General features: G+C 72.7%; 97 protein-coding genes and 3 pseudogenes. 41 read left to right on the top strand and 59 right to left on the bottom strand.

Translation table 11 applies throughout. The features are described 5' to 3' along the window. Window positions 1-119: 119 nt before the first annotated feature. From IF23_RS31230 to IF23_RS0114955, 4 genes are all read right to left on the bottom strand, one after another. The gene (locus IF23_RS31230; RefSeq protein ID WP_245654986.1) at window positions 120-1,034 is read right to left on the bottom strand and encodes a class I SAM-dependent methyltransferase; all 915 of its coding nucleotides are present in this window, start codon (window positions 1,032-1,034) and stop codon (window positions 120-122) included. Between the two features lie 473 nt (window positions 1,035-1,507). Beyond that, entirely contained in the window at window positions 1,508-2,545 is a 1,038-nt protein-coding gene (locus tag IF23_RS0114965; protein ID WP_030283769.1) for a C40 family peptidase, read from the bottom strand. A gap of 785 nt (window positions 2,546-3,330) precedes the next feature. Next, window positions 3,331-3,747: a hypothetical protein gene (locus IF23_RS0114960; RefSeq protein WP_030283767.1), complete on the bottom strand. Its 417-nt coding sequence runs from the start codon at window positions 3,745-3,747 to the stop codon at window positions 3,331-3,333. A gap of 248 nt (window positions 3,748-3,995) precedes the next feature. Then, window positions 3,996-4,943, bottom strand: a complete 948-nt coding sequence (locus IF23_RS0114955; protein WP_030283766.1) for a hypothetical protein — start codon at window positions 4,941-4,943, stop codon at window positions 3,996-3,998. A 276-nt stretch (window positions 4,944-5,219) separates the two neighbouring features. On the opposite strand from IF23_RS0114955, the gene IF23_RS32060 reads away from it, so the two are divergent. Further along, window positions 5,220-6,125 carry a HAMP domain-containing protein gene (locus IF23_RS32060; RefSeq protein WP_030283764.1) on the top strand — a complete coding sequence of 302 codons (906 nt, stop codon included), beginning with the start codon at window positions 5,220-5,222 and terminating at the stop codon, window positions 6,123-6,125. Window positions 6,126-6,225: 100 nt separating this feature from the next. Further along, window positions 6,226-7,218 (top strand): CehA/McbA family metallohydrolase, encoded by a 993-nt coding sequence (locus IF23_RS0114945; RefSeq protein ID WP_030283762.1) that lies wholly within the window; start codon window positions 6,226-6,228, stop codon window positions 7,216-7,218. 136 nt (window positions 7,219-7,354) lie between these two features. Here the strand turns inward: IF23_RS0114945 and IF23_RS0114940 are convergent, their stop codons facing one another. From IF23_RS0114940 to IF23_RS0114920, 5 genes are all read right to left on the bottom strand, one after another. Then, complete coding sequence (locus tag IF23_RS0114940; RefSeq protein WP_030283760.1) at window positions 7,355-7,996, bottom strand: class I SAM-dependent methyltransferase; 642 nt, start codon at window positions 7,994-7,996, stop codon at window positions 7,355-7,357. Window positions 7,997-8,188: 192 nt separating this feature from the next. Next, window positions 8,189-8,350, bottom strand: a complete 162-nt coding sequence (locus tag IF23_RS34435) for an MFS transporter small subunit (RefSeq protein WP_169750005.1) — start codon at window positions 8,348-8,350, stop codon at window positions 8,189-8,191. Then, window positions 8,319-9,719: an L-lactate MFS transporter gene (locus tag IF23_RS0114930; protein WP_030283758.1), complete on the bottom strand. Its 1,401-nt coding sequence runs from the start codon at window positions 9,717-9,719 to the stop codon at window positions 8,319-8,321. Before IF23_RS0114930 ends, IF23_RS34435 begins: the two co-directional genes overlap by 32 nt. 79 nt (window positions 9,720-9,798) lie before the next feature. Continuing rightward, window positions 9,799-10,989 carry a cytochrome P450 family protein gene (locus tag IF23_RS0114925; protein ID WP_030283756.1) on the bottom strand — a complete coding sequence of 397 codons (1,191 nt, stop codon included), beginning with the start codon at window positions 10,987-10,989 and terminating at the stop codon, window positions 9,799-9,801. Between the two features lie 183 nt (window positions 10,990-11,172). After that, the gene (locus IF23_RS0114920; protein ID WP_030283754.1) at window positions 11,173-12,027 is read right to left on the bottom strand and encodes an alpha/beta hydrolase; all 855 of its coding nucleotides are present in this window, start codon (window positions 12,025-12,027) and stop codon (window positions 11,173-11,175) included. 92 nt (window positions 12,028-12,119) lie between these two features. Here IF23_RS0114920 and IF23_RS0114915 point away from each other — a divergent pair, with 92 nt between their 5' ends. Further along, entirely contained in the window at window positions 12,120-13,049 is a 930-nt protein-coding gene (locus IF23_RS0114915) for a LysR family transcriptional regulator (RefSeq protein ID WP_030283752.1), read from the top strand. Window positions 13,050-13,185: 136 nt separating this feature from the next. On the opposite strand, the gene IF23_RS0114910 is transcribed toward IF23_RS0114915, so the two are convergent. Next, window positions 13,186-14,706 (bottom strand): alpha/beta hydrolase, encoded by a 1,521-nt coding sequence (locus tag IF23_RS0114910; protein ID WP_030283750.1) that lies wholly within the window; start codon window positions 14,704-14,706, stop codon window positions 13,186-13,188. Between the two features lie 293 nt (window positions 14,707-14,999). After that, window positions 15,000-15,416 (bottom strand): DUF4190 domain-containing protein, encoded by a 417-nt coding sequence (locus IF23_RS31220; RefSeq protein WP_245654985.1) that lies wholly within the window; start codon window positions 15,414-15,416, stop codon window positions 15,000-15,002. A 136-nt stretch (window positions 15,417-15,552) separates the two neighbouring features. Here IF23_RS31220 and IF23_RS0114900 point away from each other — a divergent pair, with 136 nt between their 5' ends. Next, a complete protein-coding gene (locus tag IF23_RS0114900; RefSeq protein WP_030283747.1) occupies window positions 15,553-16,782 on the top strand; it encodes a sensor histidine kinase in 1,230 nt (409 codons plus the stop codon). Then, complete coding sequence (locus tag IF23_RS0114895) at window positions 16,779-17,456, top strand: response regulator (RefSeq protein ID WP_030283745.1); 678 nt, start codon at window positions 16,779-16,781, stop codon at window positions 17,454-17,456. The genes IF23_RS0114900 and IF23_RS0114895 overlap by 4 nt, the downstream gene beginning before the upstream one ends. A 301-nt stretch (window positions 17,457-17,757) precedes the next feature. Here IF23_RS0114895 and IF23_RS0114890 read toward each other — a convergent pair whose 3' ends face one another. From IF23_RS0114890 to IF23_RS0114880, 3 genes are all read right to left on the bottom strand, one after another. Further along, window positions 17,758-17,994, bottom strand: coding sequence for a hypothetical protein (locus IF23_RS0114890; protein WP_030283743.1), 237 nt, complete (start codon window positions 17,992-17,994; stop codon window positions 17,758-17,760). A gap of 228 nt (window positions 17,995-18,222) precedes the next feature. After that, entirely contained in the window at window positions 18,223-18,909 is a 687-nt protein-coding gene (locus IF23_RS0114885) for a response regulator (RefSeq protein WP_051739581.1), read from the bottom strand. Continuing rightward, window positions 18,906-20,138, bottom strand: coding sequence for a sensor histidine kinase (locus tag IF23_RS0114880; protein ID WP_078653983.1), 1,233 nt, complete (start codon window positions 20,136-20,138; stop codon window positions 18,906-18,908). Before IF23_RS0114880 ends, IF23_RS0114885 begins: the two co-directional genes overlap by 4 nt. Window positions 20,139-20,322: 184 nt before the next feature. On the opposite strand from IF23_RS0114880, the gene IF23_RS0114875 reads away from it, so the two are divergent. Next, the gene (locus IF23_RS0114875; RefSeq protein ID WP_030283738.1) at window positions 20,323-20,841 is read left to right on the top strand and encodes a DUF1453 family protein; all 519 of its coding nucleotides are present in this window, start codon (window positions 20,323-20,325) and stop codon (window positions 20,839-20,841) included. A 193-nt stretch (window positions 20,842-21,034) separates the two neighbouring features. Then, window positions 21,035-21,727: a TMEM175 family protein gene (locus tag IF23_RS0114870; protein WP_245654984.1), complete on the top strand. Its 693-nt coding sequence runs from the start codon at window positions 21,035-21,037 to the stop codon at window positions 21,725-21,727. A 97-nt stretch (window positions 21,728-21,824) separates the two neighbouring features. Here the strand turns inward: IF23_RS0114870 and IF23_RS0114865 are convergent, their stop codons facing one another. Further along, the gene (locus tag IF23_RS0114865; RefSeq protein WP_030283734.1) at window positions 21,825-23,030 is read right to left on the bottom strand and encodes a metallophosphoesterase; all 1,206 of its coding nucleotides are present in this window, start codon (window positions 23,028-23,030) and stop codon (window positions 21,825-21,827) included. Between the two features lie 298 nt (window positions 23,031-23,328). Beyond that, the gene (locus tag IF23_RS0114860) at window positions 23,329-24,360 is read right to left on the bottom strand and encodes a GlxA family transcriptional regulator (protein ID WP_078653989.1); all 1,032 of its coding nucleotides are present in this window, start codon (window positions 24,358-24,360) and stop codon (window positions 23,329-23,331) included. Between the two features lie 130 nt (window positions 24,361-24,490). On the opposite strand from IF23_RS0114860, the gene IF23_RS0114855 reads away from it, so the two are divergent. Next, entirely contained in the window at window positions 24,491-25,429 is a 939-nt protein-coding gene (locus IF23_RS0114855; RefSeq protein WP_030283730.1) for an alpha/beta hydrolase, read from the top strand. Window positions 25,430-26,102: 673 nt separating this feature from the next. Here IF23_RS0114855 and IF23_RS0114850 read toward each other — a convergent pair. Further along, on the bottom strand, window positions 26,103-26,423 hold the full coding sequence (locus IF23_RS0114850) for a hypothetical protein (RefSeq protein WP_030283728.1): 321 nt from the start codon (window positions 26,421-26,423) through the stop codon (window positions 26,103-26,105). Window positions 26,424-26,560: 137 nt separating this feature from the next. After that, window positions 26,561-27,628, bottom strand: coding sequence for a methyltransferase (locus tag IF23_RS0114845; RefSeq protein WP_037678219.1), 1,068 nt, complete (start codon window positions 27,626-27,628; stop codon window positions 26,561-26,563). Between the two features lie 147 nt (window positions 27,629-27,775). Here IF23_RS0114845 and IF23_RS31215 point away from each other — a divergent pair, with 147 nt between their 5' ends. Genes IF23_RS31215 through IF23_RS0114830 form a run of 3 tightly spaced genes read left to right on the top strand, consistent with a single transcriptional unit; the run spans window position 27,776 to window position 30,922 of the window. After that, entirely contained in the window at window positions 27,776-28,183 is a 408-nt protein-coding gene (locus tag IF23_RS31215) for a lipocalin-like domain-containing protein (protein ID WP_078653982.1), read from the top strand. Beyond that, the gene (locus tag IF23_RS0114835; protein WP_030283723.1) at window positions 28,180-29,298 is read left to right on the top strand and encodes an acyl-CoA dehydrogenase family protein; all 1,119 of its coding nucleotides are present in this window, start codon (window positions 28,180-28,182) and stop codon (window positions 29,296-29,298) included. Before IF23_RS31215 ends, IF23_RS0114835 begins: the two co-directional genes overlap by 4 nt. A 16-nt stretch (window positions 29,299-29,314) precedes the next feature. Continuing rightward, complete coding sequence (locus IF23_RS0114830) at window positions 29,315-30,922, top strand: phytoene desaturase family protein (RefSeq protein WP_051739578.1); 1,608 nt, start codon at window positions 29,315-29,317, stop codon at window positions 30,920-30,922. Window positions 30,923-30,975: 53 nt separating this feature from the next. Here the strand turns inward: IF23_RS0114830 and IF23_RS0114825 are convergent, their stop codons facing one another. The 3 genes from IF23_RS0114825 to IF23_RS0114815 are packed head-to-tail and all read right to left on the bottom strand — an operon-like array spanning window position 30,976 to window position 33,630. After that, entirely contained in the window at window positions 30,976-31,875 is a 900-nt protein-coding gene (locus IF23_RS0114825; protein WP_030283718.1) for a fumarylacetoacetate hydrolase family protein, read from the bottom strand. Between the two features lie 49 nt (window positions 31,876-31,924). Then, complete coding sequence (locus IF23_RS0114820; protein WP_030283716.1) at window positions 31,925-32,827, bottom strand: VOC family protein; 903 nt, start codon at window positions 32,825-32,827, stop codon at window positions 31,925-31,927. Beyond that, complete coding sequence (locus tag IF23_RS0114815) at window positions 32,779-33,630, bottom strand: AfsR/SARP family transcriptional regulator (protein ID WP_169750004.1); 852 nt, start codon at window positions 33,628-33,630, stop codon at window positions 32,779-32,781. Before IF23_RS0114815 ends, IF23_RS0114820 begins: the two co-directional genes overlap by 49 nt. A gap of 209 nt (window positions 33,631-33,839) precedes the next feature. Between IF23_RS0114815 and IF23_RS0114810 the strand changes: the two genes are divergently transcribed. The 9 genes from IF23_RS0114810 (at window position 33,840) to IF23_RS0114770 (ending at window position 42,456) form a co-directional block, all read left to right on the top strand. After that, window positions 33,840-34,658, top strand: coding sequence for an SRPBCC family protein (locus tag IF23_RS0114810; RefSeq protein ID WP_078653980.1), 819 nt, complete (start codon window positions 33,840-33,842; stop codon window positions 34,656-34,658). Beyond that, on the top strand, window positions 34,655-35,407 hold the full coding sequence (locus tag IF23_RS0114805; protein ID WP_030283711.1) for a cyclase family protein: 753 nt from the start codon (window positions 34,655-34,657) through the stop codon (window positions 35,405-35,407). Before IF23_RS0114810 ends, IF23_RS0114805 begins: the two co-directional genes overlap by 4 nt. 16 nt (window positions 35,408-35,423) lie before the next feature. Then, on the top strand, window positions 35,424-36,035 hold the full coding sequence (locus tag IF23_RS0114800) for a malonic semialdehyde reductase (protein WP_030283709.1): 612 nt from the start codon (window positions 35,424-35,426) through the stop codon (window positions 36,033-36,035). A 14-nt stretch (window positions 36,036-36,049) separates the two neighbouring features. Further along, window positions 36,050-37,756: an acetyl-CoA carboxylase carboxyl transferase subunit gene (locus IF23_RS0114795; protein ID WP_030283707.1), complete on the top strand. Its 1,707-nt coding sequence runs from the start codon at window positions 36,050-36,052 to the stop codon at window positions 37,754-37,756. Beyond that, window positions 37,753-38,193 (top strand): acetyl-CoA carboxylase biotin carboxyl carrier protein, encoded by a 441-nt coding sequence (locus tag IF23_RS0114790; protein ID WP_030283705.1) that lies wholly within the window; start codon window positions 37,753-37,755, stop codon window positions 38,191-38,193. The genes IF23_RS0114795 and IF23_RS0114790 overlap by 4 nt, the downstream gene beginning before the upstream one ends. A 14-nt stretch (window positions 38,194-38,207) precedes the next feature. Continuing rightward, entirely contained in the window at window positions 38,208-39,569 is a 1,362-nt protein-coding gene (locus tag IF23_RS0114785; RefSeq protein ID WP_030283703.1) for an acetyl-CoA carboxylase biotin carboxylase subunit, read from the top strand. Further along, window positions 39,566-40,843 (top strand): beta-ketoacyl-[acyl-carrier-protein] synthase family protein, encoded by a 1,278-nt coding sequence (locus IF23_RS0114780; RefSeq protein ID WP_030283701.1) that lies wholly within the window; start codon window positions 39,566-39,568, stop codon window positions 40,841-40,843. Before IF23_RS0114785 ends, IF23_RS0114780 begins: the two co-directional genes overlap by 4 nt. Continuing rightward, window positions 40,840-42,072, top strand: a complete 1,233-nt coding sequence (locus IF23_RS0114775; protein WP_030283699.1) for a ketosynthase chain-length factor — start codon at window positions 40,840-40,842, stop codon at window positions 42,070-42,072. Before IF23_RS0114780 ends, IF23_RS0114775 begins: the two co-directional genes overlap by 4 nt. A gap of 126 nt (window positions 42,073-42,198) precedes the next feature. Beyond that, a complete protein-coding gene (locus IF23_RS0114770; protein ID WP_030283698.1) occupies window positions 42,199-42,456 on the top strand; it encodes an acyl carrier protein in 258 nt (85 codons plus the stop codon). Here IF23_RS0114770 and IF23_RS0114765 read toward each other — a convergent pair. The 3 genes from IF23_RS0114765 to IF23_RS0114755 form a co-directional block, all read right to left on the bottom strand. Then, complete coding sequence (locus IF23_RS0114765; protein ID WP_030283697.1) at window positions 42,428-43,642, bottom strand: MAB_1171c family putative transporter; 1,215 nt, start codon at window positions 43,640-43,642, stop codon at window positions 42,428-42,430. The genes IF23_RS0114770 and IF23_RS0114765 overlap by 29 nt on opposite strands. Window positions 43,643-43,678: 36 nt before the next feature. Beyond that, on the bottom strand, window positions 43,679-44,107 hold the full coding sequence (locus tag IF23_RS32055) for a toxin (RefSeq protein ID WP_157848015.1): 429 nt from the start codon (window positions 44,105-44,107) through the stop codon (window positions 43,679-43,681). A 177-nt stretch (window positions 44,108-44,284) separates the two neighbouring features. After that, the gene (locus IF23_RS0114755) at window positions 44,285-44,710 is read right to left on the bottom strand and encodes a helix-turn-helix domain-containing protein (RefSeq protein ID WP_030283695.1); all 426 of its coding nucleotides are present in this window, start codon (window positions 44,708-44,710) and stop codon (window positions 44,285-44,287) included. Window positions 44,711-44,889: 179 nt separating this feature from the next. On the opposite strand from IF23_RS0114755, the gene IF23_RS0114750 reads away from it, so the two are divergent. Continuing rightward, window positions 44,890-45,768: an AfsR/SARP family transcriptional regulator gene (locus tag IF23_RS0114750; RefSeq protein ID WP_078653979.1), complete on the top strand. Its 879-nt coding sequence runs from the start codon at window positions 44,890-44,892 to the stop codon at window positions 45,766-45,768. Window positions 45,769-45,775: 7 nt separating this feature from the next. Then, window positions 45,776-47,269 carry an MFS transporter gene (locus tag IF23_RS0114745; RefSeq protein ID WP_030283693.1) on the top strand — a complete coding sequence of 498 codons (1,494 nt, stop codon included), beginning with the start codon at window positions 45,776-45,778 and terminating at the stop codon, window positions 47,267-47,269. Here IF23_RS0114745 and IF23_RS32645 read toward each other — a convergent pair. Continuing rightward, a complete protein-coding gene (locus tag IF23_RS32645) occupies window positions 47,199-47,777 on the bottom strand; it encodes a helix-turn-helix domain-containing protein (RefSeq protein ID WP_245654983.1) in 579 nt (192 codons plus the stop codon). The genes IF23_RS0114745 and IF23_RS32645 overlap by 71 nt on opposite strands. Before the next feature lie 245 nt (window positions 47,778-48,022). Continuing rightward, window positions 48,023-48,358, bottom strand: coding sequence for an ArsR/SmtB family transcription factor (locus tag IF23_RS0114735; RefSeq protein ID WP_030283691.1), 336 nt, complete (start codon window positions 48,356-48,358; stop codon window positions 48,023-48,025). Between the two features lie 164 nt (window positions 48,359-48,522). Here IF23_RS0114735 and IF23_RS0114730 point away from each other — a divergent pair, with 164 nt between their 5' ends. Next, window positions 48,523-49,665 (top strand): FAD-dependent monooxygenase, encoded by a 1,143-nt coding sequence (locus IF23_RS0114730; RefSeq protein ID WP_030283689.1) that lies wholly within the window; start codon window positions 48,523-48,525, stop codon window positions 49,663-49,665. A 43-nt stretch (window positions 49,666-49,708) separates the two neighbouring features. Here IF23_RS0114730 and IF23_RS31205 read toward each other — a convergent pair. Beyond that, window positions 49,709-50,560, bottom strand: a pseudogene (locus IF23_RS31205) (DnaB-like helicase N-terminal domain-containing protein); the annotation flags it as partial. 227 nt (window positions 50,561-50,787) lie between these two features. Here IF23_RS31205 and IF23_RS0114720 point away from each other — a divergent pair. Further along, window positions 50,788-51,408 (top strand): flavin reductase family protein, encoded by a 621-nt coding sequence (locus IF23_RS0114720; protein ID WP_030283687.1) that lies wholly within the window; start codon window positions 50,788-50,790, stop codon window positions 51,406-51,408. Window positions 51,409-51,457: 49 nt separating this feature from the next. On the opposite strand, the gene IF23_RS0114715 is transcribed toward IF23_RS0114720, so the two are convergent. From IF23_RS0114715 to IF23_RS0114705, 3 genes are all read right to left on the bottom strand, one after another. Beyond that, window positions 51,458-51,694, bottom strand: a complete 237-nt coding sequence (locus IF23_RS0114715) for a DUF2277 domain-containing protein (RefSeq protein WP_030283685.1) — start codon at window positions 51,692-51,694, stop codon at window positions 51,458-51,460. Between the two features lie 80 nt (window positions 51,695-51,774). Then, window positions 51,775-52,470, bottom strand: a complete 696-nt coding sequence (locus tag IF23_RS0114710) for an alpha-ketoglutarate-dependent dioxygenase AlkB family protein (RefSeq protein ID WP_030283683.1) — start codon at window positions 52,468-52,470, stop codon at window positions 51,775-51,777. A gap of 64 nt (window positions 52,471-52,534) precedes the next feature. Next, window positions 52,535-53,209, bottom strand: a complete 675-nt coding sequence (locus IF23_RS0114705; RefSeq protein ID WP_245654982.1) for a hypothetical protein — start codon at window positions 53,207-53,209, stop codon at window positions 52,535-52,537. 511 nt (window positions 53,210-53,720) lie between these two features. Between IF23_RS0114705 and IF23_RS35390 the strand changes: the two genes are divergently transcribed. Next, the gene (locus IF23_RS35390; RefSeq protein ID WP_030283680.1) at window positions 53,721-54,470 is read left to right on the top strand and encodes a DUF4232 domain-containing protein; all 750 of its coding nucleotides are present in this window, start codon (window positions 53,721-53,723) and stop codon (window positions 54,468-54,470) included. A 303-nt stretch (window positions 54,471-54,773) separates the two neighbouring features. Beyond that, a complete protein-coding gene (locus IF23_RS0114695) occupies window positions 54,774-55,547 on the top strand; it encodes an SDR family NAD(P)-dependent oxidoreductase (RefSeq protein WP_030283678.1) in 774 nt (257 codons plus the stop codon). A gap of 106 nt (window positions 55,548-55,653) precedes the next feature. On the opposite strand, the gene IF23_RS0114690 is transcribed toward IF23_RS0114695, so the two are convergent. Next, entirely contained in the window at window positions 55,654-56,511 is an 858-nt protein-coding gene (locus IF23_RS0114690) for a ScbA/BarX family gamma-butyrolactone biosynthesis protein (protein ID WP_051739575.1), read from the bottom strand. A 280-nt stretch (window positions 56,512-56,791) separates the two neighbouring features. Between IF23_RS0114690 and IF23_RS0114685 the strand changes: the two genes are divergently transcribed. Then, window positions 56,792-57,454, top strand: a complete 663-nt coding sequence (locus IF23_RS0114685) for a ScbR family autoregulator-binding transcription factor (RefSeq protein ID WP_030283674.1) — start codon at window positions 56,792-56,794, stop codon at window positions 57,452-57,454. 37 nt (window positions 57,455-57,491) lie between these two features. On the opposite strand, the gene IF23_RS0114680 is transcribed toward IF23_RS0114685, so the two are convergent. Beyond that, a complete protein-coding gene (locus IF23_RS0114680; protein WP_051739574.1) occupies window positions 57,492-58,151 on the bottom strand; it encodes a ScbR family autoregulator-binding transcription factor in 660 nt (219 codons plus the stop codon). Between the two features lie 608 nt (window positions 58,152-58,759). Between IF23_RS0114680 and IF23_RS0114675 the strand changes: the two genes are divergently transcribed. Then, on the top strand, window positions 58,760-59,869 hold the full coding sequence (locus tag IF23_RS0114675; protein WP_051739573.1) for a PP2C family protein-serine/threonine phosphatase: 1,110 nt from the start codon (window positions 58,760-58,762) through the stop codon (window positions 59,867-59,869). Between the two features lie 25 nt (window positions 59,870-59,894). On the opposite strand, the gene IF23_RS0114670 is transcribed toward IF23_RS0114675, so the two are convergent. After that, entirely contained in the window at window positions 59,895-60,869 is a 975-nt protein-coding gene (locus IF23_RS0114670; RefSeq protein WP_030283670.1) for a quinone oxidoreductase family protein, read from the bottom strand. A 138-nt stretch (window positions 60,870-61,007) separates the two neighbouring features. On the opposite strand from IF23_RS0114670, the gene IF23_RS0114665 reads away from it, so the two are divergent. Further along, the gene (locus tag IF23_RS0114665; protein WP_030283668.1) at window positions 61,008-61,601 is read left to right on the top strand and encodes a TetR/AcrR family transcriptional regulator; all 594 of its coding nucleotides are present in this window, start codon (window positions 61,008-61,010) and stop codon (window positions 61,599-61,601) included. Between the two features lie 62 nt (window positions 61,602-61,663). On the opposite strand, the gene IF23_RS0114660 is transcribed toward IF23_RS0114665, so the two are convergent. The 4 genes from IF23_RS0114660 to IF23_RS34035 all read right to left on the bottom strand — a co-directional run bounded on the left by IF23_RS0114660 (window position 61,664) and on the right by IF23_RS34035 (window position 64,218). Continuing rightward, entirely contained in the window at window positions 61,664-62,098 is a 435-nt protein-coding gene (locus IF23_RS0114660; protein ID WP_030283666.1) for a VOC family protein, read from the bottom strand. Between the two features lie 142 nt (window positions 62,099-62,240). Then, window positions 62,241-62,909 carry a guanitoxin biosynthesis heme-dependent pre-guanitoxin N-hydroxylase GntA gene (gene gntA / locus IF23_RS0114655; RefSeq protein ID WP_030283664.1) on the bottom strand — a complete coding sequence of 223 codons (669 nt, stop codon included), beginning with the start codon at window positions 62,907-62,909 and terminating at the stop codon, window positions 62,241-62,243. Window positions 62,910-63,181: 272 nt separating this feature from the next. Then, on the bottom strand, window positions 63,182-63,853 hold the full coding sequence (locus IF23_RS32050) for a DUF4232 domain-containing protein (protein ID WP_030283662.1): 672 nt from the start codon (window positions 63,851-63,853) through the stop codon (window positions 63,182-63,184). 149 nt (window positions 63,854-64,002) lie between these two features. After that, a complete protein-coding gene (locus IF23_RS34035; RefSeq protein WP_157848014.1) occupies window positions 64,003-64,218 on the bottom strand; it encodes a hypothetical protein in 216 nt (71 codons plus the stop codon). Between the two features lie 260 nt (window positions 64,219-64,478). Between IF23_RS34035 and IF23_RS0114645 the strand changes: the two genes are divergently transcribed. Then, window positions 64,479-65,048 (top strand): GNAT family N-acetyltransferase, encoded by a 570-nt coding sequence (locus IF23_RS0114645; RefSeq protein ID WP_030283660.1) that lies wholly within the window; start codon window positions 64,479-64,481, stop codon window positions 65,046-65,048. Between the two features lie 82 nt (window positions 65,049-65,130). Here IF23_RS0114645 and IF23_RS0114640 read toward each other — a convergent pair whose 3' ends face one another. The 3 genes from IF23_RS0114640 to IF23_RS0114630 all read right to left on the bottom strand — a co-directional run bounded on the left by IF23_RS0114640 (window position 65,131) and on the right by IF23_RS0114630 (window position 72,404). After that, window positions 65,131-66,825, bottom strand: a complete 1,695-nt coding sequence (locus IF23_RS0114640) for a DUF885 domain-containing protein (RefSeq protein WP_030283658.1) — start codon at window positions 66,823-66,825, stop codon at window positions 65,131-65,133. 113 nt (window positions 66,826-66,938) lie between these two features. Then, window positions 66,939-68,378: a M1 family metallopeptidase gene (locus tag IF23_RS0114635; RefSeq protein ID WP_030283656.1), complete on the bottom strand. Its 1,440-nt coding sequence runs from the start codon at window positions 68,376-68,378 to the stop codon at window positions 66,939-66,941. An 87-nt stretch (window positions 68,379-68,465) separates the two neighbouring features. Next, window positions 68,466-72,404 carry a Pls/PosA family non-ribosomal peptide synthetase gene (locus IF23_RS0114630; protein ID WP_078653987.1) on the bottom strand — a complete coding sequence of 1,313 codons (3,939 nt, stop codon included), beginning with the start codon at window positions 72,402-72,404 and terminating at the stop codon, window positions 68,466-68,468. Window positions 72,405-73,111: 707 nt separating this feature from the next. Here IF23_RS0114630 and IF23_RS0114625 point away from each other — a divergent pair. Next, window positions 73,112-74,464 (top strand): NsdA family TPR-like regulatory protein, encoded by a 1,353-nt coding sequence (locus tag IF23_RS0114625; RefSeq protein WP_030283652.1) that lies wholly within the window; start codon window positions 73,112-73,114, stop codon window positions 74,462-74,464. Between the two features lie 340 nt (window positions 74,465-74,804). After that, complete coding sequence (locus IF23_RS0114620; RefSeq protein ID WP_030283651.1) at window positions 74,805-75,131, top strand: thioredoxin family protein; 327 nt, start codon at window positions 74,805-74,807, stop codon at window positions 75,129-75,131. Between the two features lie 24 nt (window positions 75,132-75,155). Here IF23_RS0114620 and IF23_RS0114615 read toward each other — a convergent pair whose 3' ends face one another. Beyond that, window positions 75,156-75,473, bottom strand: coding sequence for a hypothetical protein (locus tag IF23_RS0114615; protein ID WP_030283649.1), 318 nt, complete (start codon window positions 75,471-75,473; stop codon window positions 75,156-75,158). A 160-nt stretch (window positions 75,474-75,633) separates the two neighbouring features. Continuing rightward, the gene (locus IF23_RS0114610) at window positions 75,634-76,524 is read right to left on the bottom strand and encodes a LysR family transcriptional regulator (protein WP_030283647.1); all 891 of its coding nucleotides are present in this window, start codon (window positions 76,522-76,524) and stop codon (window positions 75,634-75,636) included. Window positions 76,525-76,596: 72 nt separating this feature from the next. On the opposite strand from IF23_RS0114610, the gene dapA reads away from it, so the two are divergent. Both dapA and IF23_RS0114600 read left to right on the top strand, forming a co-directional pair. Next, a complete protein-coding gene (gene dapA / locus IF23_RS0114605; RefSeq protein WP_030283645.1) occupies window positions 76,597-77,505 on the top strand; it encodes a 4-hydroxy-tetrahydrodipicolinate synthase in 909 nt (302 codons plus the stop codon). 260 nt (window positions 77,506-77,765) lie between these two features. Beyond that, window positions 77,766-79,313, top strand: coding sequence for an AfsR/SARP family transcriptional regulator (locus IF23_RS0114600; protein ID WP_078653977.1), 1,548 nt, complete (start codon window positions 77,766-77,768; stop codon window positions 79,311-79,313). On the opposite strand, the gene IF23_RS0114595 is transcribed toward IF23_RS0114600, so the two are convergent. The 13 genes from IF23_RS0114595 to IF23_RS0114535 are packed head-to-tail and all read right to left on the bottom strand — an operon-like array spanning window position 79,310 to window position 100,477. Then, window positions 79,310-79,516, bottom strand: coding sequence for an MbtH family protein (locus IF23_RS0114595; protein ID WP_030283642.1), 207 nt, complete (start codon window positions 79,514-79,516; stop codon window positions 79,310-79,312). The genes IF23_RS0114600 and IF23_RS0114595 overlap by 4 nt on opposite strands. A 14-nt stretch (window positions 79,517-79,530) precedes the next feature. After that, the gene (locus IF23_RS0114590; RefSeq protein ID WP_051739571.1) at window positions 79,531-80,475 is read right to left on the bottom strand and encodes a fatty acid desaturase family protein; all 945 of its coding nucleotides are present in this window, start codon (window positions 80,473-80,475) and stop codon (window positions 79,531-79,533) included. Continuing rightward, a complete protein-coding gene (locus IF23_RS32045; protein WP_157848013.1) occupies window positions 80,472-81,770 on the bottom strand; it encodes a preATP grasp domain-containing protein in 1,299 nt (432 codons plus the stop codon). Before IF23_RS32045 ends, IF23_RS0114590 begins: the two co-directional genes overlap by 4 nt. A gap of 4 nt (window positions 81,771-81,774) precedes the next feature. Beyond that, window positions 81,775-83,571 (bottom strand): gamma-glutamyltransferase family protein, encoded by a 1,797-nt coding sequence (locus IF23_RS0114580; protein ID WP_030283636.1) that lies wholly within the window; start codon window positions 83,569-83,571, stop codon window positions 81,775-81,777. 50 nt (window positions 83,572-83,621) lie between these two features. Continuing rightward, window positions 83,622-84,515 (bottom strand): LLM class flavin-dependent oxidoreductase, encoded by an 894-nt coding sequence (locus tag IF23_RS0114575; protein ID WP_030283635.1) that lies wholly within the window; start codon window positions 84,513-84,515, stop codon window positions 83,622-83,624. A 31-nt stretch (window positions 84,516-84,546) separates the two neighbouring features. Beyond that, window positions 84,547-85,485 carry a hypothetical protein gene (locus IF23_RS0114570; RefSeq protein WP_030283633.1) on the bottom strand — a complete coding sequence of 313 codons (939 nt, stop codon included), beginning with the start codon at window positions 85,483-85,485 and terminating at the stop codon, window positions 84,547-84,549. Further along, window positions 85,482-85,955, bottom strand: a complete 474-nt coding sequence (locus IF23_RS0114565) for a VOC family protein (protein WP_030283631.1) — start codon at window positions 85,953-85,955, stop codon at window positions 85,482-85,484. The genes IF23_RS0114570 and IF23_RS0114565 overlap by 4 nt, the downstream gene beginning before the upstream one ends. Then, entirely contained in the window at window positions 85,952-94,615 is an 8,664-nt protein-coding gene (locus IF23_RS0114560; protein ID WP_051739569.1) for a non-ribosomal peptide synthetase, read from the bottom strand. The genes IF23_RS0114565 and IF23_RS0114560 overlap by 4 nt, the downstream gene beginning before the upstream one ends. 4 nt (window positions 94,616-94,619) lie before the next feature. Then, window positions 94,620-95,630: a class I SAM-dependent methyltransferase gene (locus IF23_RS0114555; RefSeq protein WP_030283628.1), complete on the bottom strand. Its 1,011-nt coding sequence runs from the start codon at window positions 95,628-95,630 to the stop codon at window positions 94,620-94,622. 5 nt (window positions 95,631-95,635) lie between these two features. Next, window positions 95,636-96,883, bottom strand: a complete 1,248-nt coding sequence (locus tag IF23_RS0114550; RefSeq protein ID WP_078653976.1) for an MFS transporter — start codon at window positions 96,881-96,883, stop codon at window positions 95,636-95,638. Further along, window positions 96,880-98,154, bottom strand: coding sequence for a lysine N(6)-hydroxylase/L-ornithine N(5)-oxygenase family protein (locus IF23_RS0114545; RefSeq protein ID WP_051739568.1), 1,275 nt, complete (start codon window positions 98,152-98,154; stop codon window positions 96,880-96,882). The genes IF23_RS0114550 and IF23_RS0114545 overlap by 4 nt, the downstream gene beginning before the upstream one ends. Further along, window positions 98,151-99,164 carry an OsmC family protein gene (locus tag IF23_RS0114540; RefSeq protein WP_030283623.1) on the bottom strand — a complete coding sequence of 338 codons (1,014 nt, stop codon included), beginning with the start codon at window positions 99,162-99,164 and terminating at the stop codon, window positions 98,151-98,153. The genes IF23_RS0114545 and IF23_RS0114540 overlap by 4 nt, the downstream gene beginning before the upstream one ends. Next, the gene (locus IF23_RS0114535; RefSeq protein WP_078653975.1) at window positions 99,161-100,477 is read right to left on the bottom strand and encodes a trans-sulfuration enzyme family protein; all 1,317 of its coding nucleotides are present in this window, start codon (window positions 100,475-100,477) and stop codon (window positions 99,161-99,163) included. The genes IF23_RS0114540 and IF23_RS0114535 overlap by 4 nt, the downstream gene beginning before the upstream one ends. Window positions 100,478-100,716: 239 nt before the next feature. Here IF23_RS0114535 and IF23_RS0114530 point away from each other — a divergent pair, with 239 nt between their 5' ends. From IF23_RS0114530 to IF23_RS34935, 3 genes are read left to right on the top strand one after another with little or no spacing between them, the layout of a single operon-like run. Continuing rightward, complete coding sequence (locus IF23_RS0114530) at window positions 100,717-101,646, top strand: 2OG-Fe dioxygenase family protein (RefSeq protein ID WP_030283620.1); 930 nt, start codon at window positions 100,717-100,719, stop codon at window positions 101,644-101,646. Beyond that, window positions 101,639-102,067, top strand: a complete 429-nt coding sequence (locus tag IF23_RS0114525; RefSeq protein WP_030283618.1) for a GFA family protein — start codon at window positions 101,639-101,641, stop codon at window positions 102,065-102,067. The genes IF23_RS0114530 and IF23_RS0114525 overlap by 8 nt, the downstream gene beginning before the upstream one ends. Continuing rightward, the gene (locus IF23_RS34935; RefSeq protein WP_030283616.1) at window positions 102,064-103,227 is read left to right on the top strand and encodes a MalY/PatB family protein; all 1,164 of its coding nucleotides are present in this window, start codon (window positions 102,064-102,066) and stop codon (window positions 103,225-103,227) included. Before IF23_RS0114525 ends, IF23_RS34935 begins: the two co-directional genes overlap by 4 nt. A gap of 75 nt (window positions 103,228-103,302) precedes the next feature. Here the strand turns inward: IF23_RS34935 and IF23_RS34615 are convergent. From IF23_RS34615 to IF23_RS32630, 4 genes and pseudogenes are all read right to left on the bottom strand, one after another. Then, window positions 103,303-104,940: pseudogene (locus tag IF23_RS34615) on the bottom strand (BTAD domain-containing putative transcriptional regulator); the annotation flags it as partial. Between the two features lie 1,023 nt (window positions 104,941-105,963). Then, window positions 105,964-106,524, bottom strand: a complete 561-nt coding sequence (locus IF23_RS0114505) for a transglycosylase SLT domain-containing protein (RefSeq protein WP_030283609.1) — start codon at window positions 106,522-106,524, stop codon at window positions 105,964-105,966. A gap of 682 nt (window positions 106,525-107,206) precedes the next feature. Then, window positions 107,207-108,718 carry a carboxylesterase/lipase family protein gene (locus IF23_RS0114500; RefSeq protein ID WP_030283607.1) on the bottom strand — a complete coding sequence of 504 codons (1,512 nt, stop codon included), beginning with the start codon at window positions 108,716-108,718 and terminating at the stop codon, window positions 107,207-107,209. Window positions 108,719-108,928: 210 nt separating this feature from the next. Next, the gene (locus IF23_RS32630) at window positions 108,929-110,680 is read right to left on the bottom strand and encodes a carboxylesterase/lipase family protein (protein ID WP_078653986.1); all 1,752 of its coding nucleotides are present in this window, start codon (window positions 110,678-110,680) and stop codon (window positions 108,929-108,931) included. Between the two features lie 240 nt (window positions 110,681-110,920). Here IF23_RS32630 and IF23_RS0114495 point away from each other — a divergent pair, with 240 nt between their 5' ends. The 4 genes and pseudogenes from IF23_RS0114495 to IF23_RS34930 form a co-directional block, all read left to right on the top strand. Next, window positions 110,921-112,189 carry a sensor histidine kinase gene (locus IF23_RS0114495; protein ID WP_078653973.1) on the top strand — a complete coding sequence of 423 codons (1,269 nt, stop codon included), beginning with the start codon at window positions 110,921-110,923 and terminating at the stop codon, window positions 112,187-112,189. Continuing rightward, the gene (locus IF23_RS0114490) at window positions 112,186-112,917 is read left to right on the top strand and encodes a response regulator transcription factor (RefSeq protein ID WP_078653985.1); all 732 of its coding nucleotides are present in this window, start codon (window positions 112,186-112,188) and stop codon (window positions 112,915-112,917) included. Before IF23_RS0114495 ends, IF23_RS0114490 begins: the two co-directional genes overlap by 4 nt. A gap of 293 nt (window positions 112,918-113,210) precedes the next feature. Then, window positions 113,211-113,657 carry a hypothetical protein gene (locus IF23_RS0114485; RefSeq protein WP_051739567.1) on the top strand — a complete coding sequence of 149 codons (447 nt, stop codon included), beginning with the start codon at window positions 113,211-113,213 and terminating at the stop codon, window positions 113,655-113,657. A 243-nt stretch (window positions 113,658-113,900) separates the two neighbouring features. Beyond that, window positions 113,901-114,071 (top strand): annotated as a pseudogene (locus IF23_RS34930) (transcriptional regulator); the annotation flags it as partial.

Genomic DNA, 114,071 nt, shown 5'->3' with positions numbered 1-114,071 from the left:
TGTATAAGAGACAGGGGAGGGGGAGGTGGGACGGGGTTCAGCCATGGATGCCTCCACATGAGCGGCGCAGGTTCGGATCGCGGGAAGGGGGGCGGCAACGGGGCATGCCGGATCAGCGCTCAGGCGCTGGCGGAGACGCGCGGTCCGGGGCGGCGGTGTCCGCTCCCGGAGCCGCCGGTCCGAGGGGTCACCCCGTCGGCTGCGCGGGCTTCCGGCCCCATACGGAGACGGCGTGCATGCCGAGGTCCGTGAAGTCCGGACGGTCGATCAACGAGAGCGCCGCGTCCATCTCGTCGGCGAGGGGGGGAGCCGTTCCGGGCCTGGAAGTCGCGGAGCTGGGCGAACGACAGACGCCAGAACGCGTCCGCGGGGCCACCGGCACCGATCATCACCGGCTGCGCCCGCATACCGCCCAAGGTGAAGCCGCCGTCGGTCACCAGGGTCGGCAACCGTCGGCCCAGCCGGAGATCGCTGCCCTGGGAGGTCCCGAGGGTCTGCTCGGCGGCGCGCAGTCCCCGACGCATCACCGGGTGGGGCGCGGCGTCGACGGGTCCCAGGTCGAGGTCCTCGACCAGGAGGAGGCCGCCGGGCCGCAGCCACTCGGCCATGGTGGTCAGCACCCGTGCGGGGTCGGCGAGATGGCACAGGACCATCCGGGCGTGGATCACCTCGAAGGAACCGGCGGGGAAGCCGTCCCGGGTCACGTCGTGGCGCAGGACGGTGAGCCGCTCCTCGGCCGTGAGCTCCTCGAAGAAGCGGGTGTCGATGTCGGTCGCGGTGACGTCACCGCCGGGGCAGAGCCGGGCCAGCATCCGGGCCACCGACCCGGAGCCCGCGCCGACTTCCAGACAGCGGGCCGTGGCGGGTATCCCTGCCTGACGTAAGCAGTGCGCGGTGAACGGGTCCCACAGATCCTCCAGTGCGCGCAGCCGCCCCTGCTCACCGGCCCGCTGGTGGCCGAAGGCCCCGGCTGCGTAGTCGGGCGCCGCCTCGGGGCCGGGGTGGTGCCGGGTCAGGGGATTGAGCGGGGTCAACGAGGGGCCTCCCGGGTCGAGTGTCGAAGGTGCCGGCCGCAGCCGTGCGGTACGGGCCGCGCCGAGGGCGGTCGGCCCTGGCGGACTGCGGGCCTGCCGTGTCCCGTGGGCACGGCGCGGCGCCTCTTGAGGTGAGGGACACCGGACCCGACCGCCTGCCGGGCCCCGCGGCCTCGCCGTCGAGACCGCGCACCCACCTTCAAGATCCAAGTTTCGCGATCATCCCCTGCTGAGAGCCGCGTAAACAGGGCGTCGCGGCGCCGACCGTGTCACCGTCCCGGCCCGCGGGAGGTACCAAGGTGCCGACCCGGCAAAGAGCCCCGGAGAGTTGAGGGGTCAACGCGCCCGCGAAGGACGGAAGTTGACGCACGCCGCGGAGGGCTGTCACATCGCCTGTCGTCGCGGACGCGCGAATGTTCCGCCCGCGCATTCTCGCCGAAGGCGCGGGCGGCTCACCTGGGTGAGGATGCGGGTCAGACGCGGACGCCGAACATGAACGGTCCGCCGATGGTCTCCATCGACTCGTACCGCACGACCGTGCCGGTGCGCGGGGCGTGGAGGATCTGGCCGTTGCCCGCGTAGAGGCCGACGTGGTGCAGATCGTTGAAGAAGAAGACCAGGTCACCGACCTGGAGTTGGCTGCGCGTGAGACGGGTGCCGATGCCCGCCTGCTCCTCGGAGGTGCGCGGGAGGTGGACATCGGCCTGGGTGTAGGCCCAGGAGGTCAGGCCCGAGCAGTCGTAGGAGGCGAGGCCGGTGCCGCCGCGGAAGTACGGCTTGCCGATCTGGCCCTGGGCGGCGGCGAACGCGGCGGCGGCGCGACCGGAGGCGGAGGTGTCGTTGCCGAGTTCCACCCGCTCGGTGGCGGTGCGGCTGGCCCGCTTCTGCTCGTCGACGAGGGCCGACTTCTCCTTGGCGGTCAGGGTGTTGAGGAGTTTCTGCGCCGCGGCGAGCTTGCTCTGGACCTCCTGCTTCTTCTTGCCCAGCTCGGAGCGGGTGGCAGCGAGGTCCTTGAGTCTCTCGGTGGCCTTGGCGCGGGCCTGGACGATGTCCCGCTGCTTGTCCTGGATCCTCTTCAGGGCGGCAACTTGCTGCCCGCTCATCTGGCCCAGTCTGGACGCCTTGTCCAGGAAGTCGTCCGGGGCGGAGGAGAGGAAGAGCTGGACCGAGGCGTCGATACCTCCGGAGCGGTACTGCGCACTGGCCAGTGAACCGAGGCCGTTACGCATCGCGTTCAGCTCCTGCTGGCTGCGGGCGACGCTGTCCTGGATCAAGGAAAGGTCCTTCTGCAGCCGCTGCCGCTCCTCGTCGGCCCCGTTGTACTTCTCGGTGGCCTGCTCCGCCTGCTCGTAGAGCTTGTCGACCTCCGACTTGACCTCGTCCTTGCCGGGCTTCTGACCGGGGGCGGCGTTGGCGGCCTGTGAGCTGAGCGCCATGGCGGCCGCTGCTGCGGTGGTCAGGACGGTGATACGCGTTCGGCTGGGGTGCTTGGGCCGACGATGGGACGCCACAGGGCGAACTCCTTGTTCCTTCAACCGCCCGCCAACTCATCGACGGGCGGGGCCTTCCGCTGCCACTCCGTCTGAGTGAGCACTGAACGGGGGGTTGGCGCCTGACCCTAGTGAAATTCTTACGATTAGATCAATTGTTTGGAGGGAAAGTCCTCTTTTTTGGGGTCCGTTGGGGAGGGAACGGCCGCCCGCTGCCGCCTGGAGCGACCTGATGCCGTGGTGCGCCCCCCCGTCACACGGAGCGCGCGACGGTCCGGGAGAAGGCGGGGCGGGCACCTGGCCCCGGAGGCGTACGAGGCCAGGTGGTCGTACGGGGCCCGTCAGGCTTCGGGCGCGGGCGCACCCTCGGTGGCATCGGCACGACGGCGGCGGCGTCCGGCCGCACAGCGCAGGGCCCGCCACAACCGCCCGGCCCGCAGCGGTCGGCGACCAGGACGTTCGGCAACCCGGGCCGATACGGGGGAGGTTGGCGCGGGAGCGGCAGGGCTGGTCGAGGACGCCGGTGTGGCCTGCGGGGGTACGGGTGCGACGGGCCCAGTCCGTGGGGCCGGGCGGCCGTCGTGCTGCGGCTGAGCGGGATTCACGGGCGGGGAGTGCGGGCGGGCGGGATCGCGGGTGGCCTCGGCGCGGACGAGGGCGGCGAGGGCGGCGAAGATGTCGGCGGGCATGCCGGAACTCCTGCGGTGCTGAGGGCGTGGACGCGGAAGCGGCAGGCCGCGGGCACCCCTCGGGCCGCCCGTTCACAAGGAGGGCGGGGCAGGAGGGGTGGGCGCGACCGGGCCCGCTCAGCAGCGCAGTACGGTCACCCGGACGGCCGTTCCGGCGTCGACGACCGGCAGCACGGCCCAGGGAACGGCGGGCCCGGACGTGGCCGCGGACACCGCCACGGACGTCTCCCGTACCGCCTTGCCGTTCGGCCCCGTAGGAGCCTGCGGCCGCAAATGGCAGGCCGTGGTGTGGCGCAGCCGCCGGAAGCCGTTGCCGGGGTGGCGGGTGTCGCTCTCCGCCTGCACCCGCACATCGGCCTCGGGGGCGCAGGTCCGGTCCACCGGCTCGGTGGCGGACGCCCCGGCGGCGGAGCACGTCGTGGGCGCGGGCGGTACGGCATCGGAATAGGCGCTGGTCAGCGCCGTGAACAGCAAGGTCAGCAGTGCCAGAAGCACCAGCTTGCGGTGGCGGCCGGTGCTGACGCTGTCCCGCATGAAGGTCTCCCCACGCTCTTCCGTGGAAGGCATCCCCGGGGAGGGATCGGGGCATTCGGGAGCCATCGGAATAGTCGGCTATTCCACTCGCTCCGGTTATGTATCGCATGTCTGAACGCAAGGGGATGCGGCCGGAGTTGAACAGGCCGTGGCAGGGGCGCGCAGCGGAAGCACACCTCACGGACGCACAGCCGGGACCGCTCCGTCGGCCCCTGCGCCGTCTGTACGGCGGGGAGGCGGTCCGCGCGTCAGCCGGACTCGCGGGCGCGGGTGTAGTGGCGCGAGAAGCTCGCCAACGGTTCGTCCTCCGCGTTCCACGGCCAGGGCGTCGCCACGCCGCCGGTGGCGCGCAGCACGGTCGCCGCGTCGCCCGGCCGTGTGGCCTTGATCAGCGCGTAGGCCAGCAGGTTCAGATCGGCGAGCGCCTGTGCGTGGTGGAGGAATCCAGGGCCCGGCCAGTGATGGGCCGCGTGGTCGAGCACGGCGACGGCGTCCGGGCGGCGCCACAGCTCCCCGGCGCCGAGCGCGGTCACCCCGCCCGGAGCCATGGCGCGCTGATGGTTGCGGACGAGCGCGGTCAGCTCCAGACCGGCCGCGGGGGCGTCCGGCGGCATCACACGGACGCTGTCGAGCAGGTCCAGCACATGGCTGCTGGAGCCGCACTCGTCGGGCGAGAGATACCCCAGAGCCTGGAGGTGGGCCTCCCGGTTCCACGGATCACGGGCCTTGATCTCGCGCCAGACCGCCGACAGCTCGGCGGACGGGCGGCGCTCCAGACGCAGCGCCGCCAGGTACACCGTCCAGGGCGTGGGGTCGGCGGGCAGCAGCTCGGCGGCGAGGCGGCAGGACTCCCGGGTCGCGCCGAGGTCGATCGGAGCACCCTCCTGCTCCGCCTGGAGCAGATCCGACCAGGCGTGCAGCAGTACGGCGGACTGGTTGCCCGGGTGGTGCTCCCGCCAGATGCGGGGCAGGGTCCGCCCCGCGGCTCCCGCGAGCACCCTCAGCCGGTGCGCCTTGCGGTCCCAGTCCTCCCCGGCGTCGTCCAGGACGTCGGTCATCAAGGCCATGACGGGGGTGTCGAGGGAGCCGCGGTCCCAGCACGCCTCGACGCGCCGCCGAACCTGTCCCAGCGCGGTGTCGTCGAGTTCGGGCAGCAGACGGGGGTGACTGCCTTTGCGGCGCTTGAATACGGGCATTTCCGCGATGGCCTTCCCGAGGAGATACGGGCGGGACGAAGTTCCGGCATCGTACGGGCGGGAGCTGGACGCGCAACCGGCAGCCCGCCATCCGAGACGCGACTGGTACCCAGGCACGTACGGGGATCAGCGGAATGACGGCGAATGGGGTGCTGTTCGGGCATTGATGCCGTTATTTGCGTTTTGACGGTAGCGCTCCTGTTCGTCCCGTTCGGCCGGGCTGACGCCGCCCGCCCGCCCGGACATGATCGAGCGGGTCGTGTCCGCCGGGGAGCGGTGCGGTCGCTGGCCCCCGGCCGTCTCGCGCTGCCGGTCGCACCGGACGCGCTCCGCGTGGCCCGGACGGGCACGGGGGAGAGCCGGGCCGACGTGGTCGTCTCCGGCACCGGGTACGGCACCCTCGCCAGGCCGCTGCCTGGCGGCGGGGCGGTGACGGTCGGCCAGAGCTACGCGGGCGCCGCCCACCTCGACCGCCAGGCCCGGTGGCGGATCGCCCGGACCACCGCCGCCGCCACCGGCTGCGCGGCGCTCGTCGGCTGGCTCGTCCTGGGGCGGGTGCTGCGGCCGGTCCGCCGACTGGCCGACACCACCCGGCGGATCACCACCACACAGGACCTCGCCACACCGCTGCCACCCGCCGGATCCGACGAGATCGGCCAACTGACCCGCAGCTTCGCCCACATGCTCACCGCGCTGCGCCGCTCCCGCCCAGCAGCAACTCGTCCAGGACGCCGAACACGAACCGCGCACCCCGCTCACCTCGGTACGGGCAGCGCCGAACTGCTCCAACGGGCGCGCGGTCGGCTCGCCCCCGAGGACGAGGAGCAGATCCCCACCACCCTGGTCACCGAGACCACCGCCCTCGACGACCTGCTCCGCGAACTCGTCGACCTGACCACCGACCGCTACACGGAGGAGGAGCCCGAGGCCGTCGCCCTGGCCGTCACCGCGGAGGACGGCACGCACCGCCTCCGCTTGCGGACCGGGCGCACCGTGCATGTCATCGAGGACGCCACCGACTGGCCGATCCCCGTGTACCACGGCGAACGGCGGCGGCGCCGAGGTCGGCTTCACCCTTCCCCCGTACGACCGGAACGGCCCGAACCATCCGACGGCACGGCGGCGTTACCGGAAGATCCCGTGGGTCGTCCCTTCACGCCTCTACTGACGGTTTCAGATTGAGATCTTGGTTTGGCTTCTCGGCTGAGAGGGTGCTCAGTGGTGCGAAGGAACCGGTTGCTTTGTTCGCGCGTTCGCTCGGCAGGCCCTTGAAGGAGGAACCTTGTCGAGTTCGAGCTACCCGCCGGTGTGGGCGGTGGGGCGCGGGGCGGCCTGGTACCGCGGGGATTGCCATGTCCACTCCGTCCGCTCGGATGGTGGAGAACTCACTCCGGAAGAGTTGGCACTCCAAGCCCGCGCTGCCGGACTCGACTTCATCGCGACGACAGAGCACCGAGCCGCTGCGGAACCCGGTGTATGGGGGCATCTGGCTGCCGATGACTTCTTGATCGTTCTCGGTGAGGAAGTGACCACGAAGACCGGGCACTGGCTCGCGCTCGGCATCAACCCTGGCGAGGTCGTCGACTGGAGCCACCAGGTCAGGGACGGTCTGATCGGTCAGTGCCTGGACCAGGTCCATCAAGCAGGGGGCCTGTGCGTGGCCGCGCACCCGCATGCGCCCTACCCGTCGGGCGACTTCATGTTTCCCTTCCGGGGCTTTGACGCGGTGGAGGTGTGGAACGGACTGTGGGCTTCGGACCGGCCCTGGAACGCCGACAACGAGGCCGCGCTGGCGGAGTGGGGGCGAAGCCTCGCGGCCGACATCCACATGGGCTCGTGGCGGCCGGCGATGGGCAACAGCGACACCCATCTGGAGGGACAGATCGGCATCCCTCACACCGTGGTCTTCGCCGAGGAACTGAGCACCGATGCCGTCCTGGCCGGAATCCGTGCGGGCCGCAGCTGGATCGCAGAGTCGACGGACACCGACGTGTCGTTCACCGCCCGTGCCGAGGGTCGCATTGCCGGGGTGGGAGAACGGCTCGCGGCTCATGGTGGACGCGTCGAAGTGCAGGCAGCAGTACGAGGTGTGCCGGTGGGGACCGTCAGCTTCCACACCGATCGAGGGAAAGCTCACCGGGCGTCCCTCCCCGGTGACGGGGCGGGCGTGGTGCAGTGGGACACGACAGCGGAGGACTCGGCATTCGTCCGCATCGAGGTCCGCCATCCCCACGGGCACTTCGCGGCACTCACCAACCCGATCATCCTCACCTGACCACTCGCCTCACCGCGCCGTCCGCAGACGACGGAGGCAGATGAGGCTGCAGGCCAGTTCGACCAAGCCCTGATGGAGGCTGACGCGTCGAGGACCGTCGGACACAACGCCCGCAGCACAACGTGCCCTTCAGTAGTCAGTTACGCCGCGCGAACAGAATCGCTTGCGATGCTTTCTCCTCAGGGGCCAGCAGCAGCTGGGCCTCGACCTCGAATCCAGCATTGCGCAACCAGGCGGCCACCTGGGTCGGCTGACGACGGTGGACATGAACCTTCATCGGACGACCGCCGTAGCCCTCGGTCTTCAGTCGCGATTCGGTGCCGACGTGAAACAGAAGCTGCAGCGGTGCACCCGGCCGCAGCACCCGATGGAATTGCCCGATCACGGACGGTACCTCCGCGTCGGGGATGTGGATCAACGACTGCCAGGCCAGCAATCCGGCCACCGAGGCGGCGGGGAGGTCCAGTTCCGTCATCGAGCCCACCTCGAACCGCAGGCGGGGATGATCGCGCCGGGCCACGGCGACCCTCCCCGGAGAGAGGTCGATACCAAAGGCATCGACGCCGAGCGTGTTCAGGTGAGCGGTGACATGTCCGGGGCCGCAGCCGATGTCCGCCACCAGCCCGCCGCCCGCTGCACGCACACTGTCCGCGAACAACGCCAGGGCCCCGCGCAGGTACTGCAGCCGGGCGATGGAGTCACGCACATAGTCGGCGTAGCCAACCGCCACCGTGTCGTAGGAGGTTCGGGTGTCGACCAACCAGTCATCCGTCCACATGGCCGACACGCTAGTCCGTGGGAGCTACTCGACCTGGCCGGCAGCGCGTTCTGCCTCCGTAGCCCGCGTGCCCTCATTCTGAAGTGGTCAGTTGGGCCGAGGCCCCCGCCCGGGCCACGACCCGTCGGAAGCACCCCGGCCCCGGGACCGACACCGGCCGCTCTCCCCGGCCCCCGCCGACCTCCCTGGTGCTCAGCCGGTGAAGAGCTTCGTCGCCTTGCTGACCAGTTCGTACAGTCCGTAGGCGAGTGGTAGGGCCACCCAGAGCCAGGTGGTGACGGTGAGGGCGTGGCGGGGGGAGGGGGTGGGCGTGTGCTCGGGGTCAGGTGGGGCGCCGGGGGTCGGGTGTGTCATCGGCCGCTTCCTTCGGTGTGGGGTGGTGGGTGGTGTGCGGCTCGGGCTCGTGGTGGCGCGGGTGGACGGGGCGGACCAGTTCGTTCGCCACGAAGCCCACCACGAGCAGGCCGATCATGATGTCGAGCGACAGGCCGTAGAGCCCGGCCCCCGAGTGGCCCGCCGCCTTCTGGGAGTCGGCGACCCGGTTGACGATCAGCGGGCCCAGGACACCGGCGGTCGACCAGGCCGTCAGCAGCCGACCGTGGATGGCGCCGACCTGGTACGTGCCGAACAGGTCCTTCAGATACGCCGGGACCGTCGCGAAGCCGCCCCCGTAGAAGGAGAGGATCACCAGCGCGCAGCAGACGAACAGCGGCTTCGAGGCGCCCCCGGTCTGCCGGATCACCAGGTACATCAGCGCGCCGACGCCCAGGTAGACGCGGTAGACGTTCTTGCGACCGATCACGTCCGAGGCGGACGACCACAGCAGTCGGCCCGCCATGTTCGCGAGCGACAGCAGCGCGACGAAGCCCGCGGCGGCCGAGGCGCCGACCGACGCCGAGGTGCCCGCGAAGAAGTCCGTGATCATGGGAGCGGCCTTCTCCAGGATGCCGATCCCGGCCGTCACGTTCATGCACAGCACCACCCACAGACACCAGAACTGCGGCGTCCGTACCGCGGAACGGGCCGACACCTGCGCCGTGGTGACCAAGGGCGCCCGCTCCTGCCGCGTCGGCTCCCACCCGGCGGGCCGCCAGCCCTCCGGCGGCACCCGGACGAGCAGCACCCCCAGGGCCATGAACCCGGCGTACGCCACGCCGTGCACGAGAAACGCCGCCGCGATCCCCCGGCTGCTCTCCCCGAAGGACTCCAGCATCTGCGCCGACCAGGGCGAGGCGATCAGCGCACCGCCGCCGAAGCCCATGATGGCGATGCCGGTGGCCATCCCGGGGCGGTCGGGGAACCACTTGATCAGGGTGGAGACGGGGGAGATGTAGCCGATGCCGAGCCCGATACCGCCGACGAAGCCGTAGCCGAACACGACCAGCCAGAACTGTTCGGTGTACGCGCCCAGCGCGGCGAGCAGGAACCCCGAGGAGAAGCAGCCCGACGACACGGCCATCGCCCAGCGTGGCCCCCGCCGTTCGACGAGCGTCCCGCCGAACGCCGCCGACAGCCCGAGCATCACGATCCCGAGCTGGAACGGCAGCGCGCTCGCCGTCCCCGACAGCCCGAGCGACGATTCGAGCGACGGCTTGAAGACGCTCCACGCGTACGCCTGCCCGATCGACAGATGAACCGAGAGCGCCGCGGGCGGCACCAACCACCGGCTCCAGCCTGGTGGAGCGAGGGTGCGGGAACGGGCGAAGAATCCGGGCGGCGTCATGCCCGGCACCCTACGAAGGCCGCACGCCGTTGAACAGGGACCGGAAGAGCGCACGGCAGACGGCGTCCCCGGGCCCGCGCTAGGGGGACGTCACCAGGACCGGCAGCTCCGCCAATCCCCGGACAAGTCGGGTCCTGCGCCAGGTGAGTTGCTCGGCCGGTACCGCGAGCCGGATGGCGGGGAACCGGGTGAGCAGGCTCCGGAGCGCGATGTCCGCCTCCGCGAGGGCGAGGGGCGCCCCGACGCACCGGTGGATCCCGTGCCCGAAGCCCAGATGACCGGCGGCGCTCCGGTCGAGATCCAGCGCGTCCGGGTCCGGCCAGCGCGCCGGGTCACGGTTGGCGGCGCCGATGGCGACCAGTACCGGTTCGCCCGCGGGGATGGGGGTGCCGCCGAGCGTGACGGCTTCGGTGGTGAACCGGAACGTCGCGGTGGCGACGGGCGAGTCGTACCGCAGCAACTCGTCGAGCGACGGGGCGATCTCGGCGGGGTGCCGACGGAGCCGCTGAAGCTCCGCGGGGTGGCGGAGCAGGGCCAGAACGGCGTTCCCCAGGAAGTTGGCCGTCGTCTCGTGCCCGGCGACCAGGAGCAGTACGCCCAGCGAGACCAACTCTTCCTCGGAGAGCCGGTCGGCCCCGTCACGCGCCGAGATGAGACGGTCGAGCAGCGCGTTCCCCGGCCGCGAGCGCTTGGCGGCGATCAGCCCCGTCATGTACTCGGCCAGGGAGTGGGAGGCGGCGTCGATGGTGTCGGGCGCCCCGGAGGCGAACAGCTCACCGGACCACCGCCGGACCTCCGCACGGTCCCGCTCCGGAACCCCCAGCAGCTCGCAGATCACGATGACGGGCAGCGGCACCGCCAACTCCGCGACGAGATCGACCGGACCCGCGCCCGACCACCGGTCCAGCAGCGCATCGACGGTCCCGGCGATGAACGGCCGCAGCTCCTCCACCGCCCGCGTGGTGAACGAACCCGTCACCAACCTGCGCAGACGGGCGTGTTCCGGCGGATCGGTGGCCAGCATGGTGCGCGCGACCGCCGGATGGAGCCGCCGCCGCGACTCCTTGTCCGCGAAGAACGCCGCCGTGTCCTTCGAGAGCCGCGGATCGGCGAGAGCCTCCCGGGCTTCCTCGAACCCGGTCACCAGATAGCTGCCACGCCCACCCGAGCCGGTCGGCACCCGCTGCACCGGGCACGACGCCCGCAGCGCCGCGTAGGCAGGGTAGGGGTCGCCGAGGAAGGTGGGATCTGTCATCGGATGGTCGCTCATGCCACCAGGTTCTCAACCGACTTGACCGGGACGGTGCCGCCGACGCGCACGGGGCGCAGGTCTGCTTGGCGCAGGGCGTCCACCGCAACCGCGGCCCCGCCACCTACATGGTCATGTCCTGAGCCGCGCCCGCCCGCGCAGCACGGCTCGGCCTTGTTCTTCTTCGCAGGAACCGACCGCCGTTCACCGCGCCAGGAGCTCGGCGAGTTCCCGCGGGCGGGCGGCGAACGGGCTGTGGCTGCCCGGCAGGCGGTGGACGGTGAACGGCTCGCCCGGCATGGCCCGGTCGGCCTCCGCGATCATCAGGTCCTGCACGGCGGTCGGCAGCGCCCGGTCCTCCGCGCAGCGCAGGAAGGTGCGCGGGATACGGCCCCACCGCGCCGCGGTGAGCGTGACCGGGGTCGCCGGGAGGGCCAGCGGCAGATCGGGGCTGAGCGCGGAGCGCCAGCGGTCGAAGCGGTCGGCGGGCGTGTCGTGGTAGTGGGTCTGCCGCAGCTCCTCGACGTAGGCGGGGTCCGGCGAGAGCGGATCGATCCGTACGGCGCCCAGCGCCCCGGGATCGCCGAGGGGGAGGCCCTGCCCCCGTGCGGTGGCGTTCTCGGGGGTGTCGAGGTAGTCGAAGAACCGGGGGCGACCGGCGGGGACGAACGCGGAGAGGTACACGATGCGGTCGACCAAATCGGGCGCGCGCTCCGCGGCCAGCGACGCGGGGCCGCCACCGGCGCTGTGGGCGACCAGCACGACCCGGCCGTAGCGGCGGACCCGGCGCAGCGTGTCCAGGACGGCGTCGGCGCAGTCGTCCATCGTCACATCGGCGAGCGGCGACCTCTCGGTCCGCAGCCCGGGTCGGCCGGGTAGCAGATAACCGCTGGGCAGGGGGGCGCCGAAGCCGTGCCCGGGGAGGTCGACGGCCACGCTCGCGGCACCGAGACCGACGAGTGCGCGCTGCGTCGCCGCCCACTGCCACGAGCCGTGCCAGGCGCCGTGGACGAGTACGAAGACGGTGGTGTTCAGGCCGGAGCCGGGGGAGGGCGTCATGGGTCCCATCCCAGTCGGCGACAGCGGATCCATCCAGTGGAAGATATGGCACTCTGGGTAGCGATACTTTGTGGGTATGAAGGGGGCGGGCCATGGAGGCGCGGCATCTGCGGTACGCGCTCGCCCTCGCCGAGCACGGGCACTTCGGCCGGGCGGCCCGCGCGCTGGGCATCGCGCAGCCCCCGCTGTCCAAGCAGATCGCCGACCTGGAACGCGAGACCGGGGCCCGGCTGTTCGACCGTACGCGCCAGGGCGTGCTCCCGACCGCCGCCGGTGAGGCGTTCCTCGCCCGGGCGCGGCGGGCGCTGGCGGAGATGGCGGCGGCCACGGTCGACGCGGGGCGGGCGGCGCGCGGTGAGACGGGCCGGTTGCGCCTGGGCTTCGTCGCCTCCGCGCTGCTCGACCCGCTGCCGGACGTCCTGGGCAGGTTCGGCCGTGAGCGGCCCGATGTCCGCCTGGAACTGCACGAGATGGCGTCCGGCCGCAGCACCGCCGCCCTCGTCGCCGGGGATCTGGACGTGGCCGTCACGCTCGGACCGCCGCGGGGCGCCGGGGCCGAGCACCTGGTGTCCGTCCCGATCGGGCACGACCATCTGATCGCCGTCGTCGGCAGCGCGCACCCCTACGCCGGGCAGGCGTCGGTGAGCGTGGCCCAGTTGCGGCGGCAACCGCTGGTGGTGGCCGCCGGGGAGGACGAGCCCGCGGTCGCCGCCGGGCTGCGGACCCTGTTCGGCGAGGACAGTGCCGCGCTGGACGGGGCGACCGCCGCCAGGGATGTGCACACGATCATCGGCCTGGCCGCCTGCGGCGTCGGCGTGGGCCTCGGGCCCTCCCGCATGCTGTCGGTCCCGCGCCCGGGCGTCCGCTTCTGCGGGGTGACCCCGCGTACGGCACTACCCGACCTGGTCCTCTCCTTCGCCGACCGGGACCGCTCCCCGGCGCTGGGCGCCTTCCTCGACACCGTGCGCGGGAACTGCCCCGACGTCGGCGCCGCGCTCGACCTGCGGTTGGCCCGGGGATGAGCACGGGATCCGGCTCCGTCGGGCGGCCCCGCCGGGGTCCGGCCGCACCCTCCGGTGGTGCCTGCGTGGCCGGGCTGCGGCGGGACGCCTCGCGCCGCAACCCGTGAGCGAGCACCACCGGAGACGGGACGGGCACTCAGGACACGGTGCAGACCAGGTCCTCGGCCGGGAGCCGACCGGTGGTCAGGTAGCGGACGGCAGGCGCGTCCGCGCAGGAATGGGTCACGCCGAGCACGCCGTGCCCTTCGCCGTCGGTGACGGTGACCATGCGGGAGCCGTGCAGGGCGCGCCGCATGCCCTGGCCCATGGCCAGTGGTGTCTGCGGGTCCCACCGGTTCTGCAGGATCAGGGCGGGGACGTCGTTGTTCACCACCGTGGTGGGTTCGCCGCCCGCCGGTTTCCAGAAGGCGCACGGCTGGATGTGGGAACCGGCGTCGCCGAACAGCGGGTAGCGGGCCCCGTTGCGGATCGCGTCGCGCCGGTACTGTTCCGGGTCGCTCGGCCAGCGGGCGTCACCGCAGAAGATGGCCCACGCGGCGACGGCGGTGTTGTCCGCCGGGACACCGTGCGGGAGGGGCTGCGGGTCGGACGGCGGGGTCGCGGCGGTCGGCGAAGCGGGCGCGGGCGGGCCTCCCGCGGCGGCGCGCCGCAACGCGGCGATCCAGGGGGTGGCCGTCTCGACGTGGACGAACGCGTCGTACCCCAGACGCAGTTCGCTGCCGGTCAGGGGCGCCCCGTCGGTCGGGATCGGCGTGTGGTCGGCGTGTTCGACCAGGTCCCAGAAGGCCGCGCGGACCGCGGCGGGCGTGGCCCCCAGGTGGTGGACGGAGTCGCGTGCGGCGGCCCACTCGGTCCATCGGGTGAAGGCGGACTCGGCGCCCTTCGCCCACCCTTGGAACGTCCCCCGCCAGACCTCCGTAGGGTCGACCGCGCTGTCGAGCACCATGCGGTCGCTGCGCCGGGGGAACAGCTGCGCGTAGACGGCGCCGAGGTAGGTCCCGTAGGAGTAGCCGAGGTAGGAGATCTTCCGCTCGCCGAGTGCGGCGCGGATGAGGTCCAGGTCGCGGGCGGTGTTGCGGGTGGTCATGTGGGCCAGTACCTCCCCCTCCGCCGTCCGGCACTTGTCGGCCACGGTGCGGGCGCGTGCCACGTCCGTGGCGAAGGCGCCGTCCGAGTAGGGGTGTTCCCAGTTCTGTTCGTCCTCGGTCAGACCGCAGCCGAGCGGGGAGCTCCGCCCGACGCCCCTGGGGTCGAACCCGATCAGGTCGAACTGCTCACGGACCTGGGGCGGCAGCAGCGGTCCGACGGATTCGGGCATGTCCAGTCCGGCGCCGCCGGGCCCGCCGGGGTTGAGCAGCAGGACGCCGTGCCGCTTCTTCCGGTCGCTCGCCTCGATCCGGGATATCGCCAGGTCGATCGTCCGGCCGCCGGGGTCGCCGTAGTCCAGCGGCACCTTGAGCGTGGCGCACCGGAAGGCGGCGGGGCGGTCCGAGTCGCAGCGCCGCCAGTGGAGTTTCTGCGGCGGGTACGGGCGCAACTGGGCACCGGCTGCGGGGCCTGGCGCGGCGTGGGCCGGGACACAGACCGCTCCCGAGAGCACGGCGGTCACGGCGCCGAAGGCCAGAAGGAAGGTCGCACAGCTGTTTCGGGGAACCATGTCAGTCCTTTACGGAGGGGGAGAAGCGCCGGGTGACCGGCGGTCGGGGCGGCAGGGTGCCTGTCACCGGACGGGCCGGTCGGCTCGTGGTGCGTGCCCGCGCGCCGACGTGGCGCCGGACGCCCGTGGCCGGGCGCGGAGGCCGATCGCCGGGGCAGTCCAGGCCCGGGGCGATGTGCCGTCATGAAGCGGCGCAGGCCGGTCCGGTCGCTCGTTGCTGCGAGGTGTTCCGGGGCACCGCCGCCCCGGGGCTGCTGGGTACAGGGCCTGCCGTATCGGCCCGGTGGCGGGGTTCAGCCGAGGCCGACGTGCTGGTGGACACAGTGGGCCCACTGCCCGACCTCGTGGAACCGGTAGCAGTCCTGCGTCCGGTGCGCGAACCACACGGCGCCGAGCGCGACCACGACGGACACCACGATCGCCACGACCGAGGTCACCAGGCCGCTGACGGCCTGACCACGGCCGACGCCGGTGCGCCCGGCCGTCCGCAACGCCACGATCCCGAGGACCAGCCCCGGGACGCCGAGCAGGCCGCCCACGACGACGGTGGAGGTCAACAGGGCCGTCAACCCCGTCGCCAGCGCGGCCACGGCCGCCCTGTTCCCGCCGCCCTCGACCCCGTGCACACCGCGAGCAGCCGGGTGCGCCGCGTCGGGCCGCCGCGCCGCCGCGCACCTGCCCGGAGCGCGAACCGTGTCCTGCGTTTCCATCTGCCGTCCTTCCTCGAACCGTTGGCGTCACGATCATGCGAGGCAGAAGGCACAGCGGTCATCACGGCATCGAGGGAAATCCGTCTCCCCCGATCGAGGGAGGAGGCCGCCCTCAGCTGCGGCGATACTGACGCTCATGATTCGGGCTTTCCGGCCGCTCCTACGCGGCTCCACATACACGGGTGCGCTCTTCGCCTGCGGCGGCGCCCTGGTGAGCCTCCCGCTGCTGCCGCTCGCGCTCGCACCGGTGCTGGCGGGGAGCGTCCGCCCCGAGACGGTCGCGGCGGCGTCGGCCCTGGCGCTCTGGGCGGTGCTGACCGGCGCCCTCGGGCTGGCCCACCCGGTGCGGCGGGTGCTGATCATGGGCGCCCGCCGACTGCTGCGGGTGCCGCTGCCCGATCCGCTGACGGCCCCGTCGGGCGCCGACCGCCTGCGTACCCCCCTGTGGCTGGTGCTCCACGCGGCACTGGGATGGTCGGCCCTCCTGTTGACCGGCATGCTCACGACCGCGGGCCTGATCCTGCCGGGCAACTGGCTCGGCGCCCAGGGCGGGATCACCGCGTTCGGCTGGTCGGCCCGGCTGACCGGGGGCTGGGGCAGCTGGGCCGCCGCGCTCGGCTGCCTCCTGCTCGCGGCCACCGTATGCGTGGCCGTGACAGCCGTCCTGCGCCGACTGGCACCAGCGCTGCTCGGCCCCTCGGCGTCGGAGCGACTCGCGCTGGCCGCCGAGCGGGAACGGCGGCTGGCCGAACGCAACCAACTGGCGCGCGAACTCCACGACTCGATCGGACACGCCCTGACCGCCACCACCATCCAGGCCGCCGTCGCGGGCGAGGTGCTCGCCACCGACCCGGTGGCGGCCCGAGCCGCCCTGCGCAGCATCGAGGACTCCTCCCGGGGCGCGCTGGAGGACCTCGACTACGTCCTCGGCGTCCTGCGCGACCAGGCGGCGGACACCGCACCGACCCGTACCCTCGCCGACCTGCCCGAACTGCTGGAGCGGCTGCGGCACGCGGGCGCCGTGCTGGAACCCCACCTGCCCGACGGACTGACCCGCATCCGGGGAACGCTCTCCCGGGCCGCGTACCGCATCGTCCAGGAGGCCCTGACGAACGCGCTGCGCCACGGAGCGGACGGCCCGATCCGGATCCGCGTGACCACCACCCCCGACCTGCTGGAACTCAGCGTCGTCAACCCGACGGGGGAGCGCACCGGCACCGGCCCGGCGGCCTTCCCGACCTCCGGGCGCGGCCTGGCGGGTCTGGCCGAACGGGTGCACCTGCTGCACGGCCGGTTCGAGGCCGGTCCGGACGGAGCCCGGCAGTGGCGGCTGACGGTCCGGCTCCCCCTACGGTTGCCCGCATGATCCACCCCGACCCCGCCGAGCCCGTCACCGTACTGATCGCCGACGACGACCCGGTGACCCGCACCGGCCTGCGCACCCTGCTCGCCGCGCAGCCCGGAATCGTCGTCCTCGGCGAGGCCGCCGACGGCATCGAGGTGCTCGAACAGGCCCGCACCCTGCGACCGGACGTGGTCCTCATGGACGTGCGGATGCCCCGCCGCAACGGCATCGACGCCACCCGGCACCTGCTCGCCGAGTCGGCGGACCCACCCCGGATCGTGGTGATCACCACCTTCGAGAACGACGACTACGTCACCGCCGCACTCGGCGCGGGCGCCAGCGGCTTCGTCCTCAAACGCCGCCCGATCCCCCAGATCGCCGAAGCGATCCGGGTGGCGGCGGCCGGTGAGGCGATCCTCTTCCCCAGAGAACTGCGCCGGATGGTCACCGCCCGCCCCCTGGACAGCACCCGGGCCCTCCCCAGGGCGGCACTGACCGGACGGGAAGAAGAGGTGCTGCGCCTGATGGCCACCGGTCTGTCCAACCCGGAGATCGCCGCACACCTCTCGGTGACCCTGGAGACGACGAAAACACACGTCGGCAACGTGCTGAGCAAACTGGGCGCCAACAACCGCACCCACGCGGTAGTGATCGCCTACGAATCCGGCCTCGTGGTACCGGGCCTCGTCGGCTGAGACCACCGCACCTGCGCCACGCGGCGGGACGGGACGGAACGCCAACGCACGGGAGGGGAAGCCTCCTCCCAACACGAAGGCGGCTTCCCGCACCCCCGGAGGGGCGGAGAAGCCGCCATGCGTAGCTCGCCGTTCACCGTCCGCCGTCCACCGCCGTTCGTCTCCACGATCCGGCCCTCTGCCGACTGCGCGTGCGAGCCCAACTGAGAGCCGGAACGGTCGGTGACGTCGGCAATGGACGGTGACGTCGGCAAGGTCGGTGACGTCGGCAACGGATGCGGACGTCACCGGTCTCCCGGACTCAGGAGTAGTAGATGACCATGCTGCCGGGGCCGTCGGCCTCGCAGTGGTCGATGGTGACGTGGTGCCCCACCGCCCTGTCCAGTTCCTGCTGGGTCTGGTCGGTGTGGCAGTCCGTCTGGTAGTTGCCCTGCGTTTCCATGGTCTGGAGATCGGCAGCCTGCGCGGCTCCGGCGGTGATGCCGGACAGGGCCAGGAGGCCGGCGGCGACTACTGCGGTGCGCTGGAACTTGCGCATGTCTTCTCTCCTCTGTGCATGTGCGTTGCGTGCACGCTCGACGGCGTGTGAACCACGCTCCGGGAGTCCGTCTCGTCCCCGGACGCCAGCCAGCTTCGAAGATCACGCTGACGTTCCCCTAACAGATGGCTAACCCACCGCCGCACCACCACGCACACCGCCCCGGCACCCCCACCCAGGCCGCACCCACCCGCTGAACTGCGCCGATGGCGCTGTTGAGGAACGCCGTCACCGGCCGGAGCCCACGCCGTCCGCACCCGGCCCGAAGCCGTGGGCGTGGGCCCAGGCGACGGCCTCCGCGCGGTTGTGGGTGCGGAGCTTGGCGAACAGGTGGTTGACGTGGGTTTTGACGGTGGCTTCCCCCACCAGCAGGCGCCGACCGATGGCGCGGTTCGACAATCCTTGGGCGAGCAGCCGCAGTACGTCGGACTCACGCGGGGTCAGCAGATCCTGCGACGGTTCGACCCGCCGCGGTTCGGTCGGGTGGTCGGCGCCGCGCAGGGCGGCGGCCAGCAGGCGTTCCTGGACGATCGGGTCCAAGGTGGTGTGCCGGGCGAGTGCGGCCTCGATCGCGCGGACGATCTCGGTCTTGCCGGAGTCCTTGGTCAGGTAGGCCCGGGCGCCTGCTTCCAGGGCGTCGAGAATCAGCTGATCGTCCGCCATGGTCGTCAGCACCACGACGGCCACGTCCGGGTGGGCCGCCACGATCCGGCGGGTGGCCTCCACGCCGTCCATCACCGGCATGCTCAGGTCCATCAGCACCGCGTCCGGGTGCGTTTCGGCGACCTGGGCGACAGCCTCCTCGCCGTTCGCGCCCCCGGCGACGACATCGATGCCGGGCATCATGTCCAGCAGGGTCATCAGTCCTTCGCGGATCACCGCCTGGTCGTCGACGACCACCACCCGGATACTCATGCGGGCACCTCCGCCTGCACGCGCCACCCCTCCGGGGTGGGTCCGGCCGTCAGATCGCCGCGGATCAGCAGCAGCCGCTCACGCATGCCGGCCAGACCGTAGCCGCCGTCCGTCCCCGCCACCCGGGGCCGTGGACCGGCCTCGCCGCCACCGGAGTCGGCGGTCCCGGACAGCACGGTCAGCCTCACCCGGTCCTCTCCGTACTCCAACGTGACGGTCACCTCCCGGCCGTGGGCGTGCTTGGCGGCGTTCGCCAGGGACTCCTGGGCGACTCTCAGAAACGCCAGCCCGACCTCCGGTTCGAGCGTGCGCGGGGTGCCGACCGGGGTGAAGGTCGCGGGCGCGCCGGAGGCGATGCGGTGGTCGTGGACCAGCGCGGTGAGGGCCTCCGGCAGGGGCGGGGTGTCCGCACGCAGGACCGCGATCGCGCGGCGGGTTTCGGTCAGCCCGTCGACGGCGATCCGGCGGGCGTTGCGGACCCGCTCGACCGCCTCCTCGGTACGCGGCGGATCCGCGGTGAGCAGCGAGTCGGTCACGTCCAACTGGACCGCCAGGGCGCCCAGCGACTGCGCCAGGACGTCGTGGATCTCCCGGGCGATCCGGGTCCGCTCGGCCAGCGCCGCGGCCCGCTGCTTCTCCTCCTGCGCGCGCCGGGTCTGCAGCAACAGTTCCTCGGCCTGCGCGTGCTGAGTCCCGATGCTGCGCCGGGTCGCGCCCGCGAGCTGACAGGCCAGCAGGGCGGCGATCCAGGCGGCGACCTCCGCCCATGCCTGCCCGGGAAAACCGGCCACGATCCCGCCGATCGCCAGCGCCAGCACACCGGCGGCCAGCACGCCCGCGCCGACCAGTGTGGACAGGACCGCCCCGGACGACACCATCGCCATCCCGATGACGGCCGTGGCCAGCACGGCCTCGGGTTCGAGGGTGATCAGGAGATTCCCGCTGATCATCGTGACGCCCAGGATCGGCACCGCCCACGCGTCGGGCACCGGATCTCCGGCCCGGAGTCCGGCCACGCACCACAGCGCCCAGGAGCCGCACATCAGCGCCACCAGCACATAGGTGGTGGTGGACCAGACCAGCCCGTCCGTGAACGGCAGGCCGATCAGCACCAGAGCCAGCCCGAGCACCCGGGGCAGCGCGTGCTGCCAGAGGTCGGGACGCGGCAGGGTCGGTCGCGGTGGCACGGGGGGTGCCGACGACGGCTCGCCTTCTGTGATCACAGCCATGATTTCAGCTTGGCATACACCGTTTCCCCCGCCGTCCGGATCGGAGCCCGCCGCTGGGTGGAGGAGGGTGGAGGTGGGTGGAGGGATCCGCGCTCCACCCTCCTGGGCTCCTGGGCCGACGCCCGGGCTGTGGCACAGATCTGACGCTGTGGGGACAAAAACTCCTCACCTACGGACGGAATCCGTGTCCACTCTGCAGAGCGCTCTCCTCGTCAACGTCGTCGTCCTGCTCACGACCCTGCACGCCGACCTCGGCACCAAGGCGGTGAGCCGCGGACGCCTGCTCCGCCCGCTGATCGTCGCGGTGATCATCGTCCCCGTGTTCGTCCACACCGTCTTCGACAGCGGGATCGGCCTGGCCGTCGAAATCTGCGGCCTCGCGGCCGGCGTGCTGTTCGGGCTGATCGCGGTCAGCCAGGTCCAGGTCTTCCGGGAGCCGGACGGCCGGGTCGTCGCCCGGGCCGGTCGCGGCTACGCGGCGCTGTGGATCGGCCTGATCGCCGCCCGCTCGGTGTTTTCCGTCGGCGCCACCTATTGGTACGGCTCCGAGCTGGGGCGCTTCTTCCTCCGGCACGGCGCCCTGCCCCAGGACATCGCCTCGATCGTCACCAACGGGCTGGTGCTCATGGCGATCGCCGCACTGCTCACCCGCTCGGGAGCGCTGCTGGTGCGCGCCTCCGGGCAGCGCCGGGTCCCGGCCTGAACCGGGGCGCGGAGGCGCAGCAAGACCCGCGCGGCCGGTACCCCGCGAAGCCGTCGGCCCAACAGCCCTCGTTGCAGACGGAGTTTTCGGCCCGCCCCGGCCGGGGGAGCGGCCCGCCTCCGGCAAATCCCGGCCCGACGGGGTCGGACAGAAGAACCGAAGAACAGAAGAACCGAAGAAAGGTGCAACACGTATGAGTACTGGCGACGTCATGGACGAAACCGGCGTCGGAGGGCCCACTCCGGCAGTGCCGCCGGTTGCGGTCCCGGACCGGGCCGAAGGGGGTGCCTCGGGAGAGCGGTTGATCCTCTTCACCGATGCGGTGACCGCGATCTCGATCACTTTGCTGGTCCTACCGCTGGTCGATCTCGTCCCGGAAGCCGCGTCCGCCCACCGGCAGGCCGGCGAGGTGATCACCGGTCACCTCGACCAGATATGGAGCTTCCTGCTCAGTTTCGCGGTCATCGCGAACGTCTGGCGGGAGCACCACCGGGCCTTCTCATCGGTCGTGAAGGTCACCCGCTCCTTGACGGTGTGGAACATGGGGTGGCTGCTCTCCGTTGTCATGCTCCCCCTACCGGCGGAGATGATCGGCGCCTTCGGCCGTAACCGGTTCGTGGCGGGCTTCTACTACGCGACCCTCCTGTTCGGCATGGTGTGCCGGGTGGCGATGCTGCGGATCCTGAAGACCACCCCGGGGCTGCTCGACGAGGACGGTCAGCAACCGGGCGAGCTCCAGGAGTCCTACACCGAGAGCCGACTCAACGTCCTGGCTCTGGTCCTGGCTCTTGTCCTCGCCCTCGCCGTACCGGTACTGCAGTACTACAGCCTGCTACTGCTCTTCCTGCCCAGGTGGGCACTCCTTCGGCGTCGCCGCGCCCGCTGACCCGCAGCCAAGGACCGATCGCGTTCGGGCCTGCTCCCGTGCGGCACCCGGCCCGAGAGCTGGGTGCCGCCTCGCGGCACAGGGGCTGTCCGGGAGGTCACTGCGGGGCGCGGAGGACGAGCAGGGTGATCTCGCTGGGGGCGAAGATGCGGAACGGCGGGCCCCAGAAGCCGGTGCCGCGGCTGGTGTAGAGAAGGGTGCGGGTGCCGTGGCGGCTGAGACCGGCGAGGGCGGGCTGGTCGATGCGGACGAGATGGTGGAAAGGCCAGATCTGGCCACCATGGGTGTGACCGGAGAGCTGGAGGTCGACGCCGCCTTCCGCGGCCCGGTCGACGAACTTGGGCTGGTGGGCCAGGAGGAGGACGGGCAGGTCGGGGTCGGCGCCGTCCAGGGCCCCGGCGAGATGGGCCCGGTGACCGGCCAGGCCGGAGGACTCGGCGGTGACGTCGTCCACACCGGCGACCACCAGGGTGTCGCCGTCGCGTTCGAGCAGCAGATGCCGGTTGCGCAGCGGCTCCCAGCCCAACTCGTCCATCAGGTCGACCCAGCCCTGGGCCTCGCTGTAGTACTCGTGATTGCCGGTGACGTAGACCCGGGCCCGGGTGGCCCGCACGGTGCCGAGCGGAGCGGCCTGGGCGCGGCGGCGTTCCGCCGTACCGTCCGCGATGTCCCCGGTGTGGCAGACCAGGTCGGCGGCGAGGCCATTGACCGTCTCGCAGACCCGCGCCGACCAGCGGGCGCGGTCGAGCGGGCCGTAGTGGGTGTCGGTGATGAGGACGACCCGTGTTCCGTCCAACCCGGCTCCCAGGCGCGGAAGAGGAACGTCGAGGCGGCGCACCCGTGGCACCCGGCGCGCCTCGACGTACCCCCAGGCGAGCAGCACGGCGGCTGTGCCGAGGGTCGCCCAGGTGACGGTCCGAGCCTGGCCCTGGCCGTCGCCGACGCCGGTCACGGCCAGGGCGGGGCGCAGCAGGACGCCGAGCAGAACGGACCAGGTGAACAAGGTCCAGATGATGCCCAGCAGAGTGTCCCCGACGACGGCCGCGCGGTCCTTCTGCCGTCGGCCGTGGCCGCGCACCATCGCGAGCGGCATGCCGATCAGGCCGAGGACGGACAGGGCGGTGCCGACCAGTGTGACGGCGGGTGGCCAGTGCTGACCGGCGTACAGCAGCAGCCAGCAGGGCACGGCCCACAGCAGCACGGGGGCGATCAGGGGGAGGACCTGCATCAGGCGTTGCAGTCCGCTCCGTCGGGTCTCGTGCGCTGCGCTGTCGACGGATCGCGCCTCGCCGGTATCGGTCACGCGTCCCCTCCTTGGACAACCGGAATGCCGTCGCGCGCACTGTATCCGGCTGCCCTCGGACCGGCCGGTCGGGGTGTTCGTACCGCCCGACCCGCGCCGTCCCCTCAGACCTCCCGTTCGTTGTCGCACAGGTGACTGAGGACGCGGCGGGTGCCTGCGACGTCCCAGGCACTCGACGACGGGACGTAGCGACCTCTGCGGCGTGAGAGCCGTGCGCCAGCGCGGTGGGCTCAATTCCCGGCGCGGCCGACGTTCCGTGCAGGTGGTCGTGTTCCGGGACGACCCGCGCCGAACGGCGTCACGTGCCCGCGGACCGGACCCGATGGTCCTCGGAGAGGCGCGGTGCGCCGACAGCGGTGGCGGAGCGGAAGGCGCTCCGGTAGGCGGACGGGGTCGTGTCCAGCGCGGTGCGCAGGTGCTTGCGCAGATTGGTGTCGCTGCCCAGCCCGGCCCTGGCGGCGATGTCGTGAACGGGCAGTTCGGTCGACTCCAGCAGATGGCGTACGTGTGCCAGGCGGGCCGAGGTGAGCCATTCGGCAGGGGAGAGCCCGGTCTCCTGCCGGAAGCGCCTGGTGAAGGTCCGCACGCTCATGTGGCAGTGGGCCGCGAGGTCCTTGAGGGACAGCCGCCGGTCCAGCTGCTCCGCCATCAGCGTCCGTGCCCCGGCCGTCGAGGTGCCCGCGTCCTCCCGGACCGGGTGCTCGATGTACTGCGCCTGCCCTCCCTCTCTCATGGGCGCGACGACGTTGTACCGCGCCACCCGGTTCGCCACGGAACTGCCGTGGTCCTCCCGGACCAGGTGCAGGCACAGGTCGATGGCGGCCGCGCCACCGGCCGACGTCAGGATCCCGCGATCGGCGATGTACAGCGGGCCGGTGTCGAGGACGACTTCCGGGAAGAGCCGCCGGAACTGCTGCGCGTAGCGCCAGTGGGTCGCGGCCCGGCGGTCTTCCAGCAGTCCGGCGGCCGCGAGGACGAACGAGCCGGTGCACAGGGACACCAACCGGGCGCGCCGCCGGACCACACCGCGCAGCGCTTCGGCGACGGAGCCGTCCACCGTACCGGCGTCCAGCACCTCCGGGCAGCGGGTCCCGGCGACGATCACCGTGTCGGCGTGCTCCAGCAGGGACAGGTCGCCCTGGGGCGTGATGCCGTACCCGTTCACCGTCGGTACCGGGGAGCCGTCCGGGGTGAGGGTGCGCACCTCGTAGGCCGCGGTGCCCGCGCGGGTTTCGACGGCGGCCAGCATCTGGGCCGGAATGCTCAGGTCGAAGGCCACCACCGGCGCGAGGGCGAGGACGGCGACATGATGCGGTGTCACAACACTCATGGCCCGATAGTTGCACATAGCGGCCACCGGGCCACTTCTGTGCCGCTGATGACCGGCAGAGACTGAGCTCAGTCCCGCCCGACGGACCGGGCAGCACCCGGCCGAACACCCGGAAGGTGGCCATCCAGCCATGACCGTCCCCGCTGTCGACCCCGAGATCCAGACCCTGCTCGACACCGCCGACACCGGCGTCTTCCCCCTCCACGGCCTGGACGCCGTCCTCGCCGACCCCCGGCGCTACACCCTCCTGCGCGCCCGCCCCGACACCCCCGTCGACGATCAGGTCAAGGTGCGCGACCTCCACATCCCCGGCCCCGCAGGACAACTGCGGCTGCGCGTCTACCGCCCCGACGCCACCGAAGACCTGCCGATGATCCTCTACGTGCACGGCGGCGCCTTCACCTACGGATCCCCCGAGGCCGAAGAGGGACGCTCCCTGCGCTACGCCCGCGATGCCCACGCCGTCGTCGTCTCCGTCGACTACCGCCTCGCCCCCGAACACCCCTACCCGGCCGCAGCCGACGACGCCTACGCCGCCCTGACCTGGATCGCCGACAACCCGGCCGAACTCGGCGGAGACCGCACCCGCATCGCGGTGGCCGGCGGCAGCGCGGGCGGGAACATCGCCGCCTCCACCGTGCTCCGCGCCCGCGACCAGGCGGGCCCGCGCCTGCTCTTCCAGTCCCTGACCTACCCGAGCGTGGACAGCGGCCTCACCAGCACCTCAGCACGGGAGTTCACCGACACCCCGGTCCTCAACCGCGGCGCCATGGAACTGGCCGTGCAGTACTACGCGAAGGACGACCACGCCGACCCTTACGCCTTCCCGATCCGCGCCACCGACCTCAGCGGCCTACCGCCCACCTACATCGCCGTGGCGGAGATCGACCCGCTGCGCGACGAGGGCCGCGACTACGCCGCACGGCTGTCGGCCGCCGGCGTCACCACCGAACTCGTCCAGGTCCCCGGCGCCGTCCACGGCTTCGACCTCCTCTTCCCCCAGGCCCACCTCAGCGAACACAACCTCACCGACCAGGTCCGCACCCTGCGCCAGGCCCTCCACCCCTGACAGGACGTCCCCGCCGACCCACGACGGGAAGGCATACAAGCACCGCAACACCGAATCCCGGAGAGGAAGTACCTGACAAGGGGCGCCGCACCGGACTCACCCGGCAGTAGGGGCCGCCCTCCCCAGCCGCACAGGGCCCGACTCCAACCGTCCCCTGCCGGGGCGCCGTTGACCGTGACCGGTGTCCGCCTCCGGCGGAGCCGCGCCGCCCTCCGGAACTCTGCTGGCTTCCGGTGATGAAGACGCCGCGGGAGTGGCCGACGGGCTCGTCGGTGTCACTGACGCGAAGCCGGGCGAGCTGAGTATTACGGCAGTTGTTACGACACCGAGTGCGGCGGTGCGCACCATGAACGCTCTCTCGTCGTCCGAGTGCAGCCCGAGCGTGAACTGCGGGCGGCGGAACGCCACGGACCCACTTTCCACTGACCTCTGAGCGTGGTTCCTGTCGGCTCTGCCGGGAGATGTTTCGTCTGCTGGTGGTACACGGCCTGCGCGTCTCTGACCAGCAATAATGCTGGGATACGAGGCAAGGGCGGGCGCGTCGGCCCGGAAGGTCCGCGTCACCTGGAGGTGTCCCGTAACTCGCCGGGCCCGGCGCAAGGGGAAGGCGCGGTGGCACGAGCAGAGGCGCTTCCGTGGCGGAAGCGCCTCTGCGGTGGCCGGGGCTGTCGGATCAGACCGTCAGCCTCTCGTGGTTCACCCAGACGACCTTGTACGGGTACTTCTGCTGCCACTTGTCGCGGAACTCGCCGAGCTTGGCGTAGCCCGTGAGCTTCTCCAGGGTGGGGAGGTCCTTGCAGCTGATTTCCGCGATCGCGCTGGAGACGAAGACGGGTGCGTAGTCGTCGTCCGGCAGTCGCAGGTGCTGCTTGTGGTCGATCTTCTCGGCCAGACCGGAGCCGAGGATGACCTCGCCCATTTCGGTGAAGAACTGGTTCCGCTCCGCTTCGGGCATGGAGTCGGAGAAGGAGAAGACCAAGGTATGGATGATCATTTTCGCCTCTGGACCTATGGGGTGCGATCAGTGCGTGCCGGCTCTCCCGCTACACGCTTTGCACCATAAAGGGTCCCGGGGCGCGCTCAAGGAGCGCTCAAGGGCGCGGAGTGTTCCCGGCGTTCGGGCCGCGCCGGTCAGCTCCCCGGCGGGACGGACGCCTCGACCGCGTGGAGGTGAGAGGTGAGGGGGGCCACCCCTTCGAGCCGCAGACCGGCCCGTTCGACGAGCGCCGTCACGCCCTTCTTCGTGTGCCGCTTGCCGTCCGTGTTGAGGAGGAACAGCAGGTCGATGCCGGTGGCGTAGCGGATCTCCGGACTGTCGTCGACGAGGTTGGTGATCACCACGATCCGGCTGCCGGGGTGCCCGGCGCGAGCGGCGTTGCGCAGTGCGGTGACGGTCCGGTCGTCGCCCCATTCGAGGATGCTCTTGAAGAGGTAGACGTCCGCCTCGACCGGGATCTCCTTCAGGCAGTCGCCCGCCACGGCCCGTGCCCGCGCGGACAGGGCGCCTCCGGGGCGCAGCCGCGGGTCGGGCTCGGCCACGGCGGCGGGCAGGTCGACGAGGGTGCCGTCCAGGTCCGGGTTCCTCTCCAGGAGGGTGGCCAGGGTGTGGCCGCGGCCACCGCCGATGTCCGCCAGGGTGCGGACGCCCCGCAGGTCGAGGCGGTCGGCGATGGCGTCCGAGGCGAGGCGGCTCAACTCTGTCTGGGAGCGGTTGAACACCTCCGTCGACTCGGGCGATTCGCGGTGCAGGTGGGTGAAGAAGTCCGTCCCGTACCGCTCCTCGAAGTGGCCCTTGCCGGTGCGCACCGCCTCCTCCAGGTGCGGCCACAGCTCCCAGGTCCAGGGTTCGGTCACCCACTGCACCCAGAACTTCAAGGTCTCCGGGTGGTCCTCGCGCAGCAGCCGGGACGCGGGGGTGTGGACGTGGCCCTCGGGGGTCTCGGTGAAGATGCCGTACTGCTTCAGGGTGCGCAGCAGCCGCTCCAGGACCTCCGGGTCGGCCTGGAGCGCGGCGGCCAGTTCGGCGGTGGGGACGGGGGCGTCGCCCAGGAGGTCGGCGATGCCGATGCGGGAGGCCACGCGGAGCGCGGCGGCGCCGGCGGAGCTGAGGGAGAGTTCCCGCAGTACGGTCATGGGCACCGGACCGTCCCCCTCGCCCTCGTGCGTCACCGTGGCCGGCTCGGTCTTGATGATCTTCATCCACCCCTCCGCGGTCGGAACGACACGGACGGCCCCGTGGCCGCCGATCGTCCCGACTCTCGGCCCACGGGCTCAGGCACCGCTCAAGAGCGGCTAATCCAACGGGCTTTGACGCCTCCTTGAGGGGCGCTCCCTAGCGTCGGGCCCATGCAGCGAAGCGATGTAGCGGGTGTGTGGAGCCTGGCCGCGTTCGACGACGCGGACCCCGGCGGTGAACGGTCCGAAGGCCCCCTGGGGCCGGACCCGCGCGGTCTCCTGATCTACAGCGACGACGGCCACATGTCGGTGAGCCTGATGCGGACCGCGGCCTCCACCCGCCGCCCGACGACGCCCGTCCCCCTCGACTTCATGGGATACGCCGGAACGTGGCGGCTGGCGGGGGCCCGGATGATCCACCGGGTGACCGTCACCCACACCCCGGCGCTGAAGGACCGTGACCAGATCCGCGAACTCCATCTCGCCGACGGGCTGCTGAGCCTCACCGGCACAGTGGTCTTCGAGGGCCGGGACGTGGGACGCGTCCTGGAGTGGCGCCGGGCGGGGGAGGGCCGGTGAGCGCAGCCGCCGCCGACCCGCGGACGGCGCCGGACGCGCTGACGGCCGCCGCGCACCGCACGGCCGCCGTCCTCGCCGACCGCGCGGCCACCGCCGACCGGGAGCGGCGGCTCGCGCCGGACACCGTCGCGCGGCTCCTGACCGCCGGTTTCGCCCGGCACTTCGTCCCGGTCCGCCACGGCGGCGCCGAGGGCACCTTCGGGGACCTCGCCCGCGCGCTGCGGGTCGTCGGCGGCAGCTGTGTGTCCGCCGCGTGGGTGGGCCTCATCCACGCCTCGTCGGGCCGGATGGCGGCGTTCCTGCCGGTCGCCGGGCAGGACGAGGTGTGGGCGGGCGGCCCCGACGCGGCCCTGTCGAGCGCGCTGCGGCCCGCCGGGAGCGCGACCCGTTCCGGCGGCGACTGGATCCTCTCCGGGCGGTGGGATTTCCTCAGCGGTGTCCGGCACGCCGACTGGTCGCTGCTGTGCGTCGCGGGCGAGCGACCGCCGGACATCCGGTACTTCGCCGTGCCCCGCGCGCAGTACCGCGTGGCAGAGACGTGGTGCGCCACCGGCATGCGGGCCACGGCGAGCGACTCGGTCCACCTCGACGGTGTCCGCGTACCCGACGCCCGTACCTTCCCGCACGCCGCGCTGGCCGACGGCAGCGACGACCCCACGACGGCCGCCTGCTACCGGGCGCCCCTGCCGGGCTGCGGCCCGCCGCTGTTCGCCGCACCCGCCCTGGGCGCGGCCACCGCGGCCCTCACCCGCTGGGCGCGGCGGCGCACCGCACGCGACGCGACCGCCCGGCTGGCCCTGACCCGCGGCAGCGCCGAACTCGACATCGCCCAGCTGCTCCTGGACCGCGCGGTGTCCGCCGCGGACACGCCCCCGACGGACACCGGAACCGTGGCCCGCACCATGCGGGACGCCGCGACGGCGGCACACCTGATCCGCGACGCGGTCGAGCGGATCGCCGGGCTGTCCGGCTCCGCGATGCTCGCCGAGACGGACCCCTTGCAGCGCGCCTGGCGGGACGTGCGGACCGCGGTCTCGCACGGCGCCCTCGACCTCGACCGGAGCAGCACGCGCTACGTGCGTGACGTCTGGGGATGGACGACCGACCGACCGTGAACGAAGGAAACCCGATATGACCGAACACAGCGACGTCGTGGTCATCGGCGCCGGCCACAACGCCCTGATCGCCGCCGCCTACCTGGCCCGCGCCGGCCTTGCCGTGACGGTGCTGGAGGAGCAGGACGAGGTGGGCGGCGGCACCTCCACCGGCGCCCTGACGCTCCCCGGCTTCGCGGACGACCTGGCGTCCACGTTCCACATGTACGCCCAGCTCAACCCGGCCGTGGGCGAGGACGAACTCGGCCTGGTCGCCGAGTACGGACTGCGCTACGCCGCCCCGTCCCCGGCCCTGGTCTCCTGCCACGGCGACTCCGGGCCGGTCGCCGTGGAGCTGGGAGCGGAGGCCACCGCCGACGCCATCGGCCGCTACTCCCGCGCCGACGCGCAGGCGTTCACGCAGATGCTCGCCGAGTACGAGCCGCTGCTGCCCGAGCGGGTGCGGCGCTCCACGGTGCCGCCGGGCACGGGGAAGCCGACGGACGAGGACGCCGCCCGGCGGCTGGACGCGCTCGCCGCCCGCGACGGGTTCGGCGTGGTCCACGAGCGTTTCGAGGACGACCGCACCCGGGCCCTGCTGCTGGGCTTCGCCTCGGCGATCGGCAACCTCGGCCGACCGGGCACCGGCTTCGTACCGGCGGAGTTCGCGCTGCTGCTCACCCGCACCCTGGGCGTCATCCCGGTCGGCGGCTCCGCCGCGCTGCCCCGGGCGCTGACGGCCTGCATCCGGGCCAACGGCGGCCAGGTGCTGTGCGGGCGGCGGGTGACGCGGATCGCCGTGGAGAACGGGCGGGCCACCGCGGCGGAGACCGCCGGGGGAGAGCGGTTCACGGCCGGGCGGGCCGTGCTGTCCGCGGCCCATGTGACCCAGCTGGCGGGGCTGCTGGGCCCGGACGTCCAGCTGCCGCCGGAGTTCGGCGAGCTGAGCCACTGGAGCAACGGCGCCTCGGTGCTCCAGGTCCACCTCGCCCTGCGGGAGGCCCCGCAGCTGCCCGCCCCGGGCGGCGCGCTGCGGCCCGTGACGACCACCTTCGGCACGCTGAGCGGCCTCACCGCCCAGTGGCGGGACGTCGCCGCGGGCGTCCTGTCCGGCGACGACCGGATGATGGTGGCGCTCGCCCCGTCGGTCGCCGACCCGACCCGCGTCCCGGAGGGCCTGGCCTCGGTCCGTCTCTTCACCTACGCGCCCTACCGCCTGAACGGGGACCCGGCGGGCTGGGCGGACGAGAAGGAGCGGTACGCACAGCGACTCGTCGAGGTGTACGCGCGCCACGTCACCGGCTACACGCCCGGCGACGAACTGGCCCGCTCCGTCCATTCGCCCGTCGACCTCGCCGCCGCCAACCGCCACTTCGTCGAGGGCGGCTACATGGGCGGTGAGATGATCCCGTCCCAACTCGGCACCAACCGGCCGGTGCCCGGCTGGAGCTCGTACCGGATGCCGGTGCCGGGTCTCTACCAGACCGGGGCCTGTACGCACCCCGGCGGCGGGGTGAGCGGCTGGCCCGGCCGCAACGCCGCCCAGGTCCTCCTGGACGACCTCGGCATCGGCTCCGGCACGGTCCTGCGGCACGGCGGAGACCTGCGCCTTCCCCGCATCCCCGCCGTACCGGCGCGGGACTGAGCCCCGGCCCGGCGGGCCCGGCGTGGCCCGGTGCCCCGCCGGGCCCGCCCGGGTCAGCGCTCCGGGTGCCCGACGGTGTTGCGGAGCCGACCGAGCCGTTCGATCTCGATGACGATCTCGTCGCCGGGCTCCAGCCACTCGCCGCGCGCCATCCCGACCCCGGCGGGCGAACCGGTCAGGACGACGTCGCCGGGCAGCAGCGTCATGTCCCGGGCGGCGACGGAGAGCAGTTCGGCCACCGGCCGGATCATGTCGCCGGTCCGCGCGTCCTGCTTCACCTCGCCGTTGACCCACAGCCGGATGCCCAGGTCCTGCGGGTCGTCGACGAACCAGCCGGGCACGATGCCGGGCCCCAGCGGACAGAAGCCGTCGAGGGACTTGGTGCGCAGCCAGTCGTACGCGAACGGCGGGCCCACGGCCTCCTCACGGCGGAGCGCGTCGCGGGCCGAGACGTCGTTGGCGATGGTGTACCCGGCGACGTACCCGAGCGCTTCGTCCGGGGCGAAGCCCTTGCCCTCCTTGCCGATGACGACGGCGAGTTCGGCCTCCCAGTCGAGCCGCCGGTCTGGGCCGCCGGGAAAGGTGATCGCCTCGCCGGGCCCGATGACGGTGGTCCGCGGCGTCTTGGTGAAGAAGTAGCCCTCGGCGGGCGGCTGCCGCGCCTCGACGCCCATCTCCGCCAGGTGACTGTGGTAGTTCGCACCGGCGCACAGGATCTTGCCGGGGTATGTCAGCGGGGCGAGCAGCACCGCGCCCGGCACGGCGGTGGCGGCCTCCGGGCGCCAGGTGCGCAGCGTGTCGGAGACCCGCGCCCACCGGTCGAGGAGCGTGATCAGCGGGGTGTCGGCCAGCTCGCCCGGGGCGGTGTGGACGGTGCCGCCGGAGGTGCGGATGCCGGTGCGCGGGCCGTCGGCGCTCGCGTAGCTGACGAGGGACCAGGGTTCGTGGGGCACTGCCGGTGTCTCCTTCACGGTGTCACGGGGGAAGGGAGGTACGCGGGGGTCACGGGGCCGGTTCGAGGTTCGTGGTGAAGCCGTCCGGGCGCAGCGGGCACCAGACGGCGGAGGGCACGTCCTGCCAGTCGCGCGGCGTCCAGTCCGCGGTGATCTGGTCCATGTCGAGGAAGTACTCGACCCAGCTGCCCCAGGGGTCACGGATGTAGTGGAAGAGGTTGGAGCCGAAGGTGTGCCGACCCAGGCCCCAGCTCAGGCCGCTGCCCCGCTCGGCGAGGGTGCGCGCGCCGAGCACCATCTCGTCGATGCTCCCGACCTCCCAGCTGGAGTGGTGCAGCCCGGGGTGGGTGCTCTGGACCAGGCCGAAGACGTGGTGGTCCCCGGGGCCGCAGTTCATGAAGGTGACCACGCCCGGCACCCGGTCGGAGACGCCGAGCCCGAGGATCCGCCGGTAGAACCGCTCCGACCTGGCCACGTCCGAGGCGAAGATCAGCACATGGCCGAGGCGGCGCGGGCGGGCGGGCGCGTCGGCGGACGGCCACCGGGCCTCGCCGATCCGCCGGAGGCCGCCGGGCAGGTTCATGGGCGGGGCGGCGGCGGGCGGCGGCAGCGGGCGCTCCTCCCGCACGGTGATCCGGTTGCCGTCGGGGTCGCGCAGCCACAGGCCGCCCTCCACCCCGGAGGGCGGCGCGTCCTCCAGGCGTACACCGAGGCCCTCCAGGTGCCGCTGCATCGCGGGCAGAGTGCCGGGGGCGACGCCGAACGCCACGTGGTGCAGCCGCTTGTCCGGCCCTTCGAGGAGGAGGGTCCGGTCGAGGTCCTGGCCGTCGCAGCGCACGGCCAGCGTGTCGCCGCGCTCGGTCACCGACAGGCCGAAGTCCTCGTGGAACCGGCCGGCCCGGCTCACATCGGGGACTTGCAGGCCGTAGTGGAGGAGGCTGGAGATCCGCACCGTACAGTCCTTTCTCGCATTTCTCTGCCGATTGCCCCATGGCTTTCACCATGGATTTCCTGATACAGCGACTGAAGCTCATCCGAGGGCTCCAGGCCCGTCTTTTCAGCCATGGTCCGGCGCAGTTGGCGGAATACGTCGAGGGCTTCCGTTCGCATTCCGCTGAGGTGGAGCACCGTCATGTAGTGGCGGTGCAGCAGTTCATCGAACGGGAATTGGGCGACGAGTTCCGCGAGTTCGGGCCGTACGCACTGATGGCATCCCATACCGATTTCCGTCTCGATACGTAAGATACGTGCCGAAAGGCGGGACTGTTCGAGGGAGACCGTCGCCGCGCGCAGCGGGAATCCGCGGTCGACGCCGGCGAGCAGAGAGCCGTGCCACAAGCCGTCCGCCTGGCGCAGCAGCCGTACGCCCCGGTCCCGGTCTCCGGCGCGCAGCGCCTGCCGCCCGGAGCTCTCCAGACAGCGGTAGCGGGGCAGGTCGAAGTGGCAGTCCACGGTGTGGAAGGCGTACCCCTTGTTCTTCGTCCGCAGCAGGTCGGCGCGGACGTCGGCGGTGCGCAGCCCGAGCGCGACGGCCAGGTTGCGGCGGATGTTGAGGACGTACGCCTGGATCGCCGTCACGGCGGTCCTGGGCGGCCGGTCGGACCACAGCTCCTCGATGAGGGTGGTGACCGGAACGGTGTGCCCGGCGTGCATGAGGAGCAGTGCGAGGATCTTCCTTTCCTTGGGTGCGGTCGGCGTGGGCAGTGCATTCCCGGAACGCAACTGAAGCGGACCGAGTACTCGGATGTCGAGCATCGAACCCCCTGTCATCCACACTCCCTCGTGGAATTCCCCAGCAGCCTAGGCAGCCGCGCTCAAGCCGTACTCAAGCAGTTCTCCGTGAGCCGGTCTTGAGGGGCGCTTGAGGTCCGCCGCCCAGAGTGGATCCACGTGAGCCGCTGTCCTCACCCGGGGCTCACGGATTTCCCGAACCATCCGCCGACTGCCCGAACGGGAAGGTGCCCATGATTTTGCACACCCTGATCTACCGGTTCGACGACGAGGTCACCGAGGACCAGCAGCGTCAGTTCTTCGACAGTCTGCGGGAATTGACCGAAGGGTCCGAGCACATCGAGGGCTTCGGCCACGAGCGTCACCGGTGGCTGCCCGTGGACGAGAACGCGAAGGGCATGACCGGCCAGGCCGTCGCGCAGTTCGCCGCCAAGGACCTGGACGCGCTGCGGGCATTCTCCGAGCAGCCGCACGTGCACGAATTCCTGGCCGACTGGCGTTCGCGGATCTCGTACGAAGCCGCCTACGCCAACCACCCCGAGATCACCCTCACCGGACGGCGCTCACTGCGGCACACCGAACACACGGTGACCGTCGACGCCCCCGTGGACGTGGTCTGGGATGTCCTCGTCGACGTCGAGGGGTACGCCCGGATCTTCCCGCCCACCCAGGAGGCGAAGATCATCGAGTCCTCCGAGACGCACCAGATCGTCCGCCTCGTCGTCGACGTCAACGGCCAGATCCAGTCGTGGGTCTCGCGCCGCGACATCGACCACGAGCGCCATGTGATCACCTACCTCCAGCTCGAACTCGCCCCGCTCATCGGCCACATGGGTGGCGAATGGCGCGCCTACCCGCTGACCGAGAACCGCACCCAACTCGTCCTCACCCACGACTTCAGGCCCAAGGACCCGGTGGACGGCAAGGTGGCCGGCAAGTTCACCTACGAGCAGGCCGATGAACTGCTCCAGGGCGGCGTCGAGCGCAACAGCGTGGACGATCTCGGCGCGGTCAGGTCCGAGGCCGAGCGCCGGGCGGGCGGGACGGCATGACGCGGCTCATCGACCTGAGTGTCGCCACCCGCTCCACGCCGAGCGAGGCCACCCCGGTCACCGTCGAACTCCTCGACCACCGCACCGGCGCCACGGTGCTGGGCCTGGCCCCCGAGGACTTCCCCGACGGCATGGCCATCTCCAACGAGACGGTCACCCTCACCACCCACACCGGCACCCACATGGACGCCCCGCTGCACTACGGCCCGGTCAGCGGCGGGGAACCGGCCTGGAGCATCGACCAGGTGCCGCTGGAGTGGTGCCAGGGCCCGGGCGTCCGCCTGGACGTACGCGACGTCCCACCGGGCGAGGGCATCACCACCGGCCGTGTGACGGCAGCGCTGGAGCGGATCGGCCACACACTCGCCCCCGGCGACATCGTGCTGCTGTGGACGGGCGCCGACCGGCTGTGGGGCTCCGCCGACTACCTGCGCGCGTACCCCGGGCTCACCGGCGACGCCACCGCCCACCTCGTTGAGTCCGGGGTGCGGGTGATCGGCATCGACGCCTGGGGCCTGGACCGCCCCATGCACCGCATGATCGAGGACTACCGGCGCACCGGCGACAACGGACACCTGTGGCCCGCGCACCTCTACGGCCGCACCGCCCCCTACCTCCAGCTGGAGAAACTCACCCGCCTCGACGACCTGCCGGCGGCCACCGGATTCACCGTCACCTGCTTCCCGGTGGCCGTGGCCGGCGCCGGCGCCGGCTGGACCCGGGTCGTCGCCCACGTCCCCGGGAACTGACCGCACGAGGAGGACCATGACCCCCGCGGCCGCCTCCCGTCACCTGGTGCTCGACCCCGCGGCACAGGACCTGCTGTTCCGCGAGGCCCGCACCGCCACGGCCTTCACTCCCGAAGCCGTCGGTGACCACCAGGTGCGGGCCGTCTACGAGCTGGTGAAGTATGCGCCGACGTCCATGAACCAGCAGCCCATGCGCATCGTCCTGGTGCGCTCCGAGGAGGCCCGCCGGGAGCTGATCTCCCACCTTCACCGGGGCAACCGGCCGAAGGCCGCATCCGCACCGCTGATCGCGCTGCTCGCGGCGGACCTCCGCTTCCACGAGACGCTCCCCGACCTCTTCCCCCACCTGCCCCGCGCGAAGGACCTCTTCGCCGATCCCGCGGTACGCCGCGAGTCGGCACGGTTCAACACCGCCCTCCAGGTCGCCTACTTCATCGTCGGCGTCCGGGCGGCGGGCCTGGCCGCGGGGCCGATCGTGGGCTACGACGCCGACGGGATCAACAAGGCGTTCTTCGGCGACGGCACGCGGGAGATCGTCACCGCCGTCACCCTCGGCCGCCCCGCCCGGGAGCCGGGCCACCCCCGGCTGCCCCGGCTCCCCTTCCACGACGTCCTGACCACCGTCTGACCCGGAAGGCCACGATGAGACAGACAGCAGAGCCCCGCCCCGGGCAGGGCGATGACTGGGCGGTGTGCCCGCGGTGCCGGGAGATGGTCTACGGCCCCCGGCTCGTCCGGAACCTGCGGGTGTGCCCCGGCTGCGGGCACCACCACCGGCTCACCGCCCCCGAACGCATCGAACAACTCCTCGACGAGGGCAGCACCGAGCTGCTGCCCCTGCCGGTGTGGAGCGGCGACCCCCTCCGCTTCACCGACACCGAGCCGTACCCGGCGCGGCTGGCGGCGGCCCGCCTGGCCACCGGACTCGACGAGGCCGTGGTGCTGGCGCGCGGCACCCTCGGCGGGCACCCGGTGCTCACCGCGGTGATGGACTTCCGGTTCCTCGGCGGCAGCCTGGGCTCGGCGGTCGGCGAACTGATCACCCGCGCCGCCGAGCGCGCCCTCGACGAGCGGGTCCCGCTGCTGATCGTCACCGCGTCGGGCGGCGCCCGGATGCAGGAGGGCGCGCTGTCGCTGATGCAGATGGCGAAGACCGCGCAGGTCCTCGGCGACCTCGACCGGGCCGGCATCCTCACGCTCTCGCTGATCACCGACCCCACGTACGGCGGGGTCGCCGCCTCCTTCGCCACCCTCTGCGACGTCATCATCGCCGAGCCGGGCGCCCGGATGGGCTTCGCCGGACCCCGGGTCATCGCCCAGACCCTCCGCCAGGACCTCCCCGAAGGCTTCCAGACCGCCGAACACCTCCTGGAACACGGCCTGGTGGACACCGTCCGGCCCCGCTCCGAACTCCGCGACTCCCTGGCCCGGCTGCTCGCCGCGGCGGCCCCGGCCCGTCCGGACACCGTCCCGCCGCCCGACGGCACCGCGCTGATCCGGGACCCCGACCAACTCCCCGAGGCGGACGCCTGGGAGACCGTACGGCGCGCCCGGCACCTCGGCAGGCCCACCACCCTCGACTACATCGGACGGCTCTTCACCGGCTTCGAGGAACTGCACGGCGACCGCGCGGGCGGCGAATGCCCCTCGATCGTCGGCGGGCCCGCCCGGCTGGACGGGGTGCCGGTGATGGTCATCGGCACACAGAAGGGACACACCGTCGCGGAGCTGCGCGCCCGCAACTTCGGCATGGCCACCCCGGCCGGGTACCGCAAGTCGGCCCGGCTGCTGCGGCTCGCCGGAAAACTCGGCCTGCCGGTGATCACCTTCGTCGACACGCCGGGCGCGTACCCCGGCGTGGAGGCCGAGGAGCAGGGCCAGGCGGTCGTCATCGCCGAGAACATCCGCCTGATGGCAGGGGTGCCGGTGCCCGTCATCACCCTCGTGACCGGCGAGGGCGGCAGCGGCGGCGCCCTCGCCCTGGCCGTCGCCGACCGCGTTCTCGTCTGCGCCCACTCCCTCTACTCCGTCATCAGCCCCGAAGGCTGCGCGGCGATCCTCTGGAACGACCCCGCGATGGCCCCGCAGGCGGCGGAGGCGCTGCGGATCGACGCGGGCGCACTGCTCCGCCTCGGCATCGCCGACGCCGTCGTGCCCGAGCCCGCACAGGGCGCCCACAGCGATCCGGTGCGCGCCGCCGACCACGTGCACGCGGCACTCGGCTCGGTCCTCGCCGAACTGCGCGCCCTGCCCGCGCAGGTGCTCGTCTCCGAACGGCACGCCCGCTTCCGGGCCTTCGGCGCCGTGGAGTCCTTCCTGACCGCCACCGAGGAGGCGATGCAATCGTGACCACGACCACGGAGGGCACCGAAGACGCCCTCGACCGGCTGCGCAGCCACGCGGTCCGGCTCGTCCGGGAGTTCCCGCGGCCCCCGAAGGCGCTGCGGCTACGCGCCGGCGAGCTGGTCCTCGAAGCCGAGTGGGACGCGGCGCCGGAGTCCGGCGCCCCGGCCGACGCGGACCCTCCCGCGCCCGAGGCGCACGCGGAACGGCTCTGCGCGGACACCGTCGGCGTCTTCCACCGCGCGCCGTCCCCGAAGGCACAGCCGTTCGTCAGCGAGGGCGACCTCGTCGAGCCGGGGCAGCAGATCGCCGTCATCGAGGCGATGAAGCTGATGATCCCGGTCGAGGCGGACCGCCCCGGACGGATCGCCGAGATCCTCAAGCGGGACGGCGACCCCGTGGAGTACGGCGAACCGCTCTTCGCCCTCGCACCGGCGGCCTGACGGCGGGATATGCGATGTTCGAGAAGGTACTGATCGCCAACCGCGGCGAGATCGCGCTGCGTATCGCCCGCGCCGCCCGCGAACTGGGCGTGCGGACCGTCGCCGTCCACTCGTCCGAGGACACCGGCTCCGCCGTGGTGCGCTGCGCCGACGAGAGCGTGCACATCGGCCCGCCCGCCGCGAGCCGGAGTTACCTGTACATCCCGGCCCTCATCGAGGCCGCCCGGCGCACCGGCGCGGACGCCGTGCACCCGGGATACGGGTTCCTGTCGGAGGACGCCGACTTCGCCGAGGTGTGCCGCGCCGAAGGTCTCGCCTTCATCGGCCCGCCCGCCGACGTGATCCGGCGCCTGGGGGACAAGACCGCGGCCCGCACCGCCATGGCCGCCGCCGGACTCCCCCTCCTGCCCGGCAGCCCGGGCCCGCTGGATTCGGCCACCGAAGCCCGCGCCGTGGCCGACACCATCGGCTACCCGGTCATCATCAAGGCGGCCGCCGGCGGCGGCGGGCGCGGCATGACCGTCGTCCACGACCCGCCCGGCTTCGCCGCCGCCCACCGCGACACCGTCGCCCGGGCCCGCGCCCTCTTCGGCGATCCCACCGTCTTCGTCGAGCGCTACCTGCCCACCGCGCGCCACGTGGAGGTACAGATCCTCGCGGACGGGGCAGGCGGTGCCGTGTACGTCGGTGACCGCGACTGCTCCGTGCAGCGTCGGCATCAAAAGCTCATCGAGGAGGCCCCCGCACCGCGGCTGCCCGCCGGGCTGCGGGCCCGTATGGGCGAGGCCGCGGTACGCGGTGCCCGGGCGGTCGGGTACGAGGGGGCGGGCACCTTCGAGTTCCTGGTGGACGAGGCCGGTGACTTCTTCTTCATGGAGGTCAACTGCCGGATCCAGGTGGAGCACCCGGTCACCGAGATGCTGTCCGGGATCGACCTGGTGCAGGAGCAGTTCCACCTCGCCGCCGGGCGGCCCCTCACCCTGCGGCAGGAGGACGTGGAGCTGCGCGGCGCGGCGGTCGAGTGCCGGATCAACGCGGAGGACCCGGATCGGGACTTCGCGCCCGCGCCCGGCCCGCTCACCGAGTTCGTGCCCCCGGGCGGCCCGTTCGTCCGCGTGGACACCCACGCCTTCGAGGGCTACCAGGTGCCCGCCTCGTACGACTCGCTGTTGGCCAAGGCCGTGGTGTGGGCGCCGACGCGCGACGAGGCGCTGCGCCGCATGGACCGGGCGCTGGCCGAGTTCCGCATCACGGGCCCCGGGGTGCACACCACCCTCGGGTTCCTCCGCCGCGTCATGGACGAACCCGCCTTCCGCGGCGGGGAGTACAGCACATCGATCGTCTCTCAGGTGTTAGGGGTGAAGACCGTCCGATGACACGACCGACACGCCGCGTGGTGATCACGGGGATCGGGGTACGGGCGCCGGGGGGCGCGGGGCGGAAGCAGTTCTGGTCCCTGCTGACCTCCGGCCGCACGGCGACCCGCCGGATCTCCTTCTTCGACCCGGCCCCGTACCGCTCCCAGGTCGCCGGTGAGTGCGACTTCGACCCGGTCCAGGAAGGTCTGACGCCACGCCAGATCAGACGGATGGACCGCTCGGCGCAGTTCGCGGTGGTCTGCGCCCGCGAGGCGATGGCCGACAGCGGCGTCGGCTTCGCCGCGCTCGACCCGCACCGCGTCGGCGTCACCCTGGGCAGCGCCGTCGCCGCGGCGACCAGCCTGGAGCGCGAGTACCTGGTGCTCTCCGACGCCGGACGGCAGTGGGAGGTGGACCCGGCGTACCTGTCGCCGCACATGTTCGACTACCTCACGCCGGGCGCCGCGGTCGCCGAGGTGGCGTGGGAGGCCGGGGCCGAGGGCCCGGCGGCGATGGTCTCCGACGGCTGCACCTCGGGCCTGGACGCGCTCGGCCACGCCTGCCGCCTCATCCAGGAGGGCAGCGCGGACGTGATGGTCGCCGGAGCGGCGGACACCCCCGTCACCCCGATCGTCGTGGCCTGCTTCGACGCGATCAGGGCGACCACCGCGCGCAACGACGAGCCCGAACGGGCCTCGCGCCCCTTCGACGCCACCCGCAACGGCTTCGTCCTCGCGGAGGGCGCCGCCATGTTCGTCCTGGAGGAGTACACCGCCGCCCGGCGGCGCGGCGCCCACATCTACGCCGAGCTGACGGGCTACGCGACCCGGCTCAACGCGTACCACATGACCGGCCTCAAGCCCGACGGCCGGGAGATGGCCGAGGCGATCCGGGCAGCCCTGGACGAGTCGCGGATCGACCCCACCGCCGTCGACTACGTCAACGCGCACGGCTCCGGCACCAAGCAGAACGACCGGCACGAGACCGCCGCGTTCAAACGCAGCCTCGGCGACCACGCCTACCGGGTTCCGGTCAGCTCCCTCAAGTCGATGGTCGGGCACTCGCTCGGCGCCATCGGCTCGATCGAGGTCGCCGCCTGCGCCCTCGCCATCGACCAGGGAGTGGTGCCGCCGACCGCCAACCTGCACGAGCCCGACCCCGAATGCGACCTGGACTACGTGCCGCTCACGGCACGCGACATGGAGGTGGACACGGTGCTCAGCGTGGGCAGCGGGTTCGGCGGATTCCAGAGCGCCATGGTGCTGCGCCGCCCGGACGGGGACCGCGCATGACGGACAAGGTCGTGGTGACCGGCATCGGCGTCCTCGCGCCCAACGGCCGTGACACGGAGGACTTCTGGGCGGCGACCCTCGCCGGAACCAGCGGTATCGGCGAGATCACCGGGTTCGACACCACCCGGTACGCCTCCCGGCTGGCCGGTCTCATCCGCGGCTTCGACGCCGCGGAACATCTGCCCAAGCGGCTCCTGCCGCAGACGGACGTCTCCACCCGGTACGCGCTCACCGCCGCGGCGAGCGCCCTGGAGGACGCCGGTGTGGACCCGGCCGAGCTGCCGGAGTTCGACATGGGGGTGATGACCTCGAACGCCACCGGCGGCTTCGAGTTCACCCACCGTGAGTTCCGCAAACTCTGGTCCGAGGGCCCGTCGAAGGTGAGCGTCTACGAATCCTTCGCATGGTTCTACGCCGTCAACACCGGCCAGATCTCCATCCGGCACGGTATGCGCGGCCCCGGCGCCGTGGTGGTCAGCGAACAGGCCGGGGGACTCGACGCGGTCGGCAACGCGCGCCGCGCCGTCCGCCTCGGCACCCCGCTCGTCGTCTGCGGCGGCCTCGACTCCGCCTTCGACCCCTGGGGCTGGGCCGCCCACCTGTCCGGCGGCCGGGTCAGCACCTCGACCGACCCGGCCCGCGCCTACCTCCCGTTCGACGCGGACGCGGGCGGCTACGTGCCGGGCGAGGGCGGCGCGATCCTCATCGCCGAGAACGCGGACACGGCTCGCTCCCGCGGCCGCACCGGGTACGGCGAGATCGCCGGTTACGCCGCCACGTTCGACCCGGCCCCCGGCAGCGGCCGCCCGCCGGGCCTGCGCCGGGCCGCCGAACTGGCCCTCGCCGACGCCGGCCTGCGCCCCGCCGACGTGGGCGCCGTCTTCGCCGACGCGGCCGGGCTGCGCGCCGCGGACGCCGCGGAGGCGGATGCCGTCCGGGAACTGTTCGGTCCCGGGGGCGTCCCCGTGACCGTCCCCAAGGCGCTCACCGGTCGGCTGTTCGCCGGTGGCGGGCCGCTCGACCTGGCCGCCGCCCTGCTGTCCCTGCGCGACCGGGTCCTGCCGGCCGCCCCGCCCACCAGCGTGCCCCGCGCGTACGGCATCGACCTGGTCCTCGGGGAGCCCCGCCACTGCGACGCCGACGCCGCCCTGGTCCTCGCCCGCGGCAAGGGCGGCTTCAACTCGGCCGTGGTCGTCCGGCGCACGGACCCCGCTGACGCCCCGGGCTGACCCGTGCGGCCCCCGGTCCCGCGGGCACCGCCCCGCGCCGCCCGCGGGACCACCCCACCGCCGTACCGCTTTCCCGTCCCCGCTCCGTACCGACCGACCGCGCACCGTCACCGAGGAGAGACCGCCATGGCACAGCTCACCGCCCAGGACGTCATCAGCCTGCTCACCCGGAGCGCGGGGGACCTGGAGTTCTCCGGCGACCCCGCCGACGCCCTCGACCTGCCCTTCGACACGCTCGGCTGCGACTCGCTCGCCCTCCTGGAGACGGCGGCCCGCATCCAGGACGACTACGGTGTCGCGCTGCCCGAGGAGGTGGTGGGGGACCTCGACACCCCGCGCGCCCTCATGGCGGCCGTCAACGAGGCGGCGAACCAGGGTGGTTGAGCCGCCCGGCCCGCCGACGCAGCCGGACGAACGCGTCCGCGACCCGGACCAGCCACGCGATGTCGTCCTGGAGCCCGGCCGACCGGCCGGAGCCCTCCGCCCCCGGACCGGCGGCCGAGGGCCCCGGCACCCGGCCCGCCCGCTTCTCCTGGAGCGCCACGGCCAGGGCGCACGCCTCGGCATCGGGCCCGGGCAGCAGCGTGCCGAGGTGCCGACCGAGGTCGGGTGGCACATAGGGGAGCAGGGCGCGCTGCCCGTCCCGGATCTCGATGACGCACCGGTAGAGCCGGTAGTCCAGGTCCCGGGGCGGCAGCAGATGTCCCAGATGACGCAGTGGCGGCGGGTCGAGGACGATGTCGGGCACGGCCCGGTAGAGCGCCCGCCACAGAGGCCACAGCCGCAGGTAGGAGCGGTACTTCGCACACCACCGCGCGGCCCGGCCCAGACTCGGCCCCCAGGCGGGCACCGTCCAGCCGAACACCTTCAGGACGGTGCCGATGTCCCCGGTGAGCCAGTCCGGGGCGGACGGCAGGGCCGCGGCGTTCCCGGTCAGCGCACCCGTGATCTCCCAGCAGCGGAGCGCGCAGTGCCCGAGGGAGAGCACGGCGCCCAGCATGGCGGCGCCCATGCCCCGGCGCAGCCACGACCGCTGGGCGATCCTCATGTACCGCCAGGACAGCCGCGCCGTCTCCAGCTGACCGAACGCGCACACCCCGAAGAAGAGGTAGAGGTACGCCGCGTACCCCGGGTCGCGCATGTCCGCGGTGCTGAGCCGGTCCGCCACGAGCCGCCGCCCGTCGAGCCCCAGTGCGAGATTCAGGACGACGAGCAGCGCCGCCACGCCCACCCAGGCGGCGGCCCTGCGGCGCGCCCGGGGCCGCGCGGCGTCGGGCCGGTGCGACCAGTAGGTGAGGAACACCGTCTGCGCACCGGTCAGCCCGACGACGGCGATCTCGGTCACCAGGGGCGCCAGCCGCTGGTAGGCGGGGAGCAGGGTGGCGGTCGCGGTCACCCGGTTGAGCTGTTCCAGGAAACTGACCGTGGAGGACAGGAAGAAGCCGCACAGGGCGAGCACGGCCGGGTCCCGGCGGCTGCGCAGCAGTACGGGGACGTTGTAGATGAACGCGGCGAGGGCCGCGGCGGCGCAGAACCAGCCGGTGATCCGGCTGGGAAGGCTGTCAAGCAACGTTCCTCGAAGGCAGTTGGTGCGGGGAGGCGGGGGTCAGCCGGGTTGTCCGGGGGCGCCGGGGCCGACCGGGCGTGGCAGCCGGGAGCCGACGATGGTCGCCTCGATGCGCGCGAGGATCTCCGCGTCCGCGCGGGGCATCTCCCCGGCGGCCTCCGGAGGATCGGCGGGGGCCTGCTTGAGGAAGAGTGACGCGATCATCTCGGCCTCGCGCTCCTGCGGATCGGTGTACCCGGACCGGTGGAGGGCGTCCCGCACCAGCTGCGGGGCGAGATCGGGGAAGAGGGCGCCGGTCCCTGGGCCGATCAGGTCGTCGGCGGTGCGGTGGCCGCAGAGCATGTGGGCCAGCTCGTGGACGATGATGTGGTTGCGGTACGCGTGGCCGGTGTCGGCCGCGTACACGATGACGTCCACGTCCGGCCAGGCGATCCACATCCCGCAGGGCTCGGGAGGCTTGAGCTTCATGGGGACGGTGACGATCGGCCGACCACGTAACGCGCTGATGTGGCTGCGTAGTTCGGCGGTGCTCCGGGGACCGGGGGCGCCGAGCGACGCGAGGCGCCGTTGGCAGGCGCGGCGCAGGTCGGCCTTCCCCCGGAACACTGCCCGGAGCGGTCTCAGGAGAGCGGACACTACGTGGACCTACTCCTCAACGGGCGGCAATCCCTGCAGCTTGCGGACTTGGTCGATGACGGCGGTGATGGCGGCGAGGCTCTCCGGCGGCAGCCCCACCACGCGCAGGGCCACATCGCGCACACCTGCCTGGCTCAGCTCGTTGAGCGCCGCCAGCTGGGAGTCGACGCGGTCGGCGTGGTCGGGATCGACGAAATAGGCCGGCGAGACACCGAAGAACTGCGCCAGGGCGCTCAGCAGGCCGGTGGAGGGGTTGGACCGCTGGCCGGTGCGGAGCGCCGAGAGGTACGCACCGCTCACCTTCAACCCCGGGTTGATGCGTTTGACCTCCTCGGCCACCTCGCGGTTGCTCCAGTTCCTTCCCCGTGGCCGACTGGTGCGGAACAGGGTGTTGAGCCGTTCCGCGAGCACCACTTGACCGTTGTTGTCCGGCATGTTTTCGCTCTCTGCCCCATTCAGGGATGTTATCGACCCCAATTATCCACTCACAGCCTACAGTTGACAATGAAAGGGTCACATCTACAGAATGCAATCAACTTGCAGTTGTCTGTATGCGGCCGCTATCAACTGATAGTTGACTCTGGTTGACGGGCGCCTCGTCATGGAGAGGGACCATGGGAGTCCAGATAGGCATCGATGTGCTCGGCTCACTCTCGCTCCACACGGACGAGGTGCAGGCGACCCCGACCGCCCCCAAGGAGCGCAAGGTCCTCGCGCTCCTGCTGATGAACCACTCACAGGTCGTACCGGTCTCCCAGCTCGTCGAGGAGCTGTGGCACGACAGCCCGCCCAGAACCGCGCTGACCGCGCTGCAGACCTACATCCGCAACATCCGCCGCAGCATCGCGCTCAAGATGTCCCTCCCGTCGGCCAAGGTGAGCGGGGACCTCCTGCGGACCCGGAGCCAGGGCTACGTCTTCCACACCGAGGCGTGCACCTTCGACCTGGCGGAATTCCGCCGACTCGCCGAGGCCGGACGGGCGGCGCTGCGCACCGGCGACCAGGTCGGCGCGGTACGGCAGTTACAGCTCGCCGACGACCTCTGGCAGGGCTCCGCCCTCGTCGACGTGGAACAGGGACTGCCGCTCCAGGCGGAGGTCTCCCGCCTCGAACAGGCCCGCCGGACCGCGCGCGGCTTACGTATCGAGACGGTGCTCCGCATCGGCCGCCACGAGGAGGTCCTCGGCGAACTGGCCGGACTCGTGCTCCAGCAGCCCTTCGACGAGCATCTGCACGCGTACTACATGCTCGCCCTGCAACGCTCCGGGCGCCGCCCTCACGCCCTGGAGACGTTCGACCGGCTCCGCCGCTCCATGGCCGACGAACTGGGCCTCGAACCCTCCCCCGACCTGCGCCGCCTCCAGCAGGAGATCCTCGGCCCCACGGACCCCGCCCCCTACGGCGCGGGCCGGACGACGGGCCCGGCGGACACGCGCGAGGTGCACGCCCTCCTCCAGCGGACCCGCCTCGGCGCGCCCGTGCCCGCGCTCTGAGCCCGCGATGCCGTCCCCGGTGTCCCGCGACGGCGGGCGCTGGAAGGCGCTGACCTTCCTCTGCCTGGCCCAGCTGATGGTCGTGCTCGACGTCACGATCGTGAACATCGCCCTCCCCTCCGCCCAGCACGATCTGGGCTTCTCCGACGCCGACCGGCAGTGGGTGGTCACCGCCTACGCCTTGGCCTTCGGCGGCCTGCTGCTGTCCGGCGGCCGGGCGGCCGACCTGTGGGGCCGTAAGCGCGTCTTCATCGTCGGCGTCACCGGTTTCGCGGCGGCCTCCGCCCTCGGCGGCGCCGCCGTCGACACCGCCATGCTCATGGGGGCCCGCGCTCTGCAGGGCGTCTTCGGCGCCCTGCTCGCCCCGGCCGCCCTGTCCCTGCTGGCCGTGACCTTCACCGAGGCCCGCGAACGCGCCAAGGCGTTCGGCATCTACGGAGCCATCGCCGGTGGCGGCGCCGCCCTCGGCCTTGTGCTGGGCGGGGTGCTCACCGAGTACCTCACCTGGCGCTGGACGCTCCTCGTCAACATCGTCTTCGCCCTCGTCGCGGTCCTCGGCGCCCTCGCGTACGTCCACGAGCCCTCCGCCGGCCGCCCCGGCGGGCGCCGACTGGACCTGCCCGGCGTCCTGCTCGCCTCCGGCGGACTGGCCTGCCTGGTCTACGGCTTCACCCGTGCCGAGAGCACCGGCTGGCGCGCCCCCGGCACCCTCGGCCTGATGGGTGCCGGGCTGCTCATGCTGACCGCCTTCGTGGCCGTCGAGCGGCGGGCGTCGGCGCCGCTGCTGCCGCTGCGGGTGATCCTCGACCGCAATCGCGGCGGCGCCCTCCTCTGTCTGGCCCTCGCGATCACCGGCATGTTCGGTGTGCTGTTGTTCCTGACCTTCTACCTTCAGGGCGTCCTCGGCTTCAGCCCGCTGAAGTGCGGGCTGGCGTTTCTGCCGATGACGGCGGGCATGATGACCGGCGCCACCCAGATCGGCACCCGCCTGGCCCCGCGCCTGTCGGCCCGCACCTTGATGGCGCCCGGCTACCTCGTCGCCGCCGGGGGGCTGGCGCTGCTGGCCCGGATCACTCCGGACAGCTCCTACGCCGCCGTCGTCCTGCCCGGTATGGCCGTCATGGGGCTGGGCATGGGCACCGCCCTGACACCGGCGATGAGCCTGGCCACGTACGGCGTCGCACCGCAGGACTCCGGTGTCGCCTCGGCCATGGTCAACACCTCCCAGCAGATCGGCGGCGCCATCGGCACCGCCCTGCTCAACACCCTCGCCACCAGCGCCACCGGCGCCTACCTCCACCACCACGGCGCCTCGGGTCCGGAGCCGTCCGGCCGACTGGGCCTGGAGGCGGTGTCCCACGGCTCGGCCACCGCCCTCTGGTGGGCGTCCGGTTTCCTCCTCCTGGCCGCGGCCCTCGCCGCCCTCCTCGTCAACCACCACCCCGGCACCCCGGCGCCCTCGGCGGACGGGGCCGCGACGCGCCCGGCGGCCGTGTCCTGAACTCCCGCGGTGCGGTTGTGACGCAGGCGCCAGCCGCGCAGATTCTTGCCTCGGAACGGGACGCGGACAGCAGGGCCCGCGCCCGGGTACGCCTTGTCCGCCCAGCACTTGATCTCGTCGGCGGCGAGAGCGGCGGGAATGCCATGGGCCCGGCCTTCTTCCGCACCGTCGTCATGGCCTTTTCCAGCGTGGGCGCCTGAGCGGCGAGGAGGTCGACGGCCTCGCGTGTGTCCCGGTAGGCCGTCGCGATCCCGACGCGAAAACCTGCTGCGAGGCGGCCGTCGGTGTCGCCGCTGCGCAGGTGGGTCAGGACGGGCAGGGCCTGCCGACCGCAGGTCAGGCGATGCCACCGGGAGCCGATGCGACGGCGGTGGCCTGCGAGGAGACCGGAGAGGTGCTGCAGAGTGCGGCTGGACAGATCGATGCCGGATGGGCAGACAAGTATGCGAAAGCTCCTGGCAGACTGGTGATCTTGGTCGTGAACTCGTCCACCAGGGGCTTTCTTCATGTCCGCTGCTGGGGTCGCCCGTCCAACCTCCCGTCAGGTTGGAAACCTCAGTGGGTGGTGGCGTGAGGGAGCGCGCGCGGAAGTGCCCGACGCCGGTCACGATCGCGGGACGGTGGTCGGAGCGACACCGATCCCCTTCGTACCCGCGTCGTGCCCGGCTACCTGCGAGCCGGGCACGAGCTGGATCCGGTCGAGCTCACGGTTCAGGGCCGAATCGCACTCCCCTCCGGTGTGCTCAGCTGTGCTCAGCGAGGAGCGGTATCGCCCGGAGGCTCTTCCCCCAGGAGCGCGAGGAGCCCGGGGAATCTCTTCTCGATGTCCGTGCGACGTAGCCGGATGCCCTTGCGGTTGCCGTAGTCGATCTCGTCGATGAGACCTGCCTCGCGCAGGACCCGGAAGTGGTGGGTCTGGGTCTGCTTCGAGATCGGAAGATCGAACGAGTTGCAGCCCCGCTCGCTGTCGCTGCGGTCGGCGGCCAACTCCGTCATCACCGAACGACGGTGCTCGTCGGCGAGGGCGCGGAACACCGCACCCAGATCGAGCGCATCGGCCTCCGGGCCGACCAGGTTCCTCCCGGCCACGCGGCACCTCCTTCAGGTACGACTTGCATCGTACCTGAAGGGCATGCTTCTCTGAGGTACGAAATTGATCGTACCTTGGTGCGCCGCCCCGTGCCGCCGCGCCCTGAGACCCGGCCTCGGCACGCGCCGGGGACCTGGCCATCGCCCCCCGAGAGGTCATCGTCATGAAGAAGCCCGAGGTGCTGATAGTCGGTGCCGGAATCGCAGGGCCCGCACTCGCGTACTGGCTCTCCCGGAATGGCTACCGGCCGACGGTCGTCGAACACGCCCGGCAGCTGCGTTCCGGTGGTAGCGCGATCGTCGTGAAGGGGCCCGCGATCCCGGTCGCCGACCGCATGGGCGTCCTCCCGCAGCTCCACGAGCTCGCCACCCGCAATCGGTCACTGACCCTGCTCGACCCCGGCGGCAGGCGAATCCTGCAACTCCCGCTCACCTCGGACAAGGCGCCGACGGTCGAAGTGACCCGAGCCGACCTGTCCGAGGTGCTCCACCGGTCGGCGCAGACCGAGGCCGAGTTCTTGTTCGACGACACGGTCACCGCTCTCGACCAGGACGAAGACGGGGTGGACGTCACCTTCCGGCGGTCCGCGCCACGGCGCTTCGACTTGGTAGTGGGTGCCGACGGGATGCACTCCACCGTACGGCGCCTGGTATTCGGGCCCGAGCGGCAGTTCGCGAGCGACCTGGGCCTGTACGGCGCGACCGTCCCGCTGGAACCCGACGCCATCGAGGACCCGACCGAGATGACGATGCTGACCGTGCCGAACCGGATGCTGGTCCTCCACCCCTCGCGGACCACCCCGCTCGCGATCTTCACCTTCCGGGCCGCACAGCCGACGCCCCACGACCGCAAGAACATCGCCCTTCACAAGCAGACCGTGGCCGACGCCTACGCCGACGTGCGGTGGCGGGCACCGGAACTCGTGGCAGCCTTCCTCGACCACCCGGCTCCGTTCTTCGACCCCTTGACCACCGTCCGGGTGCCCTCGTGGTCCCGCGGACGGGTCGTACTGCTCGGGGACGCGGCGGCGGCGACGGCCCTGCTGGGCGACGGGTCCAGCATGGCGATGGCGGGCGCGTACGCCCTCATGGAAGAGCTCGCCGCCCATCCCGGTGATCACGCCCGCGCCTTCGCCGCCTACGAGTCGCGGCTCCGCCGTGAGGTAGGCCCGCGGCAGCGACGCGTCGGTCTGCTCTCCAGGCTCATGGTGCCCCGCACCCGGCCGGGCCTCGCGGTGCGCAACGCGGTGGGCCGCGCGGTCGGTCGCACAAACCGGATCGCCTCTCGCGAAGCCGCGAACCGGTAGACCGGGCCCGCACGACCGGTCACCGGTCGGTACGCAGCTCCGCGGTAGCTCTCAGCCGGGTTGGCGCCGCCATGTCCGATGAGCCCGGCTCGGGTACGACGCCGTCGCAGAGGGCGGTGAGCTGGTCGCCGGAGAGCGTGCCGTCGGCCAGCAGGCCGCGTCGTTGGGCCTCCCAGAGCAGGGTGATGCGGTCGACGGGCTCACCCCGGTGGTGGAGCGCGCCGAGGCAGCGGTAGAGCTGCCCGTGGGCCGGGTCGGTGAAGTCGCCCGGTCGCAGCCAACCGACGACCTCGTCCACGGCGTTCGGCTGCTCGACGAGGACAGCTAGAAGGAATCGCTCGTCCTCGGCGACGCGGTCGGCCCGGACCGGCGGGACGACCGGTGTGGTGGCCGACGGAGCAGCTGGCGCGACCGGGTGCGGTTCCGTTCCCCACCGCCGTGCGAGATCGCCGAGTACCCCGGTGAGAACGTCGGCGTGGTGCAGGGCTTCCTCGACGTCGCCCCGCAGCGCGTCGGCACGCGCTGCTTGGTGGAGGCGGACGGTGTGTTCGGTGATGGTGCGGTGGATGGCGCCCTCCAGCACCATGCGGCCGTACACCGGAGCGTGTGCGGGGCGCGGGCAGGACTGGATGAGGGTGTGGGCCTACGACGAGGTCAGCCCCCGAACGTGGCGGTCGGCCTCGTCGACCGCATCGGTCACCCACGACAGCGGCACGGGCTGCTCGTCCAGCGCGGGGTGGCCGTCGTCGCGGAGCGTGCGCAGTGCGGCGAACAGTGCTCGGTGGACGGGGCGGGAGAAGTGATCCGGTGTGAGCCAGTCCAGGTGCGAGAGCTGGTCCGGGTCGAGCAGGACGGCGCCGAGTACTGCCTGCTCCGTGGTCATCAGCGGGTTCATCGCCGTCCCCTGGTACTGGGGGTGTCGGTCCCGCTCCGGCGGGCATGGAGGGCGGTGACCGCCCGGTCGGCCGCTGCCATCGCCTGGGAGAACCCGTTCAGCGTGCTGGTGAACGCGGGGTCGGTGGCGGGAATCGCTCCGGGACCGCTGACCCACCACCACCGACCGTCGCGCAGGAGGACCGGCGCGTGGGCGAGCCGCTCGGGGCGCGGTGGATACTGATCATCATGCGCGTTGACTTCGACCCCGCCGAGATGCCCCGTACCGACTTCTACCGGCTGCTGACCGCCACCGTGGTGCCCCGGCCCATCGCCTGGGTGTCCACGGTCACCGCCGAGGGCACGCCCAATCTGGCCCCGCACTCGTTCTTCACCATCGCCGCCGTCGCCCCGCCCGTTGTGCAGTTCACGTCCGTGGGGCGGAAGGACTCGTTGCGTAATGTCGAGGCGACCGGTGAGTTCGTGGTCAATCTCGCTCCCGAGGGGCTTGCCGCGCAGGTCAATGACACCGGGACGGATTTCCCGCACGGTGTCAGCGAGTTCGAGGCCGCGGGGGTCGCCGCGGAGGCGAGTCTGCGGGTGGCGCCGCCGCGGGTGGCCGGGTCGCCGGTGGCGCTGGAATGTGTGCTGCACAGCACGGTGCGGATCGGTGACTCCACCGTGGTCTTCGGGCGCGTGGTGCACGCCGCGGTCTCCGAGGAGGTCCTGGTCGACGGGCACGCCGAGATCGGGCGGCTACGTCCGCTGAGCCGCCTCGGCAAGGACGAATGGGGCACGCTCGGCGAGATCCGCGAACTCTCCCGCATCCGGCACACGGACTGGCAGGGGCCGAGCAGCCCCGGCGCCTGACCCGACCCAGGCGCTCCGGGGCGTCCGCCTCCGCCGCCCCGGACGCCCGTTACCGGGCCTCGCCCCCGGTGGCCGGGTGGCCGCCCCGGATCTGGAGACCGTCCAGCAGTTCGCGGGTGGCGGCGGTCACCGCGTCCACCGCCTCGTCGAACACCTCGCGGTTGTGGGCGGCGGGGGAGCGGAACCCGGAGACCTTGCGGACGTACTGCAGGGCCGCCGCCCTGATGTCGTCCTCGGTGGCGTCGGGCGTCATGGGCGGGCGGAGCGTCTTGATGCTGCGGCACATGCTCCCAGTCTGCCTCCGCCCGGGCCCACCGGGCAGCCGGACGGGACCGGGACGCGGCGCCGACCGGGACGCCGCGGCGGTCAGCCGAGACCGGTGACCCGCATCGTGATGTTGAGCCGCCCGCCGCGCAGCCCGCACGCGGGATCGCAGCTGCCCGGATACACCTTCGGCACCCCGTGGTACGCGAACCGGGACGGTCCGCCGAACACGAAGAGGTCCCCGGACCGCAGCTCCACATCGGTGTACGGACGGCCGCGGTTCTCGGTGTTGCCGAACCGGAAGACGCAGTTGTCACCGATGCTCAGCGACACCACCGGCGCCCCGGACCGCTCCTCCTTGTCCTGGTGCATCCCGAGCCGCGCCGCCTCGTCGTAGAAGTTGATCAACGCCGTGTCGGGGGTGTACCCGTCGCCCGCCGCCGCGTCCCCGTACGCCTCGGTCACCGCCCGCCGTCCCAGCGCCACCATCCAGTCCGGGAAGGCGGCCACCCGCGCGCCGTTCACATCGTCGGCGGTGCGGGTGTACGCGTACGGCTGCCAGTGCCAGCCGAGGCAGACCGTCTGGACCGACATCACCCCGCCGCGCGGCAGCCTGGTGTGCCGGATCGGCACCGGACCGCGCGCCCACCCCCGGCACGCCACGACCAGCTCCCGCTGCGCCGCCGCGTCCAGCCAGTCCGGTACGTGCACCACCCCGGGCGCGAGCTGCCGCCGGGCGCGCGGCGCACCGCCCGCCGGGCCGCCGAGCCCCTCGAACCCGGGCAGTGGCGTCGTCATCCGCTTCCTTTCGTCCCCGGTGGGCCGCTTGCCGTGCCCCTTCCAGGCTGCCACTCGCGGTGCGTCACGCGGGCGGTCCGGGCAGGGTGCGGGTGACCCAGCCCCGGTCGATCAGCCAGGTGTGTCCGTCGGCGGTGGCGCCCCGCATGCCGTCGAGGGTTCCGGGGCCGGTGAGCGCGGCGAGCCGGGAGTCGCCGAGCGCCGCGAAACCGACCGTACGGGCGGGATCCCAGCCGGTGCTGTGCCGCAGCCGCCTGCTCATCCGGGCCCAGCCCCGCGGCGCCGCCGCGATCACCCAGGCATCCGGCTCCGGAGCGGTCAGCCGGTTTGCGAACCGGAGCCATGAAGCGGCCTCTTCCGGCCAGTCGACGGTGGCCCACACCTGCCGCCCGGCCGCCCGCCACGCCTCGGCGAACGCCCGCGCCGCCGCGACCGACACCGCGTCCCGGCTGTGCCCGACGACCACCGCGTCGACCCGTGGGCGCCGGACACCCGGCGGGGCCGTCAGCAGGGCGAGCACCGCCGCCAGTTCGGCGTCCGTGGGGGCGGCGGGCGCGGGGACGCCGCTGAGCTGCGCGGCCACCTCCGCCGCGGGGAGCAGCGGACTCGCCGTACGCCGTTCCGCACCGTCGCGTACGGGCATCGCTTCCCCCTCGTCCGGCGGACGGTCGGGCGTCCCGGAGGCGCCCGCCACCGGACCCCGGCCCGACCGGTGCCGCCGCTTGCCATGGATGGTCACCCCTCGATTCTGCGCCGCTGCCCGGCGGCGGACCGGCGGAAATCCGCCATGGTGATCGGCGCCCCCGACGGCCCGTCAGCCCCGCCGCGAGGAGGACGCTCACCCGTTTCCCGGCCCTGGACACGGCGCGGGCGTCCGCCGTAATGTCCACCGGCGTACGCCGTGCGGGCCGCCCCCGAACGACGTATGCGCCCTACGCAACGGAGCCGGTCGGCCGATGGACGTCCCCGGTCGCCGGGCCCGGGCCGGACGGGACCGGGCAACCGGCCCGGGACCTGCGGCTTCGCGAGGTACGGGGCCGTCCGAAGGCGCCGCGGCGCCGGGAGGTTCATACTGCCGTCGAGGGTCGGCGCGGCCGACGGGAGACCGAACGCACCGCGTCGTCGTTAGTGAGGCGTTAGCGCCCCGTTAGCCACCTGCCAGCGCCCCGGGGCACGCTGGCCGGGCAGCCGATTCGACCGTGCGTACCCACGCAAGGCGGGTACCCACCCACCACCCGAGGGGGAGCCGCATGTCGCTCACCAGCAAGGCTCTCGGCCGCGGCCGCCGTCTGGCAGCCGGGTCGCTGATCGCCGTCGCCGCGCTCGCACTGACCGCCTGCCAGGAGGGTTCCGGCAGCTCCGGCTCACACGCCGCTCCGGCATCGTCGCCCACCGCCGGTCAGGAAGCGCCCCGGCCCTCCGGCAGCGAGGCGCGGCCCTCCGACGGCGGGCCCAGCGCCGGAGCCGAGGAATCCACCGCGCCCGGCCACGCCCCCGGAGCCGAGAAGCCGACCCCCGCGAGCCCCGGGCACCGGCCCGGCAAGGCCACCCCGGGCGCCGGGAGCGACTCCCCGTCCGCGCTCACCGCGTCGGACCGCTGCACCTCCGCCCAGCTGTCGCTGCGGCTGGGCACCCCCGACGCCGGTGCCGGGAACTTCCGCTACCCGCTGACCTTCACCAACAAGGGCAAGAAGAGCTGCACGCTCCGCGGCTACCCCGGCGTCTCGCTGATCTCCCGGGACGGCACCCGCATCGGCACGCCCGCCACCCGCGAGGGCGGCGCGGGCGGCACCGTCCGTCTGGCGCCCGGCGCGAGCGCCCACGCCCTGGTCCACACCGTCAACGAAGGCGTCTCCGACACCCCGTGCTGGAAGCGCGGCGACTACGTGTACGTCTACGCGCCGGGCTCCAAGGAGTCCATGACGACGGGCAGCGGCAACCTCCGTGTCTGCGGCGGCGAGTTCACCATCACCGCCGTCGAGCCCGGCACCTTCAGCTGACGCGGCCCGTCCGCCGGACCCGGCCGAACGGCGCGGTCACCACGTACCGGTGACCGCGCCGTTCGCATGCGGTGGGGGAGGGGAGCGGTTGCGCCATACCATCCCGGTGTCCCCGAATTCCCGGAATGCGCCGGGCGCGTAATTTCCAGACCGTACGGTTTGGAAATGCCGGTGCTCCGGGTGGCCGCCAGGGGTTCGAAAGCGACCTTCCGGGTGCCCGGTGCGGGAATCGCTGAGGAAAACCAGACCGCCGCGTCCTATTCTCCGGGAATTCCGTCGAATGGGGCGTGCCAGAATCCGGCCGTGACTACCGAACACGGCCTTCTCGCCGGCAAAGTCGTTCTGATCACCGGAGCCAGCAGCGGCATCGGCGCCGCCGCGGCCCGGGTCTTCGCCGCCGAACAGGCCACCCTCGTCCTCGCCGCCCGGCGCACCGACCGGCTCGCCGCCCTCGCCGACGAGCTGCGGGACAAGGGCGCACAGGTGGTGTACGCGCCGACGGACGTCACCCGCGCCGACGAGGTGCGCAGGGTCGTGGACCTCGCACTCGACACCTTCGGCCGACTGGATTCGGCGTTCAACAACGCCGGGGTCGGCGGTGACCAGGACGCCATGCATCTCATGGACGACACGGTCTACGAACAGATCATGGAAACGAATGTCCGCGGCACCTGGAATTGCCTGCGGTACGAAATACGGGCGATGTTGCAGAACCCGCGCGGGGGTTCCATCGTGAACAACAGCAGCGTCGGCGGATTGCAGTCCATTCCGGCCGCCGCGCCCTACGTCGCGTCGAAACACGCCGTCGCCGGTCTGACCAAAGCCGCCGCGGCCGAATACGCGAACCGGTCCATCCGCGTCAACAGCGTCGCGCCGGGCACCACCCGCAGCGAGATCATCGCCGACTGGTTCGACCGCAACCCGGAGCTGGAGCCCCGGCTGCACGCCGCCACCCCGCAGGCGCGCACCGCCCGCGCCGAGGAGATCGCCGAGGCCGCGGCCTGGCTGTGCAGCGACCGCTCGTCGTTCGTCACGGGCGTGGTGGTGCCGGTCGACGGCGGCTTCACGATGGTCTGAGGCGGGCGGCGGACCCGCCCGGCCCGGGCCGCCCGGCGACGGCCGGAGCGCCGCGGTCCGCGGGGTACCACCCGCGGCCCACCGGCCTCCGCCCGCCGGGCTGCCGTTACTTCAGTGTGCTGTGGAAGACCTGCTGGTCGTCCTGGTAGCCGTGCACCACGACCCGGAAACCGTCCCCGTCGGCCGTACCGTCGAAGATCTCCGCCTCGATCCAGCAGGGCGCGTCGAACTCGACGTACTGGTCGAACGAGGTCCTGACGTCCCGGGGAACGAACGAGGCCGGTGCCGTCAACCGCGCCGCCTGGTGGGCGGCTTCGATCAGCACCAGCCCCGGAGTGTGGTCGACCGGGTGGTCGTACAGCAGCCGGTTGGAGAAGTCGCACCGTAGTTGCCAGCGCCGGGCCCGCTCGGTCGGTGACAGCGCCACCTCCGCCGGGTCGCGGCGCCCCACCTCCCCGGGCGCCACCGGCTCGGGCAGGTGCGGCTGGTCCCGGACGGCGTCGACGTGCGTACCGCGCAACCGCCGGTAGACCGCCGGGGCGATCCACTCGAAGTCCGTGGCCCCGTCGCCGATCCGCACGCCTTCCGGGGTGGTCAGCTTCATCTCCAGCCGCAGGCCCGTCAGCCGGTTGCCGCGCCGACGCTGATCCGTACCGGACACATGCAGGACGAGGTCGACCGGTTCACCCTCGGGCGGCTGGAAGGACGGCTCCAGGGAGAAGTCGAAGGTCCGCAGCAGCACCGCGTGGTTCAGCGGCGCCCCGAACTCCGCATGGGCGATCAGGAGTCCGGCCTGCCGGATGGTCTGCGCCACGATCAGGGATTCGTGCCGCACCCCGCCGTCCCCGGCTCCGGTGAAGCCGGGCCAGCGTGCCGTGAGGGCGAACTCCAGCTCCCCGCGCCGCTCGCACCCCGTCAGGAAGACGGAGTCGTCGAAGCTGAGATGGAGGAATTCCTTGCGCACCGCGGAAGTTGCCCGCTCCGGCGTATCGGGCTGACGTGAGCTGTGCGGCAGTTCAGGCCGGCCGGAGTGGCTCGGTATGAGCAGCATTGGGCACTCGACTCCCCTGGTGCGGTGGTCTGGTACTGAACCGGCGGTTCCGGCAAATGCTAAGATACGTACTGCCCGGTTTTCTTTGCAATGCGTCGCTGAAGATAATGACGATCCGGTGTTCGAACCCACCGGACACCCGCTTCGTCCGGAGCCGGAGGCACCGGCGGCGACTGACGAATGAGGTCTCCTGATGGCGCGGCAGGCACGGGCGATCCAGACTCGGCGCACGATTCTGGAGGCGGCCGGAGAGGTCTTCGACGAACGCGGCTACGACTCCGCGACCATCGCGGAGATCCTCGGCCGGGCGGGCGTGACCAAGGGCGCGCTGTACTTCCACTTCACCTCGAAGGAAGACCTCGCCCGGGGCGTGCTCGGCGAGGCGTTGACGACCGAGGGCGTCCTGCCGCAGGAATCCAAGCTGCAGGAGTGGGTCGACGTCGGCATGGTCCTGGCCCACCGCCTGCCCCGGGAGCCGCTGCTGCGCGCCTCCATCACGCTCTCCGCCGACCAGCACGCCCGCGCGCTCCTCGGCACCTCCTGGCCCGGCTGGATCGACTACCTCGCCGAGATGCTGCAACAGGCCAAGGATCAGGGCGAACTGCTGCCGCACATCGACCCGCAGGAGACCGCGGCGCTCTTCGTCGGCGCCTGGACCGGCGTCGAGGTGGTGAACTCCGCGATCGCCGGTGGCCGCCTGGAGGAGAAGATCGCCGCGCTCTACGACCACGTCCTGCCGGGCATGGCCGTCCCCGGGGTGCTCGGACGGCTGGACACCGCCGCCGACCGCGGTGCCCGGATGTGGCGCGCGCACCGGAACTCCCTCGGCGCGGACGCCGCCGCCCCGGGCGCCTGAACCGCCCGGCCGTGGCGGGAGTTCGACCCCGCCCGGCCTACCGCACCAACGCCGAAGCCGCCCGCGGTCGCCCGCGTGGAGCCGTTCGCGGTCCGGACGGCTCCGGGGTCTGCGGCGCCCCGGGGCCCGCGAGTATCGGCAGGAACGACCGCCACAGGCCGGTCACCGCGGACGGGGTGAGCCAGGCCGCGTCCTCGCGGGCGAGCACCTCGAATCCGGTCGTCGCCCCCACCAGAGCCGCCGCCGATTCCTCGGCCGCCAGGCCCGGTACCAGCAGGTTCTGTTCCTCGGCGCGGTCGAGGAGTTCGCATACGCACACATGCCAGCGGGCGCGCAGGTCGGGTCCGGAGCGGTGCGCAGACTGGCAGTTGAGGCGGTATCCGGCGCGGGTGACGACATCGGTGGCCAACTGCCGGGCGAGGACGTGGGTGGTGTCGACGAGTGCCTGGAGCGGGTCCGGGGTGAGATGGCGGACGGTGCGGGCGGACTCGTGCAGCGTGCGCGCGGCCTCCTCCTCGACGGCCGCGGCGACCGCCGCCTTGGTGTCGAAATGGAAGTGCAGCGCGCCGGTGCTCACCCCGGCCCCCGCGCTGATCGCGCTGAGCTTCGCCCGCGGGTAGCCGTGCTCGTCGAAGGTCTGGGCGGCGGAGCGGATCAGCGCCCGCCGGGTCTGCGCAGACCGGGGCTGCCGACTCATCGGGCACCTCCCGGGGCCCGGACGCACCGGGCCGGACCGGGCGCCGCGCCGGTGCGGCGGCACACGAAGGTGGGGGGAAGCTGCGGGTGGGGGCGGGTCATGGCCCCATAAAACCAACGCCCCGGTCTGATTTCCACCGCCCGGAAGAGTGGTCGAGAGACGGGATGCCTTGTGGGAAAAGGGAGTTGGGGAGGGGTTCGGGTGGCTGGCCCGATCCTGGCACCGGGGGATGAAGTGGCCTGAAAGGTGAGGCTTCGGGAGGGATGCCCCGGCCGGTACGTCCGCCAGAGCGTTCCGGCCCGGTGACGGGGTTCGGGTCGGCTCCTGGCGCGGCGTCTCGGACGGCCGGTGCGGCGCCGATCGCCGGGCCGCCGCCGTGGCCGCGGTGTGACGCTCCGGCCGCGGCCCGACCGGAGGCGCCGCCCCAGAGGCGGCCGCCGCGGCCGACCGCTCGCCCGGGCCGGTACGTCACATGCCCGCTTCAGTCCGTCGCGCCGCCGTCACCACGGGTGGGCGGTCTGCGGGCAGTCGGGGGAACGGGCGCGACGCGGGCCCCGGCCCGGCGCGGGCCACCGGGCGCGTCGGCCGCAGCGGTGCGAGCATGACACATGGCCTTTCGTGAGCTGCGCGCGCTGCGGGACCGCCGGGACCTCACCCGGTATCTCGTGCTGATCCCGCTCGCGCTCATCTGCGCCATCTGCGTCGTCGACAGCCTCTTCCCGCCGGAGGTGCACCTCGGGCCGCTGCTGGTGGCCGCCCCCACGTTCACCGCGGCGTTCGCCGGGCCGCTGGTCACCGGGGTGATCGCGGCGCTCGCCGTCGTCGCCCAGGTCGTCATCGGGATCATCAGCGGCGACGCGACCTCCCGCAACCACCAGGTGCAGATCGCCGCACTGATCATCGTCGGCATCCTGGTGGTGATCTTCACCGTGGTCCGCGACCGTATCGAACGGCGGCTGGCCACCACCCGCTCGGTGGCGGCCGTCGCCCAGCGGGTGCTGCTGCGTCCACCGCCCGCCCGCAGCGGCCCCCTGGAGATCGCCTCGCTCTATCTCGCCGCCGAGGAGGAGGCGGAGATGGGCGGCGACCTCTACGCCGCCGCCCGCACGGACGACTCCACCCGGCTGCTCATCGGCGACGTCCGCGGCAAGGGACTGCCCGCGTACGGGCACGCCGCGCTGCTGCTGGGGGCCTTCCGGGCGGCGGCGCACCGCAAGGCGCCGCTGCCCGCCCTCGCGACCCATCTCGACGGCGCGATCCGCTGGGACGCCGTGCAGTGGGGGAGCGACACCCCCGACGAGGAGGTCTTCGTCACCGCCACCCTCCTCGACATCCCCGACCGCACCCCGCAGGTCCACACCATCACCTGCGGTCATCCCTCGCCGCTGCTGCTGCGCGACGGGGAGGTGCGCACCCTCGACGCCCGGCACGTCGCCCTGCCGATCGGCCTCGGCGGTCTCGGCGGCCCCGCGTCGTTCCGCGTCGACACCTTCCCCTTCGCACCGGGCGATCTGCTGCTGCTCTTCACGGACGGCGTCACCGAGGCGCGGAACGCCGAGGGCACCTTCTACCCGCTGACCGAACGCGCCGCCGCATGGAGCGGACACGGCCCGCGCGACGTGCTGCGGCTGCTCCACGCGGACCTGCTGAGGTACACCAGCGGACGGCTCGCCGACGACGCGGCGGCCCTCGCGATCCGGCGCGGCGGCACCCCGTAGAGGGCGTCGGGGTCCGCCCGGCCGCCTACGGGACGACCACGACGCGGCCCTGGTGAGCGCGGCTCTCCAACAGCCGGTGCGCCTCGGCGGTCCCGGTCAGCGGCAGCCGGGCGTGGACCGCCGCGCGCAGCCGCCCCCGGGTCGCGTACCGGGTGAGTTCGGCCAGGTCCTCAAGGGCCTGCTCGGGTTCGGCCGCCCGCGCGGCGAGGAAGGAGTAGCCGGTGACGGAGCGCAGCGCGAACAGATCGGCGACGGGGACGCTGCCGAGTTCCCCGCTCGCGGCGCCGTACGCCACCAGCCGCCCGTACGGGGCCAGCACCTCCAGGCTGCGGCGCAGGATCTCGCCGCCGGTCGCGTCGAGGACGACGTCCACCCCGGCGGGCGCCGCCGCGCGGACCTGGTCCGGCCAGTCCTCGTCGGTGTAGTTGATGCCGATGTCGGCGCCGTGGCTCCGGGCGAACTCCAGCTTGGCGGCCGTCCCCGCGGTGGCGATGACCGTCCCCGCCCCGAGCACCTTGGCGAGCTGTACGGCGAGGTGGCCGATGGTGCCCGCGGCGGAGTGCACCAGAACGGTCTCGCCCCGGGCCACCCGCCCGGCGCGCAGCGTGCCCAGGGCCACCGGCGCCACCATGGGGAGCGCACCCGCCGTGCCCGCGCCGAGCCCGTCGGGCACGGGGACCAGCCATCGTGCGTCCGCGACGGTCAGATCGGCGAACGCGTCCTCGGTGGACGCGGCGACGCGCCGCCCGACCAGACCGGGATCCGTGTCCGGCCCGACCGCCTCGACCGTGCCCACCACATCGCCGGTGAGGGGCCGGGGGAAGGGGCGCGGGTAGAGCTCGGCCGGGGCCAGACCGCGCCGGAGCTGGGTGTCGACGAAGTTGGCGGCGATCTCCTCGGCGCGGATGAGCACCTGCCCCGACTGCGGGACGGGGACGGGAGCTTCCTCCAGCGCGAGGACCTCGGGGCCACCGTAGGAGTGGTAACGGATGCGTCGCATGACAGCTCTCCCTGCATCGTGCACGGGCTAAAATGGACCGGCGGTCCAATTCGACCGTACTGGACCGTCGGTCCAGTTGTCCACGGAGGAGCCGGGATCAGCCGTTCCCGGTGGTGATCCCGGATGAGGGGAGAGGCGATGACCGAAGTCCGCCGCGAACGGGCCGATGCGGCACGCAATCGGCGCGCGATCCTGGAGGCTGCCGAGCGGCTGCTCGCCGAGTACCCGCCGGAGCAGGTCTCGATGGAACGGATCGCCGCCGCGGCCGGGGTCGGGAAGGGGACGGTCTTCCACCGCTTCGGCAGCCGGGCGGGCCTGATGCGGGAGCTGATGGTGGAACGCGCCCACGCCCTGCGCGAAGCGGTGACGGACGGGCCCCCGCCGCTGGGCCCGGGCGCCGCTCCCCGGGACCGGCTGTCGGCCTTCCTCGACGCGGTCGTGGAGGTGGTCGGCCGGAACAAGGGTCTGCTGGCCGCCCTCGGCGAGACGGCGACGGCCGCCCGCGACAGCGACGAGGACGCCCGCGAACAGCACTCCGTCTACCGCTTCTGGCACGGCCACATCAGCGGGCTGATCGCCGAGGAACGCCCCGACCTCGATGCCGAACTGCTCGCCCACATCCTGCTCGGCGCCCTGCGGAGCGGACCGATCGTGCACCTGCTGGGACAGGGGGAGGCCCGGCGGCTCGCGGAATCGCTGCGCCTGCTGGCGACGGGGGCGCTGGAGGCGTGACGGCCCGGCCCGCGGCGACCGCCCCGCCTCCGGGCGGGAGGTGGATCACCGCCCGCCGGTGCTCAGTCGAGGCAGAACTCGTTGCCCTCGATGTCCTGCATCACGATGCACGACTCGTTGTACTCATCGGCGACCAGCACGTTCACGCAGGTCGCACCGAGTTCGGTGAGCCGCGCGCGCTCGGCCTGGAGCGCGGCGAGACGCTCCGCCCCCACGAGCCCGGTTCCGGCGCGTACGCAGAGATGGACGCGGTTCTTGACGACCTTGCTCTCGGGGACGCGCTGGAAGAACAGCCGCGGGCCCACACCGGAGGGATCCTGGCAGGCGAACGCCGAACCCTGACGCCCGGACGGCAGCGAGCGGTCGAACGCGTCCCAGGAGGCGAAGCCCTTCGGCGGCGGCGGAACGACGTACCCCAGCACCTCGCACCAGAAGCGGGCGACGCGCTCGGGGTCCGCGCAGTCGAAGGTGATCTGGACCTGCTTGATCGATGACATCGGCGCACCCTAACAGCGCGCTCCGCGGCGCATCTTCCGTTGTGGACAACCCTGTTGCCGGGGGGGGGCGACGCCGAGGTCCACGGAAGACGACGGGCCCGGCGGGGGTCTCCCCGCCGGGCCCGTGCCGTGTCCGTCAACGTCAGCCGTTCACCTGGGCGGAGAACGGGCACTCCCAGTCCGCCGGCTTCGGGCGGCCCGAGTAGCGCCGCGCCTCCGAGAGCTTCTCGTACTCCAGCAGGTTGGGGTTGATGTCGCCCTGGAGGTCGATGTCCTGCTTGCGGATCTTCTCCTGGAGACGGTCCCAGAGCCCGGCCGCCTTTATCCGGTCGAACTGCGCGTGGGAGTTGAACGCCAGCATCGGGAACGGAGGGCGACGGCCGACGCGGACATGGGTCTCGTGGAGTCCGATCACGAAGAACGGGTGACCGGCGACGCTGAAGGCGAACTCCCCCGACTGCGGATCGTGGTCGTACCCCTCGGCCCAGCCGTGCGTCAGGCTGTCGTGGTCGTGCACGCCCTGCAACTGCTGCCACATCAGCCGCTCGAACTCGGTCTCCGGCACCTCCAGCGGCCCGGAGAACGTCGCGACGAAGCTGGTGAAGGGCTTGGCCGTCCAGTCCACGGCCGCCACATACGCCTCAAGATCCTCCGCCAGCTGCCGCGCCGCCCCGTCGTCACCGAGCCAGGTGTAATGGCGATGGGTGATCCCGCCCTGCCGCCAGGCCGAACGACCGGCCAGGCAGGCGAACGAGTCACCGAGCAGGAACTGCCCGACCACTTCGGTGGCGGAGGGGGCGTCAGCCAGCATGTTCACGACCTTCGATGAGAGGTGCCCCGTGGGGGGATGACCGTGGCAGTCAAGAACGATCACGGCCCCGGCGTCAAGAAAACACCGGAAGTGCCTGGTCAGTCATGGTGCACGACGAGCCCTCCGCCGCGCATCCACTTCGCCCCACCGGCAACCCCTACTTCCCGGGCACCGGGTCGGCCACGGGGTCTCCGCCCGGCTCGTTCGGCCACCGTGCCTCGGCCGAGGGCGGCGGCGTGCCGACCGGGGCCGAGGCACGGGAGCAACCGCCCTCAGCCGAGGGCGCCTTCCTCGGTGGACTGCCAGTAGGTGACCCGGGTGCTCGGGTTGATCTGCAGACCGGCCGGACCGGGGAAGGAGACCGCGACGTGACCGTCCGTGCCGGTGTTCTCCTTGCTCGCGAGCGTGACGTTCACGGTCTTGGTGCGGTGGTTCTGCGTCGACTCCTGCCGCCGCAGGACGATCGCGGCGTAGGCCGTGCGGCCCGGCGCCAGCACCACCACGGCCTGCGGCGTGGTGTCCGGGTCGGCGGTGAGGCGGTGACCGGCGACCGGGTCGGCGACGAACGGCGCGTGGTACATCGAGCACGGCGCGGAGCCGTTGTTGGTGGCCGTCAGCAGCACCGCCGACGGCCTCCCATCGGCCTCCTTCAGCGCGAACCCGGTGGTGTGCGGCGCACAGGCGTCGTCCGCCGCACCGGCGTCGCTCTTGGGGTCCCGGGCCGGAGCGGCTGAGGACGCCTGGGCCTCGTCGCTCCTCGCCGGCCGGGCCGGGGAGCTGTCGGCCGGTCTGTCCGTGCCGCCCTCGGGCCGCGCGGCGGAGCTGCTCGTGGCGTGGGACGCCTTCGCCCCGTCCGCGCCTCCGTCACAGGCGGTCAAGGAGAGGGAGAGGACCGCGACGGACGCGAGTCCGAGGGCGGAGCGGGTGCGAAGTGCGGTGCGCATGATGGTGCTACCTCATGAGGAACGGACGGTCCGGTGGTTCGTGCTCCGAACAGAATGCGATCCGCTTCTCACCCTCCACCCACTGCGAGTGAATCTTTCACCAATGCTTTTCAGGGGAGCGCGTCCGGTGCGGACGGTGAAAATCCTGGTCAGGGCAGGAGACGCAGCCGCGGAGGCGGGGGAGTCTCGTCGTCGGGCCCTTCGACGGGCTCGGGTTCGGGCTCGGGAGTGCGCCGCCTTCCGTTGTCGGAACCGGGCTCGGTATCCACCGGATGCCCTTGGAGCGCCGCCATGGCAGCTTCGAGCGATTCCTTCGTCACCTGCATCCGGATCCGGGCCAGCCGTTCCAACTCGCTTCTCGACACGGTGTCAGCCTAGTGGGCTGGCCTGGACCTGTCCGTGATCGGGTCTTTCTCGCGCACCGGATGCCCCCTTCCTCCTCCGTGGGCGCCCGCTTCGCGCCCATTTCCCACCAACTTCTCTTCTTGAGAACACCGTTGGCGCCCGATGGGTTGCCTGCCGGGCGCTACCCGGAGACGGCCGTCCGCGAGGCCGGTCGGGCCCGGCCGCCGGTTCCGCCGGGTGTCCGGCCGCGCCCGCGCCCCGTCCGTGACAGCATCGGCGTATGCAGTACCGCTATGCCACCGAGGCCGACGCGCCGGCCATGGCCGCGCTCTTCGCCGCCAACCACCACGACGCCCTCACCCCGGAACAACGCGCCGACCAGGGATTCGTCCAAGGAAGCCTGGACGAGGGCGCGTTGCGGGCGATGGCCGCGCACGGCGGGCTCCTCCTCGCGGACGACGACGGACAGCTCGCCGGGCTCCTCGCCCTCTCCGCCCCCGAGAGCCTGCCCGCCCCGCCGCCCCCGGTCCGGGCGCTGCTCGCCGCACAGGACACCCTCCGCTGGCAGGGCCGCCCGCTGCGCGCGGTGCGCTGGCTGCTGTACGGACCGCTGGTCGTGGACGCGGCCCACCGGGGACAGGGCGTCGCGCGGCGGCTGTTCACCATGGCGTGCGGCGCCGCCGACGGCCGCGCGGACGCCCTCGTCGCCTTCATCGAGGCCGCCAACCGGCCGTCCTGGCGCGTCCACGTCGACGGATTCGGTATGACACCCCTGGGCGAGGTCGTCGTCGGTGAACGCGTCTACCACGTGGTCGCGGTGGCGCCCCGGGCAAAGGCACCGGGGCGCTGACGGGCGGCGCCGCGCGGGCGCCTCCCGGAACGGCGCCCGGCCGGAACCCGGGACCGCGCCCGCGTTCCGGCCGGGGCACGGGTCAGAGCGCGGAGAGCTCCGCGAGCAGATCGTCGAGGCCCAGCGAACCCTGCGACAGGGCCGCCATGTGCCACGCCTTCAGGTCGAAGGCGGCGCCGTGCCGGGCACGGGCGGCCTCGCGGCCCTGGAGCCAGACGCGTTCGCCCAGCTTGTAGCCGATCGCCTGCCCCGGGATGCCCTGGTAGCGGACGATCTCGCTCTCCACGAAATCGGCCGGGCGGCTGCAGTGCGCCGCCAGGAACGCGTGCGCCAGCTGCGGCGTCCACCGCTCACCGGGGTGGAACGGCGCATCCGCCGGGATCTCCAGCTCCAGATGCATCCCGATGTCGACGATCACCCGGACCGCCCGCATCATCTGCGCGTCCAGGTACCCCAACCGCCGCTCCGGGTCGGTCAGGAAACCCAACTCGTCCATCAGCCGCTCCGCGTACAGCGCCCAGCCCTCGGCGTTGGCGCTGACCATCCCGCAGGTGGTCTGGTAGCGGGAGAGATCGTCCGCGACCTGCACCCACTGCGCCAGCTGGAGATGGTGGCCCGGCACGCCCTCGTGGTACCAGGTGGTCACCATGTCGTACACCGGGAAACGGGTCTCGCCCATCGTGGGCAGCCAGGTGCGGCCGGGGCGGCTGAAGTCCAGCGACGGCTGGGTGTAGTACGGCGCGGCGGCGCTGCCGGGCGGCGCGATCCGCGACTCGACCCGCCGCACCTGCGCGGAGAGCGCGAAATGCGTGCCGTCCAGCTCCGCGATGGTGTCGTCCATCAGCTCCTGGAGCCAGCGCCGGGTCTCCTCGACACCCTCGATGTGCGTGCCGTTGCCGTCCAGCCAGGCCAGCGCCTCCCACGGGGTGGCGGCACCGGGCAGCACCTTCTCCGCCTCGGTACGCATCTCCGCCAGCAGCCGGTGGAACTCCGACCAGCCGTACGCGTACGCCTCGTCGAGATCGAGGTCCATCCCGGTGTAGTACCGCGCCAGCCGCGCGTAGCGCTCCCGGCCCACCACGTCCGGGGCGTCGGCGACGGCCGGGGCGTAGGTGGTGTGCAGCCAGTGGCGCAGCTCCGCCAGCGCCCCCGTCGCCACCGACGCCGCCTCCTCCAGCTCGGTGCGGAGCGCCTGCGGCCCCGGCGCGACGAACTCGGCGAACCAACTGCGGGTACCCGCGCCGATCCACTCGTCCAACTGCTCCACGACCGTGGCGACCTGGAGCGGACCGGCGGGCAGCTCACGGCGGAGCCCCGCGTCGAGGGCGGCGCGGTACCCCTCCAGGGCGTCCGGGACGGCGCGCAGCCGCCGGGCGATGGCCGCCCACTCCTCGTCGGTCCCGGACGGCGTGAGGGTGAAGATCTCCCGGACGTGGTGGAGCGGTGAGCCCAGATTGCTGACCGCTCGCAGCCCCTCGCCCGCCTCGTGCACCGCCAGCTCCGCCTCCAACCGCTCCCGCAGCAACCGCGCACAGCGCCGCTCGACCGAGTTCGCCGCCCCCGGCAGCGCCTCGGCGACCGTGAGGCGCTCCAGCGTGGTGCGGGCGAGCTGGGCCAGGGCCTCCTGCCCGGTGGGGGACAGATCGGGCAGCCGGTCGGAGGAGGCGGCGTCACCGAGGTAGGTGCCGGTGACGGGGTCCAGGGCGACGAGGGCGTCGACGTAGGCGTCGGCGACCTGACGGGGCAGGGAGGGGTCGGATACGTGGGTGTGCGACATGCCGCCATCCTCGTATGTCCAGGCTGTCCACGTCACGAATTTCGGCCGGGGCGAACAGAGGTCACACCGCGGGACGGAGCGGTCGATAGCCCCCACGGAGCGGCCGCCCGCCCCTAGACACGCTCCGGTGGCAGCGGCGGCAGGCGGCGGGCGTAGAGCCAGGAGTGGAGCAGGGAGCGCAGCGGGCGGTGGCTGTGGGCTTCGGCGAGGGCGATGAACTCCTCGGTGCCCGCGCTGCCGTGGCGGTAGCGGGCGGCCCAGTTCCGCAGCAGGGCGAAGAACGTGGCGTCGCCCAGCGTGGTGCGCAGCGCCTGGAGGGTGCAGGCGCCGCGGGAGTAGACCCGGTCGTCGAAGAGGTGCGCCGGGCCGGGCGCGCCGATCCGCATCCGCTGGGCGTCATCGGCCAGATCGGACCAGTTCGACGCGGCCAGCTCATGGGCGCCGGGCCCGCCGGAGTGCTCCGACCAGAGCCACTCGCCGTAGGTGGCGAACCCCTCGTTGAGCCAGATGTGCCGCCAGTCGGTGAGGCTGACGCTGTTGCCGAACCAGTGGTGCGCCAACTCGTGCGCCACCAGGTGCTCGCTGGTGCGCCGTCCGTCGAGGTGGTTGGTGCCGAACAGCGCGTACGTCTGGTTCTCCACCGGCTCGTCCAGCTCCGCGTCGACCACCACCGACCCGTAGACCTCGAACGGGTACGGGCCGAAGAGCCGGGAGAAGAGCGTCATCATCTGCGGCTGGCGGCCGAAGTCGTGGGCGAAGCGCTCGGTGAGGTGCGGCGGGCAGGCGTTGCGCAGCGGCACCGGCCCGCCGCGCTGGTGGCTGAAGGCGAAGCGCCCGATCTGGACCTGCGCCAGATAACTCGCCATGGGGTGGGCGTGCTCGTACGTCCACGTCCGGGTCGCGCCGGGGCCCGGGGAGTGGCCCTGGAGGACGCCGTTGGCCACCACGTGCAGACCCTCGGGGACGGTGGCGGTGATGCGGTAGGCGGCCTTGTCGTCGGGCCGGTCGTTGCACGGGAACCACGACGGGGCGCCGAGCGGCTGACTGGCCACGACCACACCGGAACCCTGCGTGTAGTCCCAGCCGATCGCCCCGAACGGGCTGCGCACCGGGCCCGGCCGCCCCCGGTAGCGGACGGCCGCGGTGAACGGCTCGCCGGGCAGCAGCGGCGCCGCCGGGGCGAGGTGGAGTTTGCCGTGGCGGTGCCGGAAGCGGGCGGGCGCGCCGTTCACCTCGACGCCGGTGACGTCCAGCCGGGAGGCGAGGTCGAAGGCGACGCGCTCCAGGGGCTCGGCCGGGGCGGCGGTGATCCGGGCGACGGCGTCCAGGGCCCGGCCCCGCGGCCGGTAGGCGAGGCGGATGTCGTAGTGCGTCACGTCGTAGCCCAGGTCGCCGTGGGCCGGGAAGTACCCGGCGGCCGAGGGGGCGCCCGGGCGGCGCCCGGTGGCGCTGCGGCGGGCGTGGCCGCCGGTGGGGGCGCCGTCCGCGGCGAGGCTGAGCGCGGCGGTCGACAGGGCGCCGGTCACGAACGTACGGCGGGTCCAACTGCACATGTCTGTCGGTCTCTTTCAAGGGGGTGTGGTGAAGGGCGGCGCGGCGCCCCGGGTGCGGCGCCCGTACGCCGCACCCGGGGACGGGCGTCACGGTCTCGCGGGCTCCGGCCGCGCCGCCCGGGGGCCGGTCCACGCCACGACGGGGTTACCGAGCCAGCGGCTCCCCGCGGGCAGCCGCTCACCGCGCATCACCAGCGACGCCGGGCCGACCACCGTGCCGTCCCCGACCGTCGCCGCCGGCAGCACGATGGAGTGCGGGCCCAGGGTCGCGCCCGCGCCGAGCCGGACCTCGTCGACGCGCATCAGCCGGTCGTGGAAGAGATGCGTCTGCAGCACACAGCCGCGGTTGACGCTCGCGCCGTCACCCAGCCGTACGAGGTCGGTCTCGGGCAGCCAGTGGCTCTCGCACCAGACCCCGCGCCCGATCCGCGCGCCCAGGGACCGCAGCCACACGTTGAGCAGCGGCGTGCCGACCAGCGCACCGCCCAGCCACGGCATCGCCAACTCCTCCACGAACGCGTCGTACAGCTCGTTGCGCCACACGAACGAGCTCCACAGCGGATGCTCACCCGCCCGGAAACGGCCCATCAGCAGCCACTTCGCGGCCGTCGTCAGCAGACACGCCACCACCCCGCCCAGCAGCAGCACCAGACCGGCGACGGCCGCGCCGACCGCCCAGCCGTCGAGGTCCACCGTCTCCTGGAGGACCGCGAAACCGGCGTCGGCGAGGAGCACCGCACAGCACACCGGGACGAGACGGCACAGTTCGACGGCGGCGCGCGCCAGGACGAGACGGCGCGGCGGGGCGTATGTGCGCCGGGGGTCGGGCCGGTCGGCCGTCCGGGAGACCGCCGTGCCCGGGCGGCCCAGCCAGGAGCCGCCCGTGCCCAGCTCCGGCGGCGCGTCGGAGAGCACGCCGATCAGGGCGTCGTCCGGCACGGTCCGCCCCGGGCCCACGATGCCGGAGTTGCCGACGAATGCCCGGTCGCCGACCTCGGCCGTCCCCAACCGCAGCCAGCCGTCGCGCAGCGCGAACGGGGCGATGAGCGTGTCGTCGGCGAGGAACGCGCCGTCGCCGACCCGGGTGAGCGACGGCAGCGCCAACGCCGTGGAGATCTCCGCCCGGCGCCCCACCCGCGACCCCAGCAGCCGCAGCCACACCGGCGTCAACAGGCTCGCGTACAGCGGGAAGAGCGACCCCCTGGCCTGGTCCATCAGCCGGGTGGTGAGCCAGGCGCACCAGGCGACGCCGCCGTCCGCCGGGTGGTACCCCGGCCGCAGCGCCCGGCCCGCCACCCGGACGACGAGGGCCAGCAGCGCGGCGTAGCACACCAGCGACAGCAGCGTCAGCGGCACCGCGGAGAGCAGCAGATCACCGACGACGGTGGCCAGGTCCGCGGCGTCGTGCGTCAGCCACCACAGCACCGCCAGACCGGGCAGCGCCGCGCACAGCGGCAGCGCGGCGAGGCCGGGCAGCGCGGCGGCGTACGCCACGTCCCAGCGCCGGGAGCGGACGGTGCGCGGCGCGGGCCGCCCCGCCTCCGCCGCCTCGGCGACGCGGCGCGCGGGGCTGCCCGCCCACCGCTGCCCCGCGGGCACCGCCCCCATGACGCACGCCCCGGGCGCGACCTCCGCGCCCGCGCCGACGTGCGCCCCCGGCATCAGCGTCGCCCGGGCCGCGACCCGCGCCCCGGCGCCGACCCGCACCGGCCCCAGGTGCAGGGTGTCGCCGCTCAGCCACCACCCGGCCGCGTCCACCTCCGGCTCCAGGACACACCCGTCCTCGAAGGCGGCCAGACCGGTCACCGGCGGCAGGGTGTGCAGGGCGACGCCCCGGCCCACCCGGCAGCCCAGCAGCCGCGCGAACCGGCCCGCCCACGGGGTGCCGGTCAACGCCGGGACACCGAAGGCGGCGACGGTGCGCTCGGCCGCCCACAGCCGCAGATGCGCCGACCCGCCCCGCGGATGGGCACCGGCCCGCAGCCCGCGGGTGAGCAGCCGGGCCACGCCCGCGCCGATCACCACCCGGGCGGGCGTGCTGCACAGCCCGAGCCACCAGCCGCAGATCGCCCACCACGAGGCGTGCGGCGCCCAGCGCAGCGGCCCGATGAGGTTGTCGACGGCGGCGAGCAGCAGTACCCACCGCACCCCCGAGACCGCGAACAGCGCCACCAGGACGAGCGACTGCACGACCCCGACATGGCGCGGGACGGGCCGCACGGTGCGGTCCCGGTCCGGCTCCGTGTCGTCGGTGGCGGCGCTCATCAGCCGGTCCAGATGGGCGGCGAGCGCGTCGAGCCGCGGATGCGCGTAGAGGTCGGCGACCGAGATCTGCGGGCAGCGGGCGCGGAGCGCGGTGACCAGCCGGGCGGCGCCCAGGCTGGTGCCGCCGAGCGCGAAGAAATCGCCGTCCGCCGCCACCGGGACGCCCAGCAGCTCCCGCCAGCACCCGGCGACCCAGCCCGCGGTCCCCGTCAACACCGGGCCCTCGTCCGGCTGTTCGTCGCTCCGCTGGTGCGGCAGCGGCCAGGGCAGCGCGGCCCGGTCCACCTTGCCCGACGTACGGGTCGGCAACCGCTCGACGAGGGTCAGCACCGGGACGAGGGCCTGCGGCAGCAGCCCCAGGAGGTGCCGCCGGGCCGCCGCGAGATCGCAACCGCCCCCGGGGAAGTCCGGATCGGGCACCAGATAGCCGACCAGCAGCTGATCACCCGCGGCGGTGGACCGCACCGCCGCGGCCGCCGCCCGGATGCCGGGCACCGCCCGCAACGCGGCGTCGACCTCGCCGAGTTCGATCCGCCGCCCGGCCACCTTGACCTGGTCGTCGGCGCGCCCCACGAAGACCAGCCCCGCCGGATCGGCCCGCACCAGGTCGCCGCTGCGGTAGACCCGCCGCCCGGGCAGCGCGGGGTGGGCGGCGAACTTCTCCGCGTCCTTGGCCGGATCCAGATAGCGGGCCGTCCCCGCGCCCGCGATCAGCAACTCCCCGGTGCCGCCCGGCGCGACGGGCCGCCCCCCGGCGTCCACCACGGCCAGCTCCCAGCCGTCCAGCGCCCGCCCGATCCGGACCGGCTCCCCGGGCAGCAGCCGCGCCGCACAGGCGACGACCGTGGTCTCCGTCGGCCCGTACGTGTTCCACATCTCGCGGCCCGCGCCGAGCCGGTCGACCAGACCGGACGGGCACGCCTCACCGCCGACGATGAGCAGCCGCACCGCCTCCAATGTCTCGACCGGCCACAGATCGGCCAGCGTCGGCACCGTCGAGACGACCGTGATGCCCCGCTCCTGCAACCACGGGCCGAGGTCCGCGCCGGAGCGGACCAGCGCGCGGGGCGCCGGGACCAGACAGGCGCCGTGCCGCCAGGCCAGCCACATCTCCTCGCAGGACGCGTCGAACGCGACGGACAGCCCGGCGAGCACCCGGTCACCCGGACCGAGCGGAGCGTCCCGGAGGAACAGTGCGGCCTCCGCGTCCACGAACGCCGTCGCCGAACGGTGGCTGACGGCCACCCCCTTGGGGCGGCCCGTGGTGCCGGACGTGAAGATGATCCAGGCGTCGTCCTCCGGCCCCGGGGCGCCGCACCGCCCGACCGGCGGCACACCGGGCCGTACGGTGACCGACCGCCCGGCGCCGATCACGGCGACCACCTCGCCCTCGCGCCAGATCAGTTCGGCGCGCTCGTCCGGATCGTCGGCGTCCACCGGGACGTACGCCGCGCCGCAGTGGAGCACGGCCAGGATCGCCACATACAGATCGGCCGTCCCGGACGGCACCCGCACCCCGACCCGGTCGCCGGGACCGAGACCACCGGCCCACAGTTTCTCGGCGAGCGCGGTGACGTCGGCGAGCAGCGTGCGGTAGTCGAGCACCCGTCCTCCGGCATCCAGCGCCGGGGCGGCGGGATGGGCGCGCGCGGTGGCCGCCAGGACGCCGGTGAGGGTGCCGGGCCCGGCAGGACGCGGTGGCGCGCCGCCCGGGGGTGGGGGCGGCGCGTGAAGTGAGGTGTGGGGAAGGTGTTCTGGCATCGCGGACATTCCCTTTCCGTCGCCGCCTGTTCCGGCGGGCGCACTTCTATCGATGCACGCCCAGATGTCCGCGTTCGCTACGGGAGCGCAAATGCTGGATCAAGAATGCGTGGTCAAGGGATCAAGGACCTCAGGAAAGCGGAAAAGGCGCTCCGCGCGACGTTTCTCGGCGAAAGGCTGGAATTCCCTTTCCCGGCTGTCGCATTCCGGCCCGTCCGGCCGGAGGAACCCGGTCCGGCGAGCTGAGCCGCCCCGGCGCTCCCGGCGCCCCACGTGCGACGGAGCCGGTCACGGGGCCGCCCGCGGTCTGGCCGGTTCCCGGCCCGTCCCCGGGCCGACTCGGGCCGGAATACGCTGCTGTCCGCACCTGCCGGAGGCACCGTCCGGGCGTACGGACCAAATCCGGCCTGTGCGGCCAAGAACATCTGTTTCCCCCGTCACCGATATCCCGCAGGCGCCGGAATTCCCCCGCCGAGGACGCCCTTCCGTACGGCGGACGGCTTCCGCCCCCGGGCCGCCGCGGCACCACCCGACGTGTTCCGCCGTAGACAAGGGCCGGGTGCCGCGGGAACCATGAAGTGAGCCGGGGCGGAACGCCTGGTCGTCGGGTGGCGGGACGGCGGGCGCAGCCGCCGCGGTGCGCCACCGCGGCACCAGGTGCGCCGCGGCCTCCGGTCCGGACCGACCAGTGAGCGAGGAAGACAGCCATGACGCTCCCGCGCCACCCCAACCGCATGCTGGCGGCCCTGCTGACCGAGGCCGACTGGTCCGCCACCGACCTTGCCCGGGCCGTCAACACCCTCGGCGCCGCCCAGGGCCTGCGCCTGCGCTACGACCGCGCCTCGGTGGCCCGCTGGCTCGACGGCGCCCGCCCCCGGCCGCCGGTCGCCCACCTCGTCGGCCAGGTCCTCGGCCAGCGCCTCGGCCGCCGCGTCACCCTCCAGGGCACCGGGTTCGCCGAACCGACCCCCGGGGTCGCCCCGGTGCTGAGGGCCGCACTGCGCGGCGGCGACCCGGTCCGCCGCCTCGCCGCCCTCTGCCACGCCGACGCCGACCCCGCCCGGCGCGGCGCCCTCGCCGGTGCCGCCCTCGCCCACCCGCCCCGCCTCCACACCGGATGGGGCGGCCACCACCCCGAACTCCCCCCGGCCGACCCCCGCGCACCCCGGGTGCCCGCCTCGGCCCCGGCGCGCCTGGAGGCGGTCGCGCTCCGCACCGTCCTCCTGGGCGAGCGGTACGGCGGCGCCCACGGCAGACCGGCGCTCGCCGGGTTCCTCGCCGCCGAGGCGGTGCCGCTGCTGACCGCGCCCGCCCACCCCGCCGTCCGCCGCGCGCTGTTCACCGGCGCCGCCCAGCTCACCCTGCTGCTCGCCGGACGCACCGGCGAGATCGGCCACCCGGCCCTCGCCCGCCACTACTACGACGTCGCCCTCGCGCTGGCCCGCACCGCAGGCGACCTCACCTCGTACACCGTCGTCCTGCGCTGTCTGAGCGTGCAGGCGCACCAGCTCGGCAGGCACCAGGAGGCCGCCGCCCTCGGCGACACGGCCGTCGACCTCGCGGGCGGCGCGGTGCCCGACGCCGTCCGCGCCTATCTGCACGCCGGGCGCGCGGCGGTCGGCGCCGGGGCGGGCCGGGGGCGTGGGGCCGGGGCCGATCTGCTGGCGGCCGAGACCCGGCTCGCCCGCGCCACCGGCCCCGAAGGCCCCTTCACCAGCTATCCCGAGACCGCGCTGCGCTACCAACGCGCCGAAGTCCTCTCCTGCCTGGGCGACCACCGCGGCGCCCTGCGCGAGCTGGAACGCTCCCTGGCCTGCCGCCCCGCCGACCACCACAAGGCCCGCGCCCTGCTGCACGCCCGGATCGCGGACTCCCTGCTCACCCTCGACGAGATCGACGGTGCGGCGGACCACGCCTTGCGGGCGCTGCGCCACCACCGGCAGCTGGCTGCGGGCTCCGCCCACGGCACCCTGCCCGGGCTCGCCCGACGCCTCGCGCCCCATCAGGGCAACCCGCGGGTCAGGGAGTTCCGGGAGGCTCTGCGCCCGGCCGCGGGGTGAGTCCGGGGCGGTCCGGTTCCGGGGCGCGGGGCCCGTCGCCGCGGCCGTACGTCGTCCGGCGTCCGGCGCCGTCCTCCGCCGGGACCGTCGGGAAGCCGCCCTGCAGGATCATTGCCATGTCCACGGGATCAGTCACCGTCCATTCATGCGGCGTCCCGTCCGCCTTTCGGCCCGGACGCGCCCCCGGCCGCCGTCCCCTTCACCCGGACGCAGGAGGCCGCCGCCCGCGACCGGGCGACGGCGGAGGCCACGGCGCCGCCCGGCCGCGTTCCCCGGTACGCCCCGGACGCGCGACCATGGAGGCAGGGAGACCGACGCACCGAGGGAGACCGACACCGCCATGGAGATCGAGGTACTCGTGGTGCCTGACTGCCCGAACCAGCGGCTCGCCGAGGAGCGGCTGCGGCAGGCGCTGGACGGGACCGGGCTGCGCGCCGCCCGCCTCACCATCCGCACCGTCACCGACGAGGCGACGGCCGCACGGACCGGTTTCACCGGCTCCCCGACGATCCTGATCAACGGCCGCGACCCGTTCGCCGTACCGGGCGCGGTGCCCTCCCTCACCTGCCGGATGTACCGCACCCCGGACGGCCTGGAGGGCGCGCCCGAGACCGCCCGGATCCGGGCGGCGCTGCGCGCGGCGGCCGGGGCCGACGGGGGAGCGTGAGCGTACGGGCCGCGCGCCGTCCGCTCAGGACTGCCGCGCCCGCCGCGCCGCCAGCTCCGCCTCCTTGAGATGCGTGGCGAGGACGGCGGCGGCCTTCGCCGCCTCCTCGGCGTGGCGGGCGGCCGCGGCGGCCTCCTCCGGGTTGCGCGCCGTCTCCGTGAGGACGGCCGTGGCGCGGCTCAGCAGCAGCGGCAGATGACCGGTGATCCGCTCCAGATGCTTGAAGACCCGGACCGCGTTGTCGGCCCGCTCGAAGGCTCCCCGGCCGTTGGCGAGTTCCTCGGCCAGGTGACCGACCTTCCAGGAGCCTTCCTTGATCAGGTTGCTGGGTTCGTACGTCATTGCCGCCCCTCGGTCGGATCAACAAAACGCCGCCATTCTCCGGCGACGCACCGGCCGGAGGAGGCGCGTTCGGCCGATGTGACCGACGTCCGCCCCACCGGCCACGGCGCGACCACCGCAGCACACCCGCCCGGAAGCCCGCGCCGCGGGCGGGTGCTCCCTACCGCCCCAACTCCGCCAGCAGCGCGTGGATCGCCGGACTCGCATGGGCGCTCCGCCGCCAGGCCGCGTACACCTCCCGCTTCGGGGGCCGCCGCAGCGGCCGTACGACGAGCCCCTCCGGCAGCGGCGGACGGGCCAGCCGCGGGATCAGCGCGATGACCTCCCCGGAGGCGACCAGGGAGAGCTGGGTGGAGAAGTCGTCGATCAGATGGCGCACCTCGGGCGCCTCGGGCAGCTCCGCCACCACCCGCTGGAACCACTGGTGGCACACCGTCCGCGGCGGGCTCGTCGCCCAGGCGTGACCGGCGAGATCACCGCTGGTCAGCGGCGAGGTGCCGCGCGCCAGGGGATGGGTGTGGTGCATCACGATGTCGCCGACGTCGGTGTGGAGCGGGCGCTGCGTCAACGACGGCGGCAGCGGGACCGGCAGCCCGTCGACGTCGTGGAGCAGGGCGAGATCGGCGGTGGCCGCGTCGACACAGTGCAGCGCCTGACCGGGCTCCTGCTCGGTGATGTGCACCCGCAGCTCCGGACAGCGCTCCGCCAGCCGCGCCATGACGGGGGCGAGCAGCCCGCGGATGCCCGTGGAGAACGACACCACCCGCAGCGTCCCGCGGGGCGCCCCCTCGGCCACGGACCGCGCCGACTCCGCGCAGCGCTCCAACGCCTGGAAGACCTCCGGCGCCGCGTCGACGAGCGCCCGCCCGGCCAGGGTCAGCACCACCCCGCGCCCCGCCGGGGCCAGCACCGGCACACCGACCTGCCGCTCCAACCGCTTGATCTGCTGCGACACCGCCGAGGCGGTGAACCCGAGATCCTCCGCCGCCCGCGTCAGCGTCCCGAGCGCGGCCACCGACCGCAACGCCTGTAGGGCCCCCACATCCATCATGAAGCCAGACTACGCAGTGCTGACAAGAAACCATCGATGGACCGGAGTAATCGCGGCGGGCAGGATCGCCCCATGAACGCCCCACGCCCCACCCCCGACCAGCTCTTCGGCACCAACCTCGTCGCCATGGCGACCCCGATGCGGCCCGACGGCACGCTCTGCGAACCCGGGCTGACCGCCCTCGTCGACCATCTGCTGGCCACCGGGTGCGACGGCATCGTCGTCGGCGGCACCACCGGCGAAGCACCCACCCTGACCGCGACAGAAACGGCCCGTCTGCTGCGCACCGTGGTGTCCCTGGCGCGGGGCCGCGCCCGCGTCGTCGCCGGTGTCGGCACCCACAGCACCGCCGAAAGCGTGCGGCGCGCCCGCGAGGCCGAGGCCGCCGGGGCCGACGCCCTGCTCCTCGTCTGCCCGTACTACTCCCGGCCCACCCAGGACGGCGTACGCGCCCACTGCACGGCCGTCGCCGACGCCACCGCCCTGCCCGTGATGCTCTACGACGTCCCGGCCCGCACCGGCATCCCCCTCGAAGCCGCCACCCTGATCGACCTCGCCCGCCACCCCCGCATCCGCGCCGTCAAGGACGCGAAGGGCGACCTGTTCGAGGCGATGACGGTCATGGACCGCACCCCGCTCGCCTACTACTGCGGCATCGACGAACTGAACCTGCCCTACCTCGCCTGCGGTGCCACCGGCCTGGTCAGCGTCGTCGGCAATGTCGCCGCCGACCGCAACGCCGACCTCGTCCACGCGGTCCGCCGCGGCGACCTCACCACCGCGAAGGAGCTCCAGACATCCCTGCTCCCCCTGACGGACGCCCTGATGCACACCGCCCCGGGCGCCGTCACCGCCAAGGCGGCCCTGGCCGAACTGGGCATCATCCCGCACCCCACGGTGCGCGGCCCGCTGGTCGAGGCCGACCCGGCACAGACGGAGCGGGTACGAACGGCGCTGACCGCCCTCGCCGCTCCGGCCTGAGCCGACCGGCCTCACCGGGTGGTGAAGGCACCACCGTCGACGCCGTCCTCGGTCGGGAGGCCGGGCTCGTCAGCGGTCTGTCGGCCGACGAACGTACCGTCTTCATCGGCCTGTTGGACAAATTGATGAGTGATGTCCGGCGGCGTACCGCCCCCGGCGCGCGCTGAAGCGGCTGCCGTCGGCCGGTGCGGGAGCCGCCGTCGGGCGTCCGTGGGCAGGGCGTCGAGCGGACTGCAAGCGCGCTGCGGAATTCTGCGCATATGACAGACGAGAGCATCTCCACGGGAAGGCCCACCTGTCCGCCTCCACCCAGCGGTGCGATCGGCCCGCTGCGGTTCTCCTTGCTCGGGCCGGTGCGCGGCTGGTGCGGGGACACGGAGATCGATCTCGGCCCACCACAGCAACGCGCCCTGCTGGGCGTCCTCCTGCTCCGCCGGGACGAGCCCGTCCCCTGCGAACGCGCCGTACAGGCCCTCTGGGGCGAGACCGCGCCGCGCCGCGCCGGGGGCACCGTCCGCACCTACATCAGCCGGCTCCGCCGGGTCCTGGACGGGGCCGTCGCCCCGGGCGAGCTGGGCATCCGCTCCAGCGGCGGCGGCTACCTGCTGACGGCGCAGGGGGCGGCCGTCGACACGGACCTGTTCCGCGAACGGGTGGCGCTGGCGCGCCGGGCCCGTAAACAGGGCGACCTGGAGGACGCGCTGACGCTCTACCAGGACGGGCTGGCGCTGTGGCGGGGCACGCCGTTCACCGAGGCGCACACCGACCACTTCCTGACCGAGCGGGAGCAGTGGCTGCGGCTCCGGTCCGTGGTGATCGAGGAGATGGCCTCCGTCCAGGTGGTGCTCGGGCACCACGCGGAGGCGCTGGCCGCCCTGGAACCCGCGCTGGTCGCGGAGCCGCTGTGCGAACGGCTGTGGGAGCTGCGCCTCCAGGCGCTCGCCGGGCTGGGGCGGCGGGGCGCCGCGCTCGCCGCCTACCAGCAGGTCCGTCGGCTGCTCTGCGCCGAACTGGGCCTGGACCCCGGCCCCGGCCTGCAGAAACTGCACCGCGCGCTCCTCGCCCGGAGCCCGGAACCGGCGGCCCCCGCCGCACGGCCCGCGGCCCGCTCCGCGTCGACCCGGCTCCCGGACGTGCCCGAGGGGTTCGTGGGACGGGAGACCGAACTCGCCGCCGTCGTCGCGGCGTTGACCGACGGCGGCGCACCGGCGCGCCTGGCGCTGACCGGACCGGCCGGGGTCGGCAAGACCGCGCTGGCGGTCCGGGCGGCGCACGCGCTGGAGGCACGCTTCCCCGACGGCCGGTTGTGGGCGCCGCTCAGCGGCCCGAACGGCGCCCCGGTGGAGCCCCGTACGGTGCTCACCACGCTGCTGCGGACCCTCGGCGTGAGCCACGCCCGCCCGACCGCCTCCCTCGCCGAACTGTCCGGCCTCTGGCGGACCGCGACCGACGGCAAACGGCTGCTGCTGGTGGTGGACGACGTGGCGTACGACACCGATGTCCTGCCGCTGCTGCCCCGCTCCCCGGGCACCGCGGTGCTGCTGACCGGCCGCCGCCCGCCGACCGGGGCGCCCGGACTGCACACCCTCGCGCTCGACCGGCTCACCCTGCCGGACGCCCTGCAACTGCTGGGCGCCGCCGTCGGGCACGAGCGCCTGTGGCGGGAGGCGGAGGCGGCGGCACGGCTCGCCGACGCCTGCGCCTATCTGCCGTCGGCGCTGCGCGGCGCCGCGGCGCGGCTGCTGGCCGCGCCACGGCTCGACCTGAACGGCGCGGAACGGGCGCTGCGCGCCGCGTCCGGCGGCTAGGGCGCCGCCGTCAGCGAGGCGGGCCGCATGTCCGTCCAGTGCTCCTCGATGTGGTCGAGGCACTCCTGCCGGGTGGCGGGGCCGTACGTCACGGTCCACCCGGCGGGCACCTCGGCGAAGTCGGGCCACAGCGAGTGTTGGTTCTCGTGGTTCACCAGCACCCGGTAGCGCGCGTCCTGGTCCTCGAACGGATTGCTCGACACGGTGGGACCTCCGGTCAGTTGTCGGAAGAGGGGGTACGGGGTACGGGCGGCCCGGCGACGTCCTGCCCGCCCCTGCCCAGACCGGCGAAGAGCCCGGCGTGGAAGCGGACGTAGGACTTCTCCTGGATCGGGTGCGGCTCGGGCATGGCCCGGTGCAGCCGGTGCAGGTTGATCGAGGAGACCGCCGGATAACGATGGTGCTCGGCGTGGTAATTGGCGTTCCAGACGACGTAGCGGACGACCGCGTTGGAGCGGACGGTCCGGGTGTTGCGGGAGACCTCGGGGACGCCCCACAGCCCGTAGTGCTCGGGCAGGCTCAGGAAGGTACCGGCCGGGAAGGACAGCGCCAGCGGCAGCCAGTACACGATCAGCAGCGGGTACGGGAAGACCACGGTCAGCGCCGCCATCAGCGCCAGCCAGGCACAGATCACCGCGTTGTTCTGCCGGGCCGTGCGCCGCCGGTCGGCGGTGTGGACGCTGGCCGGGAAGTCACCGCGCCAGGTCTTCCAGATACGCCGCAGCAGACCGGGCCAGAACGGCACCCCGGACAGCGCGTAGAGATAGGCGCGCAGGCTGGTGAAGGTCTCCTCCGGCTCGGTGTCGCCCTCCACCCCCGTGAAGCGGTGGTGCACCAGGTGCTGGTGACGGTAGATGGTGAAGTTGAGGAGGATCGGCGTCGACCAGGCGGCCCCGGCGATCCGGTTCGCCCGCTTGGAGCGCAGATGGCTGCTGTGCACGCAGTCATGGGCCGCGTTGATGAACCCCGCGAGCAGAAAACCGAGCACCGCGGAGCAGAGCAGCGCCCACCCCACCGAGCCCTGCCACAGGGCCAGCCGGGCCACCCCCGCGTACCCGGCGAGCAGCACGGCCGCCCGGCCGGTCACCCGCACCCGGTCCGGGGTGGCCAACGTGTGCAGCAGCCGCCGGTCGATGCCCTGCCGGGGCGTGGGCCCGCTCATCGCCGCCCCCGCCCCGACGCCACCGCTTCGGGCCGCGCCACGGCCCGCCGCAGCCGGTCCTCGATCTGCCGCGCCCGGGCCCGCGAGGGCGCGATGGCGACACACTCCAGGGGCGCGCCCAGCCGCGGGTCGCAGCCGACGAGGACCACGCCCTCCCCGGAACCGGCGGAGAACGCGAGGCCCGTGGCGTCCAGGACACGCAGGGCCTCGGCCACCGGCAGCGGGGTGATGTCCCGCAGCCCGGAGATCACATGGTGGTCGGCGTAGTTCGGGCCCAGCAGCCGGGTGCCGAGGGTGTGCAGGGCCAGGCTGCCGCCCCAGCGCGCGTTCACCTCGTTGAAGAGCACCTCTCCCTCGGTGGTGAGGATGGCGTCGACGTTGATGTGGCCGCGGTAGCCGACGGCAGCCGCCAGGGCGACCATCCGCGCCGCCGCGGTCAGCGCCCGGGAGGCCGCGCCGGGCGGCAGCTCGGCGGGCAGCTCCAGGCCCACCCACACCAACTCCTCGGCGTCCGGGTCCGGGTCCGGACAGCGCCGGATGCCGCCGCTGTTGAGGAAGGTGACACCGCCGTCCTCGGCGATCAGGTACTCGGTGTAGAAGCTGTGGGTCGCCGGGTGGTAGCTCTCCACGACGAGCAGCCGGTTGTCCGCGTCGGTGAGTTCGGCCCACAGACTCTCCGCGGCAGCCCGCGGGTCGGCGGCGGAGAGCGTCCTGGCGACCCCCGGCAGCGGATCGGTGGGGCCGAGCGTGACGGCGATGTTGCCCTGCCCGCCCAGATCGTCGTCGCGCTTGACGACGACCGTGCCGGTACGGGGGAGATGGCGGGCCACCGCGTCCGTCAGCGCCCGGGCGCCGGTGACGACGGAGCCGTCCGGGACGGGCAGCCCGGCGCCGACCGCGAGCTGCCGGAAGTGCGACTTGCGGTTGAGCAGCACCGGGCCGCGCTGCGCGGCGAACCGCAGCCCCGGGCCGAGCGGCAGCCCCAGCAGCCCGGCCAGCGCCGCGACGCCCTCGGTGTGGGCGGCCGGTGCCAGATACGCGTCCGCGTCACCGACCGCCGCCCGCAACCGCGCCACCAGGCCGGGCGCGACCAGCGCCGGGTCCGTCAGCCCGTCGGGGTGGACGACGAGGCGGACGGCGTCGGGGTCGATGCCGAGCGCCCCGCAGACGTACCGCAGAAAGGTCTCGTCCACGGCGATCGGGCTCACCACGACATCGCCCTCGTCGATCATCCACAGCTGGCGGTGGATCGCACGGGCGGCGGCCGTCCCCACGTTCAGTACGAGAATCCTCATCGGGTCACCGCACCATCCCGTAGCACTGGGCACCGCGCGGGCTGGCGGCGGCGAACACCCCGCCCGTGGCGTCGGGACCGGTCGCGCAGACCTTGCCCAGCGTCATCGCGGGCACCGATTCGACGAGGTGACCGCGGCGGCCCAGCTCGGCCACCGTGGCGGCCGGAACGCCCTCCTCGGCCTTCACCACCAGCGCCCGGAACTGCCGGGGCGCGAAGGAGGTGGGGACGTGCTCGCTGTGGAACGCCGCCGCCTCCACGGCCTGCTGCGGACTCATCCCGAAGTCCACATGGTTGACGAAGAAGTTGAGGGTCCACTGGTCCTGCTGATCGCCCCCGGGGGTGCCGAAGGCGAGGTACGGCCTGCCGTCCCCGGTGCTGACCAGGGTGGGGCTGAGGGTGGTGCGGGGCCGCTTGCCGGGGGCGAGACAGTTGTTGTGCCCCTCCGCCAGCCAGGCCATCTGGCCCCGGGTGCCCAGCGGGAAGCCGAGACCGGGCACCACCGGGGAGCTCTTGAGCCAGCCGCCGCTGGGCGTGGCGACCACCATGTTCCCCTCGTGGTCGCAGGCGCTGACACAGGTGGTGTCGGACCTCGCGGAGGTCTGCCGCAGCACGGTGGGCACCCCGTTGGCCAACTCCGCGCGCCACTCCGGCCCGTCGGGTCCGGCGGTGGCCTCCAGGAGCGGCGGGATCCACGGGGTGCGGCCGTCGGGCGAGCCGGGCCGCAGCTCCGCGGAGGCTTCCGCGGTGATCAGGGCCCGGCGGGCGGCCGCGTAGCCGGGGTCCAGCAGGGCGGAGAGCGGGACGTCGGCGTGGTCGGGATCCCCGTACCAGGCCTCCCGGTCGGCGAAGGCCAGCTTCGCCGACTCGATGACGGTGTGCAGATGGTCGGGACCGGCGAACTCCATGGCGCCGAGGTCGAACCCGGCGAGCAGCGACAACTGCTGGAGGAAGACCGGACCCTGGGACCACGGACCCGGCTTGTGGACGCGCCGCCCGCGGTACTCCAGGCTGACCGCCGGTTCGGCCGTCGGGCGCCAGGACGCCAGATCCTCCCCGGTCAGCAGGCCCTTCTGGGGGCGGCCGGTGGAGTCGAGGACCTCGGCGGTGGCGAGGAAGGCGTCGATCGCCTCGGCGACGAACCCCTCGTGGAAGGTCCGGATCGCGGCGTCGGCCTGCCCCTGCCGGTCGGCGGTGGCGGCGCTCGCCTCGACGACGATCCGGCGGAACGTCCGGGCCAGCGCCGGGTTGCGCAGCCGCGCCCCGGCGGCGGGGGCGGCGCCGTGGTGCAGATAGGTCGCCCCCGACTCCGTCCAGTGCTCACGGAAGAGCGGGGCCAGCGCCTCGATCATCAGCGCCGCCCGGGGCAGCACCGGGAAGCCCTTCTCGGCGTAGTCGACGGCCGGTTCGAGCACATCGGCGACGGTGAGCCTGCCGTGGTCGCGCAGCAGCGTCATCCAGGCGCTGAACGCACCGGGCACACTGGCCGCGAGGAGGCCCGAGCCGGGTATCCCGGACAGGCCGCGCTCCCGGATGGCGTCGGGGGTGGCGGCCCGCGGCATCGGGCCCTGGCCGCAGATGACCTTCACCCGGCCGGTGGCGCCGTCATGGACCATGATCGGCACATCGCCCGCCGGGCCGTTCTGATGGGGCTCGACGACCTGGATCACGAAGGCTGCGGCGGCGGCCGCGTCGAAGGCGTTGCCGCCGCGGTCGAACATGGCGTTACCGGCGGCGGAGGCCAGCCAGTGGGTGGAGGCCACGGCACCGTGGTTGCCGTGGAGCTCGGGTCGGAACAGCACTGGGAAACCCTTTCGAGACGGACCGGACGGCCGGGGCGGACCGCGGCGGGTCAGACGGCGCGGTCGGCGGTGAGCACCTCGGCGGCGATGTCCTCCAGCACCGACAGGCTGCCCTGGTAGGGGAAGTCGGGGCGCGGCCAGTGCACGACGAGGTCGGTGACGCCGATCTCGCCGAGGAGACCGGTGGCGTCCCGGTGGCTCTCGACGGACTCCAGAACGCCGTCGATCATCGCCCCGGTCACCACCAGCCGCCGCACGGTGGCCGGGTCGCGGCCGATGGCCTCGCACTCCTTGTCCAGGAGCGCGGACTGCCGGCGGATCACCGGCACCGCCTCCCGGTAGGGGAGCGGCTCGCCGTGACCGGCCCAGGCGATGGTGATCCAGATGTCCGCATGGCGGGCCGCCAGCGCGATGCCCTTCGGCCCGAGCGCCGCGACCGCCAGCGGCAGCCGCGGACGCTGGACACAGCCGGGGCGCAGCAGGGTGCCCTTGGTGGTGAACCACTCACCCCGGTAGGAGGTCTCCGGCTCGCTCAGCAGCCGATCGGTCAGCTCCACGAACTCGCCGAAGCGGGCCGCCTTCTCCCGCGGCGGCAGCGAGGGGATCCCCAGCGCGTCGTCGTCGAAACCGCCCGCACCGGCGCCGATACCGCAGAGCGCCCGCCCGCCGGAGATGTCGTCCAGCGTCATCATCTCCTTGGCGAAGGGGACGGGGTGACGGATGCCGGGGCTGGCCACCATGGTCCCGATGCCGATACGTGAGGTGGCCGTGGCGGCGGCGGTCAGCGTCGGCATCGTGGCGTACCAGGGCTTCTCGCGGAACCAGCGCCACATCAGGTGGTCGTAGGTCCAGGCGTGGTCGAAGCCCAGCTCCTCGGCGTGTGTCCAGACCTTCCGGGCCTCGGTCCACCGCTTCTCCGGCAGGACGATGACTCCATGTCGCATGTGGTGATCGCTTTCTGTTCGGTGTTCGGGATCAGTGGCGCGGCGGGCAGCCCGTGGCCAGGGCGGCGACCCGGAGAACGGTGTCGGCGACCTCGCTCTCGCAGGTCAGCGTCTCGGGCGTGCACAGCTCGTCCGGTGTCGGACCGGAGTAGTCGGCGACCCGCGGGTAGAGCCCGTTGGCCGCCAGATCCATGGCCACCGCCTTGCAGCGGCGCAGGAGTTGGGCGAGCACCTCGTGCCCGGTCGCCGGGGCGCGCAGGGTGAGGAAGTAGCAGTCGAAGGTGCTCGTCCACACCCGCGGCTGCCGCTCGGGCGGCTTGTCGACCAGATGCTGGAGCAGCGACCTGCCGTCGGCCACCAGCTTGGCGGCGACGCCCAGATGGATGCGGTGGCCCAGCGCGATCTCCCGCTCCAGGTCCGCCGCCTCGGCGACCGGCACCGGGGGCAGCCGACGGCCCCGGAAGAGACCGCGCACCGCGGCGTAGTCGGCCGCCCAGGTGCCGCTGAAGGTGGAGTGCATCCGGTACATGCTGGGCCGGATCGTCCCGTTGTAGATCTCCCGGGTGCTGGAGCCGGTGTAGAGCATCATCGCGCTGTACGCCCGGACGTACGCGGTGATCTCCCGGGCAGCCGTGGCCCGGTCCCCGTGACCGGAGGCCAGCTGTTCCAGCCGGGTGGCGACCAGCCGCCAGATGACGAACGAGAGGTGGTGCCCGACGATCCACCGGAACCAGAAGAGACGCTCCAGCTCCGCCGCGGTGGCGGGCGGGGTGACCAGCGCGCCGGAGTCCGTGGCGGTCAGCAGCTCGCGGCAGGCGGCCTCGAGCTGCGGACCGGCGGTGCCGTCCGAGAGCCAGGGCTCACCGGGGTGCGGCAGCGTCAGCGGCTCCAGCGCGTAGGGATAGTCCCCGAAGTCCCACCCCTGGGTGCCGGGCAGGGAGAGGGCTGTCGCCGAGGAGTTCCGGCTCATCGTGTGCTCCCGGGGACGTACGTGAACTCGATTTCCAGGCCGTTGACGTCGAAGCAGTAGAAGCTCTGGACGCCCTCGGCGTCGGTGACGATCCCGGTGGGCGGGTCGGGCCGCAGAAAGGTGTAGGCACCGCAGGCGTACAGCTCCTGCCAGCGCTCCAGCCGGTCGCGCAGCTGCGCGGGGGAGTCCACGGCGAGGCAGATGTGCTGGAACTGCACCCGGTCCTCCGGACCGCGCCGCCGCTCCCGGCCCGCCCGCTCGATCAGATGGATCCGGACCCGCTCGGTGACGATCTCGGTGATCCGGGTGACGCCGGGCAACCGGCTGACGGTGAGGTCGGAGAAGGTCTCCGCCGTCCAGGTGGGCCGGAACCCGAGGAAGTCCCGGTACCAGGCGAGGGAGTTGTCCAGATCGAAGGTCTGCACCCCGATGTGGTGCAGCTGTGCCAGGGGCACGGCAGGTGTGGTCACGCTGATTCTCCGTTGCGGTCGGTCGGCGTCGCGCGCGTCAGCCACCCGTCGAGCACCGGCCCGATCGCGGCGACCGGCCCGGGCCGGGCCATCTCGCCGTGGGCGCAGTCGACGGGGTGGACGTGGAGCTCCCCGGTGAGGTGCGGGCGCCAGAGGTCCGGGACGTACGGGGAGTCCACCGGCTTGTCGGCGGTCGCCCGGAAGAGCAGCAGATCCCCCCGGAACCGCCCCAGCTCCGGCGCCGCGAAGACACGGCTCAGCTCCCGGTAGACCCGCACCAGGGCGGCCACCTCCACATCGGCGAGACCGGTGAGGGTGCCGTCGGCGGCGACGTCCTGCCCGAGCGAGGTGGCGAGCTGCCGCAGCGCGGTCGCCTCGTCCGGGTCCGCGTCCCCGTCGGTCTCCGGGACGCGCGGATAGCTGTCCAGAAGGGCGAGCACGGTGACCTCCTCGCCCTCCTCCTGGAGCCGGACCGCGAGCAGATGGGCGATCAGCCCACCCAGCGACCAGCCCGCCAGGGCGTACGGGCCGGTCGGCCGGACCGCACGGATCCGCGCCAGGTGGTCCGCCACCACCTCCTCCGGCGAGGCGGCCCGATGGCCGGGCGTGCCGAGCCCGGGCGCCTGGAGGGCGTACACCGGCCGGTCGGCGTCGAGGAAGCGCAGCAGCCCCGCGTAGACCCAGCCGATCCCGGCCGCCGGATGGACACAGAACAGCGGCGTCCCCCGGCCGTCGCGCAGCCGCAGGACGGGCGCCAGGGGGTCCGCCGTACCGGCGCCGCCGTCCGCCGCCAGCCGCTCGGCGAGCCCGGCGGGGGTGGGCGCGTCCAGCAGATCACGGATGTTGACGGTGGCGCCCAGCGCGGTCCGGACACGGTCGGCGAGGCGGATGACGAGCAGGGAGTGCCCGCCCAGGTCGAAGAAGGAGTCGTCGACCCGCACCCCGGCCACCCCGAGCACCTCGGCGAAGAGATCACACAGGAGCTGCTCCCGCCGGGTGCGCGGAGCCCGTCCGGCGTCGCCGCCGGTCGCCACGGGGACGGGCAGGGCGCCGCGGTCCAGCTTTCCGTGGGGCGTCAGCGGCAGCGCGGTCAGCGGGACCAGCCGGTAGGGCACCGCGGCGGGCGGCAGGATCTGGGCGGCCTGCTTGCGCACCGTCTCCAGATCGGGGACGGCACCCGGCTCGGGCACCACGTAGCCGACCACCCGCAGATCCCCCGCGCCGAAGCGGTGCACGGTCGCCGCGGCCCGGGCCACCCCGGGCTGCTCCCGCAACACCGCCTCGATCTCCCCGAGTTCGATGCGGAAACCGCGCACCTTCACCTGGGCGTCGGCCCGCCCGGCGAACTCCAACACCCCCTCCGGCAGCCAACGCGCCAGGTCCCCGGTGCGGTACAGCCGGGACCCGGGCGGACCGAAGGGATCCGCGACGAAGCGTTCCGCGGTCTGCCCCGGCCGGTGGAGATAGCCGCGGGCGAGCTGGTCACCGCCGACGTACAGCTCGCCGACGACCCCGGTCGGCGCGAGCCGCAGCCACCGGTCCAGGACGTACATCCGCACCCCGGCGAAGGGCCGCCCGACGGGCACCGGGCCCGCCCCCACCGGCGCGCCCGGGGGCAGCCGGTGGTCGCAGCAGTTGACGGTGGTCTCCGTGGGCCCGTAGGCGTTGACGACCGTGACGTGCGGGTGCTCGGCGCGCCAGGACGCCAACGCCGCGCCCGACAGCGGCTCGCCGCCGAGGACCAGACACCGGTCGGGCGACGCCTGCGCGGGGAGCGCGGACAGCAGCTCCAGATGGCTGGGGGTCACCTTCACGAAGTCCGGCCGCTCCGTCCCCCGCACACCCTCCTCGGTCAGTTCGCCGAGGACCACACAGCCGCCCGTGGTGAGCTGGCCGTGGAGTGCGGTCACCGTCAGATCGAACGAGAACGAGGAGTACAGGGCGGTGGTGCCCGGGACGCCCGGGTAGGCCGTGCGGCAGTGCCGGAGGTAGGCGGCGAGCGCGCGGTGCTCGGTGACGACACCCTTGGGGCGGCCGGTCGAGCCCGAGGTGTAGATGACGTAGGCGGGGTGCGCGGCGTCGAGCGGGGCGCCGCGTTCGGCGTCGGTGACATCGCCGTCGGCGTGCCCCCGGGTGTCGACGGCGCCGTCGAGCACCACCCGGGGCGCGGTGTCCGCCAGCAGGAAGGCGATGCGCTCGGCGGGGTAGCCGGGATCGACCGGGACGTAGGCGGCCCCGGCCTTCCAGACGGCGAGCAGGGCCACGACCAGGTCCACACCGCGCGGCAGGACCACGGCGACGCGGTCCTCGGGGCCGACACCCCGGGCGATCAGCCAGCGGGCCAGCCGGTTGGCCCGGCGGTTCAGCCCGCCGTACTCCAGCCGCTCCGCACCGCAGACCACGGCCGGGGCGGCGGGGGTCCGCGCGGCCTGCTCCTCGAACAGCCGGTGGGCGAAGTCCGCGGCGGCCGGGGCCGGAGCGCCGTCGCCCCCGGCCAGCAACCGCCGCCGCTCGTCGGCCCCCAGGACGTCCAGATCGGCCACGGTGGTGCCGGGGTCGGCGAGGACGGCGTCCAGGATCCGGCGCAGCCGTTCCGCGAACGCCACCACGGTCGGGTGGTCGAACAGATCGGTGCTGTAGTCGAGCGCCCCCGCGACCCCGGCCGGTTCGCCCGCGGGGCCGAACTCCTCACGGAGGTGGAAGGAGAGGTCGAACTTGGCGACCTCCAGCGGCTCCGGCTGGGTGCGCGCCACCACGCCGGGCAGCGCCAGACCGGTGTCGGCGAGGTTGCTGTTGAACGGCATCATCACCTGGAAGAGCGGGTGACGACCGGCGGACCGGGCCGGATTCAGCTCCCGCACCAACTGCTCGAACGGGACGTCCTGATGGCTGAAGGCCGCCAGATCGGTCTTCCGGGTGCGCTCCAGGAGCTGTTCGAAGGTGGGGTTGCCGGTGAGGTCGTTGCGGAGGACGACGGTGTTGACGAAGAACCCGATCAGGTCGTCGAGGGCCTCGTCGGGGCGTCCGGCGGTCGGGGTGCCGATCGGGATGTCGTCGGCGCCGGTCACCTTGGCCAGCAGGACCGCGACCGCCGTCTGGAAGACCATGAAGGTGGTCACACCCCGGCTCCGGGCCAGCTCCACCAGCCGCCGGTGCACATCGGCGGGGACACGCAGCTCGACGGTCCCGCCGCGGTACGAGGCGGCGGCGGGCCGGGGGCGGTCGAAGGGGAGCCCGATCTCGTCCGGCAACGCGGCGAGTTCCGTCCGCCAGAAATCGGTCTGGTCGGCCATCGCGCCGAGGGTGTCGTGCTGCCAGAGGGTGTAGTCCGCGTACTGGACCGGCAGCGGCGACCAGACGGGCGCGGTGCCGCCGCTCCGGGCGGTGTAGGCGACGCCGATATCCCTGCCGAGGGGCGCCAGCGACCAGCCGTCACTGGCGATGTGGTGGACGAGCACCAGCAGCACGTGCTCGTCGCCGCCCAGCGCGAACAGCCAGGCGCGGAGCGGGATCTCGGCGGCGAGATCGAAGGCGTACCGCGCCGCCTCCCGGAGCCGCGCGTCCAGTGCGTCCGCCGCGACATGCTCGACGGTGAGGACGGGCACGGCCCGGTCGCCGGGGAGGATCCGCTGCTCCGGCTTGCCGCCGGTCTCCGGGAACGTGGTGCGCAGACTCTCGTGGCGCACCACGACATCGTGCAGCGCGGTCGCCAGCGCATCCTTGTCCAGCGGCCCCGAGAGCCGGGACACCAGCGGGTTGTTGTAGGTCGGGCTCGGGCCCTCCAGCCGGTTGAGGAACCACAGCCGCTGCTGGGCGGAGGAGAGCGGGATACGTTCCGGGCGGGGCCGCGCGGTCAGGCGGGGACCGGCGTCGACGGCGTCGCCGAGGAGCGCGCCGAGCTCCGCGGGTGTGCGGTGCTCGAAGAGCGCCCGGACCGGAAGGTCGGCGCCGAGACGGCCCCGCACCCGGCTGATGACCTTGGTGACGGTCAGGGAATGGCCGCCCAGGGCGAAGAAGTCGTCGTCGATACCGACCGCCGGTGCGTCCAGCACCTCGGCCCAGATCTCGCAGAGGACCCGCTCCACCCGGCTCCGGGGCGCCCGCCCGGCCGACTCCGGGACGGGCGGCAGAAGCTCCTTCCGTTCGAGCTTGCCGTTGGGGCTCAGCGGCAGCCGGTCGAGGAGGACGAAGGCGGACGGCACCATGTAGTCGGGTAGCGCGGCGGCCGTGTACCGGCGCAGCACATCCGCCCCGGGCTCCTCGGCCCCCGGCACCACATAGGCGACGAGGCGTTTGCCCGCCCGGTCCTCGACGGGGACCACCGCCACCTGCGCCACGTCGGGGTGGCGCAGGAGCAGGGTCTCGATCTCGCCCAGCTCGATCCGGAAACCGCGGATCTTGACCTGGTGGTCGGCACGGCCGACGAACAGCAGCTCGCCGTCCGCCCGCCACCGCACCAGATCCCCGGTGCGGTACATCCGCCCGCCGGGCGGACCGTACGGATTGGCGACGAACCGTCCGGCGGTCTGCCCCGGGCGGCGGAGATAGCCGCGGGCCAGCTGCGCGCCGCCGATGTACAACTCGCCGACGACGCCCGCCGGAACCGGCTGGAGCCAGCGGTCGAGGACATAGACCTGGGTGTTGCCGATCGGCCGGCCGATCGGCGGGTCCGCGGGCCACTCCGCGGCCCGGCGGGGCATCCGGTAGCCGGTCGCCATATGGGTCTCGGTGGGGCCGTAGCAGTTGTCCAGCCGCCGGTCCCCGTCGCCGCGGAAGACCTCCTTGACGGCGGCGGACAGGGTCAGCGCCTCACCGCCCTGCCCGACGTGGCGCAGCGCGGGCAGCCGGGTGCCCGCGCTGCGGGCGGCCTCGCACACCGCGTTCAGCACCAGGTTGGGGATCACGGTCAGGTCGCCGACCTCCTGCGCGGCGAGCCAGCCGACCAGCCGGTCGGGGTCCTTGCGGATCGCGTCGTCGGGGACCACCACACAGCCGCCGGAGGTGGTGGCGATCAGCAGCTCCATCGGGGAGACGTCGAAGCTGGTCGCGGAGAACAGGGCGATCCGCCTCGGCGGCTCCCAGGTGGCCCACCAGACCACCAGGTTGACCAGCGCGCCCCCGGGCATCGAGACCGCCTTGGGCACACCGGTCGAACCGGAGGTGTAGATGACGTAGCAGGGGTGCCCGGGCCGCAGCGGGGCCGTGCGGTCGGCGTCGGTGAGATCGCCGTCCGGGAGGTGGGAGACGTCGACGGGCTCGGTCAGGACGAGGGTGGGCCGGGCGTCCCGCAGCATGAAGGCGTTGCGCTCGGCCGGGTACTCCCCGTCGATCGGCAGATACGAACCGCCCGCCTTGAGGACGGCCCAGACGGCGACCACCAGCTCCGCGGAGCGCGGCAGTTGCAGGGCGACCAGCGCCTCCGGCCCCACCCCGTGCGCGACGAGATGCCGGGCGAGCTGGTTGGCCCGGGCGTTGAGCTGGGCGTACGTCAGGCTCGCCGTGTCCGTCTGCACGGCGACCGCGTCCGGCGTGGCGGCGGTCTGCGCCTCCAGCAGCTCGGGGAGCGTGGCGGCCGGGACGTCCAGCGCGGTGTCGTTCCAGGCGGTGAGGATGCGTGAGCGTTCCTCGGGGGAGAGGACGTCGAGCGTGCCGCAGGGCCGGGCGGGATCCGCGGCAGCGGCGGCGAGTACGCGGACGAGCCGGTCGGCCATGGTCCGCACCGTGGCGGCGTCGAACAGGTCCGCGTTGAACTCGATCTGCCCCGCGACGCCGTCGCGCCGCTCATGGAAGTTGACGTTGAGGTCGAACCGGGCGACGCCGACGGTCGGCTGCTCGCCGGTCACCGTGAGCCCGGGCAGATCGAGGGCCGCGGCCAGGTCGTTCATCGTGATCGACACCTGGAACAGCGGATTGCGGGCCAGCGAGCGGACCGGGTTGACCGCCTCCACGACCTGCTCGAACGGGACGTCCTGGTGGCTGAAGGCCGCCAGATCGGTCTTGCGGGTGCGCTCCAGGAGTTGTTCGAAGGTGGGGTTGCCGGTGAGGTCGTTGCGGAGGACGACGGTGTTGACGAAGAAGCCGATCAGGTCGTCGAGGGCTTCGTCGGGGCGTCCGGCGGTGGGGGTGCCGATCGGGATGTCGTCGGTGCCGGTGAGTTTGGCGAGCAGCAGGGCGAGGGCGGTCTGGAAGACCATGAAGGTGGTGACACCGTGCCGCCGGGCCAGCTCGACCAGGCGCTGATGGGTGTCGGCGGGGACACGGAAGTCGACGGTCCCGCCGTGGTAGGTGGCCGCGGCGGGCCGGGGGCGGTCGAAGGGGAGCCCGATCTCGTCCGGCAGCTCCGCGAGTTCGGCGCGCCAGAAGTCGGTCTGGTCGGCCATCGCGCCGAGGGTGTCGTGCTGCCAGAGGGTGTAGTCGGCGTACTGGACCGGCAGCGGCGACCAGGCCGGTGCATCGCCGCTGACCCGGGCGGTGTAGGCGGCGCCGAGGTCGCGCGCGAGCGGGGCCAGGGACCAGCCGTCACCGGCGATGTGATGGACCAGGACCAGCAGCACGTGCTCGTCCTCGCCCAGCGCGAACAGCCAGGCGCGGAGCGGGATCTCGGCGGCGAGGTCGAACGTGTGCCGCGCCGCTTCCCGGAGCCGCGCGTCCACTCCGTCCGCCGCGATGTGCTCGACGGTGAGGACGGGTACGGCCCGGTCGCCGGGAAGGATCCGCTGGACGGGCCTGCCGTCGGTCTCCGGGAACGTGGTGCGCAGACTCTCGTGGCGCACCACGACATCGTGGAGCGCGGTCGCCAGCGCCGCGCTGTCCAGCGGGCCCGAGAGCCGGGAGATCACGGGCACGTTGTAGGTGGGGCTCGGGCCCTCCAGCCGGTTGAGGAACCACAGCCGTTGCTGGGCGAAGGAGAGCGGGAGGTCCCCGGGCCGCGGCCGTGGCCGGAGCGGTGCGGCGGGCGTGGTGACGATGCCGTCCAGCGCCTCGGCCAGCCGCGCGGGCGAGGGGTGCTCGAAGAGGTCGCGGACGGTGACCCGGACGCCCAGCGTGGCCCCGATCCGGCCGGTCAGCCGGACCGCCAGCAGCGAATCGCCGCCCAGCGCCAGGAACGAGTCGTCCGGCCCGACCCGCGGCAGCCGCAACACCTCGGCGAAGAGCGCGCACAGCCGCCGCTCCCCGGCCGAACGCGGGGCGCGCCCGGGCCGGGCGTCGCCGGGCGCGGGCAGCGCGGCGCGGTCCAGCTTGCCGTTGGCGGTGAGCGGCAGCGCGTCCAGCAGCACCACGACGGGCACCATGTGGCCGGGCAGGTGCGCGGCCGCGTGCCGCCGGACGTCGTCCGGTGTGGTGCCGTCGGCGGTGGCCACCACATGGGCCACCAGCCGCCGTTCGCCGTCGCCCCGGTCGGCGGCGTGGACGACCGCCTGGGCCACGGCGGGGTGGGCACGGAGCACGGCCTCGATCTCACCGGGCTCGATCCGGAAGCCACGGACCTTCACCTGGTCGTCGGCGCGCCCCGCGTAGCGCAGCGCGCCGTCCGCCCCGCGGCGGACCAGGTCACCGGTGCGGTACATCCGCCCGCCCGGCGGGCCGAACGGGTCGGCGACGAAATGGCCGGCGGTCTGCCCGGGACGGCCGAGATAGCCGCGGGCCAGCGCGGCACCGGCCACGTACAGTTCACCGGTCTCCCCGGCGGACACCGGGCGCAGCCGCGCGTCCAGGACATGGGCGACCGTGCCGCGGACGGGCTCGCCGAGGACCACGTCGTCGGCGGCGGTGGTCGGGGCCCACAGCGCGTCCACCGTGCACTCGGTGGGCCCGTAGGCGTTGTGGCCGGTGACGCCCGGTGTGTCACGCAGCTCCCGCCACACCGGCTCGGGCAGGGCCTCACCGCCCAGCACGACCAGCCGCGGCCTGACCCGGGGGTCGCGCACCAGGCCGTAGGGGAGGAGCTGTTCGAGGTGGGTGGGGGTGAGGTCGATGACGTCGAGCCGGTGGCGGCGGACGTACGCGGTCAGCGCGGCGGCGTCACGGCGGGTCGCCTCGTCCAGCAGATGCAGCTCATGCCCCGCGACCATCCACAGCAGCGGGTCCCAGGAGGCGTCGAAGGCCAGCGGCGCGATGCCGCCGACCCGCAGCCGCTCACCGGCGGCCGCCACCTCGGCGTACTGCACCTCGGTGTGGTGGCAGAAGAGGTTGGTCAGGCTGCGGTGCTCGACCACGGTGCCCTTGGGCGTCCCGGTGGACCCGGAGGTGTGGATGACGTACGCCGGGTGGGCCGGGCGCAGCGCGGCGGTGCGGTCGGCGTCGGTGAGGTCCGTCGCGGGCAGCCCGTCGAGCACGACCGGCGCGTCGACCACGGCCACCGGCGCCGCCTCCCCGAGCAGGGCGGCGGTCCGGCCGGCGGGCTGGTCGGGGTCGACCGGCAGATACGCCGCACCGGCCTTGAGCGTGGCGAACAGGGCCACCAGCGCGTCCACCGACCGGGGCAGCCGCACGGCCACCCGGCGCTCGGGCCCGGCCCCCCGCCCGACGAGATGGCGGGCGAGCCGGTTGGCCCGGGCGTTCAGCTCCGCGTAGCGGACCGACTCGCCCCCGCAGACCACGGCGACGGCGTCCGGGGTGCGGCGGCACCGCTCCTGGAATATCTCGTGCACGAAGGTCATCGGATCACCGGGGCTCGAGTTCGAAGATGACCTCGTTGGCGACCATGTCGATGGTGTGCTTACGGCGCAGGTCCCAACCGCCCTCGGCGAAGACCGACTCCCAGTCCCCGACCGTCGGCATGAAGGTGTCCATCAGGTCGTGCGCCACCTCGAAGCCCAGGGTGAAGACCCGGGTGTCCTGGTCGGCGACGCCCACCGAGCGGGTCGCGTCGCCCAGCAGGAAGCGCCGTACGCGGGGGAAGAGCCGCCGCAGCCGGGTCAGGGTGGCGACGCACTGCTCCCGCGGCCAGAAGTCGTGTCCGGCCATGAAGCAGGTGAGCAGCTCCACCTCGGCGAACTCCGGGCGCGGCTCCATGGTCAGCATGTCGGCCTCGACGAAGGAGATCCGGGTGGCCAGCCCCGCCTCGACGGCGTCGGCCTCGGCCACCTTGAGGGACTCCCCGGCTATGTCGATGCCGACCGCCCGCGTCCCGGGGTGGCGGCGCAGGATCTGCATGAGGCGCTCCCCGCTGCCGCAACCCAGGTCGGCCGTCACCTGCGGGACGAATCCGAGCCCGTCCACGGCCGGCCAGAACCACGGGTCGTAACAGAAGGCGCTGATCTCCTTGCAGGCACGGGAGATGGCGACCGCGTCGCGCCGGTAGAAGCTGCCGAAGCGGTTCTCGTTCCGCAGCACCGAGGGCATCTGCTGGAACAGCTCACCGTTGCCGCGGACCAGCCAGTGGAAGAGCGAACGGGTCCGGTGGATCTCCGCGAACGGCTCCGCGGGGGTGATCCGGGTGCCGTCGCGGTGGACGATCCCGACCGAGGTCAGCCCCCGGAACATGCCGAGGGTGGCGGCGGGGTCGAGATCGTGGCGGGCGGCGAACTCCGCGGTGTCCAGGAACCCCCGGTCGTGCAGCTCGTCCAGCGCGCCCAGTTCCCAGGCCGCGCTGATCGCCCAGGCGGCGACGGTGGAGTTGTAGATGCGGGCGGCGGTCGTCCAGGACCCGGCGTCCGTGTCGGTGGAGTGCATCGTCGTCACCTGTTCACCTCTAGGGGAGTGTCGGAGAGGGGTTTTCCACGGGAGGGCCCGAGCCGGGCACCGCCCGTACAGACCGCGGCGACCGCCACGAACACCAGCCCGCCCAGCCCGGAGGCGGCGAAGCCCCAACCGGGCGTGGACCGGTCGATGACCAGGCCGATCAGCGGGGAACTGAGCGCGCCGCCGAGACGGGTCGCCGCGTCCAGCAGGCCCATGGCGGCGCCGCGGGCGTAGGGCGGGGCGATCCGGCTGACGCTCTCGGAAATCGTGGCCAGCGTCGGCGCGCAGACCAGCTGCATGGGCACCAGCGCCAGACCGACCAGCCACCACGGGCCGGTGATCAGCCCCACCGGGATCACCAGGACCGCCAGCAGCGTGATCAGCACCGACTGCGGCAGCGAACGCCGCACCGCGCCGTGTGCGATACCGCCGACGATGGACGCCAGCGCCATGATGGCGATGGCCGTACCCGTCCAGGCGACGTCCCCCGAGGCGCGCAGCGCGGCGATCAGGGCCAGTTCGGTGCCGCCGAGGACGAACAGCACTCCCGTGGACACCAGCAGCGTCGCCGCCATCCGGCTGTCGAACCAGGAGCGCCGCCCGCCGGGCAGCGGCGCGGCCGCCTCGCCGCTGCGGCGCAGCGGCGGGTTCTGCAGGTACAGCAGGAGCGCCGTCAGGGCCACCACCGCGCCGATCGTGGTCAGCACGATCCGGCTGGACCAGGTGGCGGCCGCGAAGACGGCGACCGCGGGACCCACCACGAAGGAGGTCTCCATGGCGACGGCGTCCGCCGAGAACGCGGTCCGGCGCTGTTCGTCCGGCACCAGCGCGGTCAGCATCTGCCGGGAGAGCGAACTGACGGGAACCACCAGCGCCCCGGCCGGAAGCGCCGCGACCAGCAGCACCTCGTACGGAAGCCAGGGCGTGCTGATCCAGTACACGGTGGCCACCGTGCCGCACACGGCGAGCACCGGGCGCAGCCCGTGCCGGTCCAGCGCCCGGCCCACGAGCGGCGCGCCGAGCATGGTGCCGATCGTGGTGGAGGTGCCGACCAACCCGGCGGCCACATAACCGCGGCCCAGACCCGACACCACGTGCAGCGTCAGGGTCAGTCCCATGGCGGTGACGGGCAGGCGGGCCACGAACATCAGCAGCACACAACGGGCCACCCCGGGAACGGCGAAGAGCCGCCGGTAGCGCCCGGCGCCGCCGGGAGCCGGTGGCTGCTCGGTGACGGACGTCATGGCCGACTCCCGAGCCCGAGGGCGATCTCGTCGGCCTTGAGCGGATAGTGCTCGCGGGCGAGGAGGCTGTTGAGGATCACGGCGGAGCGCCAGGCGGCGAGCCCCAGATTGGGGTCGGCGACGCCGTGGGTCGCGCGGGCGGCGTTCTGCACATGGATGTGCTGGGTGTCCGGACCGTCCCAGGGCACCCGGTAGTCGGCCGCCACCGCGTACCCCTCGCCGTCGAGGGAGAGCCGGTCGCGCAACGGCTCCATGAACGACGGCAGTTGCGGCCGGTAGCCGGTGGCCAGCACGACGATGTCGCTGCGGTGGCGGTGCCGGGTGCCGGTGACCGTGTCGAGCAGGGTCGCCCGGAAACCGTCGTCGTCCCGGACGAGCCCGTCCAGCCGCGTCCCGGCGAGCAGATCGTGCCGGAACGGTGTGTCGGTGAGGTAGTCCAGCTCGTAGAGGCGCTTGTAGACCTGGGTGAGCAGTTCGCGGGTGATGCCGGAGGCGGCGGAGCCCTGCCGGTCGAGGAGCGCGGCCCGCCGGTCCGCCGGGAGGTCGCGGAAGTACTCGACGTAGCGGGGGTTGAACCACTCGTTGGCGAACGGTGAGTCGTCCAGCGGCGCGAAACCGCGGCGGCCGGTCGCCCAGGTCAGGCGGCGCGGCGTCCCGGCCCGGCCGGACATCAGGTCCAGGGCCACCTCCGCGGCGCTCTGCCCACCGCCGACGAGCAGCACGTCCCGCCCCGCCAGCGGGACGTCCCGGGTGAGGTGCTCGGCGGCGTGCCACAGCCGGGGGTGGGTGAGGCCGCGGGCGCAGTCGGGCACCCGCGGCGTCTGCCCGACGCCGAGGACGAGATGGGTGGCGCGGCGGTCGCCGCGGGGGGTGCGGACCCGGAAGCGGTCCCCGTCGTGCTCCACGGCCTCCACCCGCTCGCCGATCCGGACGTCCAGCAGATGCGCCGCCCAGGTGAAGTACTGATCGAACTCCTTGCGGCTGACATGGTCGTGACCGGCGATCAGATGGCGGTAGAGCCGCCCCTGCTCGTGGAGGTAGTTCAGGAAGCTGAAGCGGCTGCGCGGGTCGACCAGGCTGACGAGATCCTTCACCCCGCTGACCTGCAGACGCGAGCCGCTCCAGAGCAGCCCCGGGTGCCAGGCGACCGAACTGCGCGCCTCCAGCGCGGTGACGCGCAGCTCCTCCAGGGGCGCGGCCAGCGCGGCCAGGCTGAGGTTGGCGGGTCCGCAGCCGATGGCGACGACGTCGGTGGGGCGGTCGTCGCTCATGCGCAGCCCGGTTCCTGCGACGGCACCGGGGTGTCCGCCTGCGGCTGCCACGCCAGACCCGCGCTCCGGGCCCGGCTGATGAGGTCACGCACCTCCGAGTGGGCGAAGGCGGTACGCACCAGCTCCGTCAGCTCGCTCTCGGAAGCCGCCTTGGCGCCCCGGGGCGGCGCGACGGCGCAGGCGACGTCCTGGAGGTGGACGACGGCCGCGGGATCGGCCTGCAACAGCCCGCCGATGTCCTCCCGGCCGGTGGCGGACACCTCCCAGGTGAGATACCGGCCGTCCGCCCGGCTGAGCCGCCCCAACTGCGCGGCCACATCGGCGGCGAGCCCCATCAGCAGGTACTCCTGCGGGTTGGGCCCCCAGTCGACGCCGGTGAGCTGCTTGGGCGCGTCGACCCGCAGATCCGGCCCGCACCCCTCGCCCAGCGGACGGGAGAGCAACTGGGTGCCGCTGATCCACCGCACCCGGCAGGCCACGGTCCGCCCGGCGGCGACCTCCGCGCCGTCGGCACCCGGAAGCGGCCGGGAGCCGAAGCCCAGGGCCACCGGGACGTGCTGGGTCAGGGTCCGGTAGTTCGGGCTGAACTGCTCGACCTGGTCGAGCAGATCGGCCACGACCTTGTCCTCCGGGACACCGCCCACCGCGACCCGCGTCTCGTACGCCCCGTCCCGGCAGGTCAGCTCCATGTCGGCGCTGTCGAACACGACGTTCTGCGAACTGCCGCCGCCGACCAGCGTGGTCAGCGCGCAGGAGGCGATACCGGTCAGCGCGAGGTGCAGCGGCAGCGGGGCGTCCGCGCACGGGCCGTCGGCGGGGTCCCCGACCTCGACCCGGAAGCTGCGCGCGGACTTGATCGTGCCGAACAGCGCCGGACCGATGTCCACGGACAGACCCCGCGACGGCGACGACCGCGCCTTCGCCGTGTACCAGAAGTCGGCCTCGGCGGGATCGTTGCGGATCTCGTGCACCACTTCACTGAATCCGGCGGTGTTGAAGCTGTTCCTCATCGCCTGCCCTCCTCTTCCGGCGCGCCGAGCGCATGGTCCAGATCGCGGATCAGATCCCGGGGGTTCTCGATTCCCGCCGAAAACCTGATCAGTCCGGGATGGATTCCGATCTGCGTCCGCTGGCGCGCGGTGAGCGAACTGTGCGAGGTGTTTCCGGGCATACTCACCAGAGATTCGACACCGCCGAGACTGGTGGCGACATAAGGAATGTCGAGTCTCTTCATGAAGGACAGTGCGGCCTCATCCCCGCCCCGCACCTCGAAACTGACCATTCCGCCGTACCCCGAATAGTCCGCGCTCTCCAGATCCGCGTAACGGCCGCCGCCGATCTCGGGATGGTGGACCGCGACGATTTCCGGGTGACCGGCCAGATGACGGGCGATCTCCCGGGCGTTCTCGTTGTGCGCCCGCATCCGCAGCGGCAGCGTTTTCAGACCGCGTTCGAGCAGGAACGCGGTGAGGGGCTCCAGGGTGCCGCCGAACCGCAGCGCCTGCGCCCAGATCCGGTCGAGGAACTTCCGCCGCCCGACGACGGCACCGGCGGTCAGATCGCTGTGCCCGCCCAGGTACTTGGTCGCGCTGTGCACGACCACGTCGGCACCCAGATCCAGCGGCCGCATGTTCACCGGCGTCAGGAAGGTGTTGTCCACCACCAGCAGGGCGTTGGCCCGCTTGGCGATCTCCGCGATCCGCCGGATCGCCGGAGCCTTGAGCAGGGGGTTGGTCAGCGTCTCGAAGAGCAGCAGCTGCGTCTCGGGACGGACCGCCGCCTCGATCGCCGCCAGATCGGTGGGGTCGACGAAGGTGACCTCCCGGCCGGCCGACGGCATGTCCTCACGCAGCAGGTTGTAGGTCCCGCCGTAGGCGTCGTAGGCGGAGATGATGTGGCTTCCGGCGTTGGTGAGCGCGTAGACGGTGCTGGCGATGGCGCTCATACCGGACGAGGTCACCAGGGCGCTGCGGCTGCCCTCCAGGGCGGCGATCTTCTCCTGGACCGACCACTGGGAGGGGTTCCCGTAGCGGGTGTAGATGGGCACGTCGCGTGAGGTCCCGTCGGAGAAGGCCGTGTAACTGGCCTCGTCCAGCAGGAAGGTGCTGGTCTGGAAGACCGGCGTGCCGACGGCTCCGGTGACAGGGTCCTCGTAGGTCCCGGCGTGTACGGCGAGGGTCTCCGGGGAGACCGAGCGCGACAGGACCCGGTGGTGCGGGGTCACGGGCCCCGCGAAACGCGACCGGGTGAGGTCGTTGAACCATTTCGCCTCGCTGGAGCGGCCTTCCTCGAAGCCGATCGCCGTGCGGGTTTCTTTCGTCACGTGTCTCCCAGGTGAAGTCCAGGTGGTCCGGAACGGCGTTGCCCCGCTGCCTCGGAAAAATGTAGGGGACCCGGCGCTGATGAAATGTCAACGCGGTGTCAACGCACCGTCAATGCCCAAGAGAAATCCGGGCCCCGCACGGCTCGGGAAGGAATGAATGTTTGACACCCCGGCCGGAGCGCCCCTAACTTTCCCTGCGGGGAAGAGGCACAGTCCGCACCCATTCGCGAGGAGGCTGCATGGAAACCTCGGAAATCACCCCGGCCGTTTCCGCGGAAATCAGGGAGATAAAACACCGGTACGTACGCGACCGGTCCGTATTCGTCGAGGGCGCACAGCTGGCGGGAATTCTCCGCGCGCTGGGGGCGTCCGGAGCCGACCTGGAACGGCTGGCGCACGTCGGCGACGGACTGCGCAGCGATCCGACGCTCCCCTTCCGCAAATCCCAGAACGGCCGGTTCCGGCTCGACCCGGTGGCCCGCCGGGCCACCCGACTGGAGTTCCAGCCCTTCGTCCTGTCGAAGGAGGAGGACTTCGTCCGCCACGACTCCGGCGAACTACGGGTCTTCGAGGAGGTACGGGACGACCTCCAGCTCAACACCGCCTTCCAGGCGCTGCTGGCCTTCAAGTCCCTGGTCATCGGGGGAGTGGCGACGGCCCACCGCCCGCTGCTCGACTACGGCTCGCCCGACTGGATCTGCACCCTGTTCAACCTCAGGACGGTCACCGACGCCGGGCTGCTGGGCGAACCGGCGCTGGAGGGCGTCCACAGCGACGGCGTGGACCACACCATGACCACGCTCCTGGACAGCACCAACATGACCGAGGACAGCGCCGTGACCTACCTCCACGACATCCGGGAGGCCAACGGCGCCCGCTGGCACGAGACCGACCCCGCGCTGGTGGTGGGCCGGGTCCGGCACAGCCGGTTCCTCGACACGCTGCTCGTGGTCGACCACGAACGCAAACACAGCGTCTCGCCCGTCACCGCCGCCGACCCCGGCCGCACCTCCACCCGCGACATGCTGATCTTCTTCACCCGCAAACCGGCCGCCGCGGGCCACATCTCCCACCACCACGACTCGATGCACCCGCACACCGGCCTGCCGATGTCCGCGGACCTGCCCACCTTCGACGACGAGCCGACCGGGGTGCGGTGTCATGGCTGACCCGACGCCCCCCACCGACGACACCATCGAACGGGTCCGGTACGAGGGCTCCTGCCACTGCGGCGGAGTACGGTTCGAGGCCCGCGCCAGCCGGAACCTGACACTCACCCTGTGCAACTGCGGGATCTGCTACAAGTCGGGCCACCAGGAACTCATGGTCCCCGAGGAGCGGTTCACCCTCCACCGGGGACAGCAGTATCTCAAGCCCTACCGCTTCGGGAACTGCGTCGCGGACCACACCTTCTGCGCGGTCTGCGGCATCATGCCCTTCTACCGCCCGCGCTCCCACCCCACCGGATTCTTCAGCGTCAACGCCCGCTGCCTGGACCTCGCACCCGCCACGCACATCGAGTACGTCGAGTTCGACGGGCAGAACTGGGAAGCGAGCATGGCCGCCGGACAGCACATCCTCAGCGAATGAGCGGCCCGCTCGGCTCCGCCCCCGCCCCGGGCGCACTGGACCGGCTCAAATGGGAGACCGCAGGCGTCGGCGGGATCGGAGCCTGCGCCGCCGAGATGGACTTCGGCACCGCGCCGACCGTGACCGCCGCACTGCGCACCGCCGTGGACCGCGACCGGCTCGGCTACCTCACCCCCTCACTGGCGGCCGACGCCGCAGCCGCCTGCGCCGACTGGCAGTACGAGCGCTACGGCTGGCGGGTGGCGCCCGAGGACGTCCACCTGCTGCCCGACGTGATCCGCGCCCTGCACGTGGCCATCGCCCACTTCTCCCGCCCCGGCTCACCCGTGATCGTCCCGATGCCGGCGTACAACCCGTTCCTCACCGTGCCCCGGCTGCTGGGCCGCGAGATCGTCCGGGTCGACCTCGTCCGCTCCGGGCACGGCTACGTCCACGACCTGGACTCGCTCGACCGCGCCTTCGCCGCGGGCGGCCACCTGCTGGTGCTCTGCAACCCGCACAACCCGCTCGGCACGGTCATGACCCGGGACCACCTGCTGGCCGTCGACGCCGTGGTCCGCCGCCACGGCGGACGGGTCTTCGCCGACGAGGTGCACGCCCCCCTGGTCTACCCCGGCCACCGGCACATCCCGTACGCGTCCGTCTCCCCGGAGGCCGCACGGCACACCCTCACCGCCACCTCCGCCTCCAAGGGCTGGAACCTGGCAGGGCTCAAATGCGCGCAGCTGCTGCTCACCAACGACCCCGACCGGGAACGGTGGCCCCGCCTCGGTCGGCTGGCCACCGACGGCACCGCCACCCTCGGCGCGGTGGCCGCGGCAGCCGCCTACCGCTCCGGCCGCCCCTGGCTGGAGACCGTGCTCGCCCGGCTGGACGCCAACCGGCACCTGCTCGCCGCACTCCTCGCCACCCACCTGCCCGAGGTGGACCACCTACCACCCGAAGGCACCTTCCTGGCCTGGCTGGACCTGCGCGGTCTGCCGCGGCTCCGGGGACAGGAGGACGGGCTGGCGGAACTCCTCGCCCGCCGGGCCGGTATCACCGTGGTCGACGGAGCCGACTGCGGCCCGCCCGGCAGAGGATGCGCCCGGCTCAACTTCGCCACCACCCCCGACGTACTCACCCGCCTCGTGGAACGCCTCGCCCAGGCGATCGGCTGACACACCACGGCCGTCCTCCCCGCGGGCGCACGCCACCCGCCCCGCGGACGCCAGCCGGGCGCCCGACACCAGCCTCTCGATGAAGGCGCGGGTCACCTCGTCCGGACGCTCGTACGAGTAGGCGGCCAAGGTGCGGCGGACGGGCGGGTCGGGCAGGACGACCCGCCCGGGGAAGTGCGGCGGCAGCAGATGCGCCGGAATCAGCGCCGGACCGAGACCGGACAGGGCCAGCAGCGAAGCGGTGACGCTCTGCTCGGTGTAGATCGCGGTCCCGGGCCGGAAGCCCGCCGCGGCACAGCTCTCGTCGAGGAAACGGGCATGGCCGTTCCGCGGCGAGAGACGGACCCACTCGCGGTCGTGCAGGGCGGAGAACGGCACCCGCGCACCGGACCTCAGATCCGTGGGATCGTCCGGCGGCAGGACGATGACGAACTCCTCGGTCCCCACCAGATGCACCGGATGCGGCCAGTCCCGCGGCAACGGGCCGACGGCGAGATCCACCTCCCGGCGCTCCAACGCGGTGTGCAGCTCCTCGGTGTTCGGATACTCGCTCAGGACCAGCCGGATGTCGGGCCGCTCACGGTGCAGATCACGCAGCGCGGCCGGCATCCCCCCGAGACTGACCGACTGCAACATCGCCACCCGCAACCCGCCCGAGACCTCGTACGCCGCCGCGTCCTGGAGCGCCCTCGCCCGCCCCGCGGACGGCCCACCCGCCCGCGACCGGCCCACCGGCCCGCTCCGGACCGGCTCCCGCTCCGGAAGCGCCCGCCCGTGCTCCGGGCGGACCCGCGACGGGGCCGCGGGCGCCGCGCCGTGACGCTGCGGCTCCGGCGGGGGAGCGGCGGCCCGGGCGGTGCGGCTCCGCAGCTCCTGCCGGAGAAGAGCCGCATGGACGACCTTCAGCTCGCTGCTGGCGCCCACCCCGAACTCCTCGGCCAGATACGCACAGGTCTGCTCGTAGACGCGTAACGCCTCGGCCCGGCACCCGATCTCCGACAGCGCCGTCATCAGATGACCGATCAGATGCTCCCGCATCGGGTAACGGCGGGCCTCCGGCATCAGCTCCGCGGCCACCGTGGCGGCCTCACCGAGCACCAACCGGGCCCGGGCGAGCGACTCCACGGCCGTGAGGCGGACCTGCTCCAGCCTGGCGGACTCGTCGGCCAGCACCGGAAGGTCCTCGAACTCCTGGTAGGGCTCCCCGTTCCACAGCGACAACGCCTCGATCAGAAGATCACGCGCACTGCGCGCATGCTGCCGGTCCAACAACCGGCACCCCGACCTCACCAGGCCCTCGAAACGGTGCGCGTCCACCTGCTCCGACGAGAGCTGCAGCACATAGCCCGGCGCCCGGTACCGCAACAGCGCCGGATCCCGATCCCCGGCGGCGGCCTGCAGCGCGCGCCGCAGATGACAGACGTACGTCTGCAGCGTGGCGACCGGCCGCCGCGGCGAGGCACCGCCCCACAACTCCTCGACGAGGATCCCGGTGGGCACCACCCGACCGGGCCTGAGCGCCAGCAGCGCCAGCAGCGCCCGGTGCCGACGCGGCCCCAGCGCCAGCTCGGCGGCGCCCCGCTGCGCGGAGATGTGCCCCAGCACCCGTAACCGCAGCCCCGACGGCCCGCCTGGATCCGACGGTCCACCGGGAACCGCCGCGATCCGCCGCAGCACACCGTTCTCCGGACACGCAGCTTCGCCGCCGGCCATGAGCTGTTCTCCCTTGTTCGCACTGTCGTCAGTGGGGCGATGCCAACTCCCCGGCGGACCGGGAAGCCGGTGGGACATATGAGGAAAACTCCTGTGGTGCGGTGGATCGGCCGGTACCTGCACAGGGGCATCGCCGGTTTCCGGCGCCGGTAGCGGAGTGGAAAGTGATGCTGTTGCCGTCTCCCCTGGCGGGGTGGATGCCCCGGGGACGGTGAGGTCTATGCCGCGCCCCGTGACCTTTTTCCGGGCCCGGCGCAGCGGCTCCGGGACCGAGGCCCGGTGGGTGGCCCAGGACGCCGCTCACGCCGACGTCACGTAGCGCGTCCGCCACGGCAGGTCATCGACGCCGTCCCCGTCCCGCGGCTCCGTCCCACGGGTCCGTACGAGCGCCCGGCGGAGCGCACCGGCACGAGGGCCGCCGGGCTGGCCGCCCGGCCCCTGGTTCACGGCTCCACCGCAGCGAGCCGACCGCACCGCGAGCCGACCGCACCGCGAGCCGACCGCACCGCACGAGAACCTTCCCCTCGCTCCCCGGGGCCGCCGGTGCACACAGGTCACCGACGGGCGTACGCGTCCTTCCGCCGCGACCGTGACGGCGGGACTTCCGGGGCGGGCCGCCCGGCCTGCACGCGTAGGGGGCCGGAGTTCTGTCGGGACTCACTGGTGCGCCGCATGAAAGGTCCCTTCGGACGAGGTGGGTTGCATCGTCGCAGAACGCGACCATGACGCAGGAACAGTCCGCGTGGAAGGGGAAAGGGGGTGAACAAAGGGGCAGTTCGCTCTGCCCGAATGGTCACACGCAGCTGATTGCCCGCGGCGCACGCGGAGTCTGCCGGGCGGCCGGGGGCGCGCACCGCTCCCTCAACGGTGTCGAAGGTGTCGAACTTTTGGGGGAAAGGGGTGAGGCCGGGCAGGAGGTGTGTCCTGCCCGGCCTCACCGGTGTCCTGAGCCCCGCCGCTCCGTGGGGCGGCTGTCCCCAGGGCCCAGGCGGGCTGTGTGCTCCGCCGGGACGATCGGGTCGATCAGTAGGCGGAGTTGACGTTGTCCATCGAGCCGTAGCGGTCGGCGGCGTAGTTGGAGGCCGCGACGATGTTGGCCACCGGGTCGGTCAGCGAGTCCTTGGTGCCGTCGACGTGGTAGGTGTCGAAGGTCGGCTGGATGACCTGGAGCAGGCCCTTGGACGGCACGCCGTTCTGGGCGTTGACGTCCCAGTTGTTCTGGGCCTGGGGGTTGCCGCCGGATTCCCGGATGATGTTCTTCTTGACGCCGTCGTAGGAGCCGGGGATGCCCTTGGCGTTCATGACGTCGAGGGCGGTGCGGATCCAGCCGTCGAGGTTGTCGCCGTGCTGCTGCTTGCCCTGCTCGACCAGCTTCGAGACCTGCTGGGCGTCGCCGCCCTGCGCGTCGGCCTTGGCGGCCTGGTGCGCCACGGTGGTGGCGGAGACGGAAGCGGTGGCGGGGGCGTGCGCCGGGGCGGCGTGCGCCGGGGTCGGGGCCAGCGTGACGGCGGCCGCGGCGGCACCTGCGGTGGCGAGACCGGCGATCGTGTACTTGCGGAAGCGGGTGGCGGTGATGGCAGTCATGGGCGTACCTCTCCATTCGGGGGACATCTCGTGGGGAGGCCGACAGAGGGTCGGCGGCACGCACGCTCCGGTGCGTGCTCGACGCGGCTGTCGCGTCGTGGGGCCGGGTCAGGCACAGGCGGAGTGTTCGTCCGCCCGGTCCGGCGCTCGGCTCCCCGGTACGTCCACCACGTTGCGGGAGGCCCGCCACCAAGCGCAAACATGTGACCTACGACCCCAAATAGCAGGAGAAATCGGACAACGGCGCACAGGGCGCTCCTGATGCCGATGCCCCCTACTACCCGGCTTCCGGTGTGACGGGGGTCCCGTGCCTGCCCTCACATTTCAGCCCTAAATCGGGACGTATCGGACGGCTTGATGTGACCGTGGGGTCGGCGTTAGTCACTTTCCGGCCATGGATGTGCAGGGCGACGACCGCGCCTACTCCTACACGGGGCCCGGCTCCGTGCCTCGTCCCTCTATCCATGGCCCGCCCCGCTGCCCGCTGCGGCGCTCAGCGGCCGCCCGACGGCTGCTCCACGCCGTGCCGCGCTGCCGTCCACGCGCCGCGCTCAGCACTCCCCGCACCGCCGCCTGCCCGCCCCACCACCCCCTCCGCCTGGCCGGACCACCGCACAGGCACCCCCGCGGGGCCCTTCCTGGGCCGGGAAGCCGACGCTGGCCCCTCAACGCCGGACGACCATCACCCCCGCCCCACGGCGACATCGAACGGGACCGGAGCCTGCCCCTCCCAGATCTGCCGGGAGACCTCTTCGGGATAGGGCACCGTTGCCGACTCGGTGTCCAGGACGCGGGTCAGCCGCCGCTCGGGGTGGTACGCCGCCCAACCGGGATCGCCGGTGCGGGCGAACCGGGCCCACGCGGCTCCGATCTCCCGGGAGACACGGAGAGCCGCAGGACCGGGGACGTCGCCGAACACGCCTCTGCCGGTGGGACTGTCCAACGTGCCGAAGGCGAGGGGCACATCGAGACTGTGGCAAGCCCCCAGGACACCGCCGGACGTCGTCGAGGCCAAGCAGAGTTCGAAGAGGTACGACGTACCGCCGGCCACCGCGTTGGCCTGAGCCAGCTGGAGGGACGGCATCCGGAACAGCGCATCGGATTCCACCGACTCCAGCAACTCACTCGCCGAGGCACCGGGGGAAGCGGCCCGGTAGGCAGCCGCTCCGTGCGGTCCCGGGGCGAACAGGTCGAGGGCCCTCCGGGCGTCGTCGTCGGTGAAGGACCCGTACCGCCCGGCCATCACGGAGAAGAGCCGGAACTCGTCCCGCGTGTGCCCGACGAGAAGCTCGACGCCGTCCGCGCGGCCCCCGGCCAACGCGGACCACGGCGTCTCCGGCAGGACATCGGTGCCCACCACAGGACAGACGGCCACCCCCAGCTGAGCCAGCCGACCCCAGCGCCCGCGATCGCCCGCCAGGTCCGCGCCGAACGCGGTGAGCTCATCGGCCAGCCGCCACGGATCGACCTCGCTCAGGGCATCGACGGTGGGCGCCACCCCGAACCGGCCCGCGAGCGCGGCAGCCACCTCTGCGGCCAGCGCGGGCGTGATGTGGCTGCCCGGCACCGAGTGGGCGACGGCCCGCCGGAACAGCCCCCGCGCCGACCGCACCGTCAACAGCGCGGCGACCGACCCCGCCCCCGCGGACTGCCCGGCCACCGTGACCAGCGAAGGATCACCCCCGAACCGGCCGATGTTGCGCTGCACCCATTCGAGCGCGGCGATCTGGTCGAGAAGCCCCCGGTTGGCCGGAGCGCCTGCCAGGTGGACGAACCCCTCGACGCCGACCCGATAGTTGACGGTCACGACGACGAGCCCGGCCCGGCACAGCCGCGCGGCGTCGTACACCGGGTCGCTCCCCACCCCGGTGAGATACGCCCCACCGGGGATCCACACCACCACCGGCAGACCCGCCGCACCCGGGTCCGGAGTGGAGACGTTGAGCGTCAGCCAATCGGTCCCGTGCGCCGACTCGGCCTGAACCGGCCCGGACTGCGGAGGCACCGGCCCGAACTCGGCAGCCTGCCGCGTACCGTCCCAGGACCCCGGCGGCGCGGGCGCGGCGAAGCGGAGCCCACCCACGAGGGACCGGGCGTAGGAAACACCCCGGAACTCCGCCCTCCCCGCACGCCAACGCCCCTCGACCACACCCTCCGCCGTACCCACCCGGGGGTGGTCCGCTGCCGCACCCATGCCATCCCCTCCACCACAATCCAGGACGGTCGCATTCCCCCGCGCACCAACTACGCCTGCACACTCACCATTTGAACAGGCAGCGCGCGGGACAACCCTTAACGGGACCCGTGCCCGAACTGTTCAGCATGACCGTCGGGCCACCCCTTACCGGCCAGCCAGCCCTTGAAGCGGGGCTGATTGAGGACAGCCCCTCCCACCACCAGCACCTCAGCCCGTCGCACCGACCGCCCGCCAGAAACCGCAATGGTGCTCGGCAGCGGCATCGACCGGCGCGATGCCGCCACGACCACCCGGCGCCCCCGGACCCAGAGACAGAGTGCCGCCGTGCGCGGCGGACCCGGTGAACGGCTCCCAGCCGGGCAGCCCAGGACCGTTGGGGTCACCGGTACGGGCGAACCGCGCCCAGTAGCCGACCATCCGGCCCGCCAGACGCCGCTGCGACGCATCGAGACGGTGCCAGGAACCCCCGAGATCGAACAGGTACGGCAACTCCGACCCGTGCCCCGCCCCAGAAGGAAAGCCCGGGGCAGGAATCCCGGTCATATCCGGCGCCTTCAGATCGGCGAACTCATAACTGTAAACAGAAACCTGACGCGCCAGAAGCCGATCGGCGGCGAGCGTCGGACAGACCCACCCACGATCCGTACCGACCGCCGCCCAAGCCAGCGTCGCCGGCCAACGGAAACGACTACGACGAGCCTCACCGACGTACGCCCCCACCGGATATACACGCCGCACCCGATCAGCCAACTGCGGACCGAACACCGCGCCGAGCAAAGCACGATAACGCCCCGGAGTGATCCGCCCGTCATCGAAAAGCGCCGCGAACACCCGGTGCTCGTCGCGCGTATTGCCCTGAAGCACAGGAACACGGTTGAACCGACCACGCCGCAGCGCCGTCATCGGATCGAGCGGAAGCGCCGGAGTACGAAAAGCGAGACGCAGAAAACCGCCGTTCTCACCCAACAGCCGCGGCAGATCGGTGACCCGACGCAGACACGCCACCACCGCACGGTCCCCACGCACACCACCCCGACGCCCTGCCCCACACCCCAACCGCACCGCAGCCTGCCGCCCGCGGGCATCGACAACCGAGCGCGGCGCCCAATAGGACAACGGCTCACCACCAGGCGTCATCACCCCACCCGGCCAGTTCTGCGCACAGGAACCGCTCTGCACAACAGCCCGCTGAAACAACCCACGAGCAGCCGGGGAAACAAGCTGACCACAGACACCCGCACCCCCCGACGACTGACCGGCCAACGTAACCCTGCGCGGATCCCCACCGAACGCCACCGCGTTGTCCCGGACCCAACGCAACGCCGCCTGCTGATCAACGAGACCGAACGTCCCCGACCCGACCAACCCCCGGTGGCCGAAATACCCGAAGACCCCCAACCGCGAATTGACGGTGACCACAACCACCCCACCCTCGACGGCCAAACGACGCGCACCGTAATCACTGCCCGCACCAGAACTGAACGCACCACCATGCAAGAACACAACCACCGGACGCCGAAAGCCGTACTCACCCGCACCCGCACGAAGACGACCACCGGACCGACCCACAGCACCGCCACCACGCGGCGCGGTCACGTTCAGATAGAGGCAATCCTCGGACGAACGGGAAACCAACCGGCCATCCGCCCCCAACTGCGCACACCGATCACCAGGACGGGTCGCATCCCGCACACCACGCCAGGCAACCACCGGACGCGGCTCCCGCCAGCGCAACGCCCCCACCGGCGGACGGGCATACGGAATCCCCTGAAAGACACGGACACCCCCGACCACGGCACCACGCACCACCCCGCGATCCGTCCTCACCACCACACCACCACCAGAACGGGACACAGAAGCCCCGCCCGCCCCCGCCCCACCCGGCGCCACGCCACACAACAGAACCAGCCCGGCCAACGCCAGCACAGCGCCAACCCATCGCAACACACCGTTGGCCATGAGCAACCTCGGAAGCCAGAAGGAGGAAAAGCAGAGAGAGGAAACCGGCAGGCGGCGCACCACCACCGACCCCTCGACACCTCACCAACCAACCCCGCAACGCACCCCGCCCGCATCACCCGATGCGCTCACCCCGATACACCCCCGGCGACAACCACTGGCCGAAGGTCGACACCCCCACACGAACCACGCGACTTCCGACGCTGCCACGGCGACAACCCACCACGTAGCGTGAAGACCATGTTCCCCCGCACGCCCCCCACCCGTGACGGCCTGGGACCCGACCACCCAGGACTGCTCCCGTCCGGCCTCACCCCGGACCCCGCAAGCGGCCCACCACGGCACCCCCGGCGCACAGCCCGCGACTGGCTCACCGACACAACCTGCTACATCGCCGCCACCGCCAGCGCCACCCTGACCTGGTGGCTGATGGACATCACCCACCACCCACCACACCCCCACGCCCCACTCGTACTCGGAGCCGCAGCCAGCACGGCGCTCTGGTGGCGACGCCGCTGGCCCACCACCCTCGCCGCCGTACTCATCGCCGCCTCCGTATGGCTCCCCACCACCGCCGGAGCCTCCGCCATCGCCCTCCTCACCGCAGCCGTACACCGACGCACACCGACAACCACCGCCCTCACCGCACTGGCGGTAGCCAGCGCCCCCGCCCAATACCTCATCACCCCACCGAGCCCTCACACCCCACAGACCTACTGGGCCAGCGTCGGCGCCACCACACTTCTGTGCCTCGCCGCCACCGGCTGGGGCATGGCGATACGGGCCCGCCGACAACTCGTACTGGCCCTCACCGAACGCGCCCGACGAGCCGAAGCCGAACAACAACTCCGCGTCGAACAAGGACGACGCCTCGAACGAGAACGCATCGCACGAGAAATGCACGACGTCCTGGCACACCGACTCTCCCTGCTCACCATGCACGCCGGAGCCCTCGAATACCGCCCGGACGCCCCCGCCGAAAAAATCCAGACCGCCGTACGCACCATCCGCGCCAGCGCCCACCAATCCCTCTGCGACCTACGCGAAGTGATCGGCCTGCTGCGCACACCGGACGGCACAGAAGAAACGAACGGCGTCACCCCCCAACCCACCCTCGCCGACCTCCCCCGCCTCGTGGACGAAGTACGCCAAGCCGGCCTCACCATCCACCTCACCCACCGGATAACGGACGACGACGCCACGACCACACCCCCGGCACTGGGCCGCACCGCCTACCGCATCGTCCAAGAAGCCCTCACCAACGCCCGCAAACACGCAGGCCACGCACCGGTACGACTCAGAACGGAAGGAGCCCCCGGGCAGGGCCTGACCATCGAGGTACACAACCCCCTCCCCACACCGGGCAGCCACCACAACGCCGTCCCCGGCTCCGGCACCGGCCTGGCAGGACTGGCCGAACGGATCGACCTCACCGGCGGCAGCCTGGAACACGGCCGCACCGCGACCGGCGAGTTCCGCCTATGGGCCTGGCTACCGTGGACACCATGAACAGCCCCCACCCCCCGACACCCGCCCCCGACCACAGGGCCGACACTCACAACAGACGCGACAACCCGGTGCGCGTCCTCATCGTCGACGACGACCCCCTGGTCCTCGTCGCACTCGACACCATGCTGGGCGGCGCACCAGACATCACCACCGTCGGCCAGGCCACCGACGGCGCCGAGGCGATCGCCGCCGTCAGCAACCACACCCCCGACGTGGTCCTGATGGACATCCGCATGCCCCGCGTCGACGGCCTGGCCGCCACCGAACAACTCCGCAGCCGCCCGAACGCCCCCGAAATCATCGTCCTCACCACCTTCGACACCGACGAACACGTACTACGCGCCCTACGCGCCGGAGCCGCCGGCTTCCTGCTGAAACAGACACCACCGGAACGGATCGTCGAGGCCGTACGACGAGTGGCCGACGGAGAACCGATGCTCTCACCCACCGTCACCCGACAACTCATCGACCGCCTCACCCCCCACACCGCCGACACCGCCCGAGACCACGCCCGCAACACCGCCCGCGCCCAACTGGCAAAGCTCTCCGAACGCGAACGCCAAGTAGCCCTCGCCGTGGCGCGAGGTAAAACCAACGCCGAAATCGGCACAGAACTCTACGTGAGCGTGGCCACCGTCAAAGCACACATCACCCGCCTCCTCAACCACCTGGAACTCAACAACCGAGTACAACTCGCCCTACTCACCCACGACGCAGAACTGGACTGACGGCCTGATCAGTAGAGGTAGCCGAAATCCAGAACTGTGGGCCTTCCAGGCACAGTTGCCGAAAAAGAATCGGACCGCAGGTCAACAGGCACAGCGTCTTGACTTACCGGCCCCGCCAGCAGGAAGTTGCCCCTCCCGTCGACAATCACCCGCAGCCGCCTCACCACGCCGCTGACGACTCCATAGCCGAGCTGGGGAACGCTACCAAGGTCGTCGCACCGCGCTACCAAAGGCGAAGCGAACTATCCCATGGCCCAATGCGTCACCACCCTCACCGGATCGAGACTGGGCACATGACACACAGCAATACGAACCCTGATGTCCTGCTGGCGAAGGACAACTACTTCGGCGCAACCGCCGAAGACCTTGCGGACACCGGCGTCGGCGGTCGAGCCAAGGCAATCATCAACCAGCGAGCACTCTTCCCCCGGCGCGGAACGGCGACCCTCTACAACAACCGGCTGGTGCTGACCGGATGGGACAACGCCGACTACGTCACACTCTTTCCCCGCGAAATCGACTCGATCAGCAACGAATTCACCGAACTCTACGGACGGTTCCTCGGCGGCGGCCTCAAAAAGGCAGGCGCTCCAGTAATCCTGCACCGCACCAGCGGCACGGAGATCTACCTGCTACTGAACCACCGCTGGTTCACCGAACGCACCGACAACAACCGCTGGTACAAGCTCCTCACCAACTGGCTGACAACAGCAAGAAACACCGACCGAGGCAGGCACTGACCCACCCGTAGAGCGAACCCCCGCTCCACAACCCACGGAGCCCTGCGCACCCCAGGGCCAGGCGCTACCCACCGCCGGGGCGTCTGGCTATGGCATGGCCACTTCGGCATTCAGATTCTTAGGCGCTTTCCCGCGATCTCCGGCAGACCATCATACTTAGCGCAGGCACACGCTAATTCCTCGTGCCGCCTGCTTTTGACGTAGAATGTGGGGAGTGATATCGAGTGCTGGAGGGGGTGCCAGGTGCCGGATAGGAATATTGAGTTCGGTAAGTTCGGCGCCCGGGGCGTCAAGGGTTATGAGGCGGTTGCGCGTCAGCTCGACAAGCTAGCCGGATTCATCGCCACGCCTGTTTCCGTTCGTCGTGGTTTGATGGCGCGTCTGCACTACCTCACGCGTTCTGATCATGCGCGT

This window comes from Streptomyces catenulae, assembly GCF_000718015.1.
In the GTDB taxonomy this organism is placed as follows: Bacteria; Actinomycetota; Actinomycetes; order Streptomycetales; family Streptomycetaceae; genus Streptomyces; species Streptomyces catenulae.
This window is presented reverse-complemented; position numbering and strand designations above follow the sequence as displayed.

Coding starts and splice junctions, on each gene's coding strand:
- IF23_RS0114960 (WP_030283767.1), bottom strand. CDS start 3,747: ATGCGGGACAGCGTCAGCACCGGCCGCCACCGCAAGCTGGTGCTTCTG.
- IF23_RS0114955 (WP_030283766.1), bottom strand. CDS start 4,943: ATGCCCGTATTCAAGCGCCGCAAAGGCAGTCACCCCCGTCTGCTGCCC.
- IF23_RS0114940 (WP_030283760.1), bottom strand. CDS start 7,996: ATGTGGACGGATGACTGGTTGGTCGACACCCGAACCTCCTACGACACG.
- IF23_RS34435 (WP_169750005.1), bottom strand. CDS start 8,350: ATGACACACCCGACCCCCGGCGCCCCACCTGACCCCGAGCACACGCCC.
- IF23_RS0114930 (WP_030283758.1), bottom strand. CDS start 9,719: ATGACGCCGCCCGGATTCTTCGCCCGTTCCCGCACCCTCGCTCCACCA.
- IF23_RS0114925 (WP_030283756.1), bottom strand. CDS start 10,989: ATGAGCGACCATCCGATGACAGATCCCACCTTCCTCGGCGACCCCTAC.
- IF23_RS0114920 (WP_030283754.1), bottom strand. CDS start 12,027: ATGACGCCCTCCCCCGGCTCCGGCCTGAACACCACCGTCTTCGTACTC.
- IF23_RS0114915 (WP_030283752.1), top strand. CDS start 12,120: ATGGAGGCGCGGCATCTGCGGTACGCGCTCGCCCTCGCCGAGCACGGG.
- IF23_RS0114910 (WP_030283750.1), bottom strand. CDS start 14,706: ATGGTTCCCCGAAACAGCTGTGCGACCTTCCTTCTGGCCTTCGGCGCC.
- IF23_RS31220 (WP_245654985.1), bottom strand. CDS start 15,416: ATGGAAACGCAGGACACGGTTCGCGCTCCGGGCAGGTGCGCGGCGGCG.
- IF23_RS0114900 (WP_030283747.1), top strand. CDS start 15,553: ATGATTCGGGCTTTCCGGCCGCTCCTACGCGGCTCCACATACACGGGT.
- IF23_RS0114895 (WP_030283745.1), top strand. CDS start 16,779: ATGATCCACCCCGACCCCGCCGAGCCCGTCACCGTACTGATCGCCGAC.
- IF23_RS0114890 (WP_030283743.1), bottom strand. CDS start 17,994: ATGCGCAAGTTCCAGCGCACCGCAGTAGTCGCCGCCGGCCTCCTGGCC.
- IF23_RS0114885 (WP_051739581.1), bottom strand. CDS start 18,909: ATGAGTATCCGGGTGGTGGTCGTCGACGACCAGGCGGTGATCCGCGAA.
- IF23_RS0114880 (WP_078653983.1), bottom strand. CDS start 20,138: ATGGCTGTGATCACAGAAGGCGAGCCGTCGTCGGCACCCCCCGTGCCA.
- IF23_RS0114870 (WP_245654984.1), top strand. CDS start 21,035: ATGAGTACTGGCGACGTCATGGACGAAACCGGCGTCGGAGGGCCCACT.
- IF23_RS0114860 (WP_078653989.1), bottom strand. CDS start 24,360: ATGAGTGTTGTGACACCGCATCATGTCGCCGTCCTCGCCCTCGCGCCG.
- IF23_RS0114855 (WP_030283730.1), top strand. CDS start 24,491: ATGACCGTCCCCGCTGTCGACCCCGAGATCCAGACCCTGCTCGACACC.
- IF23_RS0114850 (WP_030283728.1), bottom strand. CDS start 26,423: ATGATCATCCATACCTTGGTCTTCTCCTTCTCCGACTCCATGCCCGAA.
- IF23_RS0114845 (WP_037678219.1), bottom strand. CDS start 27,628: ATGAAGATCATCAAGACCGAGCCGGCCACGGTGACGCACGAGGGCGAG.
- IF23_RS31215 (WP_078653982.1), top strand. CDS start 27,776: ATGCAGCGAAGCGATGTAGCGGGTGTGTGGAGCCTGGCCGCGTTCGAC.
- IF23_RS0114830 (WP_051739578.1), top strand. CDS start 29,315: ATGACCGAACACAGCGACGTCGTGGTCATCGGCGCCGGCCACAACGCC.
- IF23_RS0114815 (WP_169750004.1), bottom strand. CDS start 33,630: ATGCTCGACATCCGAGTACTCGGTCCGCTTCAGTTGCGTTCCGGGAAT.
- IF23_RS0114810 (WP_078653980.1), top strand. CDS start 33,840: ATGATTTTGCACACCCTGATCTACCGGTTCGACGACGAGGTCACCGAG.
- IF23_RS0114805 (WP_030283711.1), top strand. CDS start 34,655: ATGACGCGGCTCATCGACCTGAGTGTCGCCACCCGCTCCACGCCGAGC.
- IF23_RS0114800 (WP_030283709.1), top strand. CDS start 35,424: ATGACCCCCGCGGCCGCCTCCCGTCACCTGGTGCTCGACCCCGCGGCA.
- IF23_RS0114795 (WP_030283707.1), top strand. CDS start 36,050: ATGAGACAGACAGCAGAGCCCCGCCCCGGGCAGGGCGATGACTGGGCG.
- IF23_RS0114785 (WP_030283703.1), top strand. CDS start 38,208: ATGTTCGAGAAGGTACTGATCGCCAACCGCGGCGAGATCGCGCTGCGT.
- IF23_RS0114780 (WP_030283701.1), top strand. CDS start 39,566: ATGACACGACCGACACGCCGCGTGGTGATCACGGGGATCGGGGTACGG.
- IF23_RS0114775 (WP_030283699.1), top strand. CDS start 40,840: ATGACGGACAAGGTCGTGGTGACCGGCATCGGCGTCCTCGCGCCCAAC.
- IF23_RS0114770 (WP_030283698.1), top strand. CDS start 42,199: ATGGCACAGCTCACCGCCCAGGACGTCATCAGCCTGCTCACCCGGAGC.
- IF23_RS32055 (WP_157848015.1), bottom strand. CDS start 44,107: ATGAAGCTCAAGCCTCCCGAGCCCTGCGGGATGTGGATCGCCTGGCCG.
- IF23_RS0114755 (WP_030283695.1), bottom strand. CDS start 44,710: ATGCCGGACAACAACGGTCAAGTGGTGCTCGCGGAACGGCTCAACACC.
- IF23_RS0114750 (WP_078653979.1), top strand. CDS start 44,890: ATGGGAGTCCAGATAGGCATCGATGTGCTCGGCTCACTCTCGCTCCAC.
- IF23_RS0114745 (WP_030283693.1), top strand. CDS start 45,776: ATGCCGTCCCCGGTGTCCCGCGACGGCGGGCGCTGGAAGGCGCTGACC.
- IF23_RS32645 (WP_245654983.1), bottom strand. CDS start 47,777: ATGAAGAAAGCCCCTGGTGGACGAGTTCACGACCAAGATCACCAGTCT.
- IF23_RS0114730 (WP_030283689.1), top strand. CDS start 48,523: ATGAAGAAGCCCGAGGTGCTGATAGTCGGTGCCGGAATCGCAGGGCCC.
- IF23_RS0114720 (WP_030283687.1), top strand. CDS start 50,788: ATGCGCGTTGACTTCGACCCCGCCGAGATGCCCCGTACCGACTTCTAC.
- IF23_RS0114715 (WP_030283685.1), bottom strand. CDS start 51,694: ATGTGCCGCAGCATCAAGACGCTCCGCCCGCCCATGACGCCCGACGCC.
- IF23_RS0114710 (WP_030283683.1), bottom strand. CDS start 52,470: ATGACGACGCCACTGCCCGGGTTCGAGGGGCTCGGCGGCCCGGCGGGC.
- IF23_RS35390 (WP_030283680.1), top strand. CDS start 53,721: ATGTCGCTCACCAGCAAGGCTCTCGGCCGCGGCCGCCGTCTGGCAGCC.
- IF23_RS0114685 (WP_030283674.1), top strand. CDS start 56,792: ATGGCGCGGCAGGCACGGGCGATCCAGACTCGGCGCACGATTCTGGAG.
- IF23_RS0114680 (WP_051739574.1), bottom strand. CDS start 58,151: ATGAGTCGGCAGCCCCGGTCTGCGCAGACCCGGCGGGCGCTGATCCGC.
- IF23_RS0114675 (WP_051739573.1), top strand. CDS start 58,760: ATGGCCTTTCGTGAGCTGCGCGCGCTGCGGGACCGCCGGGACCTCACC.
- IF23_RS0114670 (WP_030283670.1), bottom strand. CDS start 60,869: ATGCGACGCATCCGTTACCACTCCTACGGTGGCCCCGAGGTCCTCGCG.
- IF23_RS0114665 (WP_030283668.1), top strand. CDS start 61,008: ATGACCGAAGTCCGCCGCGAACGGGCCGATGCGGCACGCAATCGGCGC.
- IF23_RS0114660 (WP_030283666.1), bottom strand. CDS start 62,098: ATGTCATCGATCAAGCAGGTCCAGATCACCTTCGACTGCGCGGACCCC.
- gntA (WP_030283664.1), bottom strand. CDS start 62,909: ATGCTGGCTGACGCCCCCTCCGCCACCGAAGTGGTCGGGCAGTTCCTG.
- IF23_RS32050 (WP_030283662.1), bottom strand. CDS start 63,853: ATGCGCACCGCACTTCGCACCCGCTCCGCCCTCGGACTCGCGTCCGTC.
- IF23_RS0114645 (WP_030283660.1), top strand. CDS start 64,479: ATGCAGTACCGCTATGCCACCGAGGCCGACGCGCCGGCCATGGCCGCG.
- IF23_RS0114640 (WP_030283658.1), bottom strand. CDS start 66,825: ATGTCGCACACCCACGTATCCGACCCCTCCCTGCCCCGTCAGGTCGCC.
- IF23_RS0114635 (WP_030283656.1), bottom strand. CDS start 68,378: ATGTGCAGTTGGACCCGCCGTACGTTCGTGACCGGCGCCCTGTCGACC.
- IF23_RS0114630 (WP_078653987.1), bottom strand. CDS start 72,404: ATGCCAGAACACCTTCCCCACACCTCACTTCACGCGCCGCCCCCACCC.
- IF23_RS0114625 (WP_030283652.1), top strand. CDS start 73,112: ATGACGCTCCCGCGCCACCCCAACCGCATGCTGGCGGCCCTGCTGACC.
- IF23_RS0114620 (WP_030283651.1), top strand. CDS start 74,805: ATGGAGATCGAGGTACTCGTGGTGCCTGACTGCCCGAACCAGCGGCTC.
- IF23_RS0114615 (WP_030283649.1), bottom strand. CDS start 75,473: ATGACGTACGAACCCAGCAACCTGATCAAGGAAGGCTCCTGGAAGGTC.
- IF23_RS0114610 (WP_030283647.1), bottom strand. CDS start 76,524: ATGATGGATGTGGGGGCCCTACAGGCGTTGCGGTCGGTGGCCGCGCTC.
- dapA (WP_030283645.1), top strand. CDS start 76,597: ATGAACGCCCCACGCCCCACCCCCGACCAGCTCTTCGGCACCAACCTC.
- IF23_RS0114600 (WP_078653977.1), top strand. CDS start 77,766: ATGACAGACGAGAGCATCTCCACGGGAAGGCCCACCTGTCCGCCTCCA.
- IF23_RS0114590 (WP_051739571.1), bottom strand. CDS start 80,475: ATGAGCGGGCCCACGCCCCGGCAGGGCATCGACCGGCGGCTGCTGCAC.
- IF23_RS32045 (WP_157848013.1), bottom strand. CDS start 81,770: ATGAGGATTCTCGTACTGAACGTGGGGACGGCCGCCGCCCGTGCGATC.
- IF23_RS0114575 (WP_030283635.1), bottom strand. CDS start 84,515: ATGCGACATGGAGTCATCGTCCTGCCGGAGAAGCGGTGGACCGAGGCC.
- IF23_RS0114570 (WP_030283633.1), bottom strand. CDS start 85,485: ATGAGCCGGAACTCCTCGGCGACAGCCCTCTCCCTGCCCGGCACCCAG.
- IF23_RS0114560 (WP_051739569.1), bottom strand. CDS start 94,615: ATGACCTTCGTGCACGAGATATTCCAGGAGCGGTGCCGCCGCACCCCG.
- IF23_RS0114555 (WP_030283628.1), bottom strand. CDS start 95,630: ATGCACTCCACCGACACGGACGCCGGGTCCTGGACGACCGCCGCCCGC.
- IF23_RS0114550 (WP_078653976.1), bottom strand. CDS start 96,883: ATGACGTCCGTCACCGAGCAGCCACCGGCTCCCGGCGGCGCCGGGCGC.
- IF23_RS0114545 (WP_051739568.1), bottom strand. CDS start 98,154: ATGAGCGACGACCGCCCCACCGACGTCGTCGCCATCGGCTGCGGACCC.
- IF23_RS0114540 (WP_030283623.1), bottom strand. CDS start 99,164: ATGAGGAACAGCTTCAACACCGCCGGATTCAGTGAAGTGGTGCACGAG.
- IF23_RS0114530 (WP_030283620.1), top strand. CDS start 100,717: ATGGAAACCTCGGAAATCACCCCGGCCGTTTCCGCGGAAATCAGGGAG.
- IF23_RS0114525 (WP_030283618.1), top strand. CDS start 101,639: ATGGCTGACCCGACGCCCCCCACCGACGACACCATCGAACGGGTCCGG.
- IF23_RS34935 (WP_030283616.1), top strand. CDS start 102,064: ATGAGCGGCCCGCTCGGCTCCGCCCCCGCCCCGGGCGCACTGGACCGG.
- IF23_RS0114505 (WP_030283609.1), bottom strand. CDS start 106,524: ATGACTGCCATCACCGCCACCCGCTTCCGCAAGTACACGATCGCCGGT.
- IF23_RS0114500 (WP_030283607.1), bottom strand. CDS start 108,718: ATGGGTGCGGCAGCGGACCACCCCCGGGTGGGTACGGCGGAGGGTGTG.
- IF23_RS32630 (WP_078653986.1), bottom strand. CDS start 110,680: ATGGCCAACGGTGTGTTGCGATGGGTTGGCGCTGTGCTGGCGTTGGCC.
- IF23_RS0114495 (WP_078653973.1), top strand. CDS start 110,921: ATGTTCCCCCGCACGCCCCCCACCCGTGACGGCCTGGGACCCGACCAC.
- IF23_RS0114490 (WP_078653985.1), top strand. CDS start 112,186: ATGAACAGCCCCCACCCCCCGACACCCGCCCCCGACCACAGGGCCGAC.
- IF23_RS0114485 (WP_051739567.1), top strand. CDS start 113,211: ATGACACACAGCAATACGAACCCTGATGTCCTGCTGGCGAAGGACAAC.